The sequence below is a fragment of the Mitsuaria sp. WAJ17 genome, assembly GCF_014174515.1.
Classification (GTDB): domain Bacteria; phylum Pseudomonadota; class Gammaproteobacteria; order Burkholderiales; family Burkholderiaceae_C; genus Roseateles_B.
The window spans coordinates 1-115343 of record NZ_JACJUG010000004.1 but is presented as its reverse complement, the minus strand read 5'-3'; the positions used below and the strand labels follow the sequence as shown (position 1 = coordinate 115343).

Sequence of the window (115343 nt, the reverse complement as noted above, 5' to 3'; positions counted from 1 at the left end):
GAGGATGAGGCCGGAGGACTCCGCCAGGGGGATGAACTCCGCCGGCGAGATCATCCCGCGGCGCGGGTCCAACCAGCGCACCAGCGCTTCGGCGCCCACCACACGGCCCTCGGCGTTGACCTGGGGCTGGTAGTGGAGCTGGAACTGTTGCTGCTCGATGGCCTCGCGCAGGCCAGCCTCCAGCGCCGCCCGGGCGCTGACGACGGATTGCATCCGGGGATCGAAGAACTGCAGCATGTTGCGGCCGGCGGCCTTGGCCTGGTACATGGCCAGTTCGGCGCGGCGCAGCGGCTCGGTGGGCGGCTCAGTGGGCGGCTCGGACGAACCCTCGGCTGGATGGCCGAACAGCGCGATGCCCACGCTGGCCGTGCGGTGCTGCGTGAACTCGCCCAACAGGTAGGGCTGCTTGAGCGCCAGCAGCAGCTTCTCGGCCACGGCTTCGGCGTGCGCGGCGGCCTCCTCACTGTGGCCGCTGAACTCGTCCAGCACGATGGCGAATTCGTCACCGCCCAGGCGGGCCGCGGTATCGCCCTCCTGCACGCAATGGCTCAGGCGGCGAGCCACCTCCTTGAGCATCAGGTCGCCCTGGTCGTGGCCCAGGGCCTCGTTGACGGTCTTGAAATCGTCCAGATCGACGTAGAGCAGGGCCCCCAGGCGGTGGTGGCGCTGGCAGCCGATCATGGCCTGCTGGAGCCGGTCCAGGAACAGGCGGCGGTTGGGCAGTCCGGTCAGGGGGTCGGAGAAGGACAGGCTGTGGATGCGCTCCTCCGAGGCCTTGCGCTCGGTGATGTCGCGGGTGATGGAGAGGATGCAGGGAACGCCGTCCAGGCTGATCAGCTGGGCCGATATCAGGCCTGTCAAGACGCGGCCGTCGCGGGCCTGGAGCTCGGCTTCCAGGTTGGAGCAGGTGCCGGTCTTCATCAGCGGCTGGATCAGGCGCTGGCGATCCTCGGGATGGCGCCAGAGGTGGATGTCATGCACCGTCTTGCCAGCCAGGCTCTCGCGCGGCCAGCCGGTGAGGGGTTGGAAGCCGTCGTTGACCTCGATGAAGCGGCCCGAGCTGAGCTGGGTGATGCACAGGGCGTCGGGGCTGGTGCGAAAGGCGATGCGGAAGCGCTCCTCGCTCTGGCGCAGCCGGGCGTCGGCGCGCATGCGGGCGTCCAGCATGGCGTTGAGTTCGCGGGCGATGGTCTGGAGCTCAGCGGGGCCTTCGGGCAGGGCCCGCTCGTAGATGGCACCGGCGCTCACGGCCGCCATGGTGCGCGAGATGGACTCCACCGGGCGGGCGATGCGTCGCGTCAGACGCACCGTGATCAGGCCCACGGCCAGCAGCAGGCAGGCGGTGACGCCCAGACGCTGCCAGGCCAGCTGCAGCACCGGCGCCATCACAACGGACTGGTCCAGGGCCACGAAGACGGTCCAGTCGCTGTGCGGCACGGGACCGAAGGAGAAGAAGCGCTGAATGCCCTCGAAGTCAGGCGCGGCCATCACGCCTTCGCGCTCGTGGCGCATGCGGGCGGAGCTGTCCGGATTGGCCGGCTTGCCGACGCGCTCCTCGGCCCGCTCGGAGCGGGCGATCACGATGCCCTCGCTGTTGATCACGCCGACGAAGGCTCGCGGCGGCAGCGTGCCGGGCGGCAGCAGGGGGCGGTAGTTGGTGAGGTCCACCGCTATGCCCACCACGCCGCTGATGGCGCCGTCCTCGTCGCGGATGGGGTAGGCCAGGGTGGACACCCAGCGGCCGGTGATGAAGCCCTGCGCCGGCTTGCCCACGGTGAAGCGGCCGCTGCTGAGCACTTCCTTGAAGTAGTAGTGCGGGTCCGGGCCTGCCTTGCCGCCGGCGATCACTCGGGTGGCACTGCAGATCAGCCTGCCTCCGGCATCCAGGGTGAGCACATTGGCATAGGCTGGCTGGAACTGCATCAGCTCACCCAGCACGGGGTCGCAGTGGGCCTTGTCCAGAGCTCGGATGCCCGGGCGCTCGGCCAGGCGGGCCAGCACATGCTCGGCCTGGGCCAGGAAGAGCTCGGTCTGGGTTCCATAGAGCAGGCGCGTCGCCGTGGCCTGCCGGTAGGCGGCGGCCAGGCTTGCCTGGTACTGCTGCCAGGTGTCGTAGCCGAGGGTGAGGGCCAGGGCCAGCATCGGCAGGGCCACCAGGCTCAGCAGGGCCCAGCGCATGGCCAGCCCGCGGGGCGGCGTGGCGGGCTCGCTGCCGGTCTCCACTGCCAGGCGGGGCTCCGGGGGGCTCTGCAGCGTGGTCAAGGTGCCGTCTCCATCAGGAGGGCAAGCCTACCCCCGGCGGACGCCTTCAAGGATGAGGGATGCGCCCCTTGGGGCCGTCTTCGTTCAGAGTTGGCAGTCGGGCGGACGGCCTGTTGGTCTGGCGCCGCACTGCCGGCCGGGAAAGGGGGGCTCAGGCCTTGCGCAGCAGGCGACCGGCGACGGTCCAGCCGGCGGCATAGGCCTCCTCGAACACCGAGTAGGCGGCCAGGTCGCTGTGCGCGAAATGCAGGCGGCCTTGCGTGCCCTGGGGCAGGCGCAGGGCGCCCAGGGCCGGGCTGCCGCGCAGGCCGGGGACGGGGATGCTCATCGCATGGCCCCAGCGCATCAGGTCCATGCGCTGCAGCCGGTCCGGCAGGTCCGGGTGCACGGCCCGCAGCGGCCCCAGCACCCGCTGTGCCCAGGCCTCCCAGGATCCCGTCAGCAGGGCGGCGCGCTGCGTGGCGGGCAGGGCCCAGTAGGCTGTCAGCACGGTGGGCCCCGGCGTCGGGTCCAGGCGCTGGTGGCCGGCGTCCACATAGCCCAGCTGCTCGCTGCCGTAGATCACGTTGTCCCAGCTGAGTCCCGCGCCACTGCGCTCCAGCAGGGGGCTGGCGAGCTGCAGGTTGGCGACCAGCCAGGGCGCATGCGGCTGCAGGGCGACGGCCTCGCGCAGGGCAGGAGGGGCCTGGTCCACCAGGTGCGCGGCGATGAAGAGGGGGGTGGCCATCACCAGCTGGCGTGCCGTCCAGCGTTCGCCGGTCTGGGTGGACGCATTCCAGGCCAGCACCTCCACCTGATGGCGGCCCTGCTCCACGCGAAGCACCAGCCGGCCGGCCCGCAGACGATCGCCCAGGGGCCGGGACATGTGGCGGGTCAGCCAGGCATTGCCCTCAGGCCAGGTCAGCACGGCCTCGCGTTCCTCCTCGCCCACGCGGGATTCCCCGCCGTGAAAGCCGTGGCGGCTGGCGAAGTAGTGGAGGCCGGCCCAGGCGCTGACGGTGCCGGCACCGGCGCCGTAGTCGTCGCGGCAGCAGTAGTCCAGATACCAGCGAAGCCGCGGATCGTCGAGGCCCTGGGCGTCCAGCCAGTGGGCGAAGGGCTGGGCATCCAGGGCGGCATGGTCGGGCGTCCAGGGCGCGCGCTGCGAGGGCATGGCAAAGCCCAGGGCCTGGGCCCGGGTCACGGCCTGCCCGAAGCGCTGGTACTGGGCGCGGGTGGCCGCGCTGTCTGGCGGCGGCAGCAGTCCTTCGTGCCACTGGCCCTCGAAGAAGAGGCGCTCCTGCGGGCTGTGGCACAGGAAGCGTTCTTCGTGGACGGTGCGCCCGGCCTGCTGGCGGCTCACGCCCAGCTCCTCCAGCAGCTGGGCGACTTCCGGCGCCTGCGGCCCCGGCACGGGCAGGTAGTGCGCCCCCAGCGGGCAGGCGAATCCGCCCATCTGGTGGCCCCGCGCATTGCCGCCGGCTTCGTCTTCCAGCTCCAGCAGGGTGAAGTCCCGGCCGGCCTGGACCAGGCGCCGGGCGCAGGCAAGACCTGACACCCCGCCGCCCACGATGAGGGTGTCGGTCCGCCGCGGCAGTGCCTCGCGCGCGGCGCGCAGCAGGCGCTCGCGCGTGCCGGCCTCGCGCAGCAGATGGCCGCGCTCGGCATGGGCGCCCACCCAGCCGCCTGCGAGGGGCGACCGCTCGCGGACCGTGCAGCCGCCCAGCAGGGCGGGCGTCGAGCCGAGCGCAGCCAGCAGTTCGCGGCGGCGCATGCTCAGTGCACCTTGCCCCACTCGGCCTCGAACTCTCGCACCAGGACCTGGTTGGACAGGCGGTTGACCTCGGTCTCGACACGGGCCATGTCCGCCGGGAAGCTCATCATGGCGGGCAGGCTGTCCACGGTGAGGAAGCGCAGGCCCGGCGGCAGGCCGCGCGGCAGGGCCCAGGGCCGGCGCGCGGCCATCACGAAGCCCCATTCGCCGAAGCTGGGCACGTGGGTGTGATAGGGCGTGGTGGACAGGCCCACCGACTCCAGCGTGTTGACCACGGTCCAGAAGCTGCGACGGGCGATCAGGGGCGAGGTGGTCTGCACCACGGCGTAGCCACCGGCGTCCAGGTGCTGGTCGATCAGCTGGTAGAAGCTGGTGGTGTAGAGCTTGCCCAGGGCGAAGTTGCTGGGGTCGGGGAAGTCGATCACGATGACGTCGAAGCGCTCCTCGTGCTGCTCCAGCCAGCCGAAGGCGTCGGCATTGACCACGCGCAGCTTGGGGCTGCGCAGGGCGTCCTGGTTGAGGCTGCGCAGCAGGGGCAGGGTGGAGAAGAGTCGCGTCATATGCGGGTCCAGCTCCACCAGGGTGACCGAGAGCACCGAGGGATAGCGCAGGATCTCGCGCACCGCCATGCCGTCGCCGCCGCCCAGCACCAACACGCGGCGCGGCGCCCCATGGGCGGCCATGGCCGGGTGGACCAGGGCCTCGTGGTAGCGGTATTCGTCCTTGGAGTGGAACTGCAGGTTGCCGTTGAGGAAGAGCCGCACGCCGGCCTTGCCCTGGGTGACGACGATGCGCTGGTAGGCGCTGCTCTCCTTGATCAGGATGTGCTCGCCATAGAAGCGGTCCTCGGCCCAGGTGGTGAGGCGGTCGGCGCCGGCCAGGCCGGCCAGCAGTAGCAGGGCCGAGCCCGCGCAGGCCAGGGCATGCTGGCGCCAGCCCCGCAGCTCGCCTCGGAACATCCACAGCGCCCAGCAGGCCACGGCCACGTTGAGCAGGCCGAAGACCAGGCCCGTGCGCACCAGGCCCAACTGCGGCACCAGCAGCAGCGGGAAAGCCAGGGCCACCACGAGCGCGCCGAGGTAGTCGAAGGTCAGCACCTGGGAGACGAGGTCCTTGAGCGCATAGCGCTGGCGCACCTGGCGCTTGATGATGCGCATCACCAGCGGGATCTCCAGACCCACGAGGATGCCCACCAGCAGCACCAGGCCGTAGAGCAGGCTGCGGAAGACCAGCAGCTCGGAGGGCGGCAGCCAGCTGTGCGCGAGGAAGAGCCCGGCCGGCATCAGCCCGCCGATCACACCCACCAGCAGCTCGATGCGCAGGAACTGCGCCACCAGTTGGCGCTCCACGAAGCGCGAGAGCCAGGACCCCACGCCCATGGCGAAGAGATAGCAGCCGATGATGGTGCTGAACTGCAGCACCGAGTCGCCCATCAGGTAGCTGGCCAGGGCGCCGGCCGTCAGCTCGTAGACCAGGCCGCAGGCGGCGATCACGAAGACGCTGGACAGCAGCAGCAGCTCCTGCAGGCTGATGCGCTGGGCCGCGGGCAGCGGCTCGTCTTGGGGCGTCTGGCTCATGTCATATCGTCACGCTCTGGCCCGGGAAGGCCTTGGACCAGTGCAGGATCTCCCAGCGCGCACGCAGGCCGACCAGGGAGAAGGGATCGCTGGCGATCAGGGCCTGCACGGCCTCGCGGTCGGGCGCCTCCACGATCCACAGCGCCCCGAGGGGCGGCAGGACCGGGTCCTCACGCAGCGAGCCGGCGATGCGCACCTGCTGGGCATGCGCGGCCAGCCAGTCCAGGTGGGCCTGCATGTGTTCGTGGCGCAGGGGCAGGGCCTCCTCGCGGTCATGGAATCGGACGATGAAAAGCATGGGGCGTCGATGAAAGCGGGACCGCAGCCGCGCTGGGGTCAGTCAGGGTGTGCTGGCGAAGCAGGGAGGGCCGCAGCGTCACCGCGGCCCGCCTTCAGCCATGGATGGCCGCCGCCACGATCTGCCCGATGGAGATGCACATGGCCGCTACCACGACGGCCAGGGCCATGTTCTTGTGCTCGACGATCTCTTCCCACAGCTTGTAGGGGGTGAGCTTGTCGATGATGATGAAACTGATCCAGAACACCAGCACGCCGACGATGGCGTAGAGGATGGATCCCAGCACGATGCCGGGCTTGAGGTATTCGAAGCCGTTCATGAGGTGCACGCCTTTCCTGTGTTCGCTCTGATCCTGGCCGGCATCATTTGTGCCCGCCACCACCACTGCTGTAGCCGCCCCAGGAGCCGCCTGAGCCGCCGCTGGAACGCACGCCGCCGCTGCGCTTGCAGGCCTGGTATTCGGCACTGCCCTCGCCATAGCTGTCCTTGTAGGACTGGCAATCATCGCTGCTGCAGGCCCTGAAGAGCAGCAGCAGCACCAGCAGCACGAAGGCGCCGAGGATGATCTTGGCGAAGAGGCCATGGGCGTCGCCGCTGGCGCGCACGCCGGCGTCGCGGGTGAAGGCGGCGCGCTTCTCGGGTGCCAGGGCGAAGCCCTTGAGCACCTCGTCGGCGTCCAGCTTGCGGCCGTGGCTCCAGGTGACCTCGTTGCCTGTCTGCTCCCGGCTGAGCAGCTCGGTGCGGCTGCCGGCGCGGTATTCGTAGTCGGTGACCAGGCACTTCTCGCCGCGCTTCACGCGCCAGTAGAACTCGCCCAGCACATAGGTGATGAGAGCCGTGTACTGCCAGCGCCGCGCGAAGCGCTTGTCCTGCCAGCTGACGGCGCCGCCCTTGTCCGCCGTAGGGGCGCCGGTGAGCGGGCGCACCACGCTCCAGCCTTCCTCGGTGTCCACCAGGAAGGCGAAGCCCTCCAGGCGGTTGAAGAGCAGGTACTCGCGCCAGAAGGTCTGTTCCTCGTCACCGCCCTGGGGCAGGTCGCAGCGCTCCATGTAGCCGACGACCTGCCAGTCCTGCGGCGTGCCGCCCATGAGGGCCAGCTTGCCGCTGCTGCCCATGGGGATCAGGGGCTCCAGGCCATTTTCCTGGGCATAGTGGGCCAGGTCGCCGCCGACGCCCTTGGAGATGTCGGTGACGGTGTGACATTGGGGGCAGACGATGGACTGCGTACTGTCCAGCTTGGGCGTCAGCGAGGCGCCGCAGCCCGGGCAGGGCAGGGACTTGCCGGAGAGCGTCTTGCTGCTGTCCTCGCGCAGGCCGCTGAGGGCCAGCTCGGCCAGACGCACGCTGCGGCCCACCGTCCAGACCGGGGCCTGCGGCTGGCTGAACTCCAGGCTGCCGACCTCGCCCTTGGCACTTCGCAGCTCCACCACCCAGTAGCTCTTGAGCAGCTCGGGCGGGCGCGGCAGCTCGCCTTCGCAGGCCAGCACGGTGGCATCGACCTTGGAGGCCACCTCCCAGCGCGAGCCGCCCAGGGTCAGGGGCGAGCCGACGATGGTGTTGGCCGCCAGCGGCGGCGCCTCGCCCAGCGGCAGCTCGAAACCGATCACGAAGGCGCCGTTGTCCTCCGAGAGCCAGGCGCTGCGCCCGTTACCGAAGAGGATGTGCCATTCGTTCCAACTGGCCTCCTCGGTGCGCAGCTGGAGGCGACCCAGCACGGTGAAGGGCTCGCCCTGGTACTTGCCGGCGGCACCCAGCTGCAGAGGGGAGTAGTCCTCGAAGAGCTCGGCGCTCTGGCCGATCTTGCGCAGGGCCTCGCCCTCGCGAAGCAGGGTCGCGCGGCAGTAGCTGCAGACGGCGCTGTGCGACGCCGCCGAGGCGAACTCGACGGGCGCTCCGCAATTGGGACAGGCCGCTTGCCAGCGGCGCTGGGGGGAGGTGCTTGCCACTCGGTGTCAGGCTGCGCACGCGTGCCTCGGGCGTTCAGCCCGGGGCGCCGCGTGCAGGTTTGACGGTGGTCTCAGCCCAGCTTCTTCAGCAAGTCGGCCTTCTTGGCCGCGAACTCTTCCTCGGTGAGGATGCCCTTGGCCTTGAGCTCGCCCAGCTTCTCCAGCAGGGACATGATGTCGTCGGCGCTCTGCGTCACCGGCGCCGCAGCGGCTGCCGGCTGAGCGGCGGCCTGCGGCTGGGCGGCGAGGCCGGCGGCCATCTGCTGTGCCAGCGTCTGGCCCAGGGCAAGACCTGCCCCCAGGCCCATGGCATCGCCCGCGATGCCGCCACCGCCCTGGCCCACGCCTTCGGCGAGCTTGGGGATGGCCTGGGCCGTCTGGTACTGCATGAACTGGCCCATGTTCTGGCCGATCATGCCCATGCCGATCTTCTGGTCGAGGATCTTCTGCAGTTCTTCGGGGAGCGAGACGCTCTGCAGCGTGACCGACTCCAGCTTCAGGCCCAGGGCCTCGAAGGCCGGCGAGGTGGCGGCCTGCAGCTGCGAGGCGAACTCGACCTGGTTGGCCGCCAGGTCCAGGAAGGGAATGCCGCTCTGGGCGACGGCGTCGCTGATGTGCTGCAGGATGGTGCCGCGCAACTGGCCGTCCAGCTCCTGGGCGGTGTAGCGATCGCGGGTGCCCGAGATCTCCTGGTGGAAGCGCTTCGGGTCGGCGATGCGGTAGGCGTAGTTGCCGAAGGCGCGCACGCGCACGGCGCCGAAGTCCTTGTCACGGATGGTGACGGGCTGCGGCGTGCCCCAGCGCTGGTCGATCTGCTGGCGGCTGCTGAAGAAGTAGACGTCGCTCTTGAACGGGGACTCGAAGAGCTTGTCCCAGTTCTTCAGGTTGGTCAGCAGGGGCAGGGTCTGCGTGGTGAGCTTGTAGGTGCCGGGACCGAAGACGTCGGCCACCTTGCCTTCGTTGACGAAGACCGCCAGCTGCGACTCGCGCACGACCAGCTGGGCGCCGTACTGGATTTCGAAGTCCTGCATGGGATAGCGCCAGGCCAGGGTGCCATCCCCGTCCTCCGTCCACTGCAGGACGTCAATGAATTGTTTCTTGATGAAATCCATCAAACCCATGATGACCCTCCAGGCTCCAGTCAATGCGGTCGGGGTGACCGCGGGACAGAGTATCCATCAGAAGACGGGGGGTTTTGGGGGAGACGCTTCCTACTGAGGGGTGTGTGACGGGTGGCACTCCCTGGGGCGGGTGGGTGCCATCGCGGCGATCGCGCGCAGCCGTGTGTCGAGTGTGGCCCTTCCGTCGATCTGCAGCTTCAGGGCAGCGTTCAGCCGAGGGGGCTCTCAGAGCTTGCGCTCCCACCTCAGCTGCCACACCGTGAAGCTGCGCCCCAGGTTGTCCGTCGTGATGCGGTTGTCGGCCGTGGTGATCACCGAGCTGGTGTTGTAGTCCAGCGGGGCGAGGTTGGAGGCGGAGAGGCGCAGCTGGGTGTCGCGGTCGATGGCCCAGGTGGCGGAGGCATCGATCACGCGCTTGGTGGGGGTCACGCTCTGCTGGATCAGGGTCTGCTGGATGGTGCCACCGGGCGTCCAGTTCAGGCCGGCCGCCAGGGTCAGGGGCAGGCTGCGCAGCTTGTAGTCGAACCCGATATTGGCCGTGGCCTTGGGCTGAGAGTCGATGCGGTTGTTCGGGCCGGGGATGCCGTCCACGCGGGAGCTGAAGAGGCTCAGGTTGCTGCGCAGGTTCAGGGGCAGGGCGTCCTCGATGAACTCGTCCAGGCGGAACTTGGCCTCCAGCTCCAGGCCGAAGGTCTTGGCCGTGCCGATGTTCTGCGGGCGTGCCACCCAGCGCGGCACCGAGGCCCAGGAGACGGTCTCCAGGCGAGTTTCGGTACGGATCAGGTCATTGATGTGGCGGTAGAAGAAGTTCGCGCTCAGCAGGCCGCCCTTGACCAGGTAGCGTTCGAAGGCGATCTCCACGCCGGTGGCCATCTCGGGGCGCAGCTCGGGGTTGCCGCTGCGGTCGGGGTACTGGACGGCATTGGGGCCGCAGGCGCCGTCGGCGGGGCAGGGGTACTCGCTGTTGATGCTGGGCCGCGCGATGAGGTCCTGCAGCTGCGGTGAGCGGTAGCTGCGGGTGAGGCTCATGCGCACCTGGTTGCGGCTCTTCTCGTCAGGCTTCCAGACGGCGTGCAGCAGCGGCGTCCAGACGCTGGACTTGTTGCGCACGGCGTAGTTGGCGGCGTCGCTCCTGGTCTCAATGCCTTCCCAGCGCAGGCCGGCGTAGAAGGACCAGTGCGGGCTCACGGACCACTCATCCTGGCCATAGGCTGCGAAGCGCCGGACCGAGGCCGAAAGGTTGTCGCCGAAGTCCGCCAGCGCCGGGCGCGGCAGGCCGTTCTGCAGGCTCACGCGGGTCTGGTCGCGGGTCTGGTTCTCGGCTTCTACGCCGCCCACCAGGCTGTGCTCGTTCTCCAGCTGGCGCGCCACCTTGCCGATCAGGCTCCAGTGGCTGTCATGCCCGTTCACGGTGTCCTCCTGCGTGCGCGAGCCGACGCTGCCGAGGAACTCCTGGCGCAGCGTGCGCGAGTCCATCAGCGCGCGGCCCAGGCCGACGCGCAGGTCCAGGCGGGTGTCGGGGTCCAGCTTCTTCTGTAGCTGGGTGTTCAGGCGCAGCATCTTGAATTCGGTCCTGCCCTCGGTCTGGGCCCTGTCGTAAGCGAGCGGGCGGCCGTCGCTGCGATCGCCTTGCTGGCGCTGCTGGCTGCTGCTGTTGCCCTTGTTGATGCTCAGGAAGGGCTGGAGGGCGAAGGACTCGCCCTCGCCCAGGCGCCATTGCACGCGGCCGTTGGCGTTGAGCATCCTGCGCTCGTCCTCGCTGCTGCCGGTGCTGGTGAGTACGCGGGTCGGCCCCCCGTGCAGGTCCTCGGCCACCGTGCGGCCGTTCTGGTCGTCCTCGTGCTTCATCTGCCCGGCGTTGACTGCCAGGTTGTAGCTGCTGCCGGCGTCGTCGAGCTTGTCGTTGCGCTGCCAGGAGACGTTGGGACTGACCTGGGAGCGCTCGACGCTGAGGCCGGCGCGCAGATCGTTGACCTTGCGCTGGTAGGCCTCGCGCAGCACCACATTGATGGTGCCGGCGATGGCGCGGGCGCCGAACTCGGCGGTGGGCGCGCGCATGATCTCGATGCGCTCGACCTGCTCCGGCGGCAGCTGGTCCAGCGAGAAGCCCGGCGGCATGCGCTCGCCGTTGACCAGGATCTGGGTGAAGCCGCCGCCCATGCCGCGCATGCGGATGTCGCCGCCACGGCCCGGGCGGCCGCCGGTGGTGACGCCGGGCAGGCGCTTCATCACCTCGCCCAGGCTGTTGTCGCCGAACTTCTCGATCTCCTCGCGGCTGATCACGATCTTGGCGGCCGATGAGGCCCGGCGCGTGGCGTCATCGCTGGGGCCGCCGCTCACCTCGACCTTCTCCAGGGTCTGTCGCCCCTGCGCAGCCGGCGCCTGGCCAGGCGCATTCGCAGAACGCGGACGGCTGGCAGCCGGGGCGGGCGGTGCGGCCTGCTCCTGGGCCAGGACCTGCAGGGACAGTCCGGTCAGCATGAGACTGAGGCAAAGGGGGCGCAGGGCGGTACGGACAGGGACGGTCGAGCGGGTCGGGGACATGGCAATCAGGGGCGTCGATTCCGGCAGCGGCGATGGCTGGCTGCCATTTCAAGGGGGCTGCGGCAGGCGGCAGGGCGCGGCCGCATGCAGGGTGCGAAGCATCTCATGCAGGGGCGCGCCAGCCTTTTGGCATGGCCACCTTTAATAGTTCTTTACCCGCAGTTCACGGGGATTTGTAGAAGAACACCGACGCGATGTGTCCGTCTTCGCACCGGTAGACCACCACCAGGTCCCGGTCCGGCTGGCCTGGCACATGAACCCGCTCATGGTCGACCACCGTGGGGCCGCACACGATGCGCTGCAGCACCTCTGCCTGGAGCTCCGGGTTGGCAAAGGCCGCGCCGGCATAGCGCGCCCGCAAGGCCGCCAAGCCTTGCAAGGTGGGCAGCGGAGCTGGCGGCTCGAAGACCTGCACGTTCTGGCCATAGCAGGCACAGAAGGCGTCGAGGTCCTTGGCGTTGTAGGCCTCGAGCTGGGCCTGGGCGAGTTCGGCAGGGCTGCGCATCATGGGCGCCAGTATGCCTGGACGATCGACCCGGAAAAAGCAAAGGGCCACCAGCGGTGGCCCTGCTACCGGACAGGGCACAAGGCCCTGACGGATCATTTCGCGCTGGTCACGGGTTCCAGTGCTCTGCCCTATGTTGCAGCCGATTTCTCGCGTCCTGATGCTTCGCATTGTGCGCATCGTTTGTGTCAGGGATTTGACGAGGAGCAAGGTTTTCCTCCGCCAGAAAAAGGGACCTCCCGCGGCGGGCGCCGGGGAGGCCCAAGGTCAGTCCGCGCCCATCACCAGCAATGCGGTCGCAGGGGTCTGACGAGGAGACAAACGGTGCGGGACGGGGCGGGCAGGTCTTGCCAATGCGGTCGGCTCAGCGGGCGCCCGGTGCGTAGATCTGGTCGAAGACGCCGCCATCGTCGAAGTGCGTCTTCTGGGCCAGGCGCCAGCCGCCGAAGAGCTCGTCCACGGTGAAGAGCTGCACCGGCGCGAACTGCTTCGCGTACTTCGCGGCGACCTTGGCATCGCGCGGACGGTAGTAGTGGCGGGCGGCGATCTCCTGGCCCTCGGGGCTGTAGAGATACTCGAGATAGGCCTGGGCCTGCTTGCGGGTGCCGCGCCTGTCCACGACCTTGTCCACCAGGGCGACGGGTGGCTCCGCCAGCACGGAAATGCTGGGGGTGACGATCTCGAACCTGTCCTTGCCCAGCTCCTTGACGGCCAGGTAGGCCTCGTTCTCCCAGGCGATCAGCACGTCGCCGATGCCGCGCTCCACGAAGGTGGTGGTGGAGCCGCGCGCGCCGGAGTCCAGCACCTTGGTGTTGGCGTAGATGCGCTTGACGAAGGCCTTGGCCGAGTCGGCATTGCCACCGGGCTGCTTGAGCGCATAGCCCCAGGCAGCCAGGTAGTTCCAGCGCGCACCGCCCGAGGTCTTGGGGTTGGGCGTGATGATGTCGATGCCGCTGCGGGCCAGGTCCTGCCAGTTCGTGATTTTCTTGGGATTGCCCTTGCGCACCAGGAACACGATGGTCGAGGTGTAGGGGCTGGCGTTGTGGGGCAGGCGCTTCTGCCAGTCGGCGGGCAGGAGCTTGGCCGTGTCGTGCAGGGCATCGATGTCATAGGCCAGGGCCAGGGTGACCACGTCCGCCTCCAGCCCGTCGATCACCGAGCGCGCCTGCTTGCCCGAGCCGCCGTGCGACTGCTTGATGGCCAGCGTCTCGCCGGACTTGGCCTTCCACTGCTTCGCAAAGGCGGCGTTGAAGTCCTGGTAGAGCTCGCGGGTGGGGTCGTAGGAGACGTTGAGCAGCTGGGTCTGCGCCAGCGCGGCGCTGCCAAGGCTCAGGAGCGTGGCGCCCAGGGCCAGGCGGCGGAGAAGGGATAAGGCTTGCATGGACAGCGGGAACTCGGAAGTTGGAGGGGTCAGGTCTTGTGTCCTGTGATGCCCATTCTTCCGAAGCGCTCCGCGGCTGTCCTCCAAGAAATTCAGCTAAGCAAAGAGGAAAAGCGAAGACCCTCAGGCCTCGGTCCCCAGCGCCTCGCGGATGCGCTCCTCGCCGAGCGAGCCCACGCATTCCTGCAGGAATCGGTAGGCATAGCCGCGCAGGTAGTGGCCCTTCTTCAGGGCCAGGTGCGTGGTGTTGGTGGGGAAGAGGTGAGAGGCGTCGAGCAGGCGCAGGCCCGCGTCGCGCTGCGGCTCGAAGGCCATGGAGGCAATGATGCCCAGGCCCAGACCCACCTGCACATAGGTCTTGATCACGTCGGCGTCCAGCGCGGAGAGCACGATGTCCGGCGCCAGGCCGGCCTGCGCGAAGGTGGCGTCGATGCGGGCGCGGCCGGTGAAGCCCTCGTGGTAGGTGATCAGGGGCTGCTCGGCCAGGGCCTCCAGCGTCAGCGGCTCGGTGCCCAGGGCATGGCCCTCGGGCACGACCACGCTGTGGTGCCAGTCATAGAAGGCAAAGGTGGCGAAGGCCGGGTCCTCGCCCAGGGCCTCGGTGGCGATGCCGATGTCCGCCTCGCCGGACTGCAGCAGGCTGACGATCTCCGCCGGGTTGGCCTGCAGCAGCACCAGGTGCACCTTGGGGAAGGCGGCCTTGAAGCGGGCCACCACCTGCGGCAGGGCATAGCGCGCCTGGGTGTGCGTGGTGGCCACGGTGAGCTGGCCGGCCTCGGCGTCGGCGAACTGGTCGGCCAGGCGCTTGATGTTGCGCGCGTCCTGCAGCATGCGGTCCACGATGATCGCCAGCTCCTTGCCCGGCGCGGTCAGGCCCAGCAGGCGTTTGCCGCGGCGCACGAAGAGCTCCACGCCCAGCTCGTCCTCCAGGTCCTTGATGTGCTTGGACACGCCGGACTGCGAGGTGAACAGCGCCGCCGCCACCTCGGTCAGGTTGAAGTTCTGCTGGACGGCCTCGCGGATGATGCGCAGCTGCTGGAAGTTCATGGGCCTGGCGTGATCAGGCGGCCTCGAACAGGGACAGGCGCGAGGCCTGCAGCTGCACGCGCTGGCCCGGCTGCAGCTGCAGCTGCGAGGCCTGCTCGCGGGTGAGCTCGGCCTCCAGGTGCTGGCCGTCGGGACCACGCAGCTCCACGCGGGCGGCAGCGCCGAAGCTCAGCACGCGATCCACCGTGGCGGGCAGGCCGCGGGCCTGGACGTCGGTGAGGATCTGCAGCTCATGCGGGCGGGCGTAGGCCAGCACGCGGCCCTGCGTCTGGATGCCGCCGCCATGGCGCAGCTGCTGCTCGCCCATGTGCAGCACCGAGCCCTGCGCCTCGCCCTCGAAGCGGTTGACCGCGCCGAGGAAACCGTAGACGAAGGGCGTGGCCGGTCGCTCCCAGACTTCCTGGGGCGAGCCCACCTGCTCGACCTTGCCGTGGTCCATCAGCACGATCCGGTCCGCCACCTCCAGGGCCTCCTCCTGGTCGTGGGTGACGAAGATGCTGGTGATGTGCAGCTCGTCATGCAGGCGGCGCAGCCAGCGGCGCAGCTCCTTGCGCACCTTGGCGTCCAGGGCGCCGAAGGGCTCGTCCAGCAGCAGCACGCGCGGCTCCACCGCCAGGGCGCGGGCCAGGGCGATGCGCTGGCGCTGGCCGCCGGAGAGCTGGGGCGGGTAGCGGTCCGCCAGCCAGTCCAGCTGCACCAGGTTCAGCAGCTCGTGCACCTTCTTCTTGATCTCGGCTTCGCTGGGGCGCTGCTTGCGCGGCTTCACGCGCAGGCCGAAGGCCACGTTGTCGAAGACCGTCATGTGGCGGAACAGGGCGTAGTGCTGGAACACGAAGCCGACCTGGCGCTCGCGCACATGGGTGTCGGAGGCGTCCTCGCCATCGAGCAAGACCTGACCCCGGTCCGGCGTCTCCAGCCCGGCGATGATGCGCAGCAGCGTGGTCTTGCCGCAGCCCGAGGGGCCCAGCAGGGCGACCAGCTCGCCGGTGGGGAAGTCCAGGCTCACGTCGCCCAGGGCGGTGAAGTCGCCGAACTGCTTGTGGATGTTGCGGACCTGGATGCTCATGCTTCTTCCTTCGCAGCGCGTGCGGCGACGGCTGCTCTCCATTCGACAAACTGCTTCAGACCGAGGGTGACCAGCGCCAGCAGCGCCAGCAGCGAGGCCACGGCGAAGGCGGCGGCGAACTGGTACTCGTTGTAGAGAATCTCGACGTGCAGCGGCAGGGTGTTGGTCTGGCCGCGGATGTGGCCCGACACCACGGACACCGCCCCGAACTCGCCCATGGCGCGGGCGTTGCACAGGATCACGCCGTACAACAGGCCCCACTTGATGTTGGGCAGTGTCACGTGCCAGAAGGTCTGCCAGCCGCTGGCGCCCAGCACCGTGGCGGCCTCTTCCTCGTCGCGGCCCTGGGCCTGCATCAGCGGGATCAGCTCGCGGGCCACGAAGGGGAAGGTCACGAAGACGGTGGCCAGCACGATGCCCGGCACCGCGAAGATGATCTTCAGGTCATGCGCCTGCAGCCAGGGGCCGAACCAGCCCTGCGCGCCGAAGAGCAGCACATAGATCAGGCCGGCCACCACGGGCGAGACGGAGAAGGGCAGGTCGATCAGCGTGATCAGCAGCTGCTTGCCGCGGAAGTCGTGCTTGGCGATGGCCCAGGCGGCACTCACGCCGAAGACGAGGTTCAGCGGCACGGCGATCACGGTGGCGATCAGCGTGAGCTTGATGGCCGAGACGGCGTCCTCCTCGATCAGCGCGGCCAGGTAGACGTCGAAACCCTTGCGCAGGGCCTCGGTGAACACGGCCACCAGGGGCAGGACCAGGAAGAGGGCGAAGAAGCCCAGGCCGAGCAGCAGCAGGGTCCAGCGCACCCACGGCGCCTCGCGCGTGGCGGGGTTGCTCTCGTAGCGGCCGCCGGCGGCGAGGCCGTGGCCGAGGGAAGACACGGCGCCGCTCATTTGCGCCCCTCCAGTCCGTTGCGGCGGGCACTCCAGGCCTGCAGGCCGTTGATGCCCAGCAGCAGCACGAAGCTGAACAGCAGCATCACCGTGGCGATGGCGGTGGCGCCCACGTAGTCGTATTGCTCCAGCTTGGAGATGATCATCAGCGGCGTGATCTCGCTCACCAGCGGGATGTTGCCGGCGATGAAGATCACCGAGCCGTACTCGCCCACGGCACGGGCGAAGGCCAGCGCAAAGCCCGTCAGCAGGGCCGGCGTCAGCGTGGGCAGCACGACGTAGCGGAAGGTCTGCCAGCGGTGCGCGCCCAGCGAGGCGGCGGCCTCCTCCAGCTCGGTTTCCATGTCCTCCAGCACCGGCTGCACCGTGCGCACGATGAAGGGCAGGCCGATGAAGACCAGGGCCACCAGCACGCCCAGCGGCGTGAAGGCCACCCTGATGTCATGCGGGGCCAGCAGGGAGCCGATCCAGCCATTGGGCGCGTACAGCGCCGTCAGCGCGATGCCGGCCACGGCGGTGGGCAGGGCGAAGGGCAGATCGACGAGCGCATCCACCAGCTTCTTGCCCGGGAACTCGTAGCGCACAAGGCACCAGGCCAGGATGAGGCCGAAGACGAGGTTGATGCCCGCCGCCAGCAGTGCGGCGCCGAAGCTGAGCTTGTAGGACGCAAGCACCCGCGGTGACGTGGCCGCAGCCCAGAAGGCCTCGAAGCCATGGCCCGCGGACTTGAGGAAGACCGCCGCCAGCGGGATCAGCACCAGCAGCGAGAGGTAGAACAGCGTGAAGCCCAGCGTCGGGCCGAAGCCCGGCAGCACGCGGCGGCGCTTCGGGATCGGCACGGCGGCGGCCTGTGCTGGGGTGAGAGCGGCGGTGGTCATGGCATGCGCGCGGGGTCAGGTCTCAACGCTTGAGGGTGCTGACGATCTGGTCGTAGGTGCCGCCATCGGCGAAGTGGGTCTTGCCCACCTTGGGCCAGCCGCCCAGCAGCTGGTCCACGCTGAAGAGCTTGATGTCCGCATAGCGCTGCGCGTGGCGCTTGAACACGGCCGGGTCGCGGGGACGGAAGTTGTTCTTGGCGATGATCTCCTGGGCCTCGGGCGTGTAGAGGAAGTCCAGGTAGGCCTTGGCCAGGGCGCTGTTGCCTTTCTTGGCCGCGACCTTATCGACGATGGCCACCGGCGCCTCGGCCTCGATGGACACGCTGGGCGCGACCACGTCGAACAGGCCCTTGCCGAACTCGTTCTCGATCAGCTCGGCCTCGGCCTCGAAGGTCAGCAGCACGTCGCCGATGCCACGCTGGGTGAAGGTGGTGGTGGCGCCGCGGCCACCGCCGTCCAGCACGGGCACGTTGGCGAAGATCTTGCCGACGAGCTCACGCGCCTGCGCCTCGCTGCCGCCCTTGGCGATCACGCTGCCCCAGGCCGCGAGGTAGCTGTAGCGGCCGTTGCCGGTGACCTTGGGGTTGGGGATGATGACCTGCACGCCGGGGCGGGCCAGGTCGCCCCAGTCCTTGATGCCCTTGGGGTTGCCCTTCTTCACCAGGAAGACGATGGTGGAGGTGTAGGGGGCGGCGTTGTGGGGGAAGCGCTGGCGCCAGTCGGCGGGGGTCAGGCCCTTCTCGGCGAGCTGGTCCACGTCCGTCGCCTGATTCATGGTGACCACATCGGCCTCCAGGCCGCCGATCACCGAGCCGATCTGCTTGCTGGAGCCGCCATGCGACTGGTTCAGCACCACGGCCTGGCCGGTCTTGGCCTTCCAGGCGGCGGCGAAGGCGGGGTTGATCTGCTTGTAGAGCTCGCGGGAGACGTCGTAGCTGACGTTGAGCAGGCCCGGCTCGGCGGCCTGTGCCGGCATCAGCATCGCCGCCAGCGGCAGGGCGGCGGCGAGCACCAGGGAGCGGCGGGGCAGGGAGCGCAGGAACGTCATGGCGGAGCCTCGAATGATCAGGAGCCGCCAATGTGCCCAAAGTCCCTTATTCGATAAACGACAGTTTTTGTATTTGCTTATCCGGAATATGCATTGATGCGGGGTGAATAAGGCGGGCGAGGGGGCGTGCAGGCGCTGACCCCGTCGCTGCACGGGGGCGGTCCTGGCGCTTGGTCTCCAGTGGGCGCCACTGCGGAACGGGTCAGGCTGGAGTCCGACGTCGGAATGACCCGAACCTGCAGCGAAGTGCCCCGCCCTCAAGCGCTTGCGGCCCATGGCAAGCGTTGCGAAGCCGGCACTGAGGACGGGCACCTGGGCCGGGTCGTTACGATGTCCGCATGACGATCCACATTCAGACCCCGCTCATCGAGTCCGACGCTTTCAGTACCGCGGACCAGCGTGTCTGGCTGAAGTTGGAGGCGCTCCAGCCAAGCGGCTCCTTCAAGTTGCGCGGCGTCGGGCACGCCTGCAAGACCCACGCTGCCCGCGGCGCTTCGCGCCTGCTCTCCTCCTCCGGTGGCAACGCGGGTCTGGCGGTTGCCTATGCAGGGCGCCGCCTGGGCTTGCCGGTTCTGGTGGTGGTGCCTGAATCGACCCTCGAATGGCCCAAGACGCTGTTGCGCAGGTACGGGGCCCAAGTGTTCGTTCACGGAAAGAGCTGGATGGAGGCGAACGACTACCTCCTGTCCCTGCGTCAACCGACGGATGCCTTCATCCACCCCTTTGACGACCCCTTGCTGTGGGAGGGCCACGCGTCCATGGTTCATGAGGCTGCCTCTCAAGGGCCTCGCCCGGATGCCGTCGTGCTGTCGGTGGGCGGGGGCGGTCTGATGTGCGGCGTTCTCCAGGGCATGCATGCCGTCGGGTGGGCCGATGTGCCGCTCGTCGCCGTCGAGACGAGGGGCGCAGAGTCGCTGCATGCGGCCCTTCAAGCGGATCAGCTGGTGACGCTCGACGCCATCACCAGTGTCGCCACCTCCCTTGGCGCCCGTCGGGTGAGCGAACAGGCGTTTGCATGGACAAAGCGGCATGAGGTGATCTCGACCACGGTCAGCGATGCCGCGGCCTTGCAGGCCTGCTTCGAGCTCGCACGCGAACATCGATGGGTCGTTGAACCCGCCTGCGGTGCCGCGGTGGCGGCGCTGCTGTCGCGTTCGATCCCCGTCTTGCACAATGCCGCCAACGTGCTCGTGATCGTCTGCGGCGGCGTGTGCACCACGTACCCGGACCTGGAACAACTCGCCGCCAAGTGCGCACCGGATGCCGAGCAGCCGCCGGCCGTGAACGGCGGCTGATGGCCGGTCGCGCGTGTTTGCTGCCGTTCGCGGTATCAGACGGATCCGTCAACCCTGAGTGCCCGCTTCAGAGCGCTCCGTTCGCTGACAGCGCATCCAGCGGACTTCGCGCAGCACGGCCACTCGCGCGCAGAACATGGGTGCCCGTCGGCTGGCCCCAGCAGTTCCTGGAGGGTGCGAGTGCCCCTGTCGCTCTGGGGCAGATGCCCGCAACTTGGCGTAGCGCAAGCGCAGGGCCGGCAGCGCCCGCTTGTGTGTCGCTGGCGACCTGCCGCTTGTCGGCCAGGCAGGTCAGGGAGGCTCGGACCTCTGGGCCACCCATTTCACGAGGGTGACGCAAGCCGTGGAACGGAATGAAGAATCGGCACCCGTACACGCAGATGCTTTCGGTGCTGCGGTATGCGCAATCCGCAGCATAAATGCCCCCCCTTTGCACACCCCAAGGCTGACTGGCACAGTCAGCGCCTGACGAATGCCGGTTTTCGCGGAAATTCATTGCGGTGTGCGCGCACCGTCAGTCGATGAATTGCGGATGCCGGGCAAGGACTTGCAAAGGCAGTGTCCAGATTCGTCAGGCGGCGTGCCGCCGAGTGCTGCAGCAAGCCGTGCCGGATCAACCCATGGTTGGCGGTGGGAAGACAAACCTGCCGTTCTAGGCCGAGTCTCTTTCGCGAGAAATGGAGCAATCACCAGATGAGCAATCTGCAGAAAGCCGGCGGCATCGCCGCACTGTTCGAGGCCTTGGCGTATATCGTCGGCTTTGGAGTCATGGCGACGCTACTCAATCCTGGCAATGCTGAGGGGTGGAGCGCTGCGCAAAAGTTGGATTTCGTGCTGGAGAGGAAAGCACTGTTTCAAACATGGACCCTGTTCATCTATGTGGCGTTTGGCATTGCTTTGGTGGTTCTGGCCGTGGCGCTGCACGACCGACTGAAGGACAAAGCACACGATTTGATGAGAGTCGCAACGCCATTCGGTCTCATCTGGGCCGGTCTTGTCATCGCCAGTGGCATGGTGGCCAGTGTCGGATTGGAGGCCGTGGCGGCGATTCATTCTCGAGATGTCGCGCAAGCGACCGCCACTTGGGTCGCGATCAGTGCCATTCAGAACGGGCTCGGAGGAGGCGTTGAAATTGTCGGGGGGGTGTGGGCGCTCCTGATCAGCGCTGCTTCATTCAAGTCCGCGGCGTTTCCGAAGGTCCTTGGCTATATAGGCTTCGTTGTCGGCCTGGCGGGCGTCCTCACCGTTGTCCCCATGCTGAAAGACCTGGCAGTTGTTTTTGGCATCAGTCAAATTCTGTGGTTTGCATGGATCGGCATTTATTTGCTGCGCCGATCCACCAGCTAGCCAATTCAATGGATTCCGCCGAGTCAACGTCTTCAGATTGAGTTGTTCATCAAGATCTGACCCAGGAGTCATACCCAATGAATCTAATCCTCGAGAGGACCGGCAGAGTTCCGTTCTTTACCGACATGCGGGCCACGCTGCATGCCTTGGGAATCTCGGCGTCGGACTTCGATTGGTACTTGAGTGACATTGAGACCAACTACTACGGCGAGGATTTCTCACCTCAAGACCAATGGATCACTGGCTTCAGAACGCAGTGTTTCGAAGAGCCGGTTAGCTAGTCACTTGAGCCGACTCGCGTCGGCAGGCCGCCGCTCCCGGCGCTGCTTCAACGTTGAACGATCACACTTGGGCACGAAAGCACGAAAGCACAAAACCGTAGGCCCGCCCCGGCTCGACCGCCCCCCCCTCACACCGCCGCCAGCGCCCCCTCCAGATCCCGCCGCAAATCGTCAATGTGCTCGATGCCGATCGACAGCCGCACGGTGTCCTCGCCCACGCCCGCCTGGTCCAACTCGGCCGGGGAGAGCTGACGGTGGGTGGTGGACGCGGGGTGGGTGGCCAGGGACTTGGCGTCGCCGATGTTGACCAGGCGGGTGAAGAGCTGCAGGGCGTCGAGGAAGCGGGCGCCGGCTGCGCGCGGGTCCTGGCCCGGCGCGGTCTTGAGGCCGAAGGTCAGCAGGCCCGAGCCCTGGCCCGAGAGGTACTTCTGCACCAGGGCATGGTCCGGGTGCTCGGGCAGGCCGGCGTAGTTGACCCAGGCCACTTTGGGATGGTTCTGGAGGTGCTGCGCCACGGCCAGGGCGTTCTGGCTGATGCGGTCCAGGCGCAGGGCCAGGGTCTCGATGCCCTGAAGGATCAGGAAGGCATTGAAGGGGGACAGCGCCGCGCCGGTGTTGCGCAGGGGCACGACGCGGGCCCGGGTGATGTAGGCCGCGGCGCCGGCGGCCTGGGTGTAGACCACGCCGTGGTAGCTCGGGTCGGGCTCGTTGAGGCGCTTGAAGCGGGCCTTGTGCTGGTCCCAGGGGAAGCGGCCGGAGTCGATGATGGCGCCGCCCACCGCCGCGCCATGGCCGCCCAGGTACTTGGTCAGCGAGTGCACGACGATGTCCGCGCCATGCTCGATGGGGCGGCTCAGGTAGGGGCTGGGCACGGTGTTGTCCACGATCAGCGGCACGCCGTGGCGGTGCGCCACCTCGGCGATGCGGGCGATGTCGGTCACATTGCCCTGCGGGTTGCCCAGGGACTCCACGAAGACGGCCTTGGTGCGCTCGTCAATCAGGCCCTCGAAGCTCTCGGGGCGGCGGTAGTCGGCGAAGCGGGTCGTGATGCCCAGCTGGGGCAGGGTATGGGCGAAGAGGTTGTAGGTGCCGCCGTAGAGGGCGCTGGAAGCCACGATGTTGTCGCCTGCCTCGGCAATGGTCTGGAGGGCGTAGGTGACGGCCGCCTGGCCCGAGGCCAGGGCCAGCGCGCCGATGCCGCCCTCCAGCGCGGCCAGACGCTGCTCCAGCACGGCGTTGGTGGGGTTGTTGATGCGGGTGTAGATGTGGCCCTCGGCCTTGAGGTCGAAGAGGTCGGCCGCATGCTGGGCGCTGTCGAAGGCATAGGCCACGGTCTGGTAGATGGGCACGGCCACGGCGCGGGTGGTGGGGTCCGGGGAATAGCCGGCGTGCACGGCGCGGGTCTCGAAATGCCAGTCGGCTTCGGGGCGGGCGGCAGGGGTGGTCTGGCTCATGGAAGCTCCTCAGGGGTCTCGAAGGGAAGGTGGCGCAAGCCTAGCGCCTGAAAGCCGTGGCCGTCCTGTCAGCTTTTGCATAAGCATGTTTCCAAATCGCAGAGCCTGCTTCGGCGGTGGGGTGACGTAGCATCGGCTTCGCCATGACCGACCATCCCCTGCCAGCTGCTGACGCGCCGCCTCATCCCTCGCTCGGAGAGGCCCTGCGCTACTGGCTACGGCTCGGTTGCATCAGCTTCGGCGGGCCGGCCGGGCAGATCGCGCTGATGCACGAGGAGCTGGTGCGGCGCCGCCGCTGGATCAGCGAACGCCGCTTCCTCCATGCCCTGAACTACTGCATGGTGCTGCCCGGCCCCGAAGCCCAACAGCTGGCCACCTACATCGGCTGGCTGCTGCACGGCACGGCCGGTGGCATTGCCGCGGGCGCGCTCTTCGTGCTGCCCTCGCTGCTGCTGCTGATCGGGCTGTCCTGGGTCTACATGGCCTTCGGGCAGCTGGACTGGGTGGCCGGGCTGTTCTACGGCGTCAAGCCGGCGGTGACGGCCCTGGTGGCCCAGGCCGCCTGGCGCATTGGGCAGCGCACGCTGCGCAATGCCTGGCTGTGGGCCCTGGCCGGCCTGGCCTTCGTCGGGCTGGCGCTGCTGCAGCTGCCTTTCCCGGCCATCATCGCCGCGGCGGCGCTGCTGGGCTGGGCCCTGGGGCGCTGGCGTCCGGACCTGATGCGTGCGGCGGGCGGGCATGGCCGCGCGAAGGACGAAGCCCACCGGCCCACCGTCATCGACGACCACAGCCCGCTGCCCGAGCGCGCCCGCTTCCGCTGGCCCCGCCTGGCCCGGCAGCTGGCCCTGGCTCTGGTGCTGTGGGCGCTGCCTTTCGGCCTGCTGTGGGCCTGGCAGGGGAGCTCGGGCCCCTACACCCAGATGGCCTGGTTCTTCACCAAGGCGGCCCTGCTGACTTTTGGCGGGGCCTATGCGGTGCTGCCCTACGTCACCCAGGCGGCCGTCGCGCAGTTCCGCTGGCTCAGCCCGGGTCAGGTGATGGACGGCCTGGCCCTGGGCGAGAGCACGCCGGGGCCGCTGATCATGGTGGTGGCTTTCGTGGCCTTCGTCGGGGGCTGGCAGTCCGAGGCCCTGCAGGCGGGTTGGGCCGCCGTGGTGGGGCGCGAATGGGCGGCGCTGGCCGCAGGCACGGTGGCGGCGCTGCTGGTCACCTGGTTCACCTTCCTGCCGTCCTTCGTCTTCATCCTGACGGGGGCGCCCCTGGTCGAGGCCACGCACCAGGACCTGCGCATCACCGGTCCGCTGACGGCCATCACGGCGGCCGTGGTGGGCGTGATCCTCAATCTGGCCTGGTTCTTCGCGCTGCATGTGGTCTGGCCTCAGGGGTTTCCCGGGGTCCTGGATGCCGTGGCCCTGCTGCTGACCCTGGCGGCAGGCCTGGCCCTGATTCGCTACAAGCGCGGCGTGCTGGAGGTGGTGGGCACCTGTGCTGGTCTGGGCATGGCCTGGCGGCTGCTGGGGGCGTGACTCCCGGCAGAGGTGGGGGCTTTTGCTAGGCTCGCGCCTTTGCATCCAGACAGGTACCTCTGACGTGAAGCTCCCCTATGTCCTGGCCGCCGGCATGAGCCTGGCGTCGCCCCTGCTGGCCGCGCAGGCCGCCGAATCCACCTCGCCCGCGAGTGCCGCCGTGACCGCCCCTGTGACCGCCCCCAATCCGCTGCTCAGCGAAAGCCCCCTGCCGCTGCGCTACCCGCCCTTCGACAAGATTCGCGATGCCGACTTCGCGCCCGCCATGGACGCCGGCATGGCCGAGCAGCTGAAGGAAGTGGCCGCCATCGCTGACAACCCGGCCGCCCCCACCTTCGAGAACACCCTCGTCGCCCTGGAGCGCTCGGGCCGCACGCTGGGCCGCGCCACCACCGTGCTCTTCAGCCTGCTGGGTGCCGACTCCAACCCCGCCCGCCTCAAGCTGCAGGCGGAATACGCCCCCAAGCTGGCGGCGCATGGCGATGCCATCGCCCTGAACCCCAAGCTGTTCCAGCGCATCTCGACCCTTTATGCGCAGCGTGACAAGCTCGGTGCCGTCGAGCAGCGCCTGACCGAGCGCTACTACAAGCGTCTGGTGCGTGCCGGCGCCAAGCTGGACGAGGCCCAGAAGAACCGCATCAAGGCCATCAACGCCGAACTGGCCCGCCTGGGCGCGCAGTTCAACCAGGCCGTGCTGGCCGAGGTGAACGCCAGCGCCGTGGTGGTGGACAGCGAGGCCGAGCTCAAGGGCCTGTCCGCCGGCCAGATCGCCGCCGCTCGCGAGGCGGCCAAGGCCCGTGGTCTGGAGGGCAAGTTCGTGATCGCCTTGCTCAACACCACCGGCCAGCCCTTCGAGGCACAGCTTGAGAACCGCGCCCTGCGCGAGCGCCTGCACAAGGCCTCGGTGGCCCGCGGCAGCCGTGGCAACGAGCATGACACCACGGCCATCGTTGCCAAGGTCGCGGCCCTGCGGGCCGAGCGTGCCCAGCTGCTGGGCTACGCCACCCATGCCGACTTCGTGCTGGAGGAGGAGACCGCCAAGAGCCAGCAGGCCGTGAACGCCATGATGCGCCAGCTGGCCCCCGCCGCCGTGGTCGCCGCCCGCCGCGAGGGCGCCGAGCTGCAGGCCCTGATCGACAAGGAGCAGGCCGCCAAGGGCCAGCCGTCCTTCAAGCTCGAAGCCTGGGACTGGGCCTTCTACAGCGAGCGTCTGCGCGCCGCCAAGTTCGGCTTCGACGAGAGCCAGCTCAAGCCCTACCTGGAGCTGAGCAACGTGCTGGAGAACGGCGTGTTCTACGCCGCCGAGAAGGTCTACGGCCTGCGCTTCAAGGAGCGCAAGGACCTGCCTGTCTACCACCCCGACGTGCGGGTCTACGACGTCTTCAACGCCGACGGCTCGCAGCTGGCCATCTTCATCGCCGACATGTACGCCCGGCCCTCCAAGCGCGGTGGCGCCTGGATGAATGCCTACGTCTCGCAGAACGGTCTGGAGGGCACGCTGCCCGTGGTGGCCAACCACCTCAACATTCCCAAGCCCCCGGCCGGCGAGCCCACGCTGATGACCTGGGACGAGGTGCGCACCGCCTTCCACGAGTTCGGCCATGCGCTGCATGGCATGTTCTCGCAGGTGAAGTACCCGACCTTTGCCGGCACTGCCGTGCCGCGTGACTTCGTCGAGTTCCCCTCGCAGGTCAACGAGATGTGGGCCGACTGGCCCGAGATCCTGGCCCACTATGCCAAGCACTACAAGACGGGCGAGACCATGCCCCGTGCCCTGCTGGACAAGGTGCTGGCCGCCGGCAAGTTCAACCAGGGCTATGCCACCACCGAGTACCTCGCGTCCTCGGTGCTGGACCAGCGCTGGCACCAGCTCAAGGCGGGCGAGGTGCCCGGGGCTGATCAGGTCATGGCCTTCGAGGCGCGCGTGCTGAAGGAGGAGGGCTTCGACTACGCCGCCGTGCCCCCGCGCTACCGCACGCCCTACTTCAGCCACATCATGGGCGGCTACGCAGCCGGCTACTACGCCTACATCTGGTCCGAGGTGCTGGACGCCAACACTGTGGCCTGGTTCAAGGCCCAGGGCGGCCTCAAGCGCGAGCTGGGCGATGCCTTCCGCGCCAAGCTGCTCAGCCAGGGCGGCAGCCGCGACGCGCTGGAGCTGTTCCGGGGTGTCGTTGGCCATGAGCCGCAGATCGAGCCCCTGCTGGAGCGCCGCGGTCTGAAGGTCAAGGCCAATGCGGACGGCAAGGTGGCGGCGAAGTAAACCGCCTCCCGCCCTTGCCTTGAACAAGGCCCGGCGCCGTGAGGCGGCCGGGCCTTGCTGCTTGGGGCTCAGCCCAGCAGCCTGCGCGCGATCAGGTCCTTCATGATCTCGTTGGTGCCGCCGTAGATCTTCTGCACCCGGGCGTCGGCGTAGAGCCGTGCGATCGGGTACTCGGCCATGTAGCCGTAGCCGCCGAAGAGCTGCAGGCATTCGTCCAGCACCTTGCACTGCTGCTCGGTGGTCCACCACTTGGCCATGTAGGCGGCCTCGTCGTCCAGGGTGCCGTCCAGCAGGCGCTGCACGCAGTCGTTGACGAAGCTGCGCACCACATGGGCCAGGGTGGCGCATTCGGCGAGCTTGAAGCGGGTGTTCTGGAAGCTCGCGACCGACTGGCCGAAGGCTTGCCGCTGGCGCGTGTACTCGACGGTCAGCTCGATGGCGCGCTCGATGATGGCGGCCGCCGGCACCGCCAGCAGCAGGCGCTCGTAGGGCAGCTGACTCATCAGCTGGCGGAAGCCCTGTCCCTCGGTGCCGCCCAGCAGGTGGTCGGCGGGCACGCGCACGCCCTGGAAGGCCAGCTCCGCGGTGTCCGAGGCATGCTGGCCCAGCTTCTCCAGGCGGCGGCCGACGCTGAAGCCGGGCAGGTCCTCGGTCTCCAGCACGATCAGCGAGACCCCCTTGCTGCCCGCCTCGCCGGTGCGCACCGCCACCACCAGCAGATTGGCCGTGAAGCCGTTGGTGATGAAGGTCTTGGTCCCGTCGATGAGGTAGCTGTCGCCCTCGCGGCGGGCGCGGGTGCGCAGGGCCTTCAGGTCCGAGCCGCAGCCCGGTTCCGTCATCGCGATGCCCGCCAGCAGCTCGCCGCTGGCCAGGCCGGGCAGCCAGCGCTGCTTCTGCGCCTGGGTCCCGTAGTCGAGGATGTAGTGCGCGGCGATGGTGTGCACGGCGGTGTTGGCCGGCATCTCGGCACGGGCCAGCTCGTCCTGCACGACCAGCTGGTAGGCCAGGTTGGCGCCTGCGCCGCCCCAGGCCTCGTCCAGTTCGGGCAGCAGGAAACCCAGCTCGCCAAAGGGCCGCCAGACCTCGCGCGGGATGTAGCCCTGGCGCCGCCAGCCGTCCAGCTGCGGGGCCAGCTCGGCGTTGACGTAGCGGCGGACCTGCTCGCGGAAGAACTCGATCTGCTCGTCCATCCAGGGGTGGCGGTGCAGGCGGGGAAGCAGGGAGGGGTGCATGAGGGGCTCCTGTCCGTCGTGTCAGGCCGCGGCGCCTTGGCCGACCTTCTCGTACAGCGTCACCACGCAGGCGCCGCCCAGGCCCAGGTTGTGCTGCAGGGCCAGGCGTGCGCCCTCGACCTGGCGCGCACCGGCGTCGCCGCGCAGCTGCTGGACCAGCTCGGTGCACTGGGCCAGGCCCGTGGCGCCCAGGGGATGGCCCTTGCTGAGCAGGCCGCCGGAGGGGTTGGTCACGATGCGGCCGCCGTAGGTGTTGTCTGCGTCCACGACGAACTGCTCGGCGCCGCCGACAGGGCAGAGGCCCAGGGCCTCGTAGGTGATGAGTTCGTTGTGGGCGAAGCAGTCGTGCAGCTCGACGACATCCAGGTCCTGCGGCCCCACGCCGGCGGCCTCGTAGACCTGGCGGGCCGCGCTGCGTGCCATGCCGAAGCCGACCAGCTCGCGCATGTCGTGCGACTCGAAGGTGGCGGGGCCGTCCGTGCTCATGGCCTGGGCCCGGATCCGGACGTCGGCCCGCAGGCCGTGTCGCGCCGCGAAGTCCTCGGAGCAGACCAGCGCCGCCGCCGCGCCGCAGGTGGGCGGGCAGGCCATCAGGCGGGTCATGACGCCCGGCCACATGACGGGCGCCTGCAGGACCTCCTCCTCGGTGAGCACCGTGCGCAACAGCGCCAGGGGGTTGTTGGCAGCATGGCGGCTGGCCTTGGCCCGGATCTTGGCGAAGGTGCTCAGCTGCGTGCCGTACTGCTGCATGTGGGCCAGGCCGGCGCCGCCGAAGTAGCGCAGGGCCAGGGGGATCTCGGCATGGCCGACCAGCTCGTCCGTGGTCTGGTCGAAGCGGTCGAAGGGGCTGGGGCGGTCCTTGAAGACCGAGCCCAGCGCGCCGGGGCTCATCTGCTCGAAGCCCAGGGCCAGCACGCAGTCCGCCGCGCCGCTCTCCACGGCCTGGCGCGCCAGGAAGAGGGCGGTGGAGCCGGTGGAGCAGTTGTTGTTGACGTTGATCACCGGGAGGCCGGTCATGCCGACTTCGTACAGCGCGCGCTGGCCGGCGGTGCTGTCTGCGTAGACATAGCCCACATAGGCCTGCTGCACCTGGCCATAGGCGATGCCGGCATCGGCGAGCGCCAGCCGCGTGGCCTCGGCCGCCATCTGTGGATAGGGCGCGCTGGCGCCGGGCTTGGTGAAGGGGATCATGCCGACCCCGGCGACGACGACCTTGCGATTCATCATGGGCTGCTCCTTGGGCCATCCCGATGCGGGTGGCGCCGCACCTGCCTTGGGCGGCCTGCCGATGCTAGGCAGTGCGGGGCACTGCGGCGATTGCAAAAGGCGTCGGCCCGATGTCATTTCACCTCGCCCCGGGCCGGCGCCGGGGGCGCTACAGTGCCGGGCTGTGACTGCCCGCAAGCCTGCCCCGCCCGCCCCGGCGCTGACCGTGGGCATCGAGTTCGCGCTGAACCTGCTGTCCGGCCTGCGCCGGCGCGGCATCGACGGCAGCGAGCTCCTGCGCGAGGCCGGCATTCCTGTGGAGGCCCAGCACCAGCCCGGCGCGCGCATCGCCACCCTCCAGCTGGCGCAGCTGCTGCGCGCCCTGATCGAGCGCCATGACGACGAGGTCCTGGGCATGCTGTCCCGGCCCTCCAAGCGCGGCTCCTTTGCCCTGCAGGTGCGCGCGGGCATCGCCGCGCCGACGCTGGAGCAGGCCATCCGCCACATCGCCCATGTGTTCCGGCTGCTGCATGACGACCTGAGCCTGGTCCTGGTCCACGAAGGCCAGGAGCTGGCGGGCGTCGCGCTGGACTTCCACCAGGCCGAGGCCGCGTCCAATCCGCATCTCCATGAGCTGGTGCTGCGCGTCTACTGGCGGCTGTTCGCCTGGCTGGTGGGCGGGCAGCTGCCGGTGGTGCGCTTCGACTTCGCCTATGCGCGGCCGGCCTACTCGGAGGGCTATGGCCCGATCTTCCCGGCGCCCTGGCGCTTCGAGGCCGCCCGAAGCGCGATGTGGTTCCAGGCCGAGCGCCTGCAGCTGCCCGTGTGCCGGGACGAGCAAGCCCTGCGCGCCTTCCTGGCCGATGTGCCCGTGCAGGTGATCCTGCCGCGGCGCGATGCCGGCGCCAGCGGCCGCGTGCGCTCGCACCTGCAGCGCACCCAGCCCCTGTGGCCGGACCTGGAACGCACGGCCCAGGCCCTGCACCTGTCGCCCAGCACGCTGCAGCGGCGGCTGGCCGCCGAGGGCAGCAGCTTCCAGGCAATCAAGGACCAGCTGCGCCGCGAGGTGGCCATCTACCGCCTGCACACCAGCGACACGCCGCTGGCCAAGCTGGCCGTCGAACTGGGCTTCTCGGACACGGCGGCCTTCCAGCGTGCCTTCAAGCACTGGACCGGCCTGCCGCCCGGGGGCTACCGGCAGGGGCGCTAGGCGGTGGCCCTGTTTGTCACAAGAAGCCGCCCCGATTCGTCTTGCCTGGCATGAACGACCCCACCCGTTTCTTCCAGCAGCTCCGCCCCCGGCTGCAGGGCATCGCCTACCGCATGCTGGGCTCCCGCGCCGAGGCCGAGGAGCTGGTGCAGGATGTGTGGCTGCGCTGGCATGCCGCCGAGCAGGACGCCATCGCCAATGCCGAGGCCTGGCTCGTGACGGTGACCACGCGCCTGTCCATCGACCACCTGCGCGCGGCTCAGGCGCAGCGAGCGCATTACGTGGGCTTCTGGCTGCCCGAGCCCTGGCTGGAGCTGGACGCGCGGCCGCCCGCTGCGCACGTCGAGGGCCCGGCCACGCCCGAGGAGCAGCTGGCGCGGGCCGACGACATCTCCATGGCCTTCCTGACCCTGCTGGAGCGGCTGACGCCTGAGGCCCGTGCGGCCTTCCTTCTGCGCGAGGTTTTTGACGCCGACTACGCGGAGGTGGCCCAGGCCCTGGGCAAGAGCGAGGCGGCCTGCCGGCAGATCATCTCCCGCGCCCGGGGGCAGTTGAAGGCGCAGCGGCCGCGCTACCAAGTCCCGGCTGACACCCACTACCGCCTGCTGGCCGGCTTTGCCGAGGCCGCGCGGCAAGGCGACTTCCGCCGCCTGCAGGCCCTGCTGGCCGAGGACGCCGAACTGATCAGCGACGGCGGCGGCGTGGTGCCCAGCTTCGGCCGGGTGCTGGCCGGGGCGGCTCGCATCGCACGGCTGTATTTCGCGGCCTGGCGGCGTCATGCGCTGGGCCTGCACTCCCTGCAACTGGCGATCGTGCGCCTGAACGGGCAGTGGGGCCTGCTGCGTTTCATCGACGGGCGGCTGGAGTCCGCCCAGTGCCTGGAGACCGACGGCCAGCGCATCACCCGCATCCACACGCAGCGCAACCCGGAGAAGCTGAAGGGCCTGGCCGAGGCCTGGGCGGCGGCTGTCACACGGCGGGAGGCGGCCGCGTCTTGAGTGATGAAAGCCCGGGGTGCCCGGGCTCCATTCACTTCAGGAGTCTTTCCATGTCCTCTCGTCTCGACTACACACAGCAGGCCCCCGACGCTTTCAAGAAGTACCTGGACTTCGCCCTCAGCCTCAAGAAAGGCCCGCTGGAACCCTCGCTCGCGGACCTGCTGACGCTACGGGCCTCGCAGCTCAATGGCTGCGCCTTCTGCCTGGATATGCACGTCAAGGAGGCCTACCTCCACGGCGAGCGCCCGCTGCGCCTGCACCATGTGGCGATCTGGCGCGAGTCCCCGCTGTTCTCGCCGCGCGAGCGGGCGGCCCTGGCCTGGACCGAGCTGCTCACCCAGCTGCCCGCCCACGGCGTGGTGGACGCCGACTACGCGGCCGTGCGCGCCCATTTCAGCGAGGCGGAGCTGGCGGCCCTGAGCTTCGCCATCGTGGCCATCAACGGCTGGAACCGCCTGGCCATCGCCTTTGCGGCCGTGCCGGGCTCCAAGGACGAAGCCTACGGGCTGGTGTCGGCCGGCCTGGCATGACCTGACCCTCTCGGGCCTCAAAGGAAACCTCAGCGGGCGCCCACCTGGCGCCCGTACTGCACCAGGGCAAACACCCGGGCGGCCCGCAGCCAGGCCAGAGCCAGCACCAGCAGCAGGCTCAGCACGGCGGCGCCCGCCAAGCCCAGTGGGCCAATGGGCAGGACCTGGATGCGGGCCCAGCCCATCAGGGCCCCCAGCAGAAGGCCCAGCAGCAGCAGGCCCAGGCTCAGGCACAGGCGGGACGGGCGACGCAGCAGGCCGCGCACGGCGCTGCCCCAGGCCTTGACCACCGAGCGGCGTTCCGGCTCCAACACCAGCAGGGCGCGCGTCGCGTCCAGCGAGGCCATGACCAGCAGAGCCAGGGCCAGGGCAAGCAGCAGGAAGGCGTGGCGGTGCAGGTCCAGGTCCGACTCCAGCAGCCAGTGCCGCGCCTGCTCGTCCACCATGTCTGTCAGGTTGCCGGTCAGCGCGCCGATCAGGCCCAGGGGCAGCAGGCCCCACAGCCACAGCCGCGCCATTTGCGGGTATTCCTTCCAGCCGCCCAGCCACAGTTGGCCCAGCGTGGGGCGGCCCACGTGGAAGCGGGCCGCGGCCTGAACCATGCCGCTGAGCCAGGGCAGGCTCAGCGCCGCCAGCACCAGGCCCGGGAGGCCGGACAGGGGGCTGTACCCGCGCTGGGGCAGGTTGGCCAAGGCATCGACCAGCGTGGCCGGGTCGAGGTGCTGCAGCAGGCGATCAGCCGCCAGCGAGCGGTTGAAGTACTCGCCCAGCGCGCTCCACAGCGGCAGCAGCGCCAGCAGGGTGGACAGCGCCAGCACCAGCAGCCAGCTCAGGAGCAGGCGCCATTGCAGACCCAGGCGCAGCCCCGTCTGCAGGGCTGAGGGGAGGGGGGAGGGACGGGGCTTGCCCATATCGGTCACCGTGTTCATAGCGTGCTCAGCAGGGCCAGGAGGGACATCAGGGCGGCGCCGGCATCGCTGATGAGGCGACGGGTGCCGCTGCTGTCGGGCTTGAGGCGGCGGCTGTTGTCGGCCACGCTCATGTCCAGGCGCTGCGCCTGCAGCGGATCCAGCTCGGCCGAGACGACCTTGACGGGCTTGACCCAGCTGTAGCGCTTCCAGCGTTCCTGGTCGTCCCAGACCACCTTCTCCTCGCTGCCGTCGGCGAAGCGCACGATGAGGGTCTGCGGCTGGGCCGCGCCGCGCCGGCGCAGCGTGACGGTGGTGCGGTAGGGCAGGGCGCCGCCGTCCTTGGCCTCGGCATCGGGGTGGGCCTTGTCCCAGGCCTTGCGCTGGGCCCTGAGCTGCTTGCTGCGCAGGGACTCGGTCACTTCGCTGCCATTGGGGCCGTACAGGCCCAGCGGGGGCTCCACCTCCTCGCTCTCCAGCTTCTCGACGCGGTCATCGACGCCGGCCGCCGCATAGACATGGGTGTTGAAGACCTGCTCGATCAGGGCCGGCTTGCCCGAGACCTCGGCCAGCACGTCGCGCAGATCGGCCACCGAGGGGTGGCGGAATTTCCAGCGCTGGTAGTAGGTCTGGATGGCGCGGTCCATCACCTCGCTGCCCAGCTGCAGCTCCAGGCTGCGCATGACGGTGGCGGTGCGGGAGTAGACGCTGCCATAACTGCCGCTGGAGTAGCGGTGCCAGGAGTTGCTGCCCAGACCGTCCGGCGGATTACCCAGGGACGCGATGCGCTCGCCATCGAACACATCCACGCTGGGGTTGATGCCCAGTCGCTGCATCAGGCCCGTTGCCACGGGGATGCGGCGGCCGGCGGCCTGCAGCATGCGCTGGTCCCAATACTGGTTCATGCCCTCGTCCAGCATGGGCTCCTCGAACTCGTTGGAGGCCAGGATGCCGTAGAAGTAGCCATGGCCGAACTCGTGGATGGTGACGAAGTCCAGCCGGAATCGCTCGAAGCTGCCTTCCTTGTCGGTCTTGTAGGCGTCGGCGGTGAAGAAGGTGGGGTACTCCATGCCGCCGGCCTCGCCCGCATTGAAGGGCGGGATCACGGCGGTGACGGTGCGGTAGGGGTAGGGGCCCAGCGTCTTGGAGAACCAGGTGAGCGCGTCCTGGGTGGCCTTGAGTACGCTGGGCCTGGTGTGGGCGTACTCGGGCGGCGCGAGCACCTTGATCGTGACCTCGGGGCTGCCGGGGAAGGTCCAGCGGCCCGTCAGGGGCTGCTGGGTGCGCTTGTCGGCCGTCCAGGCAAAGTCATGCACATCTCCCTGGACGAATCGGTGGATGCTGCGCCCGCCTTCCTTGCGCGGCGCGCCCTGTTCCTCGCCGGTGGCGCCCACCACGTAGCCCTCAGGTACGTCCAGCGTGACGTCGTAGCTGCCGAAATCGGCATAGAACTCGCTGTGTAGGTGGAACTCGTGCGCATTCCAGCGCGGCTCGGTGGCGCCGCGCTCGCCGGGCAGCTCCAGCACGGCCATCTTGGGGAACCACTGGGCCACCAGGTGGAAGCTGCCGAAGTGGCCGGTGCGGGCCACGACACGCGGCAGCTGGTCGAAGAAGTCGATGTCCAGCACGGTGCTGCCCCCTGCCGGCACGGCCTGGGGCAGGTCCAGGCGGACCACGGTGCGGTCAGTCTTGGGGCCGCCGTCGGGCTGGACGAAGTGGTAGGGCACGGTGCGACCCTGCTGTTGCACCTTGCGCAGCTCGATGCGGCCCCATTCGCCGTCCTTGGATTCCACGTCGGTGCGGAAGGAGAAGCCCTGGCGCTTCTCCGTCATGAAGGTGCTGCCCTCGCCCTCGAAGGCGTTCAGGTAGAGGTGCAGGTAGACCGAGCGCACCTCACGGTCACTGCGGTTGCGCCAGCGCAGCTGCTGCTTGCCATCGACGGTGTGGCGGACGGGGTCAAGTCTTGCCTCGATGCGGTAGTCCACCACCCGGTCGGACAGCGTGGCCTCCTGGCCGCTGCGCGGGCCGCCCCAGGCCCGGGCGTCGCTGGACGTGCGAACCGCCGCGGCCATGCCATGGGCCAGGGCGATGCCGTCCAGCGAGGGCGGCACCGCGGGCGCGGCCGCGCTGGCCTGCGGCAGGGGCGCGGCGTCCTTGGGCTCGTCGTCATGCTGGCTGAGCTTCCAGCCGGCCGAGGCCAGCAGCACGAGGGCGAGGGAGAGCAGCCAGGTTCGGCGTCGTCGGATCCAGGCGGGCAGGGAAGGCATGGTCGGGCGTCTTCAGCAAGCGAAGAGGCCATTGGATACCGGCCAGACTCCGCGCCACAAGCCCGGGGATGTGCCCATGACCAAGCACACGGGTCTGGTCAGGCCACCAGCTGCCGGGCCGCCAGTGCCAGGTCTTGCGCCTCCAGGCGCGACATCACCAGGGGCCGGGCCTCGGCAAGGCGCAGGTAGTTGCTGCGCTGGGAGCGGGCATAGAGCGGGTCGTAGTGTTCCGTCATCAAGGCCTCGAACAGGGGCGCCAACTGGCCTGCGCGGGCCCAGGCCTGCCAGCGGGCGACGGTCTCCCTGGCATGCAGGCCGGTGTTGGCATTGAGCTGGCCCAGCAGGGTGGCCAGCTCCTCGCCGTCGTGGCCGAGGTAGGCGTAGTCCTGCAGCAGGTAGGCCAGCCGGGCATGCAGCGGAGCCTCGATGGCGATGCAGTCGCCGCCGCGCAGGGCGTCCAGCACGGCGTCCGGCAGCATCAGGCGGCCGATCTTGCGGCTCTCGGCCTCCACGAACACCGGGCGGGCGAGGTCGAAGCCCTGCAGCGCCTGCGCCAGCGCGGTCTCGAAGGCTTTCTGTGAGGGCTGCTCCTGGCCCGGCCAGCGCCCCAGGATGGAGCCCTTGTGCCGGGCCAGGGCCTCCAGGTCCAGCACCTGCGCGCCTTCGGCCCGCAGGGCCTGCAGCAGCGCCGTCTTGGCGCTGCCCGTGGGCCCGCACACGACCTGCAGCTTCAGCTGCGGCGCCAGGGTGTCGATCTGCGCCATCACGTGGGCGCGGAAGGCCTTGTAGCCGCCGTGCAGCTGTTGGGCGTCCCAACCGACCAGGCGCAGCCACTGCACCATGGTGCCGCTGCGCATGCCGCCGCGCCAGCAGTAGACCAGCGGCCGCCAGGATTTGGGCTTGTCGGCAAAGGTCTCCCGCAGATGCCGCGCCAGCTGCGCCGCCACCATGGCGCCGCCCACACGCTTGGCCTCGAAGGTGCCCTGCTGCTTGTAGAGCGTGCCGACGATGCGGCGCTCGTCGTCGTCCAGCACCGGGCAGTTGATGGCGCCTGGGAGGTGGTCGAGGGCGTATTCGGCGGGCGAGCGGGCGTCAACGATGCAGTCGAACTCGTGGATGCGTTCGGGCGTGATGGGGCGGGGGCGGGACATGGGCGGCGGCTTCCTGGCAGGCGGCACAATCCTCGCAGAAATCCGGCGCGCTTCACGCCGGATGCGAGGCCTCACCTGCTTACGCCATGAACGATTCCACCGCTCCCCGACTCACCCAACTGGCCCATGGCGGCGGCTGCGGCTGCAAGATCGCCCCGGGCCTGCTCTCGGACATCCTGGCCCGCAGCGCGCCCGGCGTGATTCCGCCCCAGCTGCTGGTGGGCACCGAGACGAGTGACGACGCCGCCGTCTGGCAGCTCAACGACGAGCAGGCCCTGGTCGCGACCACGGACTTCTTCACGCCCATCGTCGATGAGCCCTTCGACTTCGGCCGCATCGCGGCGACCAATGCGCTGTCTGACGTCTACGCCATGGGCGGCACGCCCATCATGGCCCTGGCCATCGTGGGCATGCCCATCAACACGCTGAGCCCGGATGTCATCGGCCGCATCCTCGAAGGTGGGGCCAGCGTCTGCCGCGAGGCGGGCATTCCCATCGCGGGCGGGCATTCCATCGATGTGGTCGAGCCCATCTACGGCCTGGTGGCCCTGGGTCTGGTGCACCCGAAGAAGGTGCGTCGCAATGCCGACGCGCGGCCGGGTGACCGCCTGGTGCTGGGCAAGCCGCTGGGCGTGGGCGTGCTCTCCGCCGCCCTCAAGAAGGGCCTGCTGGACGCGGCGGGCTACCAGGAGATGCTGGCTCACACCACACGGCTCAACAAGGTCGGCGCCCAGCTGGCACAGCTGGACGCCGTGCATGCCATCACCGACGTCACCGGCTTTGGCCTGGCCGGCCATCTGCTGGAGATCTGCCGCGGCTCCGGCCTGCAGGCGGCGGTGGACTGGCGGCAGATGCCGCTGATCCACAGCGCCCTCGTCTTCGCGCAGCAGGGCATCTGGACCGGCGCTTCGACCCGCAACTGGACGGCCTACGGCCATGAGGTGGGCGGCGTCGAGGGCTGGTCGGACTGGCAGCGGGCGCTGCTCACCGACCCGCAGACCAGCGGCGGCCTGCTGGTGAGCTGCAGCGCCGAGGCTGTGCCCCAGGTGCTGCAGTGCTTCCGTGACGCAGGCTTTGCGCAGGCGGCGGAGATCGGCGAGCTGCAGGCGCCGGACGGTGCTTCGGCGCGCCTGCAGCTGCGCTGATCCCCAGGCCTCAGGCCGCGCGGCTCAGGGGCACCGGCGGGAAATCGACCGGCACCTGGAAGGCCACGTTGACGTAGTTGGTGAAGAGGTTCAGGGCCACGTGGGCCAGGATCTCCACCGTCTCGCCTTCGGAGAAGCCGGCGGCGCGCAGGGCCTGCAGGTCCGCATCCTTCAGCTGGCCGCGGTGCTCCACCAGCTGCAGCGCGAAGCGCAGGGCCGCGGCCGTGCGCGGGTCGGCCGACTCGCCCTGCTGCGCGGCGCGCAGCTCCTCGGGTGTGGCGCCGGCCTTGCGGCCCAGTGCGGTGTGGGCGGCCAGGCAGTAGTCGCAGCGGTTGCGGTCCGCCACGGCCACGGCGATCTGCTCGCCAAGGCGGGCGCCCAGGCTGCCTCCGCCCAGGGCGCCGAAGAAGGCCCACATGGCCTGCAGCGCGGCGGGCGAATGGGCGACGGTGCGGAACATCTTGGGCGTGCTGCCGAAGGCCTGCTGGATCTGGTCCAGCACCGGGCGGCTGGCGGCGGGCGCTTGCTCGGGGGAGGGCAGGGAGAGGCGGTTCATGGTCGATCCTTTCATCGTGGGGTGGACAGGTTCATGCCCTGAGGCATGGCGCCAGTGTCTCGTTCATGATTGGATGAAATGGTTCAATTCGTATTTGAAACAGTCCAATTGGTACAAATTTTGCTTCAAGCCGCTGAGGCGCCGAAGTGCAAGAGACGACGACTGCCCCGCCCGGGCACGAGGCCATGAAGAACCCAGCAAGACCTGACCCCATGGACGCAAGACCTGACCCCGTCCTGGCACCCACCACGCCGGACGGCGAGGGCCTGGACCGCCTCTCCGGCCTGCTGGAGCGTTGCCGGGTGCGCGCCCATCTCTTCCATGCCGGCCCGCTGTGCGGGACCACGCATTTCGCGGCCGAGCCCGGGCGCGGCTTCCTGCATGTGATGCGTCGGGGCGAGATGTCGCTGAGCCATCCCGGCGGGCAGGAGGGCGCGCCGCGCCGCCTGCATGTGCGCGAGCCCAGCCTGCTCTTCTACCCCAGGCCGCTGGCACATGATTTCCACAACGCGCCTGCCGAGGGCTCGGACTTCACCTGCGCCACGCTGGCGTTCGAGGGGGGGGACGCCCATCCCCTGGTGCGGGCGCTGCCGCCGCTGGTCGTGCTGCCGCTGGCGCAGGTCGAGGGCCTGGAGTCCTGCCTGGGCCTGCTCTTTGCCGAGACCGGGCGCGTGCAGTGCGGCCAGCGTCTGATGGCGGACCGGCTCTTCGAGGTCCTGCTGATGCAGCTGCTGCGCTGGATGCTGGCCCACCCGGAGGCCAGCGGCCTGCCGGCGGGCCTGTTGCGCGGGCTGGGGCATCCGCAGCTGGCGCGTGCCTTGGTGGCGGTGCACGAGCGGCCAGGCGAGGCCTGGAGCCTGGAGCGCATGGCCGCGGAGGCGGGCATGTCCCGCAGCCGTTTCGCCGGCTTGTTCAAGGACCTGATGGGCGACACCCCGGCCGAGTATGTGCTGGCCTGGCGCCTGAGCCTCGCCTGCCAGGCTCTGCGCCGCGGCCAGGCCGTCAAGCAACTGGCCGACGAGCTGGGCTACGCCACGCCCTCGGCCTTTTCGCGGGCCTTTGCACAGCGGATGGGGTGTTCGCCGAGGGAGTGGGTGGCGAGGGAGGGCGCCTGAGCCAGCTCAGACCTTCTTCACGAACTCCGACTTCAGCCCCATGGCGCCGATGCCATCGATCTTGCAGTCGATGTCATGGTCGCCCTCGGCCAGGCGGATGTTCTTGACCTTGGTGCCCACCTTCACGACCAGGGAGGAGCCCTTGATCTTGAGGTCCTTGATGACGGTCACCGTGTCGCCGTCCTGCAGCACATTGCCCACGGCGTCCTTGATCACACGCACCTCCTCGGCGCCTTCTGCCGCCGCGGCCTGGGCGGACCACTCGTGGCCGCACTCGGGACAGACGAGGTTGGCGCCGTCCTCGTAGGTGTAGGTGGAGGCGCATTGGGGGCAGGGGGGGAGGGTGCTCATGGCGGTGGCTTTGATGCGAAAGATAAGAAAGAAAAAAGCCCCGCTGCATGCACAGCGAGGCTTCTGAATTTGGCTCCCCGACCTGGGCTCGAACCAGGGACCTACGGATTAACAGTCGCGCGCACTGTCAGTCCTAAGTACAAGATTTGTAAGGGAGCCCTTGCAGTTTACACCCTGCGACTTCTTGCTTTCGAGCTCCTGGCGGAGCCTGATACGATGGAGATGGATTCATTTTTCAAAAATTGCATTGAAATCAAGGTAACAACGCGGAGTTTTGCTGAGCGTCATTGAGCCGGCCTAGGATCGAGCCAAGGGCCTACGGATTAACAAGCCCATGACTTGTGTCAAGTCGGCTGGATCGGTTGGCCCTGATTTCAAAGTGGTCTCAACGTGTAAAGTCGTCGGCGCCGGCCAGCGTGGACAGCCAGAGCTTTTCGGGCTCGTCTGGGTCGGGCACATTTGTCACAAGGTGCCAAAGGGTCTTGATGCAGGGAGCAGTTTGGTCGTTGACCAGCTGGCCCGTCCATGCAGTCATAGACCCACCTGGCCACAAGACCAAAAAGGAAATTAGGTCGCCGGAAACAGTCCCTTTGAGCGAACCAGTCACCGGACCACCACCGCTACTGCTAGCACTCGTATACGAACCGGTTACGTCCGATCCAGTGACCGCCAGAGTCATTTCGGAGTGCATCTGATTCTTCCAGCGACCTAGCCAGGACGCTGCCGAGGCAGGTCCCAAGGCGTTCTCAGTCGAAAGGGCAACGCTTAGCGCAGACTCATGGTTCATCGACATCTCCCTCAGCAAGACCACCTCGCTGTACGCGACAGTCTGATCGTTCGGGCCTTAGGTGGCAAGTCCGGCTTTCCTCCGATGATGCCGCGCCATGGGCCGAGGCTTCGTTGAGTTAGTTTTGTCATTCCCCTATGTTTCCCGGCCCAGCAAAGAAAAAGCCCCACCCGCTTTCGCGAATGAGGCTTCTGAGTTGGCTCCCCGACCTGGGCTCGAACCAGGGACCTACGGATTAACAGTCCGGCGCTCTACCGACTGAGCTATCGGGGAATCGTTCGATGTCGGCGTGGCAAGCGGTGGCACCACGCGTCTTGATTTGGCTCCCCGACCTGGGCTCGAACCAGGGACCTACGGATTAACAGTCCGGCGCTCTACCGACTGAGCTATCGGGGAATGGATCGGTACGGCCCGCTATTGCAATGCAAAAAGCAGGCTTTCATAAATAGCAAAGCCACCTTGAGGTGATCGCGGTGGCTTTAGCTGCTCAGCAGATCAAGATCTGCCTTGCGTTCTGTTCTTGGCTCCCCGACCTGGGCTCGAACCAGGGACCTACGGATTAACAGTCCGGCGCTCTACCGACTGAGCTATCGGGGAACAGAGCCTAGGATTATAGACAGAATTTTTGGGGTTCCACAAGCGTGGCGTTCGGGAGGCCAGGAAAGCCCCTAACCCCAACCGACGCCAGCCCAGCCACCGGGGGGCGGCATGGCGCCCGGCCCTCGCTTACAGCGTCACCTCCAGGCTGGCGCGCCAGGTGCGCGGCGCCAGCGGGTAGAGGTAGGCGTGGCCGTACTGGTAGGGGCTTTCGCGCCAGGCGCGCTTGTCCGTCAGGTTGTCCACGCCCGCACGCCAGGTGTAGAGGCGGGAGCCCATGGCCTGCTCATAGCGCAGGCCAGCGTCCAGGCGGGTCCAGCCGGCGACCATCACGCTGTTGTCCGGCAGCACGGCGCGAGGGCCCTCATAGACCAGGCCCAACTGCCCTTGCAGGCCGGCGACCAGAGTCTGGCGGACCTGCATCTTGATGTTGCGCTTGGGCACGTTGGTCGGCAGCAGGCCGTTGGTGCCGGCCACGGCGCTGCCTTCGCGGCGGGCCTTCAGCTCCATCCAACTGGCCAGCAGGCCGCCGCCGCTCCACTTCAGGTCTGCCTGGGCCTCCAGGCCGCGGTGGCGGGCGCTGCCGTCTTCCACGCGGGTGCAGGAGCCGGGTGCTGCGTCGTCGCAAGCGCCGGCGTCCATCCACACCGGGCGCTTGATGTCGAACCAGGCGATGGACCAGTCCACCGTGCTGCTGCCCGACTTGAGGCCCAACTCCATCTGGCGGCTCTTGATCGCCGGCAGGGACCGGCCGGCTTGGGTGCCGAAGCGCTTGCGGTTGGGCGTGACGTCGGACTCCATGCCTTGGCCCCAGCTGCCATAGGCCATGAGGCTGGGGCTGAGGGCGTAGCTCAGACCAATCCAGGGCGTGTCGAGGTTCTGCGAGTAGCTGGTGGCGCGCGAGCCGTTGGTGCGGATGCTGTCGCGCTGGATGCGCGTGTGGCGCAGGCCGAGGAAGGCTTGCCATTGCGCGTCGATCTGCACGGCATCGCGGAGGTAGAACTCGGTGCTGCGCTCGTCGCGCTGGGTGTTCTCGTCGGTGAGGCTGGGATCGGCCGGGACACGGCTCTTGCCGTCGATGGTGCCCACGCCCACGAGGTTGTAGGCCTGCTGCTGGAAGCGGCTCTCGAAGCGGTTGAGCAACACGCCGGTGTTCAGGCGATGCTGCAGCATGCCCGTGTTCAGGCGGCCGGCGAGGGAGAGGTCCAGGGCCTCCGTGTTGCGGCGCTCGTTCTCGCTGCGGAAGTCCCAGATCGAGAAGCTGCCGTCGGCGGCATAGCGGTCGCAGGGATTGCAGTCGTAGGTCTCGGGATCGAACTTGCCGAAGGCGTAGGCCAAGCGGTCGTCCGTCTTCAGGCGCTGCAGGCCCAGATGGGCCTGGGCCTGCCAGTTCGCGTTCAGGCGTTGCGTCAGGCGCAAGGAGGCGTGGCGGTTGTCGAAGACCACCGGCAGGCTCCAGTCCTGGTTGTTGAGGTTGATGCGCGGATCGAAGTCCCGGGCCGAGGGCAGCTTGTCACCCAGCAGGCTCATGCCGGGCTGACTGCGCTGGGACTGGCGGTTCCATTCGAGCTCGGCCTCGAGCAGGGTGTCGCGGCTCAGCCGGGCATCGGCAGCGACGGCCAGCAGGTGGCGGCTGCCATCGGCGTCGCGCAACTCGGGGCGCAGTTGCGCGCTGGCGGCGTTGATGCGCACGCCGAAGGCCTCGCCGGCGCCGAAGCGCTGGCTCCAGTCCAGCGCCGCTTCCGTGGTGCCGCGCTCCGAGACGCTCAGGGTCGCGCTCAACAGCGTCGTCGTCGGGCGCTTCACCACCAGATTCACGAGGCCGCCGGGGCTGCTGGTGCCGGCCTGGATGCCGCTGGTGCCCTTGAAGACCTCGATGCTGCTCTTGTTGCCCAGGGCCAGGGCCGTCTCGGCGTTGATGGGCAGACCGTCGCGGCGGTAGTTGAAGCGGTTGTCCAGCTCGAAGCCGCGCACCTTGAGGTAGGAGACGTAGCCGGCGGCGTTGTAGCTGTCCTGCACCGAAGCGTCGAGCTTGACGAGACCGGCGAGGCTGCTGAGGCCCGCATCGGCCAGGCGCTCGGCGTTGAGCACGCTGGCCTGGAAGGGCAGCTTGGCGGCGGGCGTGTCCCCGAACCCGCCCACGTTGACGGGCGCATCGGCGCTGCGGCCGCTGACGGCGACGCCAGGGAGGCTGTTGCCGGTGGACTGGGCCATGGCGCCTTGCGCGCAGGCAAGCGCACAGGCGGCGGCGAGAACATGAGGAAGGGAGCGGGTGATACGGGCCATCGTCGGACTGCTTCTAGCGATGGCAGGGCGGCGAGCGACCACATCAAGGGCCTGCTGAGAGCTCAGGCCGTGGCATGCGTGCTTCCCTGCGCGAGGATTACCTCGGTCCCAAGCCAGCTGGCAGCCAGCCCGGGCGCGATCAGGTTCAAAGGGACTTTCTCAGCCGGCTCATCAGATGAGCCAGCACCCCTAGCGGAATCAGCTCAGTGGCTGAGCTGAAGCGGGCATTGTATGCGGGCCTGGCCTGCCGGCCTCTGCCGTCGCCTGCGCAGGGGCCGCTGATCTGGAGCCCGGCGCACTCCGCGCCGCGCCTGCTGCCATCGCGCCCCGTCGTCGTTCCTCTTGGGCCCCACTTGCGCCCTGGCTGTGCGTGACGCCGCCCCTGCATCTGTGCGCAGGGGCGGCGTGAGGAGCCAGGAGCGTCAGGGGCGCTCAGGCCCCTGGGCCGGTCAGCCAAGGCGGCTCAGGCTGGACTGATCCGGAACACACTGACCGCCTGTGAGAGCTGCGCAGCCTGGACCCTCAGGCTTTCCGCCGCGGCGGACGTTTCCTCGACCAGCGCAGCATTCTGCTGCGTCACCTGGTCCAGTTGGTGAACGGCATTCCCCACCTGGCTGATGCCTTGAGACTGCTCGTTCGCCGCAGTGGACAGCTCGCTGATCATGCTGCTGACCCGCCGGACCTGTTCAACAATCTCCTGCATCGACTGCCCCGCCTGGTCCACCTGCGCCGAGCCTGCCTGCACGCGTTCCACGCTGTCCGTGATCAGCCCCTTGATTTCCTTGGCAGCCTGCGCGCTGCGCTGAGCCAGCGTGCGGACTTCACCGGCCACCACGGCAAAGCCGCGCCCCTGCTCGCCGGCGCGGGCGGCCTCGACGGCGGCGTTGAGGGCCAGGATGTTCGTCTGGAATGCGATGCCATCAATGACGCTGATGATGTCCGCAATCTTGTGGGAGGACGCCGCGATCTCGCGCATGGCCTGAACCACCTGGCCCACTTGCTCCCCACCCCGAATGGCTGCCCCCGCGGCATCCGAGGCCAGGCGATTGGCCTCGCGCGAAGTCTCGGCACTCGTGCGGACGGTGCCGGCCAACTGCTCCATCGAGGCCGCGGTTTGCTGAAGGTTGCTCGCCTGTTCTTCAGTACGCTGGCTCAGGTCGGCATTGCCTGTTGCGATTTGCGAAGTGCCGGTGGCAATGCTTTCGCTGCCGTTGCGCACGGCGCCCACGATCTTCGCGAGGCTTTGCTGCATATCGACCAGGGAATGCATGACGCTGCCCTCGGGGACATGGCCGGCCTCGATGGCGCTCAGGTCCCCGGAGGCAACCTTCTGCGCGATTTGCCCCAGCACACCGGGTTCCGCGCCCAGCGCCCGGCTGAGGCTTCGGGTGATGGCATATCCCGCGAGAATCGCCGCGACGGCGGTGAACAGGCAGGCCATCAGCAAGGCCGCACGCTTGGTGGAATAGGCCTGCGCCGCCTGCTCGACGAGTTCAGACGAGTGCGTGGCGGAGTAGTCCCGGTACGCTTGGGCCGCCTTTACCAGCGACGAGAGAAGAGGTCGGCATTCCTGGTTCATCTTTGCCACCGCAGCCTCGCGCTGGCCGTTGCTGGCCAGCTCGACGATGGCCAGGGCCACTGGGGCGTACTTTCGCTCCACATCGGCCAACTCCCCAAACAGCTTGCGCTCCGTCTCGGTGACGCGGGGATCGTTGGTCAGCCTACCGAGGTCTTCAAGATCCTTGGTGACCTTCAGATGGGATTTTGAGACCTCAGACTTGATGGCCTGCACATCGTTGGCGGCCGCATTGACCAGGTCTCTTGCCGCGATGGCACGCATTTCCACGGCGGTGCGTGCTTCATACGAAAGAAGCAGCCGTGCATTGGTTCCATGGACGAACTGAGCGAAATTCTCGCTGGCAGCCGAGAGGGCGTTCAGTGCGAGTATCGACACGACGACAAAGATGAAGCACAGCAGCCCGAACGCTGACGAGAGCTTGGCCTTGACCGAGATAGATTGAAAAGACATATCCACTCCTTACTACTTACTTCTGCCCCGATCGGCGAGTGTCGGCGCGGCATTGCCGATAGATCCCTGGCTGTCGTCCTGGCCTTGGATCATGGCCGTGACCAGCGACAGCCTGTCTGGCCTGGCCTGTGCCATGCCCGGGGCTGACCCGCGCTGTCACTCGCTGCTTCTGGCGCAATGCCGGGCTAGACGGGGCGGCTCTTGGATAGAGCAGACCGGCATGGCGCGCCTCGGTGGCCGAGTGCGGAGCTTGAGCCGGCACTGGTTCTTGAGCGCAGATCCATGATGCAGCAAAGCTTGCCGAGCTTTTTTGGCGAATAAATTCGCTGAGCGTCAAATAAGTGCACTAGTGCGCAATTTCTGATTGGAATCAGGCGGAGATCAGCTGGATGCCAGGTGCCTTGAGCGTCCGGGTTCGGGGTCCGAGGGTTTGCATGCGCAGCGGCGCGGGGCGTGTGGCTATTGGCGGACTGCGGCCCAGGCTCGAGTCTTGGGCGGGCTCAGCCCTGGTCTGTGGACAATGGCGGCGCAGCTGCCAGCCCTTCGGCGAGACTTCCAAGGTATGAACGACGAACCTTACGGTGAACCCGACTACTACATGCGCCTGCTGGTGGATCGGGTGCCGTCCATGCTGGCGTATTGGGACCAGAACCTTCGCTGCCGATTCGCCAATCGGGCCTATGAGCGCTGGTTCGGTGTCAATCCCGGCAATCTCCTGGGAACCTCCATCCGGGATCTTCTGGGGCCGGATCTGTTCGCGCTGAATGAGGGCTATATGCGGGCCGCCCTGGCCGGCGAGCGGCAGGTGTTTGAGCGCATCATTCCGGGGCCGGATGGCGTCAAGCGGCACAGCCTTGTCGAGTACATCCCCGATATCGTCGAGGGGACGGTGCGTGGGTTTCTGGTGCAGGTCACCGAAGTGACCCAGCTGAAGCAAACCCAGGCCGCCTTGCGGCGCGAGGAGGTCCTCAGGCATCAGGTGGAGGAGCACGCCCGGTACCTGCAGGAACTGCTTTCAGAGCGAACGGAGATGCTCGATGTACTGGCGCATGAAGTGCGTCAGCCGCTGAACAATGCCTCCGCCGCCATGCAGACGGCCCATCGCCTGCTGAAGAATCTGGGGCAGGACTTGGCGATTGACCAGCTGCAACGCGCCCAGTCCGTGTTGGGCCAGGTGCAGTCCAGCATTGGCAACACGCTGGCTGTGGCTGCCCTGCTGGCGCGTCCTGCGCCGATTCAGAAGACAGACGCCGACATTGACGCGCTGATCGCCGTGGCCATTGGCGACATGCCCCAGAGTGAGCGGGCCCGGGTGCAGGTGCTCAGGGCCACCGCGACGCGAACCGCCATGCTGGACATGAGCCTGATGCGCCTGGCGCTTCGCAACCTCATCGCCAACGCTCTGAAGTTCGGCCCGCCGGCTTCGCGGGTCGTCCTTCGCATCTCGGACTCCGATGATCCGCTGGCCTTGCTGATTGATGTGACGGACGAGGGACCGGGGATTCCCATGAGCCTCGCATCCACCCTTTTCACGCGGGGCGCTCGCGGCAGGGGCAAGGGCGCAGGGAGCGGGCTGGGGCTTTACATCGTCCGCCAGGTGATGCAACTGCATGGTGGCACCGCCGAAGTGCTGAGCACCGGTGAGCGAGGCACCACGTTCAGGCTGACCATCTGCCAGACGGACAGCTGATCCAGGCAGGGCTCCTTCCGGCTAACGGGAGGTGAGCGGGGCCTTGAAGGCGTACCCCACACCCGACTTCGTCTGCAGCGGTACCGCCACGGGCGTTGCACGCTCGATGCGGCGGCGCAGCCTGAAGATCATGGCATTGAGCCCCCCGGAGGCTTCGCCAGCGCCTGTGCGGCCCAGGCGCTGCAGCAGGGTGTCCCGTGACACGAAGTTGCCTTGGGCCTCGATGAAGCATTCCAGCAGGATGACGTCGGCATCGCTGAGTTCGACCTGCGCGCCGTCAGGGGCCACGAGCAGCGCATCGCGGCGGGCAAAGAACCAATCGTTGTGCTGCGTACTCTCCGGGGAAGCCCGCCGGCAGACTGCCTCGATCGCGATCTCGACCTGCTCGAACTGCACGGGCTTGGCCAGGTACATGTCGGCGCCGGCTGTGACCACTTGCTTGAAGGTGTCGCTGGCCAGGCGGCCGGACACCACCAGGACCCCGGCGTTGGTGCGCATGCGCAGGATCTTGATGAGATCGACGCCGTCCACCCCCGGCAGCATCAGGTCCGTGACGTAGAAGTCATATCGGTAAGGGTCACGGCAGGCGAGCAGCTCATTGCTGTCTGCGAAGGCGTCCACGGCAATGCCTCGCTCGATCAGGTAGCGGGAGAGGCCATCGCTGTATTCGCGATCGTCGTCAATGAGGGCCAGCGTTTTGGGCAGCATGTGTGCCAAGCGTCGATGGGTTTGGACATCCTAACGCGAATCACCGGGGGCCCTCCAGCAGATCCGGCTTGACGCCCGCCAGCGCTGCCCCGCCGCTCCCGGTGCCCTTGAGCACCAGCCCCTCCTTCTGGTCCGTCAGCGTCCATGCCGCGTCCAGTTCGTCGCTGTAGTAGCGCCCGGCCAGGGCGGCCCGCTCCTCAGCGCTGGCACGGTAGTCGGGCAGGCGCTTGAACGGCACCGGCTTGGGGTCGTTGTTGTGCGTCAGCGTGAGGGATTTGCCGTCGTCCGACAGGTCCAGCAGGGTGATGCTGCTGCTGGCATGCACGCGGCGCAGGCCGAGCGGACGCAGCGGCGCGCCACCACCGGCGCGCCGCATCGTGAGCGGGCCTGCGATCTCCTGCTCGATGCGCAGGAGATCGCCCGGTTCGCCCTCGCAGAGACCGATGAAGACCGCCGGATCGAAGTGGGGCGGCGCCGCGGGCGGGGCCTTCTGCGCGGCCTTCTGCGCGGCCACTGCCTCCTTGAGCTGGCCCTGCTGTGCGATGTCTGCCACACGCTGTACCGCCGAGCCACCGCCAGGCGCTTCGCTGAGCGGCTCAAGACCACAGGTCACGCCCCCAAGGCCATCATCGGGGCCTGCATGCACAAGATGGCCATGCTGATCTTTGGCGTGCTGCGCTCAGGACGTCCGTTTGATCCAACGTTGGCCGTGCCAAAGCTTGAAATTCAAGACGGTATCTGACTCAGTCCCCATTGATGCCCCGAACTTTTAATTTCAACGATCAGAGCCGCGAGCATAGAGTTGGAGATTATCAAATATTTCCTTTCTCATTTGACATGCAATGACTCGTAGGCTCTGGATGCATTCCGCTGGATCAAATTGCGACCAACCCCTCACGTTAGCGATTCTTTCAGCACCTCTCGTTGCGAACTCAACGACTGCCCGCCCAGAATAAAGATACGCGGCCAGATGCGCCTCTCTGCTCTCAAACACCGAGCATTTGATGAGCTCGTCGTAAACAGTTTCATCGTCCGACAACACACAGTCGCCCTCAATTCGATCCCAGTATCCTTTCATCCAGGCGCACCATTCGCCGCATGCGATATTTTCCGCCATATTCGCCCCCTCTGGGATTTGCTCGATCTGGGCCGAAATGCGCCTCAAATCTTCAAGGAAATTTTCAGGATTCTCGGCTGACGATAGAGTTCCTGTGGCATCGCCCTTTGAAAATCGCACATCCACGACGGCGAATGGATAGATCCCCGATGAGTCTGATATTTCATCGGTAATGCGAACCGATCGGAAAATATCAAGCTCGAAATCAAGCCTAAAATCTTCGAATGTCAGTTTGTAAATAGAGCTGTTTGCAATCATTATTTCGGCTTCCTCGGCCAATTCGGGAGCCCTGCGTCGCGCCCGGCTTTCCATTGTTCGGGAGTCAGGTCACGCTGATAGACGATATAGCCGTGCCAAATTCGAATAACTTTTAAGGTATCTGACCCCGACCTCACGCGGTGGCCGAAGAGCTGGGTTTTGAGCAGCCAGGCGACGAGGAGGATGGCGAGGAGTTGGAGCCAAGAACGCGAGGGCCTTAAGTTTCAAGCCCTAGCCGCCAACCCAGATCCAGGAGCGGGCGATCCGGAGCGGGGTCAGGCCTGCCGGGAGCTAGGTGGCGCGGTCAGGTCTTGCCCAAGGGGGCGGGAGCCGGGGCCAGGTCTTTAAACCAAAGGCCTTCAGATTACAGTCTGACTCGCCGCCTTTGGTGCCAGTCTTCCGTCCGTTCAATGACGGCAAAGATGTGAGGTTCCCCTGGTCTGGCCGGTTTCCGATCCTCTGCATGCCCGCCCGCCAACCCACCTCGACCTGCTGCTCTCTTGGCGGAGCCTGGCAGTCACTCGATGGATGCGAACTGAGGTGACCCCACTGGACCATCAGACCGTGCCATTGCACCCTTGCACAGCACGGAATCAACAATCAATATGCCAGCGTGCAGGGCAGGACCACTGAAGACCGACGCGCTTGCTGACGCCGGCTTCGACGTGCTGCTCGATCAAACCCGCAGCGGAAGCAAGATCCCAAACGAGGCGCCTTGCCGGCAACGCGCGGACCGCCGCACGGCGTTACCGCAAAATCAGATCAAATCAAATAGCCATTTGTTTCGCGGACAACACCCACCGCATGGGGAGTGCCCGCATTTACCCAGTAGAGAAAATGAATTTTGAGTACACACTGGCAAAACAACATGTATACATGCCCATCCTGCAATATCGGAAAAATCCAAGTTTTTAGCGCCCTGAAATCGTCGCCATCAGGAGTACTTACCTGCCCCGAATGCAAGGAAAAACTCGTAGCGGTTCAGCCGAACTTTATCCAAGTATTCATGGTGTACATGATTTTTTCGTTTATCATTTTTCACATTAGTCCAGGCTTTGTAATCGAGATTGCATTGCTCATCGCAATGATCATTGCAATGGCCGCAATAGTTATCAAGAAAACAATCCTTTGCATCATAAAGAAATGAAACAGATCATCCGAAATTGCATTACCGCCCTATTTTCATTTGCCTGCATACAAGGCATAGCCAGGGCCGAACAAGAGGCGGGGTCAGGCCTTAAATATGTAGGCCTTTAGATTTAAGGCCTGACCCTGGCTAGACTGGCTGGACGCGGGTGAACTCGAAGAGGGTGACTCGAGGCGTGGGCAGGGTAGAGGATGCTGGGAGAACAGGCGGGCAGGGGGACTTGAAATTTAAGGTATCTGACCCTGGTCCCCGGTCACGCCCCCAAGGCCATCATCGGGGCTTGCATGCACAAGATGGCGATGCTGATCTTTGGCGTGCTGCGCTCAGGCCGTCCGTTTGATCCCGCTTTGGCTGTGCCTAAGCTTGAAATTCAAGACGGTATCTGACCCCGTTCTCACGTTCTCATTCGGCTCTGCGCTATGTGATGTAGTTATATTGCATCAGCAACGGCTGCTATTGCCGTTGCAAGCTGCTGGCGCTCGGCAGGATCAAGACACGACCTGCACCACTCATTCGCAAGAACTTCCCAAACACTGGCGGAACTCTTGTGGATTTGATCTCCAACCTTCGCATTCCATTTGTGATGATCTGGTCTGAGGCCAAAGTCCCGCTTGGTACTGACCGCGGATTGTGTTTATTTCTGCGTAGTCCATGATGTTCGTTAGGGTAGAGATGTTCAGAACTGCGAATTTGGCAGCCTTAAATGGCTAAATCCCAATGGTTTTCCGGCAAGTGTGTCCGTGCTTTGATTGGCCAGCTCGCCGCACCGCAGCCATTTGTCAATGGCCGCTCATGGCCAAAGGTAGTCCTGTAGCATTAGCTTTGCGAAGAACAACAATCGCTGCGTTGCGGCAGTTAGTGGCACCCAGGCTGGGGGCGTCGTCTTGACGTTCCATGGAACGAGTTCGTGAGGCCGTAGGCGGCTTCCATTTTCTCCGCCAACGGGCCTAACAAGCACAATACACCACCTGCGCGTACCGGATTCTCAGGATCAGCACTGAGCAAATCCAGTATCACTTCCAGCGCTTCCGCCACCTCCAACTGCTTCCGACACGCTCCCGACAAGCCGGTGCGCGCACCCCGTCCCCATTCGTTCCATGCACGAACGTCCGCTGTCTGGAGTTCCAGCAACCGGTCCAATTGATCAAGGATTTCGGATATTCCCGGGCGCAGAACACGCCCAGGATTGGATTGATCAGATTCGTCCACGAGATCTCCTTCGGGTTACCCGCGGATCTCATCGGGACGCCAATCCCTGGCCCTGGTAGGCAGGGCCGTCGCAAGTGTCGGTATTGGCAACCCAACCCGCCTCACCAAGCCTGCTGAAACTCTCCGTCCATCCAACAAAAAACCCGCAACAAGGGCGGGTTCTCCAAGCTGAGGCAGTGCCGACTCAGTCAAACACCGGCGTCTCCACCCCCAAGCACCTTGTGCAACTTCGGGCTGGTGGTCGTGTACTGCAAATGCACCCACTTCTCCGGATTGATGATCGGCATCGAACCGAAGGCGGCGAGGGCGGCCTCATGGAAGCTGGAGAGGATCGGCTTCTTCTTGCCGGGGTAGGTGTTGATGTCACCCACCGCAAAGATGCCAGGCACGCTGGTCTGGAACTTCTCGGTGTCCACGAGGATCTGCTTGCGTTCCAGGGCCAGGCCCTACTCAGCGACGGGGCTGCGCGTGGGGAGCGGCGGCTGGACCAGGAATCACGCGTGGCGCCAGTCAGCGCTGGGCATGATGCGCTTCATGAATTCATCGAACATCGGCACCGTGTAAGCCGTGTCGCCATGGTTCGGGCTCCAGATCATGCCTTTGGCAATCAGTGAGCTCCGCGTAGGAGCGAGGGACGTGACCTTGGCCGGGTAGCAATTGGCGATGTCCCCCGAGCGGTGCGGGCCTGGCCCGAGTTCGGCCATGGCGCGCAGGTAGCGCTTTTCCTTGGGCGTCAGGCGATCGAAACGCACGCGGAAGAAGCTTTCGTCGAGCGCTGCAACGGCGCTGCCTGAAGCGCGCGACACGGTCTCGACGCTGATGGGGGAGTGCGCGGCTTGCTCCCACGTATGAAAGCCCCATTGCTGAAGGAAGTAGGCATAGCCATGCGTGACGTCCACCAGGCGATTCAGCGCGGCCTGGTCGATGGCGACGCCTTCCTTCTCCAGCGGCACGCGAATGGCACGCTCGGCGGCTGGCTTCGGAAGCGGACCGATGGCTGGAAAGTTGAAGAGCCGCTCGGCATAGGACTTGGCGTTGCCCATCCGCCCGCGCAGCTGCGGCAGGCCGGCACCCACGAGCACCACGGGCAGTTGCTGCTGCTCGATGCGATGCATTGCCGTGATGAGGACCGCCAGTTGGTCCTCGGCCACGTACTGCAGTTCGTCGATGAAGATCGCCTCGGCGGTGCCGGCGGCTTTTGCTGCCTGGCCGACCTGCTCAAACAACGCTTGCAGATCGTGTTCGAGGTCGCCGTTGTCGGCGAGGCCTGGCTCGGGCTCGTAGTCCAGACCTACCTCAAGGTCCTGATACTTGACCTTCATCTTGCCGGCAAAGCCAGCGAGCGCTCGCAGGCCTCGAATGGCGTAGTCCTTTGCAGCCGCCACGTGGCTCAACCTGAGCAGGGCCTGTCGCAGCTGTGGGGCCAGGATGGCGGGCAGAGATCGGCCTTCCGGCGCTTCGATGCGGACTGTGTGAATCCCTGCCGCCTCAGCTTCGGCCCGGATGCGGTCAAGCAGAACGGTCTTCCCCACGCCGCGCAAGCCCACCAGCATCGCGCTCTTGGCGTGACGGCCGATCCGGGCGCGCTGGAGCGCCACGCGCATCTCCTCGAGGAGGGCATCGCGGCCGGCCAGCTCGACAGGGGGCGAGCCGGCACCTGGAACGAAGGGGTTGCGGACGGAGTCCATGGGCGGCCTTGTTTATAGCGAGTTTAGGAAGTTTATCTCTGAAACATAATATGCCAAATCTCTGTATAAACGTCCGGGACCCAGTGTAGGCAGCCGTCATCCCTGCGCGCTTCCCCAAGCCTGCTGAATCACCCGGCTTCACAGCACGCCAGCCAACAAAAAACCCGCCACAAGGACGGGTTCTTCACTCCAAGGCAGGCGCCGACTCAGTCAAACACCGGCGTCTCCACCCCCAGCACCTTGTGCAGCTTCGGGCTGGTGGTCGTGTACTGCAAATGCACCCGCTTCTCCGGATTGATGATCGGCATCGCACCAAACGCCGCCAGCGCAGCCTCATGGAAGCCCGACAGGATCAGCTTCTTCTTGCCGGGGTAGGTGTTGATGTCACCCACCGCAAAGATGCCAGGCACGCTGGTCTGGAACTTCTCGGTGTCCACGAGGATCTGCTTGCGTTCCAAGGCCAGGCCCCATTCGGCGATGGGGCCGAGCTTGGGGGAGAGGCCGAAGAAGACGAGGACCTGGTCGCAGGGCACGACGCGGGTCACGCCGTCGCCGCCGGTGACCTTCACGCCCTTGAGCACGCCGTCCTCGCTCTCGTCCAGGTCCGTGACCTGGCCGACGATGAACTGCATCTCGTAGTTGTCGCACAGCTCCTTCATCTTGGCGACGCTGGCCGGGGCGGCGCGGAAGCCGTCGCGGCGGTGCAGCAGGATGACGCTCTCGGCCTTGTGCGGGTTGCCGTCTTCGTTGCCGGCGCAGAAGTTCAGGGCCCAGTCGAGGGCGGAGTCACCACCGCCGACGATCAGCAGGTTCTTGCCGGCGAACTGCTCGGGCTTGCGCACGCGGTAGTGGACCTGCGAGCCCTCGTGCTTGTCGATGCCATCGACCTTCAGGGTGCGGGGCTGGAAGGAGCCCACGCCGCCGGCGATGAAGATGGTCTTGGTCAGGAACTGCGTGCCCTTGGAGGTGGCCACGAAGAAGCGGCCGTCTTCCTGCTTCTCCACCGTGGTGACTTCCTGGCCCAGATGGAAGGTCGCGCCGAAGGGCTCGATCTGCTTCATCAGGTTGTCCGTCAGCTCCTTGCCGGTGACGACGGGCAGGGCGGGGATGTCGTAGATGGGCTTGTCGGGGTAGAGCTCGATGCACTGGCCACCGGGGTAGGCCAGGGAGTCAATGATGTGGGCCTTGATCTCCAGAAGGCCGAGTTCGAACACCTGGAACAGGCCCACGGGGCCGGCGCCAACGATGACGGCATCGGTTTCGATCACGCCAGCCGAGGCGGAGGAGGTCGCTTGAGTCACTTGAGGATCCAATCTATCGAGTCCGGGCCCCTTTGTTCGTGGCCCGCAGGGGTAATCAGCGGATGAGTTCGGAGAGCTTGTCGCTCTTGTCTTTCCACTCGTCCGCGTCGGGCAGGGAGGCCTTGCGCTTGGTGATGCTGGGCCACTTCTTCGCCAGGTCGGCGTTGATCTTGATCATGTGCTGCTGGTTGCCCGGCACGTCTTCCTCGGGAACGATGGCGTTCACGGGGCACTCGGGGATGCACACGGCGCAGTCGATGCACTCGTCCGGATCAATGGCCAGGAAGTTCGGGCCTTCACGGAAGCAGTCGACGGGGCAGACATCAACGCAATCGGTGTACTTGCAGCGAATGCAGGCTTCGGTAACGACGTGGGTCATGGAGCAGCTCTAGAGTTGTGGGGGCCCGGGGACCGCCTGGGCGCGGGCGCTCTGGCGGCAAAGGGCGGATTTTAATCGTGCGTGATCGTCGGCTCCACTTGATGGGGCTCAACTTGGGGGCATTGATCGCCCGCGGACCGCCTGTGCTTGGACGACCCCACGGGCGCGGCACCGGCCCCGACCGTCACGACGGTGGGCCGCCCGCGGTGCAGCAGGCTGGCGGCGGGCAGGGTGGCCACGGTGTGCTCGCTGCTCAGGGCATCGGCACAGCCGGCACGGGAGACCACCATCACCGGCGTGTCACCTGCCCATCCGGCCAGGGCCAGCTTGCGCGCCAGGGCGCCGAGCTGGCGGCCGGCCATGTAGAAGACTTCCGTGTCGGCGCTCTTGAGGGCCTGGAGGTCGCCGTCCTTGGTCATGGCGGTGGTCAGGGCGACGCTGCGGCCCTGGCCGCGGCGGGTCAGGGGGCGGCGGGTCTGGGCGGCGGCGGCGATGGCGGCGGTCACGCCGGGCACCACTTCGGAATCAATCCCGGCTTCGTCCAGCGCCAGCAGCTCTTCTTCCAGGCGGCCGAAGATGCTGGCGTCCCCGCCCTTGAGCCGCACCACCACGCCGGCCTGGCGGGCTTCGCGCACCAGGGCGGCGTTGATGGCGGTCTGGGCGGTGGAGTCGCAGAAGCCGCGCTTGCCCACGTCCAGCCAGCGGGCGTGGGGGGCGAATTCGCGCAGGGCGGGGTCGGTCAAGGCGTCGAACAGCACCACATCGGCCTGCTGCAGGGCCCGCAGGCCGCGCAGGGTGATGAGGTCGGCACTGCCGGGGCCTGCACTGACGAAGATGACGCGTCCCATGTGGAGCTCCTTGGGGTCAGGTCTTGCTGGAACCGGTGGCTCAGCGCACCAGCAGCGCACCCGAGGTGCGGTTGCTGGTGGGGTCGACGACGATCAGCGCGCCGGCCACGCGGTTGTCCGCATAGGCGGCCAGAGGCAGGGGGGCCTGCAGCTCGACCACCACGTGGCCGATCTCGTTGACGGCCAGCTCGTGGGCCTCGGTCTCGGCCAGGGTGTGGATGTCCAGGCGGTGCTCGATGGCGCTGATGCGGGCCTGCACCCAGCGGTTGCCATGGCGCACCCAGTACTTGCGGCCGATCTGGGCCGGCTCGGTGTCCAGCCAGGCCAGCGTGGCCTCGAACTGCTGGCGCGGCGCGGCGCTGCCGGGGGCGACGATCCAGTCGCCGCGGCTCACGTCCACCTGGCGGTCGAAGACCAGGCCGGCGGATTCACCGGCCACGGCATGCGCCACCGTCTCGCCCGCGCGGCGGACCTCGGCAATGAGGGCCTTGACGCCGCTAGGCAGCACCTCGACCTCATCACCCGCCTTCACCTGGCCTTGCGCGATGCGGCCCCAGAAGGTGCGCGGCTGGTAGCCCGTGCCTTCGCCTTCCTTGCTCACGTACTGCACCGGCTGCTGCAGCGGGCCCTCGACCGTCTCCTGCGCCGTGGGCAGGCTTTCCAGCACCTGCAGCAGGGAGGGGCCGTTGTACCAGGCGGCGTCCAGGGGCTGGGTGACGTTGTCGCCGTTCAGGGCCGAGACGGGCACGATGGCCGTCACGGTGATGCCGGCTTCCTCGGCGAAGCGGCGCAGGGCGGCGCTGACCTTGGCGAAGCCTTCGCCCGTGGCGTCCGCGGCCAGGGCGTCGATCTTGTTGACGGCGAACACGATGCTGGGCACGCGCAGCAGGTGGGCCAGCAGGCTGTGGCGGCGGGTCTGCGGCAGCAGGGGCACCTCGGCCTGGGCCAGGTCCAGCTTGGTGATGTCCACCAGCACCACGGCGGCGTCGCTGCCCGCGGCGGCGGTGACCATGTTGCGGGTGTACTGCTCGTGGCCCGGGGCGTCGGCAATGATGAACTTGCGCGCCTTGGTGGCGAAGTAGCGGTAGGCCACGTCGATGGTGATGCCCTGCTCGCGCTCGGCCTCCAGGCCGTCGGTCAGCAGGGAGAGGTCGATGGGCTGGCCGGCGGCGCGGCGCTCCAGCGTGTCCAGCTGGTCGGCCAGGATGGCGCGGCTGTCAAACAGCAGGCGGCCGATCAGGGTGCTCTTGCCGTCGTCCACGCTGCCCGCGGTCAGGAAGCGCAGGGCGCGGTGCTGGGTGTCCACGTCCTGCTGGTGGACCGTCTCGAAGTGGGGAACTGCACTCATGGCTTGCTCAATCTGTAGTCATCAGGTGCCCGGGGTCAGGTCTTGCCGGATCGGGGGCGGGCTGCGGCGCCGGGGCGCCGCGCGGTGGCGTCAGAAGTAGCCCTCTTTCTTGCGGCGCTCCATGGAGGCGTCCGAGGTGCGGTCGTCCATGCGCGTGGCGCCGCGCTCGCTGACCGTCACCGTGAGGGTCTCGGCCACGATGTCGGCGGCGCTGGCGGCGTCGCTCTCCACCGGGCAGGTGCAGGTCATGTCGCCCACGGTGCGGAAGCGCACGGTGGCGGTCTCGACCGTCTCGCCAGCTTCGGGCGGGGTCACCTCGGTCAGCGGCACCAGCAGGCCCTTGCGGCGGATCACCTGGCGCTCATGGGCGTAGTAGAGCTGCGGCAGCGGGATGTTCTCGCGCTGGATGTAGAGCCACACGTCCAGCTCGGTCCAGTTGCTGATGGGGAAGGCGCGGAAGTGCTCGCCCGGGCGGATGCGGGTGTTGAACAGGTTCCACAGCTCGGGGCGCTGTTCCTTGGGCTGCCACTGGCCGAAGCTGTCGCGGTGGCTGAAGATGCGCTCCTTGGCGCGCGCCTTCTCCTCGTCGCGGCGGGCACCGCCGATCAGCACGTCGAAGCGGTGCTCCTCGATGGTCTCCAGCAGGGTCACGGTCTGGTGGCCGTTGCGCGATTCCAGCGGGTGGGCCAGGCGGATGGTGCCCTTCTTGATGGAGTCTTCCAGGTGGCCCACCACCAGGCGCTCGCCCATCTCGGCCACGCGGCGGTCGCGGAATTCGATCACCTCGGGGAAGTTGTGGCCGGTGTCCACGTGCACGAGGGGGAAGGGGAGCTTGCCCTTGAATTCATTGCCCGACACACGTTGCTTGAAGGCCTTCTCGGCGAGGCGCAGCACCACGCAGGAGTCCTTGCCGCTGGAGAACAGCAGGCCCGGGCGCTCGAAGGCGGCGGCGACCTCGCGCAGGATGAAGATGGCCTCTTCCTCCAGGTGGTCCAGGTGGCGGTGGTCGACGTTGGCGACCAGGTGTTCGAGGTTCACGGGGGCGTTCATGCGTGCGCTCCAGACTTCAGTTCTTCGTTGCTCTTGGACTTGTGCAGGCCGCACTCCTTGGCGTCTTCGCTCTCCCACCACCAGCGGCCGGCGCGGAAGTCCTCGCCGACGGCGATGGCGCGGGTGCAGGGCGCGCAGCCGATGGAGGGCATGAACTGGTCATGCAGGGCGTTGTAGGGCACGGCGCGGGTCTGGATGAAATGCCAGACATCGGCCCAGCTCCAGGCCGCCAGCGGGTTGAGCTTGGTGCGGCCCTGGCCGTCCGGCTCGCTGAAGGGCACTTCGGCGCGGTTGGCGGACTGCTCGCGGCGCAGGCCGGTGATCCAGGCACCGCGGCCGGCCAGCATACGCGACAGCGGCTCCAGCTTGCGGATGCCGCAGCATTCCTTGCGCAGGGCCAGGCTCTCGTACATGGCGTTCTCGCCGCGGGTCTTCACGAAATGCACGACGGCGTCCGCCACGGGCGTGAAGACCTGCACCTCGATGCCGTACTGCGCGCGGATCTGCGGGATCAGGGCCAGGGTCTCGGCGTGCAGGCGGCCGGTGTCCAGGGTGGCCACGGCCACGGGCAGCTGCAGCTCGGCCAGCAGGGCGGTGATGACCATGTCCTCGGCGCCCAGGCTGCTGGACTGCAGCAGCGCGTCACCGAACTCGGCATGGGCCTCGCGCAGCAGGCGGCGGGTCTCTTCCAGGCGGTCCTCGAAGCCGGCCGTCGCCCGTGCATACAGGCCGATGGCCGAGCTTTGCGGCGCCTTGCCCGAGGGCAGGAAGGAGACGCTGCTGGTGCTGTCAGGTGAGCTCATGGGGCGCTCCTCAGGCGTGGGCTGCCAGCAGCTTGGCGAAGTGCGGGCGGGGCTCGCTGGCATCGCCCTGGTAGTGGCCGGGGAAGAAGCCCAGGGCGCGCTCGGCGGCCTCGCGGCTCTGGTCGCCGCGCAGCTGCACGGCGTCGAAGCCGGTGCGGGCCAGCAGGGGCAGCATGTCCACGAGCACATCGCCCACGGCGCGGATCTCGCCGCTGAACTGGTAGCGCACGCGCAGCAGGCGGGCCTGGGTGTAGGCGCGGCCGTCGACCCACTTGGGGAACTGCAGGGCGATCAGGGCGAGGCGGGGCAGGTCGGCCACCAGCTCCTCGATGTCGAAATCATTGGCCAGCTGCACGCCCACGGGCAGATCCGCGGGCCAGGTGTCGCGCACGGCATGCCACTGCTCCAGGCTCAGCAGCAGCTGGGCGGCCGGGCTCGGGTGGGGCTGGGGCCCGTCCTCGCCTGCGACGCGGTGCCATTGGTCGTGGTGGGTGTCGATGAACTTCATGGCGGTCTCTTCTGCAGTCTTCAGCGGGCGGCGGTGGAGGAGCGAACGGCGTTGGCGGCGGCCTTGAAGGGCTCGATGCCGACGCGGCGCACGGTGTCGATGAAGCGCTCGGCAGCCTGGCGCTCGCGCTTGTAGGTGCTCACCACGGACTCGATGACGTCGCTGACCTCATCGGCCGCGAAGGAGGGGCCGATCACCTTGCCGGCCTGCGAGGCGCCGGAGAGCGTGGAGCCGTCGGAGCCGCCCAGGGTGATCTGGTACCACTCGGTGCCGTCTTTGTCGACGCCCAGGATGCCGATGTGGCCGCTGTGGTGGTGGCCGCAGGAGTTGATGCAGCCGCTGATGTGCAGGTCCACGTCGCCGATGTCGTAGAGCTCGTCCAGGTCCTGGAAGCGCTCGGTGATCTCGGCGGCGATGGGCAGGGAGCGGGCGTTGGCCAGGGCGCAGAAGTCGCCGCCGGGGCAGGCGATCATGTCGCTGAGCAGGCCGATATTGGGCGTGGCGAAGCTGTTGGCGCGGGCGGCCTCGAAGAGCGCGGGCAGCTCGCTCTCGCGCACCCAGGGCAGCAGCAGGTTCTGGTCGTGCGTGACGCGCAGCTCGCCCTGGCTGAACTGGTCGGCCAGCGCGGCGGCGGCGTCCATCTGGGCGTCGGTCGCGTCGCCGGGGGCCTGGCCCACGCGCTTGAGCGACAGGGTCACGGCACGGTAGCCGCTCAGGCGGTGGCCGTTCACATTGCGTTCCAGCCAGCGCTTGTAGGCGCCGGGCTGCACGCCCTCGAAGAGGTCAAGACCTGGCACCGCGGCCACGCCGGCCGGCACCACGAAGCTGGCGGCCACGCGGTCCAGCTCGGCCTGCGGGATGATGTGCTCGTGGCCGGCCGGGTCGTCCTGCAGGATCTGCGCGAACTCGCGGTTGACGTCGTCGATGAAGGCCTGGCCCTCGGCCTTCACCAGGATCTTGATGCGGGCCTTGTAGAGGTTGTCGCGGCGGCCGTAGCGGTTGTAGACGCGCACGATGGCCTCGATGTAGACGAGGATCTGGTTCCAGGGCAGGAAGTCGTGGATCTTCGTGGCGATCACCGGCGTGCGGCCCATGCCGCCGCCCACCAGCACCTCGAAGCCGACCTCGCCGGCCTCGTTCTTCTTGAGCTGCAGGCCGATGTCATGCCAGGCGATGGCGGCGCGGTCCTCGCGGGCGCCGGAGATGGCGATCTTGAACTTGCGCGGCAGGAAGGCGAACTCCGGGTGCAGGGTGCTCCACTGGCGCAGCACCTCGGCGTAGGGGCGGGGATCGACGATCTCGTCCGGGGCCACGCCGGCCGTGGCGTCGCTGGTGATGTTGCGGATGCAGTTGCCGCTGGTCTGGATGCCGTGCATGTCCACGTCGGCCAGCAGGTCCATCACATCGGCTGACTTGACCAGCGGGATCCAGTTGTACTGCAGGTTCTGGCGCGTGGTGAAGTGGCCGTAGCCGCGGTCGAACTCGCGGGCGATGCGGGCCAGCTGGCGCAGCTGGCGCGAGGACATCACGCCGTAGGGCACGGCCACGCGCAGCATGGGGGCGTGGCGCTGCACGTACCAGCCGTTCTGCAGGCGCAGGGGGCGGAATTCGTCGTCGCTCAGGGTGCCGGCCAGGTTGCGCTCCAGCTGGTCGCGGAACTGCGCGGCGCGGGCGTGGACGAACTGGCGGTCGAAGTCGGTGTAGGCGTACATGTCAGTTCAACTCAGGGATTCAGTGAAGCACTTTCCAGCCGGCCATCAGCAGGGAGGCGCACAGCAGGCTGCGGATCACGCCGTCGGGCAGGCGGCGGGTGGCCTGCGCACCCAGCCAGATGCCGGGGATGGAACCGATCAGCAGAGAGCCCAGCAGGGCCCAGTCCACATGGCCCAGGCTGGCATGGCCGATGCCGGCGACCAGGGTCAGGGGCACGGCATGGGCGATGTCGCTGCCCACGATGTAGCGGGCCTGCAGCCGGGGGTGGATCAGCAGGATCAGGGTCGCGCCGATGGCGCCGGCCCCGATGGAAGACAGGGAGACCAGCACGCCCAGGATCAGGCCGCTGATCACGGTCAGCGCGGGCTTGCGGTGCTCGGGGATGTAGCGCTCCAGGCGCAGGCCCACGGCCTGCCAGGTGGGGCGGAAGGCCACGACCAGGGCGGTCAGGAAGAGGGCGATGCCCAGGGAGAAGGTGAGGGCGCTGGCCCAGCCCTTGGTGAGGCCGGTGAAGTGCATCAGGGCCACGGTGGCGAGGGAGGCGGGGATGCTGCCGGCCAGCAACTGGCGGACGATGTCCCAGCGCACATGGCCGTGGCGGCTGTGCGCCACGGAGCCGGAGAGCTTGCTCAGCCCGGCGAACCAGAGGTCCGTGCCGATGGCCACGGCCGGGTTGAGCTTGAAGACCGAGAGCAGCAGGGGCGTCATCAGCGAGCCGCCGCCCACGCCGGTGATCCCGACGATGGCGCCGACGCCGAAGCCGCTGGCAATCGCTACTCCATCCACATCCGCTCCTCGTGGCAGCCCCCATTGGCAGCCTAGGTGGCGGACTGTAGAAGTCCTTTATATATATGAGAACTACTGAATCGTAGATTACTTATGGCTGATTTGGAATAAAGCCATGAGCGCGGGCCGCCGGCGCAGGCTGTCCCTGGCGGCGTCTGGGGGCTGGCAGGGGGCGGGGCCGGCCCTGAGGGCGCCGAGGCACAATCCGGCCACAGAGCACCCGCTCACCCCGAGACTCCCCAGAAAGCAAGCGAGCCATGAACGAAGAGGCATTTGAGGCGTTCCGTGCGGAGGCCAATGAGGAGCTCCAGGCAAAGCAGGCCTCCCTGCAGGCCGTCTACAACTTGAGCGCGCACGGGCGATGGTGGTTCGACCAGGAGGCGGAGACGCTCCAGTTCTTCGATGCGCAGGACAGGCTGCGGGTGGAGGCGGACGTGATCCACGTCGGCAGCTATTCGCGCCGGTCCGACACCTGGCTGTGGGCCTGGGCCAATGTGTCCTTGCTGCCCAAGCTGCGGGCCAAGGCCGAGGCCCTGAGGGCGCTGGAGTCGGCGACCGGCTATGCCGTGTTCGGCGAGGCCGACACCTTCGAGGCGGACGAGCCCATGGCCTGGGAGCTTGCTGCCATCGCGGTCAAGCACCTGGATGCGATGGGCTGCTATCGGGCGCCGAACGCCGATGAGAGCTGCCTGTCCTTCCTGGCCCTTGTGGAGATCAGGACCGTGCAGTAGGCCTGTCGGGCGGCACGGCCACGCGCCGGGCCCCTCAATGAAAAAAGGCAAAAAGGCCGCGCCTGCCCAGACATCTGGCGCAAGCGCGGCCCGCGTGCGAGGCCGGGGGAGCCCGGCCCCTCATCTCAAGTCACTCAGTACTTGGTGCTCAGGTTCAGGCCACTGAACGCCGTCTTGCCCGACACCGTCAGGTAGACGTAGCCCGGCGTGTACACCTGCACCACCACCGTCTCCGCATTGCCGCTGTTGGTGGAGCGGTAGTTGTGCGAGGTCGGCGAGGCCCAGCCTTGGGTGTTGACGTACAAGTCGGCGTTGCCCGTGCCGCCGCTGGTGCTGATGCTCAGTTGCACATTGGGCTTGTCCACGTAGATGAAGTAGTACAGCAGGTCACCCGCGGCGCCGGCCAGGCCGGTGCGGACGCAGCCGTTGCTCATGCTGTCCGTGCGGGTGGGGCAGGTGGACGGCACGGTGCCCGAGACTGACACCGACTGCGAGGTCGTGGTGCTGAGGCCGCTGTTGTCCGTCACCTTGAGCTTCACCGTATAGATGCCACTGGCGGCGTAGGTCTTGGCGGGGTTGGTGTAGGTCGAGGTGCTGCCGTCACCGAAGTCCCACAGGCGGCTGGCGATGGTGCCGTCGGCGTCGGTGGACGTGTCCGTGAAGTACGCCGTCAGGCCCGTGGTGCCGACCTTGAAGGACGCGACCGGCGCTTGCGAAGTCGGGTTCGAGACGCTCACCACCTGGGTGGTCGTGGTGCTCAGCTTGCTGTTGTCCGTCACCGTCAGCTTGACCGTGTAGTTGCCGGGGGCAGCGTAGGTCTTGCTGGGGTTGGCGGCGGTGGAGCTGCTGCCGTCACCGAAGCTCCAGACGCGGCTGGCGATGGTGCCGTCGGCGTCCGTCGAGGTGTCGGTGAAGCCCACGGTCAGGCCGGAGACGCTGGTCTTGAACGAGGCCACCGGCGCCTGCTGGGCCGGGGTGCTGCCGCAGTTCACGCCCGTGGTGCCCACGCTGCCCAGCCAGGTGCGGAACTCGGCGTCGTAGCGGGTGCCGATGGTGCTCTTCAGCAGGTTGCGCGCACCCGTCCAGTCGCCCTTGCGGTAGAGGCCCAGCAGGGTGGTGACGTCAGCGCGGTGCTTCTCCAGCATGAAGCTGACGGCGAGGTAGCCCCAGTTGTAGACGCGGGTCTGGTCGGCGTTGTCGTAGGTGGTGTCGAACAGCGTGCTCAGGGCGTAGCGGTAGGTGCCGGCCTCGGTGAGGGCATTGCTGTAGCGCACATTGCGATAGCAGTAGGACACGTGCTCGGCCAGGCCCTCGACCCACCAGACGGTGGGCGTGGTCATGTTGGCACCGAAGTCGCCGTACATGTCGAAGCGGCCGTCGAGGTAGTGGGTGTACTCGTGGTTGAGGTTCCAGACCTCAAAGCTGGGCTTCACCCACTCGGCTTCATAGGCGTAGAAGCGCGGCACGTTGCCGGCCTGGGCCGGATTGCCTTCGATGTACATGCCACCGTTGTTGGTGTCGATGCCGAAGAGCGCGCCGGCGTAGTCCTGGTAGTCCGAGCTGCTGTCGAAGACCACCAGCTCCAGGCTGCTGTTGTTGTCGTTGGCGACAGGCGTGCGGTTGGTCTGAAGCTTGTTGTGGAAGTAGGCCTCCTCGTTGATCACCGAGGTGCAGGTGGCGTTGAGCTCGGCGGCCGTCATGGACTGTGCGCGCAGGGTCAGGCTCGGGCTGCAGACCTGCTTCAGCGGCAGCACGGCGGCCTCGGCGCGGGGCTTCCAGTTGCAGCTGCCATAGGTGTTGCACTGACCGGGGTCGTAGTAGTCCGTCATGTCGGCCAGACCCACCCAGATGGCCTGGCTGGACGTGCCCAGGCCGCCGCGGTTCATCAGGGCCTGCACCTGCGGCCGGGTGGTCGAGATGATGGTGGGGTACTGCAGGAAGCGCGACAGCTCCTTGGCGGCATTGCTGACCAGGTAGCTTTCGGTGGTGCCGATCAGGCCCCAGTTGCGGTTGGCGAAGTTGCTCACGGCCGTCTGCAGCGAGAGGTCGGACTTCACCAGCGCCTGGTAGTCGGCGTTCTGGTGGCCGCGCCACAGCACGGTGAAGGTGTTGTTGACCGCCACCTTCATGTAGTACGAGCTGTTCCAGCTGCTGGTGTAGGAGTCCAGCAGGCGCTTGACCACCCAGGCGTAGCGCGCGTTCTCGGTGGAGGAGTCGATCAGGATGACGGACTCTGCCAGCACCTCGCCGTTGGCGTCCGACACGCCGAAGATGCTGCCATTGGCATACAGCGTGTCCAGGGCGCCGCGCAGCGCGCTCTTCAGGGTGCTGCCGTAGGTGCCCACCGAAGCGCTGTCGTTGTACTGCACGTAGTAGCCGGCGCGCAGGAACAGGATCAGCTGCAGCACGCCGCTGCTGTTGGTGCCGTTGTAGCTCGCGGCGTAGCTGCGCAGGCCGTCGGCGACGCTGCGCATCTGGGTCTCGTTGAAGGCGCGCTGGGCGTCGGTGCCGCGCAGGCTGAAGAGCGAGTTGATGCAGTCGGCGGTGCTGGTGCGCACAGCCTCGACCAGGGCGCTGCCGCTGCGGGTGGTGAAGAGCGTGGTGTCGCAGGAGGCGGCCAACGCTGCCTTGCTGTTCACGCTGAGCTTGCTGCGCCGAACGTTGTCAGCGCTGGGCCGCGAGCGTTCCGCAGACACGGGCGGGCGGTCCTTGGCATCGACCGTGCGGTGCTCCGCGTGGCTGTGGGCTGCGGGAAGGCGGCTGTCCGCCTGCTGGTTCTGCGGCAGCGGGCCCGCAGGGAGGGCATCGGCGTGGGACAGGCTCAGGCAAAAGGACATGGCGAGGCCAAGCCCCGTCAGAGTGGGGGTTCGCATAGGAGGGGTTCCGATTTGGTTTGAGGGGATGAGTCCCGGCCGGCCGGACCGGGAACTACGGGCTCGCGCTAGGGCCGAGCCCTGCATCAGCAGTCCTGCGTATCACAACTATGTACATCCGCTGATGACAATATATTGGACGTACGCAGGGAATATTTAACAAGAGGAAATCCCTGGGGTGTTGGTGACGCTTTGTATCGACTTGCGCCAGAGAGGCCTTCTCGCCTAGGGAAACCTGCGGACGGGCCCTCTGCAGCGCTGGCTTCCGTCCTCGTTCGCATGCGCGGCACCGGGAGCCTGCGTGCAGGAACGCGACGCTGTGGGGCTTGGCGCCGGCCGCAGCGTGTCGGCGACGCCCGCCGGCGCGTGCCTGAAGGGCGGTGCGGCGCCAAGGTGGAAAGGGCAGGACACGCCAAGCCATCGCCGCTTCCCGGGCTGAGAGAGTCGGGGCAGGTGAACAGCTGGTAACCATCGCGGGGGCTGTCAGCCGGGTGGCGGGCTGCAGCCGGGATGTCTCAAGGGGTGCCCGCAGGCCTCGGCCGGGGCGCTGGCGTGGCAGCGCGCTCTGCCTGGCCGACCCAGCAAAGGGCGGCCGCTGCCTCAGTCCCTGGCCAGCGCCTCCAGGGCCTGGACCTGCTCCTCGATGCGGGCCGGCAGGGGGCGCCGGCCCGCGAGGAAGTCCTGAACCAGGGCGGCGTTGTCCTGGATGCCGGGCAGTTCCAGCAGCGGCTGGTTCAGGTCATCGTCGCCCGTTTGAAGCTCGGTGCTGCCATCCGGGCCAAAGCGCTGCATCCAGGCCTTGCGGCGCAGGTGGGCATGGGCCTCGCCTTCGCAGGCGCGCATGAGCAGGGCCCGCCCGTTGCTGTCCCGGCACAGGGCGGGCAGGGCCTCGCTCATGCTGTCCAGGTACTCGGGATGGGTGACCGCCACCACCCGCAGGCTGCGCCCGGGCGCCGGGTCCAGCAGCTTGGCCATGATGTGGGCGCTGTTGCGCACGCCCAGGCGCTGGCGCAGGGCCATCAGCGCATCCAGACCGGGGCACAGCAGGCCCAGGCGGGCGACCGCCGGCCTGCCGGTCGCCAGGGCGGCTGACAGACTGTGCAGGTCGCCGGTCTGTTCCAGGCCCAGGGCCTGCAGCAGCTCGAAGGAGTCCGCCCGGCTGTCGAAGTCATGGCGACCATGGATCAGCACAGGCACGCCCCGCTGCGTCAGCAGCAGCGCCACCAGGGGCATCAGATTGGCCAGCTTGCGGGCGCCGTTGAGGGCGGGCAGGAGGACCAGGCGCGGTCCAGCGGGCAGCGTGAGGCGGGCGGTGCGGGCCTGCAGAGCCTCGTGGAAGCCCAGCAACTCCTCGCAGCTCTCGCCCTTGATGCGCAGGGCGATCAGCAAGGCGCCCAGTTCCATGTCCGGCACCCGGCCGTCAAGCATGTCGCCATACAGCGCCGCGGCCTGCGATCGGTCCAGGCTGCGTGCACCCCGTGCGCCGCGCCCGACTTCCTTGATCAGCGCACCGTAGCCCGCCATGTGACTCAGGCCCGCGGCAGGGTCAGCAGATGGTCGATGGCGGCCAGGGCTTCGGGATAGCCCTGTGCAATCGAGGGGCTGGTCACCCAGCGGCCGTTGACCACGACCGTGGGCACGCCATGGCTGGCGACCGCTTGACCCGCGCTGGTGGCCTGCTGACACTTGGACTGCACGCCAAAGGACTCCGCCATCTGCTTGAAGCGGGCGCCATCCACGCCCAGCTTCACCAGCTCTGCCTGGGCACTTTCGAGGCTCTGGAACTTGCTCAGGTCGGCCTGCACGGCATTGAAGACCCGGCTGTGCAGGGCCTCCACCTGCCCCATGGCTTCCAGGGCGTAGTAGACCTTCTGCGTGACCCTGGCGATGGGATTGATGACCAGCGGCACACGCTTGAACTGGACCTTGGCCGGCTTGCGCGTCAGCCACTGCTGCACCGAAGGCTCGAAGGCATGGCAATGCGGGCAGGTGTAGGAAAAGAACTCCACGACCTCGCCGTCAGCGGCCACGCCGGGAAGGGGCGCGCTCAGCTTGAGGTATTGCTTGCCCTCGACCGGCCGGGCCTGGGCCTGGCCCAGTGCGGGCACGGCGAGCATGGACAGGCTGGCGCTGCCCTGGATGATGAATTGACGCCTTTGCATAGACCCTCTCGGTGACAGATGCCGCATTGTGCAGGATCAGCGGCCCATGGCCACCGGGGGCAGTCGGGCTTCAGTCGGGCTTCAGTCGGACCTAAGTTTCGAGTCACCGCAAGCTGAGCGGGGGGGGGCGCCGGGAGGGTTGGGCGCAGTGCAGGTGCTTGTCACGCAGGTGACACTGTGGCATCCAGCCCGCAGGCGCCGTCCCCTTTCCTAACGACACAAGTCTGCTTCTGTGACAGGGTCGTTACACTAGCGCACACAGGGAGTTATCCAGTTGTATGGGGATACCTCATGAAAACCAGAGAAGTATTGATCCACACCGGTGAACAGTTCACCGTTCCACAGGGCGTTCAGCGCATCGATTCCAGGTCCACCCACGGTTGGCAGCTGCGCTACGGCGGCACCAAGTTCTACTCGGACAGCAAGTTCCCCGGCGGTGCCGGCGGTGCCCTCGCTGCGGCGACCAAGGAACTGCTCAAGCGCGTGGCCAAGCTGCCGGCGCCCACCCGTCTCAAACCAGAACCCAATGCCAACAAGACCAGCGAGCTACCGGTGGGCATTTCCGGCCCCATCGTGCGCCAGCGCCGCGGCAAGCTGAGGGACTGCAGTTTCACCGTGCTCCTGCCCCGTTATGGCGAGCCGGCGCGTCGTCGCAGCGTCTACATCGCTTCTGAGTCCACCTACACCGTGGAGCGCTACATGCAGGCCCTGGAAAAGGCCGTGGTGCTGCGCCAGGAAGCCGAGGAGCTCTACCGTCAGGAGGCCACCAAGGCCAAGCGCCGGGAGGCGCGCGCCTTCAAGGCGAGCATGGCCGCCTGAGGCGGCCCGAGTGTCGAGGCGGCCCCCGCAGGGCGGTCGCTTCGCAGGGCCGGGCCCAGGCCCGTGCCCACGGGCACCGGCGCTTGCTTGTCCGGCGCTGTCGCCGGCGCCGCCTCATGAAGAATGCAGAGCAGCGCCGCCAGCAAGGCCAGGGCCTGGACGCCCAGCACCCGTCGCAGATCCGAACTCATGCACCACCTCCATGCGTCTGCCAGCAGGGCGGTGCCACACACAGGCACCGCCGCTGGGCAGGCATCTTCGGGGCAGGTGGGGGCTGGGCCCTATCGCTCCATCGGGGGAGTGAGGGCCGCCCCGATGGGTGGGGCGCGCCTCAGGCCGCCCGACGCTGCTCCCCGGCCTCGGCCGACACCAGTTCGCCAAAGAGGTCTTTGGGATCGGCCATGCGGGGCACCAGACTGATCTCGCTGCCCAGGCCCAGTTCACGGGCGCAGTCGCGCAGCAGGCGAAGCATGGAGAAGTCCTCCAGCGCGAAGCCTACGGAATCGAACACGGTGACTTCCTGCGCATCGCGGCGGCCCGGCGCCTGGCCGTTGAGCACGCGCCAGAACTCGGTCACGGCGAAGTCGGCAGGCATCTGCTGGATGTCGCCCTCGATGCGCGACTGGGGCTCGAACTCGACGAAGACGCTGGAGCGCTCCAGCACGCCGCGGTGCAGCTCGGTCTTGCCGGGGCAGTCGCCGCCCACGCCGTTGATGTGCATGCCGGGCTCCAGCATCTCGGGCGTGATGATGGTGGCGTTGGTCTTGTCGGCCGTGACCGTGGTGATGATGTCCGCCCCCTTCACCGCCTCGGCGGTGCTCTGGCAGGGGACCAGGCGCAGGCCCGGCACGGATTGGAGATGGCGCATCAGCTTGGCGGTGGCCGCCGGGTCGATGTCGAAGAGGCGGATCTCCTCGATGCCCAGCAGGTGGTGGAAGGCCAGGGCCTGGAATTCACTTTGCGCGCCATTGCCGATCAGGGCCATGGTCTTGGCATCTGCACGTGCGAGTCGCTTGGCGGCCATCACGGAGGTGGCGGCGGTGCGCAGCGCGGTGCTGATGGTCAGCTCGGACAGCACTTGGGGCGTGCCGGTGGCCACGTCGGCCAGGGCGCCGAAGGCCATCACGGTGGACAGGCCGAAGCGGTAGTTCCGCGGGTGGCCGTTGACGTACTTGAAGGTGTAGAGCTCGTGGTCGGCGATGGGCATCAGCTCGATCACGCCGTCCGTCGAGTGGGCGGCGACGCGGGGCGTCTTGTCGAACTCCTGCCAGCGCAGGTAGTCGGCCTCCAGATAGCCCACCAGGCGCTTCAGCAGCTCGGGCAGGCCCAGTCGTCGGGTCATTGCAGCAACGTCGTGCGTGCTCAGCAACATGGCCATGAGAAGTCTCCGTTGTTGTGATGGACATGATTCTTCTCAAGCCTCGCGTTAGAAAGAAGCGCAAGAGTTGTACAAAAACTCAAGGTTCTCTGCCATTTTGGCAGTGTAAATTGCCAAAATGGCAAAATCCAAGCCATCAAGGCCTGTGAGCTCCACAGGTCCCGCCATTTGCCGGAGCCGCTCATGGACACCCTCGATCAGCAATTGCTGGCGCTGCTGCGCCAGGATGCCCGCGCTACCGTGGCCACGCTGGCGGCCAAGCTCAAGGTTTCCCGCGGGACGGTGACCAACCGCATTGCCAAGCTGGAGGACAGCGGCGTGATCGTGGGCTACACCGTCAAGCTGCGGCCCGATGTGACGCCCAATGCCATCACGGCCTGGATGAGCATCGCGGTGGAGGGCAACAAGACCCGCGAGGTGATCTCCATCCTGCTGGGCGAGCCCGGTGTCTCCGGCCTCTTCGACACCAATGGCCGCTGGGACCTGCTGGCCGAGTTGCGTGCCGCGACCCTGGGCGAGCTGGCCGAGGTGCTGGAGAGGGTGCGACTGATCAAGGGCATCGGCGCCACCGAAACCAGCATTCATCTGCAGACCTACAAGCTGTCCTGAGGCCGGGGGCCGTAGACTGCCGCGGCCACTCGAAGCAAGGAGCACGCATGAAGCTGATGCGCTGGGGAGCGCCCGGCACCGAACGCCCGGGCCTGGTTGATCACGATGGGCAGTTGCGCGACCTCAGCGCCCATTGCGCCGTGCTGGACGGCGCCGCCCTGGCGCCGACGGCCCTGGACCGGCTGCGCGCCCTCGACCCCGCCCACCTGCCCCTGCTGCCGCCCGACATCCGCCTGGGCCTGCCCTGGAGCGGCATGGGCAAATTCCTCTGCGTGGGGCTCAACTATGCGGACCATGCCGCCGAGGCCGGCATGGCAGTGCCAGCCGAGCCAGTGCTGTTCATGAAGCCACCCTCCTGTGCCATCGGCGCGCGTGACGCTGTCTGGCTGCCACGCGGCTCGACGCGGTCCGACTGGGAGGTGGAGCTGGGCGTCGTAATCGGCCGCCAGGCCAGCTATGTGGACGAGGCCCAGGCCCTGTCCTGCGTGGCCGGCTACTGCGTGGTCAACGACCTGTCCGAGCGCGAGTACCAGCTGGAGCGCGGTGGCACCTGGGACAAGGGCAAGGGCTGCGATACCTTCGGCCCCGTCGGCCCCTGGCTGGTGACGGCAGACGAGGTGGCGGACCCGCAAGACCTGACCCTCTGGCTGGATCTCAACGGCCAGCCCATGCAGCGCGGCAGCACGCGCACCATGGTCTTCGGCGTGGCTCAGCTGGTGAGCTACCTCAGCCGCTTCATGACCCTCTACCCGGGCGACTTGATCTCCACCGGCACGCCGCCCGGCGTGGGCATGGGCCGCAAGCCCACGCCCGTCTACCTGAAGGCGGGCGACGAGATGCGCCTGGGCGTACAGGGCCTGGGCGAGCAGCAGCTGCGGGTGCAGGCACGGCCTCAGCTCTGAGCGCGCGAACGCCGCCAGCGCCGCAGGCGCCAGGCCAGCAGCATGGCGCCGGCGGCGGCCAGGCCAGCGAGGCCTGCCACCACCGGCAGGTCCAGCCGCCCAAGCAGGCGCAGCAGCGGATCGAGCAAGAGGCCCATCACCACGGTGCTGGGCGCCATGCCTATCCAGGTGCCCAGCAGCATCTGCCAGGGCCGGATGTGGGTGGCGCCGGCCACCATGTTCACCACCGCGAAGGGTGCAATGGGCGTCAGGCGCATCAGGACCACCGCCAGCAGGCCGCGGCGGCCCAGGGTCTCGCTGAGCAGCCTCACCCGCGGCCCGGCCAGGCGCAGCAGCAGCTCATGGCCCAGCAGATGGCCGATGCGGTGGCTCACCAGCGCGGCCAGCCCTGCGCCCGCAAAGCACAGCGCCATGCCCCAGGTCGGGCCGAAGGCGGCGATCACCAGCATGCTCAGCAGCACCAGGGGCAGGGCCAGGCACAGGGCGGCACTCATCATCAGCCAGACAGCCAGCGGCCCCAGGGCTGCGGCCTGCGCGCGCAGCCACAGCAGGGCCTCGCCGCCGCGCAGCCAGGCCTGCCAGCGCTCTTGGTGCCAGGCCCAGCCCAGTAGCAGCAGGCCTGCCAGCAGGGCGATCAGCAGGGTCAGGCGCCACCTCAGGGCCGGTGCCAGCGTGGTGCGGCTCATGGCTCGAGCCTGGTGCCCATCAGCGCCAGCAGGCTGTCGGCCAGGTGCTGCACATGCTCGGGCTCGAACATGGACCCATGCAGGCCGCGCACCACGGTGCTGCGCAGCCGCTCGCCGAAGAGCCGCTGCCAGCCCTGGAACAGCAGGCGGTTCCAGCGCAGCAGGCCGGTGGTCTTGAGCAGCCAGACCGGGCTGGCGCAGGCCTCGATCCGGTGGCTACGCAGGGCCATGACCTGGGCCACGAGGCCGGGATCGGCGAACATGGCGCCCAGCCTGCGGCCGTTCATACTGAGGTCCTGCACATGCAGGCGCCGGACCAGCCAGCCCAGGGCGCGCCAGGAGCTGGTGCCGCCGATCACAGCCTCGGGATGGATGCTGTCCAGCAGCACCAGGCCCTGCGGCGCCAGCCCGCGGGTCTCCAGCGCCCGGCAACAGGCCAGGGCGCTTACCCCGCCCACGGAGAAGCCGGCCAGCCAGAAGCACGTGCCCGGCTCGCTGGCTATGGCATCGGCATAGACCTCGGCCAGCGCATCCATCCGCGCAGGGGCCTCGCGGGGAGGCTGCAGCATCAGCACGCTCAGCCGGCCTTCGAGCGCGCGCGCCAGGGCCTGCAGGCGCAACACGTCGCCATGGCCGGAGGCGGCCACGTAGAGGCGCGGGGCCTGCATGTCGCGGCTCAGGGGCAGGAGCACACCCTCCGCGGCTTGCGGCGCGGCAAGGGCGAAGGCCAGCTGGCGCACGGTAGGGTGGTCCACCATCAGCTGCAGGGGCAGGCGGCGCCCCAGGCGGTCCTCCAGGGCGCTGAGGATGGCCAGCGCGACCAGCGAGTCGCCGCCCAGGTCGAAGAAGTTCTGCTCCAGGCCGACGGTGGCCCGCTTCAGGTGCTCTCGCCACAGGCCCTGCAGCTCGGCCTCCAGGGCGGTGGCGGCAGGTGCCTCGGCCATGGAGGCCGCCGCACGCGCGGGCGGCGGCAGCTGGTCCAGCAGCAGCTTGCCGCTGCTGTTCAGCGGCAGTTCCGGCAGCAGGGTGAGGTGGGCGGGCACCATGTAGTCGGGCAGGCGCTGGCGCAGCAGGGCGGCCAGGGTCGGCTCCGCCTGAGCGCGCGGGCCCGCCAGCCAGGCGTGGAGGCGCGGGCCGTCGCCCGCGTCCAGGCACTGCACGGCGGCCTGGTGAACGCCCGGCAGCTTGAGGCAGGCGGCCTCCACGTCGCCCAGATCGACGCGGTAGCCGCGCAGCTTGAGCTGTCGGTCGAGCCGGCCAGCGAAATGCAGGCGGCCCTGGACGTCCAGCCAGCCGCGGTCGCCGCTGCGGTACATGCGTTCGCCGGGGTGGAAGGGGTCGGGCACGAAGGCCGCGGCGGTGTCCTGCGGGTCCAGATAGCCCAGGGCCAGGGTGGGGCCGGCGAGCCAGACTTCGCCGCTGACGCCAAAAGGCTGCGGGCGCTGCCGCTCGTCCAGCACGTAGATGCGGGTGTCGTCCACCGCGGGACCCAGGGGCAGGGCCTCGGTCTCGGGCCAGGGCTCGCAGGGCCAGGCGCTGGCGAAGATGCAGGCTTCCGTTGGCCCGTAGACGTTGAAGAGCGCGGCCCCCGTCTCCGCGAGGAATCGGTTGGACAGGGCGGGCGCCAGCACCTCGCCGCCGCAGCAGGCCACGCGCAGGCTGGGCACCGGATGCTTCTGCAGGCCGGTCAGCAGGCCCGCCAGGCTGGAGGGCACCAGGGCGCAGAAGCTGGCGCGGTGGCGCTGCATGAAGGCCGCCAGGCGCTCGGGATGGTGGCGTCCCGGCGGCATCAGGGCCACGCTGCCGCCCTGGACGAGCGGCAGCAGCAGCTCGACCAGGGCCGGGTCGAAGCTCGGCTGCACCTGCTGCACGGAGCGGTCCTGCGGGCCTATCTGCCAGCGCCGGGCCAGCCAGGCCAGGCGGCGCGCCAGGGCGTCGTGGCCCATGCGTACGGCCTTGGGGCGGCCCGTCGAGCCCGAGGTGAAGAGCAGGTAGGCCGCGTCGTGCAGGGGCCGCGCCGCACTGGCGAGGCCGGGCGGGGCGGGTGTGTCCAGGACCTCGCCCAGGGGCGTGAGACTGACGCCGGGCAGCGCGCCCGAGCTCCAGCGCAGCACGTCCGGCCGGCTGCCCAGCAGCAGCGCGGGTGAGGCGATCTCCAGCAGTTCTGCCAGGCGATCCTGGGGCAGCTCGGTCGACAGGGGCAGCGCGCAGGCGCCACAGCGCCAGGCCGCGAACAGCGCGGCCAGCAAGGCCGGACTGCGGTCCACCAGCAGGGCGATCACCTGCCCCTGGCGAATCCCGGCGCCCAGGAAGCAGGACGCCAGGGCCAGGCTGCGCTGCTGCAGCTCGGCGTAGCTCATGGACTGAGCCTGCCCCGCGGCGTCGTCCCAGACCAGGGCTACGGCTTCGGGGTTGAGCCCGGCCTGGCGGCTGAACTGCAGCCACACCGGCTGTGGCGCTTCGGTGCTGGCCAGGTTCTTGTGCAGGCCATGGATCAGCGCCCAGGACTCCTCCTCCGGCATCAGGGAGGGGGCGTCGAGCGGGCTGTTCAGCGAGCCGGGCATCAGCTTCATGAGGTGCCACAGCCGGCGCAGCAGCAGCTCGGCCTCGTCGGCCTCGAAGCAGCGCTCGGAGAGCTCCAGCACCAGCTCCACCTCCTCGGCGTCGCCGAACTCGCACAGCGTCAGGGCCAGCGGGTAGCGGGCTTCCTCCGCGAAGCTCTGGCGCGCCTGCTCCAGGCGGCAGGCGCCGAAGCCCAGGGCATAGCTCTGTCGCTCCAGGGACACCATCACATCCAGCAGGCTGTCGCGGCCGCTGCGCATCAGCTGCAGGCGGTGGGCGGTCTCGCTGAGCGGATAGCGCGCGTGGCGCAGGCCGGTGCGGGCCTGATGCCGGCCCTCGGCCAGCAGCGCCCCGATGCTCATCTGCGGCTGCAAGCGCAGCAGCAGGGGCTGGACACTGACGAACATGCCCAGGGTCTGCCGCCAGCGTGCGCCGCCGCGGTTGAGGCTGGGCATGCCCACGGCCAGGTGCTCGATGCCGCGGCTGCGCTGCAGGTACAGGGCGATGGCGCTCAGGGCGGCATCGAAGAGGCTGGCGTCCTGCGCCTGCAACGCGGCTTGCAGCGGCTGGAGCTCGCGCCGCTGCACCTGCAGCCGGGCGACGTGGGCGCGCGGCAGCCGGTCCGGCGCGCGCAGGGCATGGCGCGGCGGCAGGGCCGGCTCCTGAAGCGCCGGCCATTGCCTGGCCCAATAGTCGGCATCGCGCAGGCAGGTCGCGCTGCCGAGGTAGTCGCGGCCTGACTCGATGAAGGCCAGGTAGGCGCCGGGCTCCTCGCGCGTGGGGGTCAGGTCTTGCTGCAGCTGCGCGTAACGCTCGGTCCAGCGCTGCATGAAGAGCTGGGTTGACCAGCCGTCCATCACGAGGTGATGGAAGCGGATGGACAGACCGTGCAGCGCATGGCCGTCGGTCAGCAGCACGCAGCGCCAGGGAGGCGCCTGCCGCAGGTCGAAGCGCTGGTGGCATTCCCCTCGCCACCAGTCCAGCATGGCCGTCCGCGCGTCCTGGCCGGGATCCAGGGGCAGGATGTCCAGGGGCGCGGCCAGGGTCTCCAGCAGGCGCTGTGCGCCTTCCTCGGGCAGGGGCTGCAGGCGCAGGGCCTCGTTCTCGTCTACCAGCTGCTGCAGGCTCAGCCGCAGCAGGGCCGCGTCCAGCGGCCCGTGCAGGAAGGCGAAGCCCCCGATATGCAGATGGACGCTGCCCGGCCAGGCGCGCTGGTCCAGCCAGACCTCGCGCTGGCTCAGGGACAGGGGCAGGGTGCCCTGCGCCTCGCTCATCGCGCACGACCTCCGGGGGCCAGGTCTTGCCACTGCTCGATCTGCTGCAGGGCGTGGCGGTAGCCCTCATCGGCGATTTCCTGGGCGCGGGCGTAGGCCATCAGGGCGTAGCGGCTGAGGTCGGGCTGCAGGTAGACGTCGGCCTGCGCGATGGTGCGGCCGCGCTGGCTGGTCCCGCCCACATGGCCGGCGGCGTAGAGGATGTCGGCGATGCCCGGCGCGGAAGGGGCGCTGCGCCGGATCAGGGAGCGCAGCCGGCTGCCGGCGCTCAACCGGTGCAGCTGTGGGTCGGCTCGCAGCTCGGCGCGCGCATCGACGTCGATGGCGATGATCTGCCCGTTGCCACGCCGGCGCTCCAGCGGCGTGCCCAGGCGAACTCGCATGGCCTGCACCGGCACGTTTTCCAGGATCGCTCCGTCCACCAGCAGCTCACCGTCCTGAAGCACGGGCGGGAGCAGGCCGGCGGGGGAGTTGCTGGCCAGCACGGCGCGCCACAGGGGGCCGCTGTCCAGCACTGCCGTGCTGCCGCGACTCAGGTTGCAGCTGGCGGCGAAGAAGGGGCGCCACAGGCATTCGATCTGCTGCTCGCCGAAGAGGGCGCGCAGGTCGCGCTCGACGCGGCGCCCGCCCACCAGCGACACCAGGGGCAGCGTGAGCCGCTCGCCGCCGGTGGCGAATCGGCGCGTCTGCGCCAGCACGGTGGCGATGTCATGGCCCTGGGCCAGTTGGGCCCCGATCAGCGCGCCCATGCTGTTGCCGCCGATGAGGTCCACCGGCACGCCGGCCTCGCGCAGCGCGCGCAGCACGCCCAGGTGCGCGAAGCCGCGGGCGCCGCCACCACCCAGCACCAGACCCACCGCCTGGCCGGTGAGGAAGCGAGCCAGGCGAGCCACGTCTTCGTCATGGTCCTCCCGCAAGGGGTAGATGCGCTCCAGCTGGCGCTGGGTCGCCCAGGGCTGCGGGGCTTCGGCGTCGCGGGCGCAGGCCGGGTGCAGCAGGGCCAGGTGCTGGCGCTTGAGGGACCAGCCGGTCTCGCGCTGGAGCTGGCCTTCGATCTCGCTGAGCTCCGGGCGGCTGCCGGTACGGGCGACCAGCACGAGCTGGTCGGCATGGCGAAAGGCGTAGCGCGTCCAGTCGCTGGCTTGCGCGTCGGCCTCGTAGACCAGGTAGTCGTGGCTGTCGTCCAGCTCCTGCAGGCGCTCGCGCGGCCAGGGCTGGCCGTCCAGGCTCAGGGTCTGGCCGGGGCCGTGCTCCAGCAGGTGACCGGCACGGCCCAGGCGGCCCAGGGCCTTGCTCAGCTGGCGGGCCAGGGTGGCGGCGGCCTGACAGGTGGCCTCGTCAGGCGAGAGCGCCAGCACGAGAAATGTCTGCGCCAGACGCTGCTCGCCGCCCTCGGACTGGCTGCGCAGGCGGTCCGCGACCGTCTTGATCATCACCCGGCTCAACTCCAGCGGGTGCAGCAGCAGCAGGGCTTCGTAGGCTTGGCGGTCCAGCAGAGCGACCAGGGAATCGCGCAGCGCGGTGACATGCTGGGCGCGCGCCTGCTGCAGGATCATGGCCAGTTCACCCACGCTCTGGCCGGGGTGGAACTGGTTGTAGAGCAACAGCTCGCCGGTGGGCGTCTGGCGCCAGGCGCGCAGGCCGCCGCTGAGGACCACGGCCATGCTGTCGGCCGGCTCACCTTCATGGAACAGGGGGCTGCCGCCGGGCACCGTGTGCAGGCGCATCGCGGTGGCCAGCGCCAGGCGCAGGGCGTCGGACAGCGGGCCGAACACCGGGCTGCTGCGCAGCATGGCGGCGATGCGTTCCCTGACCTGTTCGGATTCGTCCACGCTCGACTCCCCGGTGGGCGCGCCTCCCAGGCGCAGGCGCTGCTGCATTGTGGCATTGAGCCTGCCGCGCGGGAGGCAAGACGTGGCCCCGGCGCCGCAGCGCAGACCCGCGCCTTGCGGGCTCAATAGAATGCCGCGCCATGCGATCGCCTGATTTTTTGGATTCCCGCCCGTCACGTCCGTCACGGCCTTCACGCCGAACGGCCCTGGCCGCCCTGCTGGCCCTGGGCCTGGCCGCCTGCGCCACGGCGCCCAGCCGCAATGCCGGCACGGAGACGCCGCCGCCGCAGCCGGTCCAGCCCCTCGACCCCGTCGTGCCCTCGCCCCCGCCCAAGCCGCCCAAGCTGGGCCTGGCCCTGGGCGGCGGTGCGGCGCGCGGCTTCGCGCACATCGGCGTGATCCAGGTGCTGGAGGAGAACGGCATCAAGATGGACCTGGTGGCGGGCACGTCGGCCGGCAGCCTGGTGGCTTCGCTCTACGCCTCGGGCAAGAACGGCAAGGAGCTGGCGCAGATGGCCGAGTCCATGGACGAGGGCGCCATCACCGACTGGGCCTTCCCCACCCGCGGGCTGATCCGTGGCGAGGCCCTGGCGCGCTTCGTGCGTGAGAAGACCGGCCATCGCCTGATCGAGCAGATGCCCTTGCCGCTGGGCATCGTTGCCACCGATCTCTCGGACGGCTCGCCCATCCTCTTCCGCACCGGTGACACGGGCGCTGCGGTGCGCGCCTCCAGCTCGGTGCCGGCGGTGTTCCAGCCGGTCAAGATCGGCCAGCGCGAGTATGTGGACGGCGGTCTGGTAGCGCCTGTGCCCGTGCGTTTCGCCAAGCAGATGGGTGCGGAGCTGGTCGTCGCGGTGGACATCTCCGAGCCGCCCGAGGCCAAGCCACCCGGCGACGCCATGCGCATGCTGCTGCAGACCTTCTCCATCATGGGCCGCTCCATCAACAACTTCGAGCTGCGCGAGGCGGACGTCATCATCCGCCCCAGGCTGGAGGGCGTGGGCAGCGCTGACTTCTCGGCCCGCAAGCGCAGCATCCAGGCTGGCCGTGATGCCGCCCTGGCCGCACTGCCGCTGCTGCGCCAGCGCCTGGCGGCTAAGACGCGAACAGGTAGATGAACATCGCCGCCAGCACCAGGCCCAGGCTGATGCTGTAGGCCACCATCAACCCGAAGGCGCGGGGCAGGGTGCTCCACCAGCGCGTGCCGTAGACGCGGTGCAGGGCGATCAGCGGGTGGACCACCATGGCCAGCGCGCAGAACACCGCCACTGACTCCGACTTCAGCGTCAGCAGGGCCAGCACGGCGAACCAGAAGGCATGCTGGTGCAGGGCGAAGACCAGGTGCTCGGTGTAGCGGCGGCGCTTGTCCACATAGAGCAGCTTGAGCCACAGTGCGAAGGCCGGCAGCAGCACGAACATGGCCTGGCCGAGGTGGTCCAGGGCGCGCGAGGGGAGGTCGGCGAAATACTCGCGCACGGTGGCGGGGTCAGCCGTGAGCCGGCGCTCGAAGCGCTTGCAGACCTTGTCACTGAAACCCTCGCAATAGAACTGGCCCTTGTGGGTGCCGGCCCGCCAGGCGCCCAGATCCACCATGGTCAGCTCCTGGCGATCCTTCTCGTCGATGATCAGCGTCCCGCGCGGCTTGGCAGGTTTGGGCATGGCGGCGCTGCCCGGGCTGGCCGGGCTGGAGGCCGCGCTGCCCGCCTCGGGCTCGTCCAGGGGCAGCTCGAGCTGCCCGTTCAGTCGCAGGGCCAGCAGCAGGACCACCGACATCGTCAGGTACAGGCGCAGCGGCAGCACGTAATGCCGCCGTCGGCCGGCGAAGTACTCCAGCGTCAGCTGCCCGGGGACGAAGAGCCGCCACAGCGTGCGCCACAGGGCACCCTCGGTGGAGAAGTAGGCGCCGCCGAACTGCTGGATGAACTCGCCCAGGGTCGGGGCCTTGACCTCGGTCTCCTGCCCGCAGTGGCTGCAGAAGCGCTGTCGGGGCTCGGGCAGCGCGGTGCCGCAGTTGGTGCAATGGCCGCTCATCGGGGTGGGGACCAGCAACTGCCTGCGAAACCAGTTCATGACACGACGGTCCAGAGGATGGAGAGGATGAACATGCCGAACAGCAGCACGGCCTGCGCGAGCAGCAGCAGGGTGGCGCGCCAGGCCGTGCCCAACCAGCCTCTCCCATAGACCCGGCGCAGGGCCAGCAGGGTGTAGCCCAGGTTCCACAGCCCGCCCAGGGGCAGCAGTGCCGGCAGGGCCACCAGCCACAGGCTCAGGAACCACACGCAATGCAGGTGCAGGGCGAAGACCAGATGTTCGGTGTAGCGCAGGCCGCTGCCGTCACGGCGCCATTGCAGCAGCTTCAGCAGCAGGGCGAACACCGGCAGCAGCACGAACATCGCCCGGCCCATGCTCGCAATGACCTGCTCCGGCGCCGCCTGCAAGGCCTGCACCACGGCGCCGGGGTCCTGCTCCAGCCGCGTCCGGGCGCGAACGCAGTACCAGTCCGGCAGGGCGGTGCAGGTGAAATGCCGCTGTTCCATGCCAAGCACCAGAGGTGGGATGCGCACCACGGAGTAGCTGCCGGTCTGCAGGGCCTGGCGCGTGCGTTCGGCACTCTCTTCGCTGAAGGGGGCGTGGCCCAGCAGCCTCAGCAGAGCCAGTGTCAGCACGCTGATGGTGAGGTACAGGCGCAAGGGCAGCACATGGCTGCGGCGCTTGCCGCGCAGGTAGTCGGCCGTCAGGGCGCCGGGGCGGGTCAGCAGCAGTTTCAGCGTGCGCCACAGCGCGCCTTCGGTGGAGATGTAGGCGCCGCCGAATTGCTGGAGAAATTCCATCAGCGTAGGCGCCCGGACCCGTGTCTCCTGGCCGCACTGCGCGCAATAGGGCGCGGGCGGCTGTACCAGGACCGCCTCGCAATTGGGGCAGTGGACAAGGGACGGTGTGGCCTTCGCTGTCATGGTCAGGCGCGGATGCTAGCAGCGCCCGGGAGGCGCAGATCCAATAAAAAAAGCCCGAGGCACAAGGCTTCGGGCTTCAAGGGTACCTGGGTGACGCGGTCACCGCGGGGTACCGAGGAGACAACTGCTCAGATCAGGCGGCGGTGGGGCGCTTGGCGCGGCTGCCGGCCTGGGAGGCCTTCACGGCGGTGTTGGTCACGGCCTGGAAGTTGGCCTCGGCCACTTCGGTTGCCTGCTTGGCCGCCTTCTGGATGTTCTCGATGGCGTTGTTGGCGGCGGCCACGGCGGACTTCACCAGGGCCACGGCGTTCTCGGTGCCGGCCGGGGCGTTCTTGGCGGCGGTATCGACCACGGCGTTGAACTTGGTCTGCACGTCGGCGAACTGGGCTTCGGCGACCTTGGCCACTTCGGCGTTGGTGGCGGTGGCGATGTCGTACAGGTGACGGCTGTAGGCGGCGGCCTTCTCGGCGCTGGGTTGCAGCAGCGAGGTCTGCAGGGCCAGCAGCTCTTGCGCGTCCTTCACGGACAGGGCGGCCTGGGTGTTCTCGGCGGCTTCGGCCAGGGTGGCCTTGGCCACCTGCAGGTTCAGCTCGACCAGCTTTTCCACGCCCTCAAAGGCCTTGTTGGTCAGGCCGAAGAGGGTTTCGATATTGGCCTTGTGGGCGGCGAAGATTTGTTCTGCAGTCAGCATGGTGCTCTCCTGAGTTTGAGCGGGAGGACCCGCGGGTGTCCTGATGGAAACTGGGTGACAGCGATAATGTTGCACTGCAACATGACTCGCATTGTGGGGGCTGCCTGACCGGCTTGCAAGCACTTTTTGTTGCGCCGCAGCAAAGTGAGGCAAATCGGCAGAAAAGCCACGCTCCGGGGGATCCGTCACAACCGGGTCAGGGGAGCGGCTGTCGAGGCTTGCGCTTTCCAGATGCCTGGTGTTCGCTGTCCTGCGGCGGTCCCGGGATCCCGGCGCCCAGGTCCAGCCGCCGGGCCTGCACAACGGCGATTCCAGCCGGGCGGCAAGCGCACCTCGCAAGCAAATGAATCACCCTGCGCACGAAACGTCGCCCCGAGGCAACTGGGTGTTTGCGCCTTCACGGCGGCTGGCCGGATAGCGGTCGCTCCGGCCAGCCCGTCGCGGCCCGTCGCGGCCCGCGCTGCCGTGCGTCGTGGGGCTGGCGGTGCCGCGCCCTCCCGGGCCCGGGACTGATCGGGAGGGCGGTTCTTCTGGGAGTTAGGGCGTGGATGCCGCGCAAGCTGGCTGTCAAGGTGTGGCGGCTCTGATGACCGCCGGGCTGACAGACGAGATGATCCATGCGCACACCTGCCGCGAGGAGGATTGGCCAGACCTCACACGGGTCTGCCCGGCGGCGTGCTTCACGACATTCAAATCAAACGACAGGAAAACCAATGTCTCATTCCAGGAAATGCCTGACCACGGCCGCTGTTTTGCGGCGCTCGGCGCTGGTCATCGCCATGGGCGCGGCCTTGAGCACCACGCCCGTGCTGGCCCAGCAGAGCGCCGGCTCCATCAATGGGCAAGCCCGCGCGGGCGACAGGATCACCATCGTGAACAAGGCCGTCGGTCTGACCCGCACGGTCACGGTTGACAAGGATGGCGGCTACGTGGTGAGCCAGCTTCCGCCCGGCGAGTACCAGGTGGTGGTGACGCGAAGCGACGGCAGCACCCGCACGCAGACCGTCGCCGTGGCTCCCGGCAAAGGTTCGGTGGCTGACTTCAATGCGCTGGACCAGGTGATCGTGACGGGCTCCGGGGTCAAGACGATCGACATGAAATCGACGGAAAGCGCCGCCCTGCTGAACAAGGCGGAGATCGACCGCATCCCCGTCGTGCGCGACGTCACCGCCATCGCCCTACTGGCGCCTGGGGCGGTGCGTGGCGACGGACGCATCGGCAACGTGCCCTCGCTGGGTGGCGCCTCCCCGGCCGAGAACGCCTACTACATCAACGGATTCAACGTCACCAACATCGTCAACGGCATCGCCTTCAACTCGGTGCCTTTCGAAGGCATTGCCAGCCAGCAGGTCAAGACCGGCGGCTATGGCGCGGAATACGGCCGCTCGCTGGGGGGCGTGATCTCGGTGACGACCAAGCGCGGCACTGATGAATGGCACGGCGGCGTGAGCGCCAGCTTCGAGCCGGCGTCGCTGCGCGGGTCTTCCATCTACTTCAAGAACGCCATCACCGACGCCTCGAAGTGGGGCGACTGGCAGGCCACGAACCGCCCGGGCGACTTCGACCGCCGCAAGGTGAGTGCCTACGCCGGCGGCGCGCTGGTCAAGGACACGCTCTACGGCTTCGGCCTGGTGCAGCTGCAGAACGAGCGCACACGCTGGTACGGGAACACCGCGCAGTACGACGAGACCAACAAGACGCCTCAGTACCTGCTCAAGCTGGACTGGAACCTCACCAAGAACAACCTCATCGAGCTGACCGCCTTCAATGACAAGACGGAGCGCAACCGCGCCAACTTTAAGTCGCCCAAGGCCTACGGTACCGAGCGTGGCGATGACCAGGGCACCGACATCTACACCACCGGCGGCGCGACCCAGATCCTGAAGTGGACCAGCTGGCTCACCGACGACCTCACCGTCTCCGCCATGTACGGCGTGGGCCGCTACAGCCGCTCCTCCATCATCCCGAGCAGCGGTTGCGAGTACATCAGCGACGAGCGGGGCACCGAGGCTGTCCAGCGCGGCTGTGCCACCCAGACCCAGGTCGGCGACCCGGCGGCCAAGGACAAGCGCACGGCCTACCGCTTCGACGTCGAGTACGCGCTCAATGCCAAGCACACGCTGCGTGCCGGCCTCGATTCCGAGGTCTACCTGACGCATGACGGCACCGTGGCCCCGGGCGCCTCCAAGTCCTGGTGGACGCTGACCACCCTGGCCGCGGACGGCAAGCTGCCCAACAACTATGTCAACGCCACCGGAGCGCCGTTGGACGTTGTCACGGTGCGCTACTTCGAGAACGGCGGTGATTTCCGCACGGAGAACTCGGCCTGGTACATCGAGGACAACTGGCAGGCGACGAAGAATCTGCTGGTGAGCGCGGGCCTGCGCAGCGAGGCTTTCACGAACAAGAACGGTGGCGGCAAGGCCTTCATCGACGTGAAGAACACCTTCGCACCGCGCCTGGCCGCGGCCTGGGACGTGGCCGGCGACGGCAAACTGAAGGTCTACTCCAATCTGGGCCGCTACTACATCCCGGTGTACGCGAACACCAACGTCCGCCTTTCCGGCAAGCAGGGCGACTGGACCGACTACTACAAGTTCGGCGGCAGCTTCAGTGCCGACAAGCTCGAACTGCCGGCCCTCGGGGCCAAGCTGGGCGAGCGCAAGATGAACTCCGATGGCACGGCCCCCGACCCCCGCACCATCGTCGACCCCAACATCAAGCCGATGTTCCAGGATGAGTTCATCATCGGCTTCCAGAAGGCCCTGGTCGATCGCTGGTCCGGTGGCGTCAAGTACACCCACCGTGCGCTCAAGAACTCGATGGACGATGTCTGCTCCTTCGAAGGCGCCTACGACTGGGCCCGCAAGTCCGGCAAGTACACGGAAGCCCAGGCACGCCGCATCGGGAACACCATCTCGCGCTGCTTCCTGGCCAATCCGGGCAAGGACCTGACTGCCAACGTCGATCTCGATGGCAAGCGCGAGCTGACGGCGGTGACGATCCCGGCCGAGGCGCTGCGCTTCCCCGTCAAGCCCAAGCGGACCTATGACGCGCTGGAATTCACCATCGAGCGCGCCTGGGACAAGAAGTGGAGCCTGCAGGGCTCCTACGTGCTGGCCTTCAGCAAGGGTACGACGGAGGGCTACATCAAGTCGGACATCGGCCAGCGTGACGCCGGGATCGGACAGGACTGGGACCATCCGGGTCTGATGGAGGGCTCGGATGGCTACCTGCCCAACGACCGCCGTCACACCTTCAAGCTGTGGGGCTCCTACGCCGCCACCGACGAATGGCGCCTGGGCGCGAACCTGATCCTGCAGAGCGGCCGCCCGCGCAACTGCCTGGGCACCTATGCCGGCACCATCGACAGCCACTCGATCGACTACGGCTCCACCTCGTTCTACTGCATGGGCAAGCTGACGCCGCGCGGTACCGCAGGGCGCCTGGACTGGACCAAGGAGCTGAACCTCCAGGCCACCTACACGCCTCGCGCGCTGAAAGGCATGACCTTCTCGGTGGACCTGCTGAACGTGTTCAACGCCCGCACGCCGGGTGCGGTCGACGAGCAGTCGGACAACGGCCTCAACTCGCCCCGTCCTGCCTATGGCCAGCCGGACGCCAACTCCGTGCAGCAGCCGCGCCGCGTGCGCCTGATGGCCCAGTACGAGTTCTGATGGCCTGAGCTCGGGCCCAGACCGGCTGCGGCCGGCTCCACGAAACACCCCGGTGACGCCCGTCCCCGGGGTGTTTTTTCTTGGGGGCGGTGCCGGCCGGCGCACCGGGCGCGTTTGTGGCTAGGATGCCGCCATCTCCGCATCCGCCGGGCTGCCGCCCGATGCCCATGCAGGCCTTCCATTCCGACGCCCATGCCTTGCAGCTGCCCGCCCAGCACCGCTTCCCGCAGGCCAAGTACCGTCTGCTGCGGGAACGCGTCGAGTCGGATCCCGGCGCCGTCTGGCTGTGCCCCGCGCCGGCCGCCAGCGAGGGCGAACTGGCCCTGGCCCATGAGCCGGACTACATCACCCGGGTGCTGGAGGGCGGCCTGAGCGAGGCTGAGCAGCGCGAGATCGGCTTCCCCTGGTCGCCGGCGATGCCCCTGCGCTCCCGGCATTCGGTGGGCGCCACCATTGCCGCTGCCCGCTCGGCCCTGGCAGAGGGCGTTGCCATGAACCTGGCCGGCGGCACCCATCACGCCTACGCCCACAAGGGCAGCGGCTACTGCGTGTTCAACGATGTGGCCGTGGCCGCGCGGCTCATGCAGGCCGAGTGGCACGCCCGCCAGGGCAGCGCCGCCCCCGGCCTTCGGGTGCTGGTGATCGATCTGGATGTGCACCAGGGCAATGGCACGGCGGCTGTCTTCCGGGACGACCCCAGCGTCTTCACGCTCTCGATGCACGGTGCCCGCAACTTCCCTTTCCGCAAGGAGGCCAGCAGCCTGGACGTGGAGCTGCCCGATCGCACGGGCGATGCCGCCTACCTGGCCGCCCTGGACCAGGCCCTGGCCGTGGTGGAGCGCCGCCTGCAGGCCCATCCCCCCGGCCTGGCCTTCTACCTGGCCGGCGCCGATCCCCACGAGGGCGACCGCCTGGGCCGCCTCAAGCTGACGGCATCCGGTCTGCTGGCCCGGGATGAGCGCGTGCTGGACTGGCTGTGGCAGCGCCGCATTCCCGTGGCCCTGAGCATGGCCGGCGGCTATGGCGCGGACCTGGCCGCCATGGTGGAGGTGCAGTACGCGACGGTGCAGGCGGCGTCGCGCGCGTGGCAGCGCTGGCAGGACGCCGGTGGAACAATGGCCCGATGACGAACGCCGCCCCCGCCCCTGATGCGCGCCCCGGCCCCGAGCCCCGCAGCGCTTTCGCCCGCTTCATCCCGCTGAGCACCCGCTGGATGGACAACGACCTCTACGGCCACCTCAACAACGTCGTCTACTACAGCCTTTTCGACACCGCGGTGAACCAGGTCCTGATCGAGCAAGGCGCGCTGGACCTGCACGGCGGCGAGGTGATCGGCCTGGTGGTGGAGACGCGCTGCAACTACTTCGAGCCGCTGGCCTTTCCGCAGCGACTGGAGGCCGGCCTGCGCGTGGCACATCGCGGCCGCTCCAGCGTGCGCTACGAGATCGGCCTCTTCGCCGAGGGCGCGCCCTTGTGCGCGGCGCGCGGCCACTTCATCCATGTCTATGTTGACCGCGAGACGCGCCGCCCCGTGCCGGCCCTGCCCGCGACCTATCTGAACGCCCTTCAAGCCCTGGAAGGAATTCCCAAGTGAGTGCCAAGAACCCCGTCTTTGATCGACCCAGCCCCGAGGCCCAGGCGGCCGTGGACGAAGCCCTCCGCACCCGCCATTCCATGCGCGCCTTCCTGGACACGCCCGTCCCGCGCGAAGCCCTGGAGGACATCCTGCGCGTGGCCGCCCGCGCGCCCTCGGGCACCAACACCCAGCCCTGGCAGGTGCATGTGCTCACTGGCGCGGCCCTGCAGCGTCTCAGCGACCGCATCATGGCCGTCTACGATGACCCGCAGGAGCTATCGACCCACCAGGAGGAGTACGCCTACTACCCGCGCGAGTGGATCTCGCCCTTCATCGACCGCCGCCGCAAGGTGGGATGGGACCTCTACGGCCTGCTCAAGATCGGCAAGGGCGACAAGGCCCGCATGCACGAGCAGCACGGCCGCAACTACCGCTTCTTCGACGCGCCGGTGGGCCTGATCTTCAGCATCGACCGCGTGATGCAGCAGGGCAGTTGGCTGGACTACGGCATGTTCCTCGAGAACATCATGATCGCCGCCCGCGGCCGCGGCCTGCACACCTGCCCGCAGGCGGCTTTCACCCAGTTCCACCGCCTGATCGCCGAGGAGCTGAAGTTCGGCCCCGAGCAGATGCTGGTCTGTGGCATGGCCCTGGGACATGCGGACCCGAACGCCATCGAGAACAGCCTGGTGACCGAGCGCGCCGCGCTGGACGAGTTCGTCCGCTTCCTCGACCAGTGAGGCCCCTGATGAGCCAGACCAAGCCGGCCGTCTTCGTGGCCCGCCGCATCTTCCCGGACGTCGTGGCCCGGCTGCGCGAGCATGCCGAAGTCGAGGAGACCGACAGCGACGAGCCCCTGCCCCCCGAGCAGCTGATCCGGCGCCTGCAGGGCAAGGCCGGCCTCTTTGCCACCGGCACCGAGCGTATTGACGCCGCGCTGCTGGACGCCTGCCCCGAGCTGCGCGCCGTTTGCCTGATGACCGTGGGCTACAACAACGTGGACCTGGCCGCCTGCACGGCGCGTGGCGTGCGCGTCAGCAATGCGCCCGATGTGCTGACCGAGACCACGGCCGACTTTGGCTTCGGGCTGATGATGGCCGCCGCGCGGCGCATCAGCGAGTCCGAGCGCTACCTGCGCGAGGGGCAGTGGAAGCAGTGGCACGTGGACCTGCTGGTGGGCGCCGATGTGCACGGCAGCACCCTGGGCGTTCTGGGCATGGGCCGCATCGGTCAGGCCATCGCGCGCCGAGGTGCCCTGGGCTTCGGCATGCGGGTGATCTATCACAAACGCAGCCGCCTGGCGCCCGAGCAGGAGCAGCCCCTGGGTGCGCGCTGGGTCGATAAGGAAACACTGCTGCGGCAGAGCGACCACCTGGTCATCGTCATGCCCTACAGCCCCGAGGCGCACCACCTCATCGGCGCGACCGAGCTGGCCCTGATGAAGCCCTCGGCCACGCTGACCAATGTGGCGCGGGGCGGCATCGTCGATGACGCCGCCCTTGCCGCGGCCCTGCAGGCCGGGCGATTGGCCGCGGCAGGACTGGACGTGTTCGAGGGCGAGCCCGCCGTGCACCCGGGCTTGCTGGCCTGCCGCAACGTGGTGCTGACCCCGCACATCGCCAGCGCTTCCATCCCCACGCGCCGCGCCATGTGCGACCTGGCGGTGGACAACCTCATCGCCGCCTTGACCGGCAGGCCGATGAAGACGGCGTTGAACTGAGCCCGCGCAGGCGCCCAGGTCCCCAGCGGCCAGGACGCCAGCAGGGCCGGAACGGCCGCCGTCAAGGAATCGGGTTATACCGGGCGAGGGAGCCAGGCCCTGAACGCCCATCCGAGGAAGGAGACACCCCGTGAATGCCTACCTGAGTTTTGACGGCCGCTGTGCGGAGGCCCTGGACTTCTATGCCGCCGCCCTGGGCGGTCGCAAGACCATGCAACTCACCTATGGCGAGGCGCCGCCGGCCCCCGACTGCCCACCTGCGTCGGACGAGTGGAAGGACCGCATCATGCATGCCCGCATCGAGGCCCGCGGCTTGACGCTGATGGGCTCGGACATGCCTCCGGGCATGCCCTTTGAAGGTTACAAGGGCTTCAGCCTGTCGGTGTCGGTCCATGACAAGGCCGAGGGCGAGCGCTTCTTCCAGGCCCTGTCCGCCGGCGGCCAGGTGACCATGCCCTATGGCGCCACCTTCTGGTCGCCCGGCTTCGGCATGCTGGTGGACCGCTTCGGCGTGTCTTGGATGGTCAACTGCGAACCGGCCGCCAACTGAGCGTTCAGCCTGCCGCCTTGCGCACGACGCGCACCGCCGCCGAGCCGTCCAGCGCGCGGGCCCGCAGCTGGCCGCAGCCGCCGTCCACTTCCTGGCCGGCGGAGTTGCGCAGCTTGGTCAGCACGCCGCGGCGGTGCAGCTGGCGGGCGATCTCGGCGGCGCGCTCCCAGGCCGGGCGCCGGAAGGGCAGCTCGGGCACGCTGTTGTAAGGAATCATGTTGAGCACGCCGTAGCGGCCCTTGAGCAGGCGCACGATGCCGTCCAGCTCGTCCTCGCCGTCGTTGACGCCCTCCATGAGGGTCCACTGGTACTGGATGGGATAGCCGCTGAGCTGCGCGTAGCGCTCGCCCTCGGTCACGATCTCCTCGGGCGTGAGGCGCGGTGCGCGGGGCAGCAACTGCTCGCGAAGCGCGGCCTTGCTGGTGTGCAGCGAGAGCGCCAGCGCCGGCTTCACCGGGCCCTGCGGCAGGCGCTCGAAGACCCGCGGGTCGCCCACGGTCGAGAAGACCAGGCTCTTGTGGCCGATGTTTCCCGCGGTGCCCAGCAGCTCGATGGCCTCCATCACATGCTCCAGGTTGTGGGCGGGCTCGCCCATGCCCATGAAGACGACCTTCTTCACCGGCCGCTGCCTGCGCGCGAGCACGACCTGCGCGACGATCTCAGCGCTCGTCACCTGGCGCAGCAGGCCCGAACGGCCCGTCATGCAGAACTGGCAGCCCACCGCACAGCCCACCTGGCTGGACACGCACAGGCCCTCGCGCGGCAGCAGCACGCTCTCGACCGTCTGGCCATCGCCCAGCTCGACCAGCAGGCGCTTGGAGCCGTCCTCGGCCGGGTGCTCGCTCTGGACGCGGGCCAGGGCGTCCAGATCGGCCTCCAGCGCGGGCAGGGCTTCGCGCAGGGTCTTGGGCAGGAAGTCCTCGATGGGACGCTTGGTGGTGGCCTGGGGCAGGGCCTGGCTCCAGAGCCGCAGCACGCGGTGTTCGTGCTTGGGCAGGGCGCCGAGGGCGCGCAGGCGGTCCCGGATGTCTTGAATTCGCATGGTGAGAGGCGGATTTTACGAGGCCGGCGCGGGCTGTTCGCACAGCACGCTGCCCGCAAGCCCCCAGCCGCCCGGGCCGCCGGAGGGCCTGAGACAATCGGCCCATGACGCTTGCCGAACTGCTCCTGCTGGCCTGCCTGGCCCTGATTGTTGCCCTGATCGTGCTGGTCCTGCGCCAGCGGCAGTCGCCGGAATCACCGCAGCTGCAGGCCCATCTCCAGACACTGGTGCAGGGCCAGGATGCCCAGGGCCGCCAGACCGAGCGCCTGGAGCGCGAGCTGCGCGAGGAACTGCAGCGCGGCAGCACCGCTCTGCGCCAGGAGACCCTGGGCCAGCTGACCCAGTTTCAGCAGGCGCTGATGGGCCAGAGCGGTGACGCCGTGCGCACACAGAACGAGCAGATCGACAGCCTGCGCGTGCAACTGGCCAGCCTGCAGACGGCGCTCTCTCAGGGCCTGCAGGCCACCACGCAGTCCCTGGCCGCCCAGGCGCTCGCGGCCCGCGAGGCCCAGGACGCCGCGGCCCTGCGCAGCAGCCAGTCCCAGGCCGAGAGCCTGGCGCAGCTGGCGCAGGGGCTGCGCGAGCAGTTGCAGCAGCTGCAGCAGGGCAATGAGCAACGCCTGGCCGAGCTGCGCCAGACGGTGGAGCAGCGCCTGCAGTCCATCCAGCAGGACAACGAGAAGAAGCTCGAGCAGATGCGCGCCACGGTCGATGAGAAGCTGCACGCCACGCTGGAGCAGCGCCTGGGCGAGAGCTTCAAGCAGGTGGCCGACCGCCTGGAGCAGGTCCACAAGGGCCTGGGCGAGATGCAGAACCTGGCTCGGGACGTGGGCTCGCTCAACCGCGTGCTGACCAATGTGAAGACGCGCGGCATCTTCGGCGAGGTGCAGCTGGCGGGCCTGCTGGAGCAGGTCTTCACGCCCGAGCAGTACGCCTCCAACGTGGCCACGCTGCCGGGCTCTAGCGAGCGCGTGGAGTTCGCCATCAAGCTGCCGGGCCAGCGTGCGGATGGCGTGCCGCTGTGGCTGCCCATCGACGCCAAGTTCCCCCGCGAGGACTACGAGCGCCTTCTGGAGGCCCAGGACCGTGCCGATGCCGCCAGCGTTGAACAGGCTGCCAAGGCCATCGAAACCCGGCTGCGCCTGGAGGCCCGCACCATCCGCGAGAAGTACATCGCACCGCCTCACACCACCGACTTCGGCATGCTTTTCGTGCCCACAGAGGGCCTCTACGCCGAGGCCCTGCGCCGCCCCGGCCTGGTCGAGTCCCTGCAGCGCGATCACAAGGTGATGCTGGTGGGCCCCACCACCTTGCTGGCCACGCTGACCAGCCTGCAGATGGGCTTCCGTACTCTGGCGCTGGAGAAACGCTCGGCCGAGGTGTGGGAGGTGCTGGGCGCGGTCAAGACGGAGTTCGGCAAATTCGGTGAGGTGCTGGCCAAGACCAAAAAGAAGCTGGAGGAAGCCAGCAACACCATCGACGCCGCCGAGGTCCGCACCCGAGCCATGAGCCGCAAGCTCAAGACTGTCGAAGCCCTGCCCGAGGACAGCAGCCAGCGTCTGCTGGCCCTGGGCCTGGCCGAGGGGGCGGACGCTGCGGAGGATGAGCCCGCATGACGGAGCCCGCCCCCGGCGAACCAGCCCTTCCCGCAGCCGCCGTCGCCACACCGGGCTCGCTGAGCCGTGCCTTTGTCTGGGTCATCGCCAGTCTGATCGCCGTCCATGCCTGCATGGCCGTCACCCGCGTGGCCGCCAGTCTGTGGGTGCTGCGCGAGGGCTATGGCGAATGGGCGGTGGGCGTGCTGCTGAGCCTCTTCGCGGTGGCGCCCATCGCGCTCTCGCTGTGGGCCGGCCGCCTGGCGGATCGGCATGGCTTCCATCGCCCCGTAGGACTGGGCGTCGCCATGGCCCTGGGCGGGGCGCTCGTTGCCTGGGCCTCCATGCAGCTGTGGGCCCTCGCCCTGAGCTGCCTGCTCAGTGGTGGCGCGGTCGCAGTGGCCGCCGTGGCCATCCAGCGCGAGGCCGGCCTGATGGCCAGCGACCCGTCGGAGCTCAAGAAGGTCTTCAGCTGGGTGGCCTTGGGGCCGGCCCTGTCCAACGCCATCGCGCCCGTGATGACGGGCCTTCTGATCGATCACGCCGGCTTCCGCTGGGCCTTCGCCCTGGCCGTGGTGCTGCCCGGCCTGGCCTGGTGGATCGCCCGCCAGGTGCCGCGCCACGTGCCGGCGGCGCAGGCCAGTGCGGCGCGCCAGCCCCCGGCCTGGGCCCTGCTGCGGCAGCCGGCCTTGCGCCGCCTGCTGATGGTCAACATCGTGCTCTCGGCTTGCTGGGACGCCCACAGCTTCGTCGTGCCCGTGGTGGGCCATGGCAAGGGGCTCAGCGCCTCCAGCATCGGCCTGGTGCTGGGCTCCTTCGCGGTGGCCGCTACCTGCGTGCGCCTGGCCATTGCCCGCTGGGGCGAGACCCTGGACGAGCTGCGCGCACTGCGCTGGGCCATGGGCCTGGCCATGCTGATGCTGGCGGTCTACGCCTGGCTGCCGGGTACACCGGGGCTCATGTTCGGCTCGGCCCTCCTGGGCCTGGCCCTGGGCTCGGTGCAGCCCATGGTGCTGTCCATGCTGCACCGGGTCACCCCGCATGATGCCCACGGCCAGGCCCTGGGCCTGCGCATGCTCATGGTCAATGCAGCCACCGTGAGCATGCCGACGGGCTTTGGCCTGCTCGCCGCGGCCACGCTGAAGGCTGCACCGATGTGGCTGATGGCGGCGCTGCTGGGCGGCGCGCAGTGGCTGGCGCGGGGCATCCGCATCAAGCCCTGAGCCTCGCCCTGAGCCTCGCACGCGGGACAGCGCCCCACAGCGCCTGTCGGGCAAACGCTTGTCGGCCCGCCCCGTGCTGGCTAGCATGGGTCGCAGCCCCGCTGGCATGACGGGGCAGGAGCCGGACATGCGGACTACAGCACCTTGGGACCCGGGGGCTTTGCCGCCCGCATTGCTGCGACGACGCCGGGCGCATCCCATGGCCTGGCTCGTCGCATGCGCCTGCCTGGGCATCGCGCCTGCCTGGGCGCAGGGCGCAGGCCCCGTGATCGGCGAGGTGCTGGTGCTCAAGGGTGAGGCCTGGATCGACGGCCAGCCCCTGCGCCCCGGGGATCGCCTGCAGGCCGGGGCCACCGTGCGCACCGGCCAGCCCGGGCGGCTGCGCCTGCGCTTCGAGGACGGCTCGGTGCTGGTGCTCAGCGATGCCACCGAGCTGCGCCTGGAGCGCTGGCTGCCGTCAGCGGGTGGTGCGCGGCAGGCCAGCCTGTGGCTGTCGCTGGGCCTCATCGGCCAGACGGTGCGCCCGCAGGCCGGCGGCAGCTGGCAGGTGCGCACGCCTTCCGCGGTCACGGCGGTGCGTGGCACCGAATTCTTGGTGGAGGTGGACGCCGGCCACAAGACGGCCGTCCATGTGCAGGCGGGCGCCGTGGCCGTCGATCCTGCGGGCGCCGCCGCGGGGCCCACCCGGCTGTTGGACCAGCCTGCGCACGGCACGGACTGCCGTGTCGATGCCGGCTGCAGCGAAGTCAAGATCTGGCCCCAGCCCCGCGTCAATGCCTTGCGCGAGCGGCTGGAATTCTGAGTGCCCAAGCTGCCGCTGAGCGCCGGCCGCCAAGGACATCGCATGCTCCTCCAGCGCAACTCACAAACTTCGCACGCCGTGCATGCCAGCCGCTCTGGCCGCTGGCACCAGGCCGGCGGCCAGTTGCTGCTGGCTGTGCTCGTGGGCCTGCTGAGCCTGCTTTTGTGGTCGCAGCGCGGGCAGTGGCCGCTGCTGCAGCGCCTGGACCGCCTGCTGCTGGACGCCCAACTGCAGCTGCGCGGCCCTCTGCAGCCGCAGGCGCCGATCACGTTGGTGGCGGTGGACGACCGCAGCCTGCAGGCCCTGGGGCGCATCGTGCCGGACCGCGCCCAGTTGGCCCGAGCGCTGGTCCAACTGGCCTCGGCCCGGCCCCGCGCCATGGCCCTGGACACCCTGCTGCTGGCCCCCGCGGCCGACCCGGCCGATGACGAGGCGCTGGCCGCGGCCATGCGCCAGGTCGGGACGGTGCTGCTGCCTTATGCCCTGCCGGCCGAGCTGGAGGCGGGCGAGCAGGCCATCGAGCCGGGCGAGGCCGTGCTGCGCAGCGCCTTCACCCGCTATGCCGGCGAGGCAGGGCAGCTCTTCCAGGCGCGCACCCTGCGCCAGCCCGTCCCCCTGCTGGCCGACGCAGCCTCGGGCATGGGCCACGTCAGCGTGCAGCGCGGCGTGGACGGTGCTGTGCCCTTCGACCTGCCGGTGCTGGCCTACGAAGGCGAGCTCTACCCCTCGCTGGCCCTGCGCCTGGCCGGCGCGGCGCGCGGCCTGGACTGGGCCCAGGCCCGGGCGCAGCTGGGTGAGGCCGTGCTGTGGCAAGACCTGACCCTGCCGCTGGATGCTCTGTCACGGCAGTGGATCAACTACTACGGCCCGGCCGGGCGCTTCGAGCAGGTCAGCTTCATCGACCTGCTGGAGGGGCGCGTGCCGCCGGAGCGTCTGCATGAGCGCATCCTGCTGCTGGGCAGCACGGCGCTGGGCGCGGGCGATGCCTTCCCCAGCCCCTTCGACGGCGGCCTGCCCGGCGTCGAGCGCCTGGCCACCTCAGTGGACAACCTGCTGAGCCAGCGGGTGCTGCGCCACCCGCCGTTGGCGGCACTGATGGAGATGGGCCTGATGCTGGGCCTGCCCCTGCTGGTGGGCCTGAGCCTGGCGCGCCTGGACCTGTGGCGGGCCTATGCCCTGCAGGCCGGGCTGCTGCTGGCCCTGGCCCTGACGCTGCAATGGGGCCTGGCGCGCCAGCATGTGCTGGATCTGGGCCTGCCGCTGCTGAGCCTGGTGCTGGCCTCGTTGGGCGCCATCTTCATCCGCGGCCTCAGCGAGCAGGCACGGCGGCGCCAGGCCCTGGCGGCCTTGCGCGAAAGCGAGCAGCGCTACGCCCTTGCAGCGCGCGGTGCCAATGACGGGCTGTGGGACTGGGACCTGGTCCATGGCAGCGTCCATTTCTCGCCCCGCTGCCTCGCCCTGCTGGGATTGGCGGCGGACGAGGCCCAGGGCATCGAGAGCCTGGGCAAGCCTCTGGCGCGCACTGCGAGGGAGGGCCTGCAGGCTGCCATCGAGGCCCATCTGCAGGGGCGCAGCCTGCAACTGCACCAGGTGCTTCAGTTCGAACAGGGCGGGCAGCAGCGCTGGCTGCTGCTCAAGGGGGCGGCCATCCGCGAACCGGGCAGCGGGCGGGCGCTGCGCATGGCGGGCTCGCTGAGCGACATCAGTGAGCAGCAGCGCCTGCAGCTGCAACTGAGCCACGACGCCCTGCACGACCGCCTCAGCGGCCTGCCCAACCGCACGGCCTTTCGCACGCAGATGGCTCAGATGATGAGCCTGTCACCGGGCCGCCGGGAGCTGGGCCTGCTGATGCTGGGCCTGGACGAGTTCCGCAGCTTCAATGAGGTTCACGGCCCCCTGGCCGGTGACGAGGTGCTGCGCCAGCTGGCGCGACGCCTGCGTGAGGCCGAGGTGCTGGCGCGTGCCCGGGGGCAGGGCCTGCTGCTGGCGCGGCTGTCGGGCGACGAATTCGGCCTGGCTTTCAGCGGCCCTCTGGAGCCCGGCGGTGGCGCCCCGGGTGGCTGGCCCGCCTGGGCTCTGCGGCAGCTGGAGGCGCCCTTCGAGATCGGCGCGACGCCTGACGCCTCGAGCGGCGAGGGCGCGGCCCTGCCGGTGCAGTTGGTGCAGCTGCAGGCCTGCGTGGGCTGGGCGCACGTGGCCCAGGGGCCGGGCGATGTGGACGAGCTGCTGGCCGCTGCCGAATCCGCCCTGGCTCGCGCAAAGGCACAGGGGCCGGGGCACTTGCATGCCTTCGACGCGGCCGAGCAACTGGTCGAGCATTCGCGGCGCTGGCTGCGCGAGCAGATCGAGCGGGCCCTGCAGGAAGGCGGGCAGTTTCAGCTGCACTACCAGCCCTTCATCCGCCTCTCGGATCGCCGCCTGCTGGGCTTCGAGGCCCTCATCCGCTGGCAGCATCCCGAGCGCGGCCTGATCATGCCGGGCGACTTCATCCCCGTGGCCGAGGCCAGCGGCCAGATCGCTGCCATCGGCCGCTGGACCTTGCTGGAGGCTGCGGCGCAGCTGCAGCGCTGGGCTGCGCTGGGCTTCCAGGGCGAGATCGCGGTGAACGTGTCCGGCGTGCAGCTGGAGCGCGAGGAGGCCCTGCTGCGCGATGCTCGCGACACCCTGGCCGCCCTGGGCCCGGTGCCGGCCCGGCAGCTCAAGCTGGAGGTTACCGAGAGCATGGCCATGGCCAACCCCACCCGCAGCGCCGAGCTGCTGCGCCAGCTCTCGCAGATGGGCTTCAAGCTCTCCATCGACGACTTCGGTACCGGCTATTCCTCACTGGCCTACCTGCACCGCTTCCCCTTCGACACGCTCAAGGTCGATCGCAGTTTCGTGATGCGCCTGGCCGCCGGCCAGGAGGCGCAGGAGATCGTGCGGACCATCGTGGGCCTGGCCCTGGCCTTGGGTAAGCAGACCCTGGCCGAGGGCGTGGAGGACGAGGCGCAGGCGGGCCTGCTGGCCCGGCTGGGCGTGCAAGTGGGGCAGGGCTGGCTCTTCGCCAAGGCCCTGCCCGAGGCCCAGGCCACGGCCTGGCTGGACCACGCCTGAGCGGCGTCGCGTTCAGAGCCGGTCCTGCCCGCGCGCCATGGTGCTGAGCAGGCGAGGCGTCTGTGTCAGCCGGCCGGCGCTGACCTGGCGGGCCAACTGCGCGGTGAGGCGCTCGGCATCGGCAAAGGCCTCCTGGAGCAGCCCCTGGCGCTGCTCCAGGCACTCGAACAGCAGCTGGGTGAAGAAGGAACCCCGCAGGCGGCGGCCGCTGCGCAGCGGGCTCTCGAAGCTGCCCTCGCGCGGTGGCGGCCCCAGGGCCAGCTCGCCGGGGCTGGTGGCGGTCAGCAGGGTGTAGCGCGAGCGCTGAGCGCGTGCCGTGGCGGCCCAGGGCTGCAGGGCGATGCCCTCGCGCTGCTCCGCCAGGCCGGCGGGCAGGGGCTCCTGGCGCAGGGACTGCAACATCTCGCCGCTGTAGCAAGTGTCGATCAGGGCCCGGGTCTGGCGGCTGGGGCGCTGGGCGAGGTCCTGCAGCAGGCTGTCCCGCACGCTGCTGCGCTGCAGGCGCAGCAGGTACTCGGCGGCGTCTCGGCTGCGCGGCCCCATCGCATCGCCCGAGTCGTAGGCCACGATGGACATGCGCCGGTCGTCCCCGCCCGCCGGGCCCGGCAGGGGCAGGGCGCCGTGGCTGGAGACGTAGATGAAGAGCTCGTCATCGCTGCCCAGGGCCCGGCCGACGGCGGCGATGGCCGATTCGATGGCGCCTCGCGTGGCCTCGGGCCCCAGCAGGGCGGTCGTCTCGTAGCCGGCCCGGGCCAGGTACTGCTGCACGCGCCGGGCGTCGTCCTCGCCTTGCAGGGGGCGCAAGTGGCGATCGTCCAGGAACTGGTTGATGCCGATCAGCAGCGCGCGCCGGCGCGAGGGCGGCGCCTGGCGCTGGCGGGCCTGGGCATGGGCCTGCAGGGCCAGCGCGGCCTCGCGCTCCCAGCGCCGCTCGGCGATGTCCGTGGGGTAGAAGGGCGAGACCGCCGTCGGGCCCAGCAGGGCCTGGGCGAGCACGAAGGCGGTCTCCACCTGCTCCTCGCTGGCATAGCGTCCCAGCAGCTGCGCGCGACCGACCGTGTCGCGTGCCACACGGGCCTCGGCCAGGCCTTCCGCGCGCAGGCGGGCCTGCAACTGCGCGAGCTGCTGGTCGCTCAGCTGGTGAGCCTGGTAGACCCGCTCATAGCCGCGCACCTGCTGGGGCGCAACGCAGCCCGCCAGCGAGAGCAAGGGCACGGTGGAGAGCGCCATCAGCGCGCGGCGCCGCATCAAATCACCTGCACCTGCGCCTGTGCGCTGGAGGCCGGCAGCTCGCCCGCGCGAATGCGGAACTCCAGGCGGTAGACCGTGCCCAGCGGTGCGTCCTTGGGGATGGGCAGGCGCACGAGGTCCAGGTGCTCTCCGGGCGGCAGCACGCGCTGCTCCTGGGCCTGGGCGGGCAGGGGCAGGGCGCTCTCCTGGCCCTCCACCACGGCGAAGAGACGGCGTTCGATCTGCACGGCGGCCTCGGACCCATCGGGCGTCAACAGGATGAAGCGGCTGCGCACCTCCACCGCGCTGTCGGGGCGGGCCTGGGGCGGCATGTCGACCTGGGTGCTGCGGGCGAGCAGGCCCTGTTCGGGGCGGTAGTCGGTCTCGCGCACCAAGGCCTCGACGTCCTGGCCGCGCTCCAGTCGTGATTCGGGCAGCCATTCCGGATGCTTCTTGAAGCACGTGGCGGCCGCGTTGAAGTAGGCCGAGGCCAGACCCAGCGCGCCCCCAGTGCCGGCCCCCACGCTGATGCTGACGCCGCCGCGCTCGTTGCTGCGGTCCTCGCTGCGCCGCCCCAGGTGCACGCCCAGGCCTCCCAGCGCGCCCAGCAGGCCGCCCAGAAGCCCGCTGCCGCGCTGCTGCCCGCGTATGCACTGGTCCAGTGCCGCATTGGCCGACTGCTGGGCCAGCAAAGGAGGCGCGGCGACCGGGCCCAGCAGCAGGGCCGCGAGGAGAGCGCTGCGCAGCAGGCGCGGTGCGGATGGGGCGTTCATGCGGGCACCTCCGGCAATATCTCTGGCGAGATGCCGGAATTCTGCGCCCCAGCAGAGCGCTGCGGCAAGGCGAGGAGGGCAGGAAAATCGGCGACATCGCCCCCCCCGCATCGGCGGTCTGCGCAGCGCGCGGCAGGAGGGCTAGACTCTGCGCAGTCCCCTGCAGGAGAAGTTCATGCGCCTCGTGCCTGTTTTCTTGTGGACACCCGGGCCCTCTCGCCCGACGGCCTGGGCCGTGCTGGCCATGGCGGTCTGGGCCGGCCCTAGCCTGGCCGCGGACCCGGCTGCAACGGCCTGCGAGGTGCGCTCGCTGAAAGGCAGCGCGCAGTGGCAGCAGGGCGCACGGCAGGGCGCCGTGCAGGCCGGCCTCGCGGTGCCGGCGGGCATGGAGCTGCGCACGGCCAAGGGCGCCCGCCTCAAGCTGCACTGCCCGGACGACTCCGTGCTCGTGATGGCCGAGCAAAGCCGTTTGCTGGTCGAGCACTTCGAGTCGGTGGCCGGCCAGCCGCGCATGGCCAGCTTCATGCTGAAGCTGGGCCTGCTGGGGCAGAAGGTGGCGCCGGTGGCCGGTGGCCACTGGCAGGTGCGCACGCCCAGCGCCGTCACCGCCGTGCGCGGCACGGAGTTCCTGGTGGAGGTGGACGGGCGCCAGGCCACCCAGGTGCATGTTCTCAGCGGCGAAGTGGCGGTGGAGTCCCGCGAGCCGCCCGACGGCAGCGCCGCAGCCAGCGAGCCCTTCAGCAGCAAGGGCGTGCAGGCACAGTGGCGGGGCGAGGCCGGGCCCGGCATCGTGCTGCAGCCCGGCCAGGGCGGCGTGCGCTGCCAGCAGGGCCACAGCTGCGCCCAGGGCCGCCGCGACGAGGCCGCGCTGCAGCGCCTGCAGCAGCGCCTGGCGCTGGACTGAGGCCCCGGTCCGCAGCGCCGCCACCGGCCCTCCACATTCCCTTACCTCTTTTCACCGCTGCTGACGGACAGCGCCGTGGGGCCACGCTATCGTCCGTCTCCCGCCGGCATGCCAGCGGGAGTGTGGCAGTCGGGGAGGGCTGCCTGAATGCAAGGCATTGCCGCACAAGGGATCGAGACAAAAGCCCCGGTGCGCAACGCAGCGAGGAGAGATTGGAATGGCCACGATTGCCCTGCATGTGGACGGGCAGGCGACGCCCTATCACGTGCACAAGACCCTGCCCTGGTGGCGGCGTCCCATTGGAGAACCCTTGCCCACTTACGGGCGCGCCAAGAGCTACGGTTTGTGGATCGCCCCCAGCCGGACGCTGTCCACCTGGTGGATGAACCAGGCGGTGGATGCCGTCTTCCTGAATGCCGACGGCACGGTGGCGCGCATCGTCACCGGCGTTCGGCCCTGGAGCACGGTGCGTTGCCAGGAAGCACGCTCCGTGCTGAAGCTGCGCGCCGGCATGGCCCGCCGCCTGGGCCTGGAGCCGGGGACGGCCCTGGACCTGGCGGCCTGAGGTCAACGCGCCAGGCGGCCTGTCTGTCCGGCTTCGTGCTCGGGCCCAGAGGCAGGCGCTACCGAGGGGCTCCGCGGGCCTGTCAGCTACCTTAGCAACTGACCACCCAGCGGCCCCACCAGCGGTTCTGCCAGAAGGCCCGCTGCCCACCACCGCCACCCACCGCTGCTCACGCCATCCATCCAGCCGCAGCGGCACGCCCTGCGGCTGGGCAGGCTCAGGCCGCCATGCCCTGGTGACGCAGCAGGGCGTCGATCTGCGGCTCGCGGCCGCGGAAGGCCTTGAAGTTGTCCATGGCGTCGCGCGAGCCACCCACTTCCAGGATGTTCTCCAGGTAGCGCCGGCCTACGGCCGGATTGAAAACGCCTTCTTCCTCGAAGGCGCTCCATGCGTCGGCCGAGAGCACCTCGGCCCATTTGTAGCTGTAATAACCCGCAGAGTAACCGCCCGCAAAAATGTGCGAGAAGCTGTGCTGGAAGCGGTTGAAGGCCGGCGGCGGATTGACAGAGATCTCCGCGCGCACGGCGTCCAGCACCTGCTGGATGTGCTGCTCGCTTCCGGGCTCGGCGTGCAGTCGCATGTCGAAGAGCGCGAACTCGATCTGGCGCAGCGTCTGCAGGCCGGCCTGGTAGTTCTTGGCGGCGACCATCTTGTCGTAGAGGCTGCGGGGCAGGGGCTCGCCGCTGTCCACATGCCGGGAGAGCTGCTGCAGCACCTCCCACTCCCAGCAGAAGTTCTCCATGAACTGGCTGGGCAGCTCTACCGCGTCCCATTCGACGCCGGAAATGCCAGAGACGCCGGCCTCCTCGACGCGGGTCAGCAGGTGGTGCAGGCCGTGGCCGAACTCGTGGAAGAGGGTGGTGACGTCGTCATGCGTCAGCAGCGCCGGCCGCTCTTGTCCGTTCACGCCCACCGGCGACGCGAAGTTGCACACCAGATGTGCCACTGGCAGCTGCAGCGAGCCCTCGGGGCGGCGCCAGCGGCCGCGGACCTCGTCCATCCAGGCGCCGGGGCGCTTGCCGGTGCGGGCGTAGAGGTCGAGGTAGACCTGTCCGATCAGCTGCCCCTGGCGCTCCAGGCGGTAGAAGCGCACGGACTCATGCCAGACCTCGGCCGTGTCGGCGATCAGGCGCACGCCGAAGACGCGCTCCAGGATGCTGAACAGGCCCTCCAGCACGCGCGGGAGGGTCAGGTATTGCTTCACCTCCTGGTCGCTGAAGGCATAACGGGCCATCTTCAGCTTCTCGGAGACATAGGCTTGGTCCCAGGCCTGCAGCTGCCCCTCGGGGAACTCTGCGGCCAACTGCTCGCGGGCGAAGGCGCGCAGGGCGTCCAGGTCGCGCTGGGCATGCGGGCGTGCCTTGGCGGCCAGCTCGCGCAGGAAGGTGATGACCTGGGCGGGGGACTCCGCCATCTTGGCCACCAGGGACACCTCGGCGTAGTTGGCATAGCCCAGCAGGGCGGCTTCCTCCTGATGCAGGGCCAGCATCTCCTGCATGAGGGCGCTGTTGTCCCACTCGGGCTTGTCGCCAAGCTCGCTGGCGCGGGTGACGTAGGCGCGGTAGACGCGCTCGCGCAGCGGCCGATGGCTGGCGTACTGCATCACCGGCAAGTAGCAGGGGAAGTGCAGGGTGATCTTGTGCAGGCCGGCTTTGCCGTCCGGCTCGGCGGCCTGAGCGGTCTGGGCCAGAACGTCCTCGGGCACGCCGGCCATCTCGGTGGGGCTGGCGTAGTGCACCCAGCCGTCGGTGGCATCCATCACATGCTCGCTGAAGGCCTGGCCCAGCTCGGCGGCGCGCTCCTGGATGGCAGCGAAGCGGGCCTTGGCTTCGCCCTGCAGGTCGGCGCCGGAGAGCACGAAGTCGCGGATCCAGTGCCGCAGGGCCTGCTGGCGGGCCGGGTTCAGCGACGCTCCCTGCGCCCGCTGGATGGCCTTGTACTTGGCGAAGAGCTTCTCGTCGGCGCCTAGGCTTGTGTAGAACTCGGTGACGGCCGGCAGCATGGCGTTGTAGGCCTCGCGTAGCTCGGGCGTGTTGGCCACCGCGTTCAGGTGGCTGACGGCGCCCCAGGCGACGGACAGCCGCTCCGTGGCCGTGCTGAGCACGCGCTCCAGGGTGTCGAAGTCCGCCGGCGTGGCGTCGGCTGTGGCCTCGGTCTGGGCGCGGCGGGCGCCCTCCAGCAGCTCGCTGATAGCCGGCTGGATGTGTTCCGGGCGGATGCTTGCGAAGGAGGGCAGGGGGGCGGTACTGAGCAGTGGGTTTTTCACGAAATCTCCCTGGGCGCTGAGGCCTCTTGCGTTGTCTCTGGTGCGCTGGCCGGTTGAGGCGGTCGATGCCGCTCTGGGTTCAGCGGGCCCCGGCGGCGCGCTCGGCTGACTCCATGGTGTTGACCAGCAGCATGGTGATGGTCATGGGGCCGACACCACCAGGCACCGGCGTGATCCAGCCTGCCACCTGGCGCACGCCGTCGAAGTCCACGTCGCCGCAGAGCTTGCCTTCATCGTTGCGGTTCATGCCCACGTCAATGACCACGGCGCCAGGCTTGACCATATCCGCAGTCAGCACATTGCGCTTGCCCACGGCGGCAACAACCACGTCGGCCTGGCGGGTCATCGCGGCCAGGTCGGCTGTGCCGCTGTGGCAGATGGTGACGGTGGCATTGGCCTGCAAAAGCATCAGGGCCATGGGCTTGCCCACGATGTTGGAGCGGCCGATCACCACGGCATGCTTGCCGCGCAGGTCCTTCATGCCGATGCTCTCCAGCATCTTCATGCAGCCATAGGGCGTGCAGGCCTTGAAGCCCGTCTCCCCGACCATCAGCGCGCCGGCCGAAGCCACGTGGAAGCCGTCCACGTCCTTCAGCGGCGAGATGGCCTCGATGACCTTGTGGTCGTCGATGTGGTCGGGCAGGGGCAGCTGGACCAGGATGCCGTGGATGGCAGGATCGCTGTTGAGCGCCTCGACACGGGCCAGCAACTCGGCCTCGCTCATGCTGGCCTCGTACTTCTCCAGCACCGAATGGAAGCCCACGTCCTCGCAGGACTTGACCTTGTTGCGCACATAGACCTGGCTGGCCGGGTTGTCGCCCACCAGGATCACTGCCAGGCCGGGCTTGATGCCCTTCGGGGCCAGGGCGGCGGCGCGTTGCGCCACCTCGGTGCGAAGTTGCTTGGAGAGGGCGACGCCGTCGATGAGGGTTGCGGTCATGGGGGAAAGGCTCCGGAGAATGCAAAAAGCCGCTGGAACTTCAGCGGCTTTTCTGGGATGGGGTGAAGCGTCAGGCCTTGGCCTGGGCCGAGGCGCCCAGGGCGATCTTGAGCAGATCGGCCACGGTGTTGGCGTTGAGCTTCTCCATGATGTTGGCGCGGTGCGCCTCCACGGTCTTGATGCTGATGCCCAGGTCGTCGGCGATCTGCTTGTTCAGGCGGCCGGCGACGATGCGCTCCAGCACCTGGGCTTCGCGGGTGGTCAGGCGCGACAGCAGGGCCTCGCGGCTGGCCGCTTCCTGGTGCTGCGAGAACTCCACGCGGGCCTGCTCCAGCATGCGCTCGACGAGGGCCAGCAACTCCTCTTCCTTGAAGGGCTTCTCGATGAAGTCCATCGCGCCCTTCTTCATGGTGTTCACGGCCATGGGAACGTCACCATGGCCGGTGATGAAGACGGCGGGCAGCGGGCTCTTGCGCTCCAGCAGCTTGTCCTGGAGGTCCAGGCCGCTCATGCCATCCATGCGCACGTCGGTGATCAGGCAGGCCACTTCGCGCGGGTCGTAACGGCTCAAGAAGGACTCGGCGGAATCGAAGCACTTCACGCGGTAGTCCTTGCCTTCCAGCAGCCATTGCAGGGAATCGCGCACCGCTTCATCGTCATCGACAACGTAGACGGTACCCTTCTTCGGAATCAGGCTCATGGTGTCTCTGCAGTGTTTTGGGCTGTGCCCGGCGCCTCGTGGCGCGGGATTTCGACGGGGATGGTGAAGGCGAACCTGCACCCCACGATCGCCGAGCCATTGTATAAGTTCTCGGCACGGATCCGGCCCTGGTGGGACTCCACGATGGACCGGCATAACCCTAGTCCGATGCCCATGCCATCGGCCTTGGTCGAGAAGAAGGCCTCGTACATGCGCTCGATGACTTCCTCGGGCAGCCCCGGGCCCATGTCGGTCACCGAGAACTCGATATTGGCCCCAAGCTCGGGCGTGTGCTTGGGCACCACGCGCAGCTCGATGTGGCGGCGCGAGACCGGCAGGCCCGCGTTGTCGATGGCCTCGGCGGCGTTCTTCAGCAGGTTCATCAGCACCTGCTCGATCAGGATGGGATCCACCAGCAGCGTGGGCAGGCGCTGGGCCACGTAGGTGTGGATGGCCACATTGCGCCGGCGCAGCTCAATGCCGGCGAGCTCCACCGCATCTTCGACGATGTCGTGCGCCTGGGAGGGCGCGCGCTGCGGCTCGCTGCGCTTCACGAAGTTGCGAATGCGGTGGATGATCTGCCCGGCCCGCTGCGCCTGCTTGGCCGTCTTCTCCAGCGCGGCCAGCAGGTCGTCCTTGCCGATCTGGTCGTTGCGCACGCGCGAGACCATGCCGTTGCAGTAGTTGGTGATGGCGGTGAGCGGCTGGTTCAGCTCATGGGCCACGCTGGAGGCCATCTCGCCCATGGTCATCAGGCGGCTGGTGACCTGGGCCTTCTCGGCCTGCTGGGCGGCCTGCTCCTCGGCGCGGCGGCGCGCGGTGATGTCGGTGGCGATCAGCATCTGGGCCAGGCGACCGTCGGTCCACTGCAGGTAGCGGGCGCGCACGTCGAACCACATCTCCAGGCTGTCGATGTAGACCTCGCGCGGGTCCGATCCCACCTCCATGAGGGGCTGGGCGGGCAGACCGGAGTAGTCATCGACCTCCTCGTCATGGTCGGGGTCCTCCTTGCCGCGGCCCAGCTTGCCGCCGGCCAGCATGGCATGGCCTTTCGGGTCGGCGCCGAACCACAGCCGGTAGCTGCGGTTGGCAAACAGCAGTTCGCCCTGCTGGACGGAGAGCACGGACACCGCGGCATCCAGGCCTTCAAGCACGGTGGTGAAGCGCTCGTGCGAGGCCGAGAGCTGGTCGCGCACGCGCTTGGCCTCGGTGATGTTGGTCATCGAGGTCATCCAGCCGGTCTGCTTGCCCTTGGGGTCGATCAGGGGCGAGACGTACATGCGGGCATCAAACGTGGTGCCGTCCTTGCGCATGACCTTGACCTCCGCGCCGCCGGCCGGGCTGCGGCCCTGGATCTCCTGTTGCAGCAGGCGGGCATTCTCTTCATAGCGGTCGGGGGGCCAGTAGGGGAAGGGCGGCTTGCGGCCGATCAGCTCGCCTTCCGAAAAGCCCGTCATCGCACAGAAGGCGGGGTTGACGTAGGAGATGCGCGATTCCATGTCCATGGCGCGCATGCCGGTGAGCATGGAGTTCTCCATGGCCCGGCGGAAGTTGGTCTCGTTGATCAGGGCGTTCTGGGCCTGCATGCGCCGGCGCATGTGCTTCCAGGTGCCCAGCAGCATCCAGACCGTCAGCACCGAGAGCGCCACCACCATCCAGAACAGGGTGTTGGAAATCAGGCCCACCGAGGTGCGGTAGCCCTGGCCGCGCAGCACCAGGCCGTTGAAGGCCGGCGCCAGGGGCACCTCATGGAAGATGGAGGGCTTCTTGAGCTTCTGCCCCGGCATGGGGGTGACGGTGCTGGCCACGACCATGTCGCGCGAGTCCAGCACGGCGATGGCGTGGCGCACGGCGACGTCCGAGGGCACGTAGTAGCGCAGCAGGCCTTCCACCGTGTACTCCGCGATGAGCACGCCAGAGAAGCCGGTGCGGTCGATCAGCGGCACCTGGACCTGGAAGACCATGGTGTTGTTGGCATCACTGAAGGCCTGGGAGTAGGCCGGCTGGCGCCGCTCCTTGACCAGCTGGAAGGCGTTCTCCGAGGCGCTGCCGGCCTGGCCTGCGGGCATGGAGGGGTCGCTGCCCTCCAGTGCCATGAGGCTGTCCGCCTGGTAGCCCGCCGCGCTGACGCTGGCCCGCCGCTCGCGACGGCTGCTGAGCCAGGTGACGTGGGTGATCTCGGGTCGGTCCCGGGCCCAGGTGCTGGCCTGGGTGTTGAACTCGTGGGTGTCGGTGGCGCGGGTGGCGATTTCCCGGGCGATGCGCACCAGCTGCTCCTGGTTCTCGATCAGGCGCAGCTGGATCTGCTTCTGGGCGATCTCGGTGTCCCGTTTGACGGCCTCCTGCTCGCGCTCTATTTCCTCGTTACGCAGGTACCAGAAGGCCAGGATGATGGCCGCCAGGAAGAGCAGCACCGAGATCAGCGGACCCAGGGTGGCGAAGCGGTCCTGTCGGGAAGGGGACTGGCGGCGCCACCAGGTGGTGGCCAGCAGGCGCAGGGGCTGGGACCAGCGGCGCAGCTGGGCCTTGAGATCTAAACGCGAAGACATGGGGTGGATTATCCCGCCCAGCCCAGCTCAAGGGCAGCGAGCAATCCCTCTGAATTTCATTATGTGAAACGCTATCGCACGATTTGGAAAAATTAACCAGGCTGTGCGACACTCCGGCCGGAACATTGGCGGGCTCCGGGATTGCTGCGTCTGTGACGGCAACCGCTGGGGCTTGAAGCCAGGCATCAACACTGCGAATCCACGTCGCGACACCAGAGAATTGCAAGGAGACAGCATGTCCGCGCAGCCCCAGTCCACCCCAGGCGCAGCCGCCCATGACACCGACGCCCTCGAGACCAAGGAATGGCTGGACGCGCTGTCCGCCGTCATTGGCGAGGAAGGCAGCGAGCGGGCCCACTTCCTGCTCAACACCCTGATCGATCATGCCCGCCAGGCCGGCATCGACGTGCCCTTCTCGGCCACCACGCCCTACGTCAACACCATCCCGGCTGACCAGGAGGCGCGCTGCCCCGGCAATATCGAGATCGAGAAGCGCCTGCGCGCCTACATGCGCTGGAACGCCATGGCCATGGTGGTGCGGGCCAACCGCCTGAACCCGGCCGACGGCGGGGACCTGGGCGGCCACATCGGTTCTTTCGCCTCCCTGGCCTCCATGCTGGGCGCCGGCTTCAACCACTTCTGGCACGCCGAAAGCGAGAAGCATGGCGGTGACCTGCTCTACATCCAGGGCCACAGCGCCCCCGGCATCTATGCCCGCGCCTTCCTGGAAGGCCGCTTGAGCGAGGCCCAGTTGGACAGCTTCCGCCAGGAAGTCGATGGCAAGGGCCTCTCCAGCTATCCCCACCCCAAGCTGATGCCGGACTTCTGGCAGTTCCCGACGGTCTCCATGGGCCTGGGCCCGCTGATGGCCATCTACCAGGCCCGTTTCCTGAAGTACCTGCACGCCCGCGGCATCGCTGACACGGCCAATCGCAAGGTCTGGGCCTTCATGGGCGACGGCGAGATGGACGAACCGGAAAGCCTGGGCGCCATCGGCCTGGCCGCGCGCGAGGGCCTGGACAACCTGGTCTTCGTGATCAACTGCAATCTGCAGCGCCTGGACGGCCCGGTGCGCGGCAATGGCAAGATCATCCAGGAGCTGGAAGGCGAGTTCCGCGGCAGCGGCTGGAACGTGATCAAGCTGGTCTGGGGCAAGGGCTGGGACGAGCTGCTGGCGCGCGACAAGAGCGGCAAGCTCAAGCAACTGATGATGGAGACGCTGGACGGCGACTACCAGGCCATGAAGGCCAATGACGGCGCCTACGTCCGCAAGCACTTCTTCGGCAAGTACCCCGAGACCGCCAAGCTCGTCGAGCACATGAGCGACGAGGAAATCTTCGAGCTGCGCCGCGGTGGCCACCAGCCCGAGAAGGTCTACGCCGCCTTCCACGCCGCCCACAACAACGGCACGGGCCAGCCCACGGTGCTGCTGGTCAAGACCGTCAAGGGCTATGGCATGGGCAAGGCTGGTGAGGGCAAGAACACCGTCCACCAGACCAAGAAGCTGACGGACGAGGACATCAAGTACATCCGCGACCGCTTCGGCATCCCCGTGCCCGACAGCGAGCTGCCCAAGCTGCCCTACTACAAGCCGGCCGATGACACGCCGGAAATGCGCTACCTGCACGAGCGCCGTCAGGCCCTGGGCGGCTACCTGCCCAAGCGGCGCGTGAAGGCCGACGAGAGCTTCGTGACGCCGTCGCTGGATACCTTCAAGGCCGTGCTGGAGCCCACCGCGGAAGGCCGCGAGATCTCGACGACCCAGGCCTACGTCCGCTTCCTGACCCAGCTGCTGCGCGACAAGGAACTGGGTCCGCGCGTGGTGCCCATCCTCGTTGACGAGGCCCGCACCTTCGGCATGGAAGGCCTGTTCCGCCAGATCGGCATCTACAACCCCAAGGGCCAGCTCTACACCCCGGTCGACAAGGACCAGGTGATGTACTACCGCGAGGACAAGGCCGGCCAGATCCTGCAGGAAGGCATCAACGAGGCCGGCGGCATGGCCTCGTGGATCGCGGCCGCCACGAGCTACTCGACGAACAACCGGGTGATGATCCCGTTCTACGTCTACTACTCGATGTTCGGCTTCCAGCGCATTGGCGACCTGGCCTGGGCGGCCGGCGACATGCAGGCTCGCGGCTTCCTGCTGGGCGGCACCTCGGGCCGGACCACGCTCAATGGCGAGGGCCTGCAGCACGAGGACGGCCACAGTCACATCCTGGCTGGCACCATCCCCAACTGCGTCTCCTACGACCCGACCTTCGCCCATGAGGTCGCCGTGATCATGCACAACGGCCTCAAGCGCATGGTGGAGAACCAGGAGAACGTGTTCTTCTACATCACCCTGCTCAACGAGAACTACGCCATGCCGGGCCTCAAGGCCGGCACCGAGGCGCAGATCCTCAAGGGCATGTACCTGCTGGATCCGGCCAAGGAGGGCAGCGCGCTGCAGGTCAACCTGCTGGGCTCGGGCACCATCCTGCGCGAGTCCATGGCCGCCAAGGCGCTGCTGGAGCAGGACTGGGGCGTTGGCGCGCATGTCTGGTCCTGCCCCAGCTTCAACGAGCTGGCCCGCGACGGCCAGGACGCCGAGCGCTGGAACCTGCTGCACCCGACTGAGGCGCCGCGCGCGGCCTACGTCACCCAGCAGCTGAGCAGCACCAGCGGCCCGGTGATCGCCTCGACCGACTACATGAAGAATTACGCTGAGCAGATCCGCGCCTATGTGCCGGCTGGTCGCTCCTACAAGGTGCTGGGCACCGACGGCTTCGGCCGCTCGGACTTCCGCACCAAGCTGCGTGAGCACTTCGAGATCAACCGCCACTACATCGTCGTGGCCGCGCTCAAGAGCCTGGCCGACGAGGGCAGGCTGCCCGTCGCCAAGGTGGCCGAGGCGATCGCGAAGTACGGCATCAAGGCCGACAAGATCAATCCCCTGTACGCCTGAGCCCGTCCGCGTAGCTCAACGAATTCAACGGAGACATCCGCATGGCAATGCTTGAAGTGAAGGTGCCCGACATCGGGGACTTCAAGGACGTGGCAGTGATCGAGCTGCTGGTGAAGGTGGGCGATACGATCCAGATCGACCAGAGCCTGGTGACCGTCGAGAGCGACAAGGCCTCGATGGAGATCCCCTCGACCCAGGCCGGCGTCGTGAAGGAAGTGAAGGTCGCGGTGGGCGACAAGGTCAACGAGGGCAGCCTGCTGCTGATCGTGGAGGGGGCGGGCGCCGGGACGGCTGCCGCCGCGGCGTCCGCACCGGCGCCGGTGGCTGCGCCTGCGCCTGCTGCCGCACCCGCCGCACCCGCCGCACCTGTTTCGGGCGGCGGCCTGGTCGATGTCGTGGTGCCGGACATCGGCGATTTCGACGAGGTCAGCGTGATCGAGGTCTTCGTCAAGGCCGGTGACACCATCCGCGTCGAGCAGAGCCTGATCACCGTCGAGAGTGACAAGGCCTCGATGGAGATCCCGTCCTCGCATGCCGGCGTGATCAAGGAACTGAAGGTCAAGCTGGGCGACAAGGTTGCCAAGGGCACGCTGCTGGCCGTGGTGCAGACCGCGGCTGGAGCGGTTGCAGTCGCTGCACCTGCGGCGAGCGCCCCTGCTGTCGCAGCACCCGCACCGGCCCAGGCCGCCGCAGCGCCGGCAGTCGCAAGCGCCTCGTTGCCCGCACTGCCCGCGCACGAGCCTACGGCCGCCAAGGGCCGCCTGCCGCATGCCTCGCCCACCATCCGCAAGCTGGCCCGCGAGCTGGGTGTGCCGCTGGATGAGGTCAAGGGCAGCGGCCCCAAGGGCCGCGTGCTGGAGTCCGATGTGCAGGGCTTCGTCAAGGCCGTGATGGCCGGCCAGATGCAGACCACGGCTCAGAAGGCCGCCGCGCCTGCGGGCGGTGCCGCCAGCGGTGGCGGCGCCTTCCCCGGCCTGCTGGCCTGGCCGCAGGTGGACTTCGCCAAGTTCGGCCCCGTCGAGCGCAAGGAGATGGGCCGCATCAAGAAGATCTCGGGCGCCAACCTGCACCGCAATTGGGTGGTGATCCCGCACGTCACCAACCACGACGATGCCGACATCACCGACCTCGAGGCCTTCCGCGTGCTCCTGAACAAGGAGAACGAGAAGAGCGGCGTCAAGGTCACCATGCTGGCCTTCATGATCAAGGCCGCCGTGGCGGCGCTCAAGAAATTCCCCGAGTTCAACGCCAGCCTGGATGGCGACACGCTCGTGATGAAGCAGTACTTCCACATCGGCTTCGCGGCGGACACGCCCAATGGCCTGGTGGTGCCTGTGATCAAGGATGCCGACAAGAAGGGCATCGTCCAGATCAGCCTGGAGATGGCCGAGCTGGCCAAGAAGGCCCGCGACGGCAAGCTGGGTCCGGCCGACATGAGCGGCGGCTGCTTCACCATCTCCTCGCTGGGCGGCATCGGCGGGCGCTACTTCACGCCCATCATCAATGCGCCCGAGGTGGCCATCATGGGCGTTTGCAAGAGCCAGATCGAGCCCAAGTGGGACGGCAAGGCCTTCCAGCCGCGCCTGATGCTGCCGCTGAGCCTGAGCTGGGATCACCGCGTGATCGATGGCGCCGCGGCGGCACGCTTCAACGTGTACTTCGCGTCCCTGCTCGCCGACTTCCGCCGCATCGCTCTTTAACCACCCCCTACGCGCTTCGCGCGCCCCCTCGAGGGGGCACGCGCGATGGCCCGGCGAAGCCGGATCCGCGCGCGTCGCTTGATCATCCTGGCCGTGCCATCATCGGCGCGCCTTGAGGACATGGAGACAGACATGGCATTGCTAGAAGTGAAGGTCCCGGACATCGGCGACTTCAAGGACGTGGCCATCATCGAGCTGCTGGTGAAGGCCGGCGACTCGGTGAAGGTGGACCAGAGCCTGCTCACCGTCGAGAGCGACAAGGCCTCGATGGAGATCCCATCGACGCACGCCGGCGTGGTCAAGGAACTCAAGGTCAGCCTGGGTGACAAGGTCAACCAGGGCACCGTGATCCTGACGCTGGACAGCGAGGCCGCCCCGGCCCCGGCGCCAGCGCCTGCTGCAGCACCGGCTCCGGCCCCTGTTGCCGCGGCACCTGCCGCGCCCCTGCCTGCGGGCAGCTACAGCGGCGCCGCCGACATCGAAGCCGACGTGCTCGTGCTGGGCGGTGGCCCCGGCGGCTATTCGGCCGCCTTCCGCGCCGCCGACCTCGGGCTCAAGGTCGTGCTCGTCGAGCGCTATGCCACGCTGGGCGGCGTCTGCCTCAACGTGGGCTGCATCCCCTCCAAGGCCCTGCTGCACGTGGCCGCCGTGATGGACGAAGTCAGCCACATGGCCGACCTGGGCGTGGACTTCGGCGCGCCCACCGTGAACATCGACAAGCTGCGCGGCCACAAGGAAAAGGTCATCGGCAAGCTGACCGGCGGCCTCGCGCAGATGGCCAAGATGCGCAAGGTGACGGTCGTGCGCGGCTACGGCAGCTTCATCGACCCCTACCACCTGAGCGTGGAAGAGACCACCGGCACGGCCCAGGACAAGACGGGCACGAGCAAGGTGGTGCGTTTCAAGAAGGCCATCATCGCCGCCGGCTCTGCCGCCGTGCGCCTGCCCTTCCTGCCGCAGGACGATCGCATCGTCGATTCCACCGGCGCGCTGCAGCTCCAGGGCACGCCCAAAAAGATGCTGATCATCGGCGGCGGCATCATCGGCCTGGAGATGGGCACCGTCTACTCGACCCTGGGCGCACGCCTCGATGTGGTCGAGATGATGGACGGCCTGATGCAGGGCGCGGACCGCGACCTGGTCAAGGTCTGGGAGAAGATGAACAAACCCCGCTTCGACAAGATCATGTTGAAGACCAAGACCGTCGGGGCCGAGGCCACGCCCGATGGCATCAAGGTGCAGTTTGAGGGCCTGGACGGCAGCAAGAGTGAGGGCGTCTACGATCTCGTGCTGCAGGCCGTGGGCCGCACGCCCAATGGCAAGAAGATCGCCGCCGACAAGGCCGGCGTTGCCGTGAACGACCGCGGCTTCGTCCCAGTTGACGTGCAGATGCGCACCAATGTGCCCAACATCTTCGCCATCGGCGACATCGTCGGCCAGCCCATGCTGGCCCACAAGGCGGTGCACGAGGCGCATGTGGCGGCCGAGGTCATCGCCGGCGAGCTGCTGGGCGACGCTGCGCTTGCGAAGAGCCAGTTCGACGCCCGTGTGATCCCCAGCGTGGCCTATACCGACCCGGAAGTGGCCTGGGTGGGCCTCACCGAGGAGCAGGCCAAGGCTCAAGGGCTGAAGGTCAAGAAGGGCTTGTTCCCCTGGGCTGCCTCGGGCCGTGCCATCGCCAATGGCCGCGACGAGGGCTTCACCAAGCTGCTCTTCGATGAGGAGACCCATCGCATCGTCGGCGGCGGCATCGTGGGCACGCATGCCGGCGACATGATCGGCGAGATCGCCCTGGCCATCGAGATGGGCGCCGACGCCGTTGACATCGGCAAGACCATCCACCCCCACCCCACGCTGGGCGAGAGCATCGGCATGGCCGCCGAGGTGGCGCATGGCAGTTGCACGGACGTGCCGCCCGCGCGCAAGTAAGCCGCGGCGCTGAAGGGACGTAGGCCCGGTCTGGCAACGGTCCGGGCCTATTGGTCCATGGCGTGCCCCGATTCATGGGACTGTCAAAACGCAGGACCGGGCGCACACTGGACGCTTCGATGCCTTTCCCGCGCGCCGTGAACCGCCTCCTTGCCTCGATCCCGATGCTGGTCGCCGGCCTGGGCATGTCCTCATCCGTCCTGGCCCAGACGCCGCGCGAGCTGCACTACTTCGACATCCCGCCCATGATGTACGCCGACGCCCAGGGCCGTGCGGCCGGGACCCTGGTGGAGCGGTTGCGCAAGGTCTGGCCCCCTGAGCTTCCCATGCCGCCCTTGCTGATGGCGCCGTTGAAGCGTTCTCTGCTGGACATCCTCCATGGCGCCGCGCCCATCTGCCTGGTCGGCGTGTTCAAGACACCGGAGCGGGAGGCCGCCGCCTGGTTCTCCAGCCCGATCTATCGCGAGTCGCCCTCGGTCTTCCTGAGCACCCGCGCGGCGGCGCCGCTCATGCGCCGCTTTCCCTCGGCTCAGGCCCTGGTGGAGGACAGCAGCCTGCGCCTGCTGCTGACCGATGGCGCTTCCTACGGGCCACAGCTCGACGCCTGGCTGCGCCAGCGCACGGGCGGCGTGCGCCGCGTCAGTGCACCGCCTGCACGCCAGGTGCACATGCTGGTGCGGGGCCATGCGGATTTCATGTTTACCGACCAGGACGAGGCCGAGCACCTGCTCAAGGACCTGGGGGCCGCGGGGCGCGCGCTGGAGGTGGTGGTGCTGCCGGGCATGGCGGAGTCGCCCACCCGGCACCTGATGTGCCAGCGCGACCTGGACCGGCGCTGGCTGGACGCGGTGGATGAGGGCCTGCGCCAGTTGGAGGTCGGCAGCGGGGCGGGCTCTTGAAGACCCGGGCGGCCAGCGCGCCTCCGTGTGGCCTCGTCGTGGAAAACCCCGAGCATGGAGGGGCCCACTTCGACAGAAAGTGCGCCGGCCGTCGCGAACGGCGCCCGCTCCTCGCTAAACTTGCCCCCGACCCGCCGCGCCGCTGTCGAGGGCCGGCCATCTTGGCGTGCGGGGACGACGAAGCCGTGCCGGACGGTGTCAATGGGGTAGGGAATGAAGGACAACAGGAATCTGTACGAGTTGCTGGGCGTGCGGCCGCAGGCCACCCAGACCGAGGTGCGCACGGGCTACCGCCTGGAGCTGGAGGCCCTGGAGGCGCAGCGTGCGACCCTCTCGGCCCAGGAGTTCAACGACCGCGTGCAGCTGCTGCGCGTGGCGTTTACCACGCTCAACGACCCGATCTCGCGCGCCGGCTACGACGCTGACCTGGACGCCGCCGCCAAGGCCGCCGCTGCCGTGCCGTACAGCGGAGCCCTGGCCACCACCGCTTCGGTTTCCGGCGCCCGCGCCGATGCCCTGGGCCTGCGGGCCGACGCCCTGGCCTTGCGGGCCGACGCCCTGATGGCGCGGGCCGACATCGCCCCGTCCGGCCTGCGTGGCGACGGTCTGTTCAGCGACTGGTCGCCGGCCCTGCGCCGCCTGGTGAGCTCCGCGGTGCTGCTGCTGGTGGTGCTGGGCGTGGTGGTGGGCGTCTCCCGCTGCGCGACCAAGAGCGCGCGCGATCAGATCGAGCTGCGCGAAGCCCAGGAGCGCCGCGCCGCGGAACAGGCCATGCTGCAGGACTACTACCAGACCTATGGCGTGAGGCCGGCCAACCGGGCCGAGATGGAGCTCATGGAGGCCGAGCGCCGCCGCAAGGAGAACGCCGAGCGCCAGGCCGCCACCGAGAACCGTCGCGTCGAGGAAGAACAGCGTCGCTGGGAGGAGGAATCCCGGCGCCGAGGCGAGGAGGCCTCCCGCAACGTGCAGGCCGCCATGGAGGCGGCCCGCGAAGAGCAGCAGCGCCTCAAGCTCGAGGCCGAGCAAGTTGCGCTGGAGATCTCCTTGACCAACAACGACGCGGACCGCAAGCGCCTGCAGCTGCGCCTGCGCCAATTGAAGGAACGGATGAGGGACGAATGAGGCTGCGCGTCCGCATGCTCGGGGGCCTGATGATGGCAGGCTTGGCCGGCACGTCTCTCACTGCTTGCCAGAAGAAGCTGGAGCCCTCGCAGTTCGTGGGTCGCTGGAAGTCCTCGCGCCTGAGCACGCCGCTGCTGATGCGTGACAACGGCGAATGGGAGATCCGCAGCCGCGAGGACGCCGTGCTCCAGTACGGCGTCTGGCGACTGGAGGGGCAGCGCCTGGTCTGGACCCTCCGCGATGCCCATGGCCGGGTGACGCACGATGCCAACGACATTCTTTCCGTGGAGCCCCGGCGCTTCGTCCTGGCCGAGCGAGATGGCGGCCGGACGAGCTTTGACAGGCTGGACTGAGCGCCGTGAACCACTACGACACCCTTGAAGTCAGCGCCCGGGCCAGCCCCGAGGTGCTGCGCGCGGCCTACCGCAGTCTGATTCAGCGCTTCCATCCGGATCGCCGCCCCGATGATCCGGAGGCCGCCGCGCGCGCGGCAGCCATCACCGAGGCCTACGACGTGCTCTCGGACCCCGTCCGGCGCGCGGCCTACGACGAATGGCTGCAGACTCAGCACGCCCAGCAGGCAACTTCTGCCCCCATGGCCGGCGGGCCCGCCGCTGCCGCTGCATCGAAGGCTCCGGCCGGCGCGGCACGTGCCCGCA

General features: G+C 68.4%; 91 protein-coding genes, 3 tRNA genes and 1 pseudogene (1 of these 95 running past the window's edge). 34 read left to right on the top strand and 61 right to left on the bottom strand.

What is annotated here, in order from left to right; translation table 11 throughout:
• The 15 genes from H5407_RS04880 to H5407_RS04810 form a co-directional block, all read right to left on the bottom strand.
• Positions 1 to 2262, bottom strand: partial view of an EAL domain-containing protein gene (locus H5407_RS04880; RefSeq protein WP_183103308.1) — the 5' portion only. Its footprint begins 591 nt before the window's first position; 2262 of the gene's 2853 nt are visible here — the first part of the coding sequence; the start codon lies at positions 2260 to 2262; its stop codon lies off the left edge, out of view.
• Positions 2263 to 2413: 151 nt separating this feature from the next.
• Positions 2414 to 4015: an FAD-dependent oxidoreductase gene (locus H5407_RS04875; protein ID WP_183103307.1), complete on the bottom strand. Its 1602-nt coding sequence runs from the start codon at positions 4013 to 4015 to the stop codon at positions 2414 to 2416.
• Between the two features lie 2 nt (positions 4016 to 4017).
• Positions 4018 to 5592, bottom strand: coding sequence for a polyamine aminopropyltransferase (locus tag H5407_RS04870; protein WP_183103306.1), 1575 nt, complete (start codon positions 5590 to 5592; stop codon positions 4018 to 4020).
• A gap of 1 nt (position 5593) precedes the next feature.
• Positions 5594 to 5890: a YciI family protein gene (locus H5407_RS04865; RefSeq protein ID WP_183103305.1), complete on the bottom strand. Its 297-nt coding sequence runs from the start codon at positions 5888 to 5890 to the stop codon at positions 5594 to 5596.
• Between the two features lie 94 nt (positions 5891 to 5984).
• On the bottom strand, positions 5985 to 6209 hold the full coding sequence (locus H5407_RS04860) for a DUF350 domain-containing protein (RefSeq protein ID WP_183103304.1): 225 nt from the start codon (positions 6207 to 6209) through the stop codon (positions 5985 to 5987).
• A 43-nt stretch (positions 6210 to 6252) separates the two neighbouring features.
• Positions 6253 to 7836 (bottom strand): DUF4178 domain-containing protein, encoded by a 1584-nt coding sequence (locus H5407_RS04855; RefSeq protein ID WP_183103303.1) that lies wholly within the window; start codon positions 7834 to 7836, stop codon positions 6253 to 6255.
• A gap of 71 nt (positions 7837 to 7907) precedes the next feature.
• Positions 7908 to 8957: an SPFH domain-containing protein gene (locus tag H5407_RS04850; protein ID WP_183103302.1), complete on the bottom strand. Its 1050-nt coding sequence runs from the start codon at positions 8955 to 8957 to the stop codon at positions 7908 to 7910.
• A 225-nt stretch (positions 8958 to 9182) separates the two neighbouring features.
• Positions 9183 to 11438, bottom strand: coding sequence for a TonB-dependent siderophore receptor (locus tag H5407_RS04845; protein WP_183103301.1), 2256 nt, complete (start codon positions 11436 to 11438; stop codon positions 9183 to 9185).
• Between the two features lie 226 nt (positions 11439 to 11664).
• Complete coding sequence (locus H5407_RS04840; protein ID WP_183103300.1) at positions 11665 to 12009, bottom strand: nuclear transport factor 2 family protein; 345 nt, start codon at positions 12007 to 12009, stop codon at positions 11665 to 11667.
• 361 nt (positions 12010 to 12370) lie between these two features.
• Entirely contained in the window at positions 12371 to 13387 is a 1017-nt protein-coding gene (locus tag H5407_RS04835; protein WP_183103299.1) for a sulfate ABC transporter substrate-binding protein, read from the bottom strand.
• Positions 13388 to 13510: 123 nt separating this feature from the next.
• The gene (locus H5407_RS04830; RefSeq protein ID WP_183103298.1) at positions 13511 to 14434 is read right to left on the bottom strand and encodes a CysB family HTH-type transcriptional regulator; all 924 of its coding nucleotides are present in this window, start codon (positions 14432 to 14434) and stop codon (positions 13511 to 13513) included.
• A 13-nt stretch (positions 14435 to 14447) separates the two neighbouring features.
• Positions 14448 to 15500 carry a sulfate/molybdate ABC transporter ATP-binding protein gene (locus H5407_RS04825; protein ID WP_183103297.1) on the bottom strand — a complete coding sequence of 351 codons (1053 nt, stop codon included), beginning with the start codon at positions 15498 to 15500 and terminating at the stop codon, positions 14448 to 14450.
• Positions 15497 to 16396 (bottom strand): sulfate ABC transporter permease subunit CysW, encoded by a 900-nt coding sequence (gene cysW, locus H5407_RS04820; protein WP_183103296.1) that lies wholly within the window; start codon positions 16394 to 16396, stop codon positions 15497 to 15499. The genes H5407_RS04825 and cysW overlap by 4 nt, the downstream gene beginning before the upstream one ends.
• Complete coding sequence (cysT, locus tag H5407_RS04815; protein WP_183103295.1) at positions 16393 to 17274, bottom strand: sulfate ABC transporter permease subunit CysT; 882 nt, start codon at positions 17272 to 17274, stop codon at positions 16393 to 16395. The genes cysW and cysT overlap by 4 nt, the downstream gene beginning before the upstream one ends.
• Positions 17275 to 17296: 22 nt before the next feature.
• On the bottom strand, positions 17297 to 18322 hold the full coding sequence (locus tag H5407_RS04810; RefSeq protein ID WP_183103294.1) for a sulfate ABC transporter substrate-binding protein: 1026 nt from the start codon (positions 18320 to 18322) through the stop codon (positions 17297 to 17299).
• 338 nt (positions 18323 to 18660) lie between these two features.
• Between H5407_RS04810 and H5407_RS04805 the strand changes: the two genes are divergently transcribed.
• Entirely contained in the window at positions 18661 to 19617 is a 957-nt protein-coding gene (locus H5407_RS04805) for a pyridoxal-phosphate dependent enzyme (RefSeq protein WP_183103293.1), read from the top strand.
• 693 nt (positions 19618 to 20310) lie between these two features.
• Positions 20311 to 20964: a DUF4386 family protein gene (locus H5407_RS04800; protein WP_183103292.1), complete on the top strand. Its 654-nt coding sequence runs from the start codon at positions 20311 to 20313 to the stop codon at positions 20962 to 20964.
• A 409-nt stretch (positions 20965 to 21373) separates the two neighbouring features.
• Here H5407_RS04800 and H5407_RS04795 read toward each other — a convergent pair whose 3' ends face one another.
• Entirely contained in the window at positions 21374 to 22699 is a 1326-nt protein-coding gene (locus H5407_RS04795; protein ID WP_183103291.1) for an O-acetylhomoserine aminocarboxypropyltransferase/cysteine synthase family protein, read from the bottom strand.
• Between the two features lie 143 nt (positions 22700 to 22842).
• On the opposite strand from H5407_RS04795, the gene chrA reads away from it, so the two are divergent.
• On the top strand, positions 22843 to 24225 hold the full coding sequence (chrA, locus tag H5407_RS04790) for a chromate efflux transporter (protein WP_183103290.1): 1383 nt from the start codon (positions 22843 to 22845) through the stop codon (positions 24223 to 24225).
• Positions 24226 to 24289: 64 nt separating this feature from the next.
• Complete coding sequence (locus tag H5407_RS04785) at positions 24290 to 26488, top strand: M3 family metallopeptidase (protein WP_310737615.1); 2199 nt, start codon at positions 24290 to 24292, stop codon at positions 26486 to 26488.
• Between the two features lie 68 nt (positions 26489 to 26556).
• Here the strand turns inward: H5407_RS04785 and H5407_RS04780 are convergent, their stop codons facing one another.
• Together H5407_RS04780 and H5407_RS04775 are read right to left on the bottom strand one after the other, a co-directional pair.
• Positions 26557 to 27708 (bottom strand): acyl-CoA dehydrogenase family protein, encoded by a 1152-nt coding sequence (locus tag H5407_RS04780; protein WP_183103397.1) that lies wholly within the window; start codon positions 27706 to 27708, stop codon positions 26557 to 26559.
• A gap of 33 nt (positions 27709 to 27741) precedes the next feature.
• Complete coding sequence (locus H5407_RS04775) at positions 27742 to 28944, bottom strand: lipid-transfer protein (protein WP_183103396.1); 1203 nt, start codon at positions 28942 to 28944, stop codon at positions 27742 to 27744.
• Between the two features lie 166 nt (positions 28945 to 29110).
• Between H5407_RS04775 and H5407_RS04770 the strand changes: the two genes are divergently transcribed.
• From H5407_RS04770 to H5407_RS04760, 3 genes are read left to right on the top strand one after another with little or no spacing between them, the layout of a single operon-like run.
• Positions 29111 to 30136 carry an AraC family transcriptional regulator ligand-binding domain-containing protein gene (locus tag H5407_RS04770; protein ID WP_310737614.1) on the top strand — a complete coding sequence of 342 codons (1026 nt, stop codon included), beginning with the start codon at positions 29111 to 29113 and terminating at the stop codon, positions 30134 to 30136.
• A 50-nt stretch (positions 30137 to 30186) separates the two neighbouring features.
• Positions 30187 to 31134: an RNA polymerase sigma-70 factor gene (locus H5407_RS04765; protein WP_183103289.1), complete on the top strand. Its 948-nt coding sequence runs from the start codon at positions 30187 to 30189 to the stop codon at positions 31132 to 31134.
• A gap of 50 nt (positions 31135 to 31184) precedes the next feature.
• The gene (locus H5407_RS04760) at positions 31185 to 31664 is read left to right on the top strand and encodes a carboxymuconolactone decarboxylase family protein (protein ID WP_183103288.1); all 480 of its coding nucleotides are present in this window, start codon (positions 31185 to 31187) and stop codon (positions 31662 to 31664) included.
• Positions 31665 to 31693: 29 nt separating this feature from the next.
• Here the strand turns inward: H5407_RS04760 and H5407_RS04755 are convergent, their stop codons facing one another.
• The 3 genes from H5407_RS04755 to mnmH all read right to left on the bottom strand — a co-directional run bounded on the left by H5407_RS04755 (position 31694) and on the right by mnmH (position 35990).
• Positions 31694 to 32593, bottom strand: a complete 900-nt coding sequence (locus H5407_RS04755; RefSeq protein ID WP_183103287.1) for a hypothetical protein — start codon at positions 32591 to 32593, stop codon at positions 31694 to 31696.
• Entirely contained in the window at positions 32590 to 34839 is a 2250-nt protein-coding gene (locus H5407_RS04750; protein ID WP_220800478.1) for a M1 family metallopeptidase, read from the bottom strand. Before H5407_RS04750 ends, H5407_RS04755 begins: the two co-directional genes overlap by 4 nt.
• Before the next feature lie 98 nt (positions 34840 to 34937).
• Entirely contained in the window at positions 34938 to 35990 is a 1053-nt protein-coding gene (gene mnmH / locus H5407_RS04745) for a tRNA 2-selenouridine(34) synthase MnmH (RefSeq protein WP_183103286.1), read from the bottom strand.
• An 86-nt stretch (positions 35991 to 36076) separates the two neighbouring features.
• Here mnmH and selD point away from each other — a divergent pair, with 86 nt between their 5' ends.
• The gene (gene selD / locus H5407_RS04740) at positions 36077 to 37135 is read left to right on the top strand and encodes a selenide, water dikinase SelD (RefSeq protein ID WP_183103285.1); all 1059 of its coding nucleotides are present in this window, start codon (positions 36077 to 36079) and stop codon (positions 37133 to 37135) included.
• 10 nt (positions 37136 to 37145) lie between these two features.
• Here the strand turns inward: selD and H5407_RS04735 are convergent, their stop codons facing one another.
• Entirely contained in the window at positions 37146 to 37691 is a 546-nt protein-coding gene (locus tag H5407_RS04735) for a carboxymuconolactone decarboxylase family protein (protein WP_183103284.1), read from the bottom strand.
• Positions 37692 to 37903: 212 nt separating this feature from the next.
• Between H5407_RS04735 and H5407_RS04730 the strand changes: the two genes are divergently transcribed.
• On the top strand, positions 37904 to 38806 hold the full coding sequence (locus H5407_RS04730; protein ID WP_183103283.1) for an AraC family transcriptional regulator: 903 nt from the start codon (positions 37904 to 37906) through the stop codon (positions 38804 to 38806).
• A 6-nt stretch (positions 38807 to 38812) separates the two neighbouring features.
• On the opposite strand, the gene H5407_RS04725 is transcribed toward H5407_RS04730, so the two are convergent.
• The 7 genes from H5407_RS04725 to H5407_RS24640 all read right to left on the bottom strand — a co-directional run bounded on the left by H5407_RS04725 (position 38813) and on the right by H5407_RS24640 (position 44856).
• On the bottom strand, positions 38813 to 39157 hold the full coding sequence (locus H5407_RS04725) for a zinc ribbon domain-containing protein YjdM (RefSeq protein WP_183103282.1): 345 nt from the start codon (positions 39155 to 39157) through the stop codon (positions 38813 to 38815).
• Positions 39158 to 39542: 385 nt separating this feature from the next.
• On the bottom strand, positions 39543 to 39944 hold the full coding sequence (locus H5407_RS24820; RefSeq protein ID WP_183103281.1) for an avidin/streptavidin family protein: 402 nt from the start codon (positions 39942 to 39944) through the stop codon (positions 39543 to 39545).
• Between the two features lie 197 nt (positions 39945 to 40141).
• Positions 40142 to 40217 (bottom strand) — tRNA-Asn (locus H5407_RS04715).
• 47 nt (positions 40218 to 40264) lie between these two features.
• Positions 40265 to 40340, bottom strand: a tRNA-Asn gene (locus H5407_RS04710).
• A gap of 125 nt (positions 40341 to 40465) precedes the next feature.
• Positions 40466 to 40541: transfer RNA gene (locus tag H5407_RS04705), tRNA-Asn, on the bottom strand.
• 129 nt (positions 40542 to 40670) lie between these two features.
• Positions 40671 to 42827: a TonB-dependent siderophore receptor gene (locus tag H5407_RS04700; RefSeq protein WP_183103280.1), complete on the bottom strand. Its 2157-nt coding sequence runs from the start codon at positions 42825 to 42827 to the stop codon at positions 40671 to 40673.
• A gap of 463 nt (positions 42828 to 43290) precedes the next feature.
• Entirely contained in the window at positions 43291 to 44856 is a 1566-nt protein-coding gene (locus H5407_RS24640; protein ID WP_220800477.1) for a methyl-accepting chemotaxis protein, read from the bottom strand.
• 598 nt (positions 44857 to 45454) lie between these two features.
• On the opposite strand from H5407_RS24640, the gene H5407_RS04690 reads away from it, so the two are divergent.
• Positions 45455 to 46546 carry an ATP-binding protein gene (locus tag H5407_RS04690; protein ID WP_183103279.1) on the top strand — a complete coding sequence of 364 codons (1092 nt, stop codon included), beginning with the start codon at positions 45455 to 45457 and terminating at the stop codon, positions 46544 to 46546.
• A gap of 21 nt (positions 46547 to 46567) precedes the next feature.
• Here the strand turns inward: H5407_RS04690 and H5407_RS04685 are convergent, their stop codons facing one another.
• From H5407_RS04685 to H5407_RS04620, 14 genes and pseudogenes are all read right to left on the bottom strand, one after another.
• A complete protein-coding gene (locus H5407_RS04685; RefSeq protein WP_183103278.1) occupies positions 46568 to 47254 on the bottom strand; it encodes a response regulator transcription factor in 687 nt (228 codons plus the stop codon).
• Positions 47255 to 47294: 40 nt separating this feature from the next.
• A complete protein-coding gene (locus H5407_RS04680; RefSeq protein WP_183103277.1) occupies positions 47295 to 47807 on the bottom strand; it encodes a hypothetical protein in 513 nt (170 codons plus the stop codon).
• Positions 47808 to 48029: 222 nt separating this feature from the next.
• The gene (locus tag H5407_RS04675; protein ID WP_183103276.1) at positions 48030 to 48650 is read right to left on the bottom strand and encodes a hypothetical protein; all 621 of its coding nucleotides are present in this window, start codon (positions 48648 to 48650) and stop codon (positions 48030 to 48032) included.
• 2519 nt (positions 48651 to 51169) lie between these two features.
• A pseudogene (locus H5407_RS04670) lies at positions 51170 to 51431 on the bottom strand (ferredoxin--NADP(+) reductase); the annotation flags it as partial.
• A 48-nt stretch (positions 51432 to 51479) separates the two neighbouring features.
• The gene (locus tag H5407_RS04665) at positions 51480 to 52673 is read right to left on the bottom strand and encodes an ATP-binding protein (RefSeq protein ID WP_183103275.1); all 1194 of its coding nucleotides are present in this window, start codon (positions 52671 to 52673) and stop codon (positions 51480 to 51482) included.
• A 206-nt stretch (positions 52674 to 52879) separates the two neighbouring features.
• The gene (locus tag H5407_RS04660) at positions 52880 to 53986 is read right to left on the bottom strand and encodes an NAD(P)/FAD-dependent oxidoreductase (RefSeq protein WP_183103274.1); all 1107 of its coding nucleotides are present in this window, start codon (positions 53984 to 53986) and stop codon (positions 52880 to 52882) included.
• A gap of 43 nt (positions 53987 to 54029) precedes the next feature.
• A complete protein-coding gene (gene fdxA / locus H5407_RS04655; RefSeq protein ID WP_183103273.1) occupies positions 54030 to 54353 on the bottom strand; it encodes a ferredoxin FdxA in 324 nt (107 codons plus the stop codon).
• 71 nt (positions 54354 to 54424) lie between these two features.
• Entirely contained in the window at positions 54425 to 55201 is a 777-nt protein-coding gene (gene cobA, locus H5407_RS04650; protein WP_183103272.1) for a uroporphyrinogen-III C-methyltransferase, read from the bottom strand.
• A 40-nt stretch (positions 55202 to 55241) separates the two neighbouring features.
• The gene (locus H5407_RS04645) at positions 55242 to 56549 is read right to left on the bottom strand and encodes a sulfate adenylyltransferase subunit 1 (protein ID WP_183103271.1); all 1308 of its coding nucleotides are present in this window, start codon (positions 56547 to 56549) and stop codon (positions 55242 to 55244) included.
• A 90-nt stretch (positions 56550 to 56639) separates the two neighbouring features.
• Positions 56640 to 57599 (bottom strand): sulfate adenylyltransferase subunit CysD, encoded by a 960-nt coding sequence (gene cysD, locus H5407_RS04640; RefSeq protein WP_183103270.1) that lies wholly within the window; start codon positions 57597 to 57599, stop codon positions 56640 to 56642.
• Entirely contained in the window at positions 57596 to 58402 is an 807-nt protein-coding gene (locus H5407_RS04635; RefSeq protein WP_183103269.1) for a phosphoadenylyl-sulfate reductase, read from the bottom strand. The genes cysD and H5407_RS04635 overlap by 4 nt, the downstream gene beginning before the upstream one ends.
• A gap of 10 nt (positions 58403 to 58412) precedes the next feature.
• On the bottom strand, positions 58413 to 58910 hold the full coding sequence (locus tag H5407_RS04630; protein ID WP_183103268.1) for a DUF934 domain-containing protein: 498 nt from the start codon (positions 58908 to 58910) through the stop codon (positions 58413 to 58415).
• 20 nt (positions 58911 to 58930) lie between these two features.
• A complete protein-coding gene (locus H5407_RS04625; RefSeq protein ID WP_183103267.1) occupies positions 58931 to 60622 on the bottom strand; it encodes a nitrite/sulfite reductase in 1692 nt (563 codons plus the stop codon).
• A gap of 19 nt (positions 60623 to 60641) precedes the next feature.
• The gene (locus H5407_RS04620; protein WP_183103266.1) at positions 60642 to 61409 is read right to left on the bottom strand and encodes a sulfite exporter TauE/SafE family protein; all 768 of its coding nucleotides are present in this window, start codon (positions 61407 to 61409) and stop codon (positions 60642 to 60644) included.
• Positions 61410 to 61666: 257 nt separating this feature from the next.
• On the opposite strand from H5407_RS04620, the gene H5407_RS04615 reads away from it, so the two are divergent.
• Positions 61667 to 62140, top strand: coding sequence for a DUF6882 domain-containing protein (locus H5407_RS04615; RefSeq protein ID WP_183103265.1), 474 nt, complete (start codon positions 61667 to 61669; stop codon positions 62138 to 62140).
• A 134-nt stretch (positions 62141 to 62274) separates the two neighbouring features.
• On the opposite strand, the gene H5407_RS04610 is transcribed toward H5407_RS04615, so the two are convergent.
• From H5407_RS04610 to H5407_RS04600, 3 genes are all read right to left on the bottom strand, one after another.
• Entirely contained in the window at positions 62275 to 64977 is a 2703-nt protein-coding gene (locus H5407_RS04610) for a collagenase (RefSeq protein WP_183103264.1), read from the bottom strand.
• Positions 64978 to 65613: 636 nt separating this feature from the next.
• A complete protein-coding gene (gene ybiB / locus H5407_RS04605; RefSeq protein ID WP_183103263.1) occupies positions 65614 to 66537 on the bottom strand; it encodes a DNA-binding protein YbiB in 924 nt (307 codons plus the stop codon).
• A 5-nt stretch (positions 66538 to 66542) separates the two neighbouring features.
• Positions 66543 to 67175, bottom strand: a complete 633-nt coding sequence (locus tag H5407_RS04600) for a thiol:disulfide interchange protein DsbA/DsbL (protein WP_183103262.1) — start codon at positions 67173 to 67175, stop codon at positions 66543 to 66545.
• 291 nt (positions 67176 to 67466) lie between these two features.
• On the opposite strand from H5407_RS04600, the gene H5407_RS04595 reads away from it, so the two are divergent.
• Complete coding sequence (locus H5407_RS04595; RefSeq protein WP_183103261.1) at positions 67467 to 67994, top strand: hypothetical protein; 528 nt, start codon at positions 67467 to 67469, stop codon at positions 67992 to 67994.
• Here H5407_RS04595 and H5407_RS04590 read toward each other — a convergent pair.
• Positions 67931 to 68185 (bottom strand): hypothetical protein, encoded by a 255-nt coding sequence (locus H5407_RS04590; RefSeq protein WP_183103260.1) that lies wholly within the window; start codon positions 68183 to 68185, stop codon positions 67931 to 67933. The two genes, H5407_RS04595 and H5407_RS04590, sit on opposite strands and share 64 nt — an antisense overlap.
• Positions 68186 to 68325: 140 nt before the next feature.
• Positions 68326 to 69372, bottom strand: a complete 1047-nt coding sequence (locus H5407_RS04585) for an ornithine cyclodeaminase (RefSeq protein ID WP_183103259.1) — start codon at positions 69370 to 69372, stop codon at positions 68326 to 68328.
• 183 nt (positions 69373 to 69555) lie between these two features.
• Between H5407_RS04585 and H5407_RS04580 the strand changes: the two genes are divergently transcribed.
• Together H5407_RS04580 and H5407_RS04575 are read left to right on the top strand one after the other, a co-directional pair.
• Positions 69556 to 69981, top strand: coding sequence for an Lrp/AsnC family transcriptional regulator (locus H5407_RS04580; RefSeq protein ID WP_183103258.1), 426 nt, complete (start codon positions 69556 to 69558; stop codon positions 69979 to 69981).
• A gap of 47 nt (positions 69982 to 70028) precedes the next feature.
• The gene (locus H5407_RS04575) at positions 70029 to 70883 is read left to right on the top strand and encodes a fumarylacetoacetate hydrolase family protein (RefSeq protein WP_183103257.1); all 855 of its coding nucleotides are present in this window, start codon (positions 70029 to 70031) and stop codon (positions 70881 to 70883) included.
• On the opposite strand, the gene H5407_RS04570 is transcribed toward H5407_RS04575, so the two are convergent.
• From H5407_RS04570 to H5407_RS04560, 3 genes are read right to left on the bottom strand one after another with little or no spacing between them, the layout of a single operon-like run.
• Complete coding sequence (locus H5407_RS04570; protein WP_183103256.1) at positions 70874 to 71569, bottom strand: TVP38/TMEM64 family protein; 696 nt, start codon at positions 71567 to 71569, stop codon at positions 70874 to 70876. The two genes, H5407_RS04575 and H5407_RS04570, sit on opposite strands and share 10 nt — an antisense overlap.
• Positions 71566 to 75405: a non-ribosomal peptide synthetase gene (locus tag H5407_RS04565; RefSeq protein WP_183103255.1), complete on the bottom strand. Its 3840-nt coding sequence runs from the start codon at positions 75403 to 75405 to the stop codon at positions 71566 to 71568. Before H5407_RS04565 ends, H5407_RS04570 begins: the two co-directional genes overlap by 4 nt.
• Positions 75402 to 77237 carry a cyclic nucleotide-binding and patatin-like phospholipase domain-containing protein gene (locus H5407_RS04560; protein ID WP_183103254.1) on the bottom strand — a complete coding sequence of 612 codons (1836 nt, stop codon included), beginning with the start codon at positions 77235 to 77237 and terminating at the stop codon, positions 75402 to 75404. The genes H5407_RS04565 and H5407_RS04560 overlap by 4 nt, the downstream gene beginning before the upstream one ends.
• Positions 77238 to 77377: 140 nt before the next feature.
• Between H5407_RS04560 and H5407_RS04555 the strand changes: the two genes are divergently transcribed.
• The gene (locus H5407_RS04555) at positions 77378 to 78355 is read left to right on the top strand and encodes a patatin-like phospholipase family protein (protein ID WP_183103253.1); all 978 of its coding nucleotides are present in this window, start codon (positions 77378 to 77380) and stop codon (positions 78353 to 78355) included.
• On the opposite strand, the gene H5407_RS04550 is transcribed toward H5407_RS04555, so the two are convergent.
• The 3 genes from H5407_RS04550 to phaP form a co-directional block, all read right to left on the bottom strand.
• Positions 78333 to 79307 (bottom strand): DUF3667 domain-containing protein, encoded by a 975-nt coding sequence (locus H5407_RS04550; protein WP_183103252.1) that lies wholly within the window; start codon positions 79305 to 79307, stop codon positions 78333 to 78335. The genes H5407_RS04555 and H5407_RS04550 overlap by 23 nt on opposite strands.
• Complete coding sequence (locus tag H5407_RS04545) at positions 79304 to 80068, bottom strand: DUF3667 domain-containing protein (protein WP_183103251.1); 765 nt, start codon at positions 80066 to 80068, stop codon at positions 79304 to 79306. The genes H5407_RS04550 and H5407_RS04545 overlap by 4 nt, the downstream gene beginning before the upstream one ends.
• Positions 80069 to 80324: 256 nt before the next feature.
• A complete protein-coding gene (phaP, locus tag H5407_RS04540) occupies positions 80325 to 80882 on the bottom strand; it encodes a phasin family protein (RefSeq protein ID WP_183103250.1) in 558 nt (185 codons plus the stop codon).
• A 713-nt stretch (positions 80883 to 81595) separates the two neighbouring features.
• Here phaP and H5407_RS04535 point away from each other — a divergent pair.
• From H5407_RS04535 to H5407_RS04510, 6 genes are all read left to right on the top strand, one after another.
• Positions 81596 to 84559, top strand: a complete 2964-nt coding sequence (locus H5407_RS04535; protein ID WP_183103249.1) for a TonB-dependent receptor — start codon at positions 81596 to 81598, stop codon at positions 84557 to 84559.
• A gap of 167 nt (positions 84560 to 84726) precedes the next feature.
• On the top strand, positions 84727 to 85686 hold the full coding sequence (locus tag H5407_RS04530; RefSeq protein ID WP_183103248.1) for a histone deacetylase: 960 nt from the start codon (positions 84727 to 84729) through the stop codon (positions 85684 to 85686).
• The gene (locus H5407_RS04525) at positions 85683 to 86153 is read left to right on the top strand and encodes a thioesterase family protein (protein WP_183103247.1); all 471 of its coding nucleotides are present in this window, start codon (positions 85683 to 85685) and stop codon (positions 86151 to 86153) included. The genes H5407_RS04530 and H5407_RS04525 overlap by 4 nt, the downstream gene beginning before the upstream one ends.
• Positions 86150 to 86875 (top strand): nitroreductase, encoded by a 726-nt coding sequence (locus tag H5407_RS04520; RefSeq protein ID WP_310737613.1) that lies wholly within the window; start codon positions 86150 to 86152, stop codon positions 86873 to 86875. Before H5407_RS04525 ends, H5407_RS04520 begins: the two co-directional genes overlap by 4 nt.
• An 8-nt stretch (positions 86876 to 86883) precedes the next feature.
• The gene (locus H5407_RS04515; RefSeq protein ID WP_183103246.1) at positions 86884 to 87855 is read left to right on the top strand and encodes a D-glycerate dehydrogenase; all 972 of its coding nucleotides are present in this window, start codon (positions 86884 to 86886) and stop codon (positions 87853 to 87855) included.
• Positions 87856 to 87985: 130 nt separating this feature from the next.
• On the top strand, positions 87986 to 88405 hold the full coding sequence (locus H5407_RS04510) for a VOC family protein (protein ID WP_183103245.1): 420 nt from the start codon (positions 87986 to 87988) through the stop codon (positions 88403 to 88405).
• A 4-nt stretch (positions 88406 to 88409) separates the two neighbouring features.
• Here the strand turns inward: H5407_RS04510 and H5407_RS04505 are convergent, their stop codons facing one another.
• Positions 88410 to 89447 (bottom strand): RNA methyltransferase, encoded by a 1038-nt coding sequence (locus H5407_RS04505; protein WP_183103244.1) that lies wholly within the window; start codon positions 89445 to 89447, stop codon positions 88410 to 88412.
• Positions 89448 to 89551: 104 nt separating this feature from the next.
• Here H5407_RS04505 and H5407_RS04500 point away from each other — a divergent pair, with 104 nt between their 5' ends.
• From H5407_RS04500 to H5407_RS04485, 4 genes are all read left to right on the top strand, one after another.
• Complete coding sequence (locus H5407_RS04500; RefSeq protein ID WP_183103243.1) at positions 89552 to 91063, top strand: DNA recombination protein RmuC; 1512 nt, start codon at positions 89552 to 89554, stop codon at positions 91061 to 91063.
• Positions 91060 to 92265, top strand: coding sequence for an MFS transporter (locus tag H5407_RS04495; protein WP_183103242.1), 1206 nt, complete (start codon positions 91060 to 91062; stop codon positions 92263 to 92265). The genes H5407_RS04500 and H5407_RS04495 overlap by 4 nt, the downstream gene beginning before the upstream one ends.
• 199 nt (positions 92266 to 92464) lie before the next feature.
• Positions 92465 to 93067, top strand: a complete 603-nt coding sequence (locus tag H5407_RS04490; RefSeq protein WP_183103241.1) for a FecR domain-containing protein — start codon at positions 92465 to 92467, stop codon at positions 93065 to 93067.
• Positions 93068 to 96160, top strand: a complete 3093-nt coding sequence (locus H5407_RS04485) for an EAL domain-containing protein (protein WP_183103240.1) — start codon at positions 93068 to 93070, stop codon at positions 96158 to 96160. It abuts the gene before it with no gap.
• Between the two features lie 12 nt (positions 96161 to 96172).
• Here the strand turns inward: H5407_RS04485 and H5407_RS04480 are convergent, their stop codons facing one another.
• Together H5407_RS04480 and H5407_RS04475 are read right to left on the bottom strand one after the other, a co-directional pair.
• The gene (locus H5407_RS04480) at positions 96173 to 97408 is read right to left on the bottom strand and encodes a caspase family protein (RefSeq protein ID WP_183103239.1); all 1236 of its coding nucleotides are present in this window, start codon (positions 97406 to 97408) and stop codon (positions 96173 to 96175) included.
• Complete coding sequence (locus tag H5407_RS04475; RefSeq protein WP_183103238.1) at positions 97408 to 98163, bottom strand: hypothetical protein; 756 nt, start codon at positions 98161 to 98163, stop codon at positions 97408 to 97410. Before H5407_RS04475 ends, H5407_RS04480 begins: the two co-directional genes overlap by 1 nt.
• A 175-nt stretch (positions 98164 to 98338) precedes the next feature.
• Between H5407_RS04475 and H5407_RS04470 the strand changes: the two genes are divergently transcribed.
• Together H5407_RS04470 and H5407_RS04465 are read left to right on the top strand one after the other, a co-directional pair.
• Positions 98339 to 99067, top strand: coding sequence for a FecR domain-containing protein (locus tag H5407_RS04470; RefSeq protein WP_183103237.1), 729 nt, complete (start codon positions 98339 to 98341; stop codon positions 99065 to 99067).
• Between the two features lie 217 nt (positions 99068 to 99284).
• On the top strand, positions 99285 to 99632 hold the full coding sequence (locus H5407_RS04465; protein ID WP_183103236.1) for a DUF192 domain-containing protein: 348 nt from the start codon (positions 99285 to 99287) through the stop codon (positions 99630 to 99632).
• 217 nt (positions 99633 to 99849) lie between these two features.
• Here H5407_RS04465 and H5407_RS04460 read toward each other — a convergent pair whose 3' ends face one another.
• The 4 genes from H5407_RS04460 to H5407_RS04445 all read right to left on the bottom strand — a co-directional run bounded on the left by H5407_RS04460 (position 99850) and on the right by H5407_RS04445 (position 106087).
• On the bottom strand, positions 99850 to 101898 hold the full coding sequence (locus H5407_RS04460) for a M3 family metallopeptidase (RefSeq protein ID WP_183103235.1): 2049 nt from the start codon (positions 101896 to 101898) through the stop codon (positions 99850 to 99852).
• A 79-nt stretch (positions 101899 to 101977) separates the two neighbouring features.
• Positions 101978 to 102838 carry a bifunctional methylenetetrahydrofolate dehydrogenase/methenyltetrahydrofolate cyclohydrolase FolD gene (gene folD, locus H5407_RS04455; protein WP_183103234.1) on the bottom strand — a complete coding sequence of 287 codons (861 nt, stop codon included), beginning with the start codon at positions 102836 to 102838 and terminating at the stop codon, positions 101978 to 101980.
• Positions 102839 to 102908: 70 nt separating this feature from the next.
• Positions 102909 to 103538 (bottom strand): response regulator transcription factor, encoded by a 630-nt coding sequence (locus H5407_RS04450; protein ID WP_183103233.1) that lies wholly within the window; start codon positions 103536 to 103538, stop codon positions 102909 to 102911.
• On the bottom strand, positions 103535 to 106087 hold the full coding sequence (locus H5407_RS04445; protein WP_183103232.1) for a PAS domain S-box protein: 2553 nt from the start codon (positions 106085 to 106087) through the stop codon (positions 103535 to 103537). The genes H5407_RS04450 and H5407_RS04445 overlap by 4 nt, the downstream gene beginning before the upstream one ends.
• Positions 106088 to 106322: 235 nt before the next feature.
• Here H5407_RS04445 and aceE point away from each other — a divergent pair, with 235 nt between their 5' ends.
• The 7 genes from aceE to H5407_RS04410 all read left to right on the top strand — a co-directional run.
• Positions 106323 to 109034, top strand: coding sequence for a pyruvate dehydrogenase (acetyl-transferring), homodimeric type (gene aceE / locus H5407_RS04440; RefSeq protein WP_183103231.1), 2712 nt, complete (start codon positions 106323 to 106325; stop codon positions 109032 to 109034).
• A gap of 41 nt (positions 109035 to 109075) precedes the next feature.
• On the top strand, positions 109076 to 110734 hold the full coding sequence (gene aceF, locus H5407_RS04435; RefSeq protein ID WP_183103230.1) for a dihydrolipoyllysine-residue acetyltransferase: 1659 nt from the start codon (positions 109076 to 109078) through the stop codon (positions 110732 to 110734).
• A gap of 132 nt (positions 110735 to 110866) precedes the next feature.
• Positions 110867 to 112663, top strand: a complete 1797-nt coding sequence (gene lpdA / locus H5407_RS04430) for a dihydrolipoyl dehydrogenase (RefSeq protein WP_183103229.1) — start codon at positions 110867 to 110869, stop codon at positions 112661 to 112663.
• A gap of 137 nt (positions 112664 to 112800) precedes the next feature.
• The gene (locus H5407_RS04425; RefSeq protein ID WP_183103228.1) at positions 112801 to 113562 is read left to right on the top strand and encodes an ABC transporter substrate-binding protein; all 762 of its coding nucleotides are present in this window, start codon (positions 112801 to 112803) and stop codon (positions 113560 to 113562) included.
• A gap of 213 nt (positions 113563 to 113775) precedes the next feature.
• Positions 113776 to 114684, top strand: coding sequence for a hypothetical protein (locus H5407_RS04420; RefSeq protein WP_183103227.1), 909 nt, complete (start codon positions 113776 to 113778; stop codon positions 114682 to 114684).
• Positions 114681 to 115037 (top strand): hypothetical protein, encoded by a 357-nt coding sequence (locus H5407_RS04415; protein WP_183103226.1) that lies wholly within the window; start codon positions 114681 to 114683, stop codon positions 115035 to 115037. The genes H5407_RS04420 and H5407_RS04415 overlap by 4 nt, the downstream gene beginning before the upstream one ends.
• Before the next feature lie 5 nt (positions 115038 to 115042).
• Positions 115043 to 115343: DnaJ domain-containing protein (locus tag H5407_RS04410; protein ID WP_183103225.1), on the top strand; the 301-nt coding region annotated here is incomplete at its 3' end.

Coding starts and splice junctions, on each gene's coding strand:
- H5407_RS04875 (WP_183103307.1), bottom strand. CDS start 4,015: ATGCGCCGCCGCGAACTGCTGGCTGCGCTCGGCTCGACGCCCGCCCTG.
- H5407_RS04870 (WP_183103306.1), bottom strand. CDS start 5,592: ATGAGCCAGACGCCCCAAGACGAGCCGCTGCCCGCGGCCCAGCGCATC.
- H5407_RS04865 (WP_183103305.1), bottom strand. CDS start 5,890: ATGCTTTTCATCGTCCGATTCCATGACCGCGAGGAGGCCCTGCCCCTG.
- H5407_RS04860 (WP_183103304.1), bottom strand. CDS start 6,209: ATGAACGGCTTCGAATACCTCAAGCCCGGCATCGTGCTGGGATCCATC.
- H5407_RS04850 (WP_183103302.1), bottom strand. CDS start 8,957: ATGGGTTTGATGGATTTCATCAAGAAACAATTCATTGACGTCCTGCAG.
- H5407_RS04845 (WP_183103301.1), bottom strand. CDS start 11,438: ATGCTGACCGGACTGTCCCTGCAGGTCCTGGCCCAGGAGCAGGCCGCA.
- H5407_RS04840 (WP_183103300.1), bottom strand. CDS start 12,009: ATGATGCGCAGCCCTGCCGAACTCGCCCAGGCCCAGCTCGAGGCCTAC.
- H5407_RS04835 (WP_183103299.1), bottom strand. CDS start 13,387: ATGCAAGCCTTATCCCTTCTCCGCCGCCTGGCCCTGGGCGCCACGCTC.
- H5407_RS04830 (WP_183103298.1), bottom strand. CDS start 14,434: ATGAACTTCCAGCAGCTGCGCATCATCCGCGAGGCCGTCCAGCAGAAC.
- H5407_RS04825 (WP_183103297.1), bottom strand. CDS start 15,500: ATGAGCATCCAGGTCCGCAACATCCACAAGCAGTTCGGCGACTTCACC.
- cysW (WP_183103296.1), bottom strand. CDS start 16,396: ATGAGCGGCGCCGTGTCTTCCCTCGGCCACGGCCTCGCCGCCGGCGGC.
- cysT (WP_183103295.1), bottom strand. CDS start 17,274: ATGACCACCGCCGCTCTCACCCCAGCACAGGCCGCCGCCGTGCCGATC.
- H5407_RS04810 (WP_183103294.1), bottom strand. CDS start 18,322: ATGACGTTCCTGCGCTCCCTGCCCCGCCGCTCCCTGGTGCTCGCCGCC.
- H5407_RS04805 (WP_183103293.1), top strand. CDS start 18,661: ATGACGATCCACATTCAGACCCCGCTCATCGAGTCCGACGCTTTCAGT.
- H5407_RS04800 (WP_183103292.1), top strand. CDS start 20,311: ATGAGCAATCTGCAGAAAGCCGGCGGCATCGCCGCACTGTTCGAGGCC.
- H5407_RS04795 (WP_183103291.1), bottom strand. CDS start 22,699: ATGAGCCAGACCACCCCTGCCGCCCGCCCCGAAGCCGACTGGCATTTC.
- chrA (WP_183103290.1), top strand. CDS start 22,843: ATGACCGACCATCCCCTGCCAGCTGCTGACGCGCCGCCTCATCCCTCG.
- H5407_RS04775 (WP_183103396.1), bottom strand. CDS start 28,944: ATGAATCGCAAGGTCGTCGTCGCCGGGGTCGGCATGATCCCCTTCACC.
- H5407_RS04765 (WP_183103289.1), top strand. CDS start 30,187: ATGAACGACCCCACCCGTTTCTTCCAGCAGCTCCGCCCCCGGCTGCAG.
- H5407_RS04760 (WP_183103288.1), top strand. CDS start 31,185: ATGTCCTCTCGTCTCGACTACACACAGCAGGCCCCCGACGCTTTCAAG.
- H5407_RS04755 (WP_183103287.1), bottom strand. CDS start 32,593: ATGAACACGGTGACCGATATGGGCAAGCCCCGTCCCTCCCCCCTCCCC.
- H5407_RS04750 (WP_220800478.1), bottom strand. CDS start 34,839: ATGCCTTCCCTGCCCGCCTGGATCCGACGACGCCGAACCTGGCTGCTC.
- mnmH (WP_183103286.1), bottom strand. CDS start 35,990: ATGTCCCGCCCCCGCCCCATCACGCCCGAACGCATCCACGAGTTCGAC.
- selD (WP_183103285.1), top strand. CDS start 36,077: ATGAACGATTCCACCGCTCCCCGACTCACCCAACTGGCCCATGGCGGC.
- H5407_RS04735 (WP_183103284.1), bottom strand. CDS start 37,691: ATGAACCGCCTCTCCCTGCCCTCCCCCGAGCAAGCGCCCGCCGCCAGC.
- H5407_RS04730 (WP_183103283.1), top strand. CDS start 37,904: ATGGACGCAAGACCTGACCCCGTCCTGGCACCCACCACGCCGGACGGC.
- H5407_RS04725 (WP_183103282.1), bottom strand. CDS start 39,157: ATGAGCACCCTCCCCCCCTGCCCCCAATGCGCCTCCACCTACACCTAC.
- H5407_RS24820 (WP_183103281.1), bottom strand. CDS start 39,944: ATGAACCATGAGTCTGCGCTAAGCGTTGCCCTTTCGACTGAGAACGCC.
- H5407_RS04700 (WP_183103280.1), bottom strand. CDS start 42,827: ATGGCCCGTATCACCCGCTCCCTTCCTCATGTTCTCGCCGCCGCCTGT.
- H5407_RS24640 (WP_220800477.1), bottom strand. CDS start 44,856: ATGTCTTTTCAATCTATCTCGGTCAAGGCCAAGCTCTCGTCAGCGTTC.
- H5407_RS04690 (WP_183103279.1), top strand. CDS start 45,455: ATGCGCCTGCTGGTGGATCGGGTGCCGTCCATGCTGGCGTATTGGGAC.
- H5407_RS04685 (WP_183103278.1), bottom strand. CDS start 47,254: ATGCTGCCCAAAACGCTGGCCCTCATTGACGACGATCGCGAATACAGC.
- H5407_RS04665 (WP_183103275.1), bottom strand. CDS start 52,673: ATGGACTCCGTCCGCAACCCCTTCGTTCCAGGTGCCGGCTCGCCCCCT.
- fdxA (WP_183103273.1), bottom strand. CDS start 54,353: ATGACCCACGTCGTTACCGAAGCCTGCATTCGCTGCAAGTACACCGAT.
- cobA (WP_183103272.1), bottom strand. CDS start 55,201: ATGGGACGCGTCATCTTCGTCAGTGCAGGCCCCGGCAGTGCCGACCTC.
- H5407_RS04645 (WP_183103271.1), bottom strand. CDS start 56,549: ATGAGTGCAGTTCCCCACTTCGAGACGGTCCACCAGCAGGACGTGGAC.
- cysD (WP_183103270.1), bottom strand. CDS start 57,599: ATGAACGCCCCCGTGAACCTCGAACACCTGGTCGCCAACGTCGACCAC.
- H5407_RS04635 (WP_183103269.1), bottom strand. CDS start 58,402: ATGAGCTCACCTGACAGCACCAGCAGCGTCTCCTTCCTGCCCTCGGGC.
- H5407_RS04630 (WP_183103268.1), bottom strand. CDS start 58,910: ATGAAGTTCATCGACACCCACCACGACCAATGGCACCGCGTCGCAGGC.
- H5407_RS04625 (WP_183103267.1), bottom strand. CDS start 60,622: ATGTACGCCTACACCGACTTCGACCGCCAGTTCGTCCACGCCCGCGCC.
- H5407_RS04615 (WP_183103265.1), top strand. CDS start 61,667: ATGAACGAAGAGGCATTTGAGGCGTTCCGTGCGGAGGCCAATGAGGAG.
- H5407_RS04610 (WP_183103264.1), bottom strand. CDS start 64,977: ATGTCCTTTTGCCTGAGCCTGTCCCACGCCGATGCCCTCCCTGCGGGC.
- ybiB (WP_183103263.1), bottom strand. CDS start 66,537: ATGGCGGGCTACGGTGCGCTGATCAAGGAAGTCGGGCGCGGCGCACGG.
- H5407_RS04600 (WP_183103262.1), bottom strand. CDS start 67,175: ATGCAAAGGCGTCAATTCATCATCCAGGGCAGCGCCAGCCTGTCCATG.
- H5407_RS04595 (WP_183103261.1), top strand. CDS start 67,467: ATGAAAACCAGAGAAGTATTGATCCACACCGGTGAACAGTTCACCGTT.
- H5407_RS04590 (WP_183103260.1), bottom strand. CDS start 68,185: ATGAGTTCGGATCTGCGACGGGTGCTGGGCGTCCAGGCCCTGGCCTTG.
- H5407_RS04585 (WP_183103259.1), bottom strand. CDS start 69,372: ATGGCCATGTTGCTGAGCACGCACGACGTTGCTGCAATGACCCGACGA.
- H5407_RS04580 (WP_183103258.1), top strand. CDS start 69,556: ATGGACACCCTCGATCAGCAATTGCTGGCGCTGCTGCGCCAGGATGCC.
- H5407_RS04575 (WP_183103257.1), top strand. CDS start 70,029: ATGAAGCTGATGCGCTGGGGAGCGCCCGGCACCGAACGCCCGGGCCTG.
- H5407_RS04570 (WP_183103256.1), bottom strand. CDS start 71,569: ATGAGCCGCACCACGCTGGCACCGGCCCTGAGGTGGCGCCTGACCCTG.
- H5407_RS04565 (WP_183103255.1), bottom strand. CDS start 75,405: ATGAGCGAGGCGCAGGGCACCCTGCCCCTGTCCCTGAGCCAGCGCGAG.
- H5407_RS04555 (WP_183103253.1), top strand. CDS start 77,378: ATGCGATCGCCTGATTTTTTGGATTCCCGCCCGTCACGTCCGTCACGG.
- H5407_RS04550 (WP_183103252.1), bottom strand. CDS start 79,307: ATGAACTGGTTTCGCAGGCAGTTGCTGGTCCCCACCCCGATGAGCGGC.
- H5407_RS04545 (WP_183103251.1), bottom strand. CDS start 80,068: ATGGAATTTCTCCAGCAATTCGGCGGCGCCTACATCTCCACCGAAGGC.
- phaP (WP_183103250.1), bottom strand. CDS start 80,882: ATGCTGACTGCAGAACAAATCTTCGCCGCCCACAAGGCCAATATCGAA.
- H5407_RS04535 (WP_183103249.1), top strand. CDS start 81,596: ATGTCTCATTCCAGGAAATGCCTGACCACGGCCGCTGTTTTGCGGCGC.
- H5407_RS04530 (WP_183103248.1), top strand. CDS start 84,727: ATGCAGGCCTTCCATTCCGACGCCCATGCCTTGCAGCTGCCCGCCCAG.
- H5407_RS04525 (WP_183103247.1), top strand. CDS start 85,683: ATGACGAACGCCGCCCCCGCCCCTGATGCGCGCCCCGGCCCCGAGCCC.
- H5407_RS04515 (WP_183103246.1), top strand. CDS start 86,884: ATGAGCCAGACCAAGCCGGCCGTCTTCGTGGCCCGCCGCATCTTCCCG.
- H5407_RS04505 (WP_183103244.1), bottom strand. CDS start 89,447: ATGCGAATTCAAGACATCCGGGACCGCCTGCGCGCCCTCGGCGCCCTG.
- H5407_RS04500 (WP_183103243.1), top strand. CDS start 89,552: ATGACGCTTGCCGAACTGCTCCTGCTGGCCTGCCTGGCCCTGATTGTT.
- H5407_RS04495 (WP_183103242.1), top strand. CDS start 91,060: ATGACGGAGCCCGCCCCCGGCGAACCAGCCCTTCCCGCAGCCGCCGTC.
- H5407_RS04490 (WP_183103241.1), top strand. CDS start 92,465: ATGGCCTGGCTCGTCGCATGCGCCTGCCTGGGCATCGCGCCTGCCTGG.
- H5407_RS04480 (WP_183103239.1), bottom strand. CDS start 97,408: ATGCGGCGCCGCGCGCTGATGGCGCTCTCCACCGTGCCCTTGCTCTCG.
- H5407_RS04475 (WP_183103238.1), bottom strand. CDS start 98,163: ATGAACGCCCCATCCGCACCGCGCCTGCTGCGCAGCGCTCTCCTCGCG.
- H5407_RS04470 (WP_183103237.1), top strand. CDS start 98,339: ATGCGCCTCGTGCCTGTTTTCTTGTGGACACCCGGGCCCTCTCGCCCG.
- H5407_RS04465 (WP_183103236.1), top strand. CDS start 99,285: ATGGCCACGATTGCCCTGCATGTGGACGGGCAGGCGACGCCCTATCAC.
- folD (WP_183103234.1), bottom strand. CDS start 102,838: ATGACCGCAACCCTCATCGACGGCGTCGCCCTCTCCAAGCAACTTCGC.
- H5407_RS04450 (WP_183103233.1), bottom strand. CDS start 103,538: ATGAGCCTGATTCCGAAGAAGGGTACCGTCTACGTTGTCGATGACGAT.
- H5407_RS04445 (WP_183103232.1), bottom strand. CDS start 106,087: ATGTCTTCGCGTTTAGATCTCAAGGCCCAGCTGCGCCGCTGGTCCCAG.
- aceE (WP_183103231.1), top strand. CDS start 106,323: ATGTCCGCGCAGCCCCAGTCCACCCCAGGCGCAGCCGCCCATGACACC.
- aceF (WP_183103230.1), top strand. CDS start 109,076: ATGGCAATGCTTGAAGTGAAGGTGCCCGACATCGGGGACTTCAAGGAC.
- lpdA (WP_183103229.1), top strand. CDS start 110,867: ATGGCATTGCTAGAAGTGAAGGTCCCGGACATCGGCGACTTCAAGGAC.
- H5407_RS04420 (WP_183103227.1), top strand. CDS start 113,776: ATGAAGGACAACAGGAATCTGTACGAGTTGCTGGGCGTGCGGCCGCAG.
- H5407_RS04415 (WP_183103226.1), top strand. CDS start 114,681: ATGAGGCTGCGCGTCCGCATGCTCGGGGGCCTGATGATGGCAGGCTTG.